This window comes from Senimuribacter intestinalis (assembly GCF_943192965.1).
In the GTDB taxonomy this organism is placed as follows: Bacteria; Bacillota; Clostridia; order Peptostreptococcales; family Anaerovoracaceae; genus Senimuribacter; species Senimuribacter intestinalis.
The window spans coordinates 1-115,343 of sequence record NZ_CALPCF010000006.1; the positions used below are offsets into that span (position 1 = coordinate 1).

The 115,343-nt window shown below is 42.4% G+C and carries 117 protein-coding genes and 1 pseudogene (1 of these 118 running past the window's edge); 17 read left to right on the plus strand and 101 right to left on the minus strand.

Annotated elements, in window-relative coordinates; translation table 11 throughout:
• Positions 1-168: 168 nt before the first annotated feature.
• The 6 genes from NFR88_RS06885 to NFR88_RS06910 all read right to left on the minus strand — a co-directional run bounded on the left by NFR88_RS06885 (position 169) and on the right by NFR88_RS06910 (position 6,965).
• Complete coding sequence (locus NFR88_RS06885; RefSeq protein WP_251614459.1) at positions 169-1,959, minus strand: restriction endonuclease FokI recognition domain-containing protein; 1,791 nt, start codon at positions 1,957-1,959, stop codon at positions 169-171.
• A gap of 4 nt (positions 1,960-1,963) precedes the next feature.
• The gene (locus NFR88_RS06890; RefSeq protein ID WP_251614462.1) at positions 1,964-3,919 is read right to left on the minus strand and encodes a Dam family site-specific DNA-(adenine-N6)-methyltransferase; all 1,956 of its coding nucleotides are present in this window, start codon (positions 3,917-3,919) and stop codon (positions 1,964-1,966) included.
• 85 nt (positions 3,920-4,004) lie between these two features.
• Positions 4,005-5,012, minus strand: a complete 1,008-nt coding sequence (locus NFR88_RS06895; RefSeq protein ID WP_160201393.1) for a deoxyguanosinetriphosphate triphosphohydrolase — start codon at positions 5,010-5,012, stop codon at positions 4,005-4,007.
• Positions 5,013-5,014: 2 nt separating this feature from the next.
• Positions 5,015-5,443, minus strand: coding sequence for a dUTP diphosphatase (gene dut, locus NFR88_RS06900; protein ID WP_160201392.1), 429 nt, complete (start codon positions 5,441-5,443; stop codon positions 5,015-5,017).
• Positions 5,444-5,467: 24 nt separating this feature from the next.
• Positions 5,468-6,718, minus strand: coding sequence for a M16 family metallopeptidase (locus NFR88_RS06905; protein ID WP_160201391.1), 1,251 nt, complete (start codon positions 6,716-6,718; stop codon positions 5,468-5,470).
• A gap of 4 nt (positions 6,719-6,722) precedes the next feature.
• Positions 6,723-6,965 (minus strand): hypothetical protein, encoded by a 243-nt coding sequence (locus NFR88_RS06910; protein ID WP_160201390.1) that lies wholly within the window; start codon positions 6,963-6,965, stop codon positions 6,723-6,725.
• Between the two features lie 134 nt (positions 6,966-7,099).
• Between NFR88_RS06910 and NFR88_RS06915 the strand changes: the two genes are divergently transcribed.
• A complete protein-coding gene (locus NFR88_RS06915) occupies positions 7,100-8,173 on the plus strand; it encodes a hypothetical protein (RefSeq protein ID WP_160201389.1) in 1,074 nt (357 codons plus the stop codon).
• Positions 8,174-8,243: 70 nt separating this feature from the next.
• Here the strand turns inward: NFR88_RS06915 and NFR88_RS06920 are convergent, their stop codons facing one another.
• From NFR88_RS06920 to NFR88_RS07025, 22 genes and pseudogenes are all read right to left on the minus strand, one after another.
• Positions 8,244-8,777: a hypothetical protein gene (locus NFR88_RS06920; RefSeq protein ID WP_251614465.1), complete on the minus strand. Its 534-nt coding sequence runs from the start codon at positions 8,775-8,777 to the stop codon at positions 8,244-8,246.
• A gap of 46 nt (positions 8,778-8,823) precedes the next feature.
• Entirely contained in the window at positions 8,824-9,378 is a 555-nt protein-coding gene (locus NFR88_RS06925; RefSeq protein WP_251614468.1) for a helix-turn-helix domain-containing protein, read from the minus strand.
• Positions 9,379-9,781: 403 nt separating this feature from the next.
• On the minus strand, positions 9,782-9,970 hold the full coding sequence (locus tag NFR88_RS06930) for a hypothetical protein (protein WP_160201386.1): 189 nt from the start codon (positions 9,968-9,970) through the stop codon (positions 9,782-9,784).
• 83 nt (positions 9,971-10,053) lie between these two features.
• On the minus strand, positions 10,054-11,133 hold the full coding sequence (mnmA, locus tag NFR88_RS06935; protein ID WP_160201385.1) for a tRNA 2-thiouridine(34) synthase MnmA: 1,080 nt from the start codon (positions 11,131-11,133) through the stop codon (positions 10,054-10,056).
• Positions 11,111-11,557 carry a Fe-S cluster assembly scaffold protein NifU gene (gene nifU / locus NFR88_RS06940; protein WP_160201384.1) on the minus strand — a complete coding sequence of 149 codons (447 nt, stop codon included), beginning with the start codon at positions 11,555-11,557 and terminating at the stop codon, positions 11,111-11,113. The genes mnmA and nifU overlap by 23 nt, the downstream gene beginning before the upstream one ends.
• Before the next feature lie 4 nt (positions 11,558-11,561).
• Complete coding sequence (nifS, locus tag NFR88_RS06945) at positions 11,562-12,731, minus strand: cysteine desulfurase NifS (protein WP_160201383.1); 1,170 nt, start codon at positions 12,729-12,731, stop codon at positions 11,562-11,564.
• A gap of 74 nt (positions 12,732-12,805) precedes the next feature.
• Positions 12,806-13,249: a hypothetical protein gene (locus NFR88_RS06950; protein ID WP_160201382.1), complete on the minus strand. Its 444-nt coding sequence runs from the start codon at positions 13,247-13,249 to the stop codon at positions 12,806-12,808.
• 147 nt (positions 13,250-13,396) lie between these two features.
• Entirely contained in the window at positions 13,397-13,576 is a 180-nt protein-coding gene (locus tag NFR88_RS06955) for a DUF896 domain-containing protein (protein ID WP_201759535.1), read from the minus strand.
• 59 nt (positions 13,577-13,635) lie between these two features.
• Entirely contained in the window at positions 13,636-14,442 is an 807-nt protein-coding gene (gene spo0A, locus NFR88_RS06960) for a sporulation transcription factor Spo0A (RefSeq protein ID WP_160201381.1), read from the minus strand.
• A gap of 173 nt (positions 14,443-14,615) precedes the next feature.
• Positions 14,616-15,644 carry a SpoIVB peptidase gene (spoIVB, locus tag NFR88_RS06965; RefSeq protein ID WP_160201380.1) on the minus strand — a complete coding sequence of 343 codons (1,029 nt, stop codon included), beginning with the start codon at positions 15,642-15,644 and terminating at the stop codon, positions 14,616-14,618.
• A gap of 4 nt (positions 15,645-15,648) precedes the next feature.
• Positions 15,649-16,149, minus strand: a complete 501-nt coding sequence (locus NFR88_RS06970) for a hypothetical protein (RefSeq protein ID WP_251614471.1) — start codon at positions 16,147-16,149, stop codon at positions 15,649-15,651.
• 43 nt (positions 16,150-16,192) lie between these two features.
• Positions 16,193-16,885, minus strand: coding sequence for a ComEA family DNA-binding protein (locus NFR88_RS06975; protein ID WP_160201378.1), 693 nt, complete (start codon positions 16,883-16,885; stop codon positions 16,193-16,195).
• Between the two features lie 81 nt (positions 16,886-16,966).
• The gene (locus tag NFR88_RS06980) at positions 16,967-17,626 is read right to left on the minus strand and encodes a TIGR03936 family radical SAM-associated protein (RefSeq protein ID WP_251614474.1); all 660 of its coding nucleotides are present in this window, start codon (positions 17,624-17,626) and stop codon (positions 16,967-16,969) included.
• Positions 17,619-19,463, minus strand: coding sequence for a TIGR03960 family B12-binding radical SAM protein (locus tag NFR88_RS06985; protein ID WP_251614477.1), 1,845 nt, complete (start codon positions 19,461-19,463; stop codon positions 17,619-17,621). The genes NFR88_RS06980 and NFR88_RS06985 overlap by 8 nt, the downstream gene beginning before the upstream one ends.
• Before the next feature lie 19 nt (positions 19,464-19,482).
• A complete protein-coding gene (locus NFR88_RS06990) occupies positions 19,483-20,001 on the minus strand; it encodes an HD domain-containing protein (RefSeq protein ID WP_161908470.1) in 519 nt (172 codons plus the stop codon).
• 30 nt (positions 20,002-20,031) lie between these two features.
• Positions 20,032-20,538 carry a M23 family metallopeptidase gene (locus NFR88_RS06995; protein WP_160201374.1) on the minus strand — a complete coding sequence of 169 codons (507 nt, stop codon included), beginning with the start codon at positions 20,536-20,538 and terminating at the stop codon, positions 20,032-20,034.
• Between the two features lie 51 nt (positions 20,539-20,589).
• A complete protein-coding gene (obgE, locus tag NFR88_RS07000; RefSeq protein WP_251614480.1) occupies positions 20,590-21,882 on the minus strand; it encodes a GTPase ObgE in 1,293 nt (430 codons plus the stop codon).
• A 316-nt stretch (positions 21,883-22,198) separates the two neighbouring features.
• Positions 22,199-22,459, minus strand: a complete 261-nt coding sequence (gene rpmA, locus NFR88_RS07005) for a 50S ribosomal protein L27 (protein ID WP_148491958.1) — start codon at positions 22,457-22,459, stop codon at positions 22,199-22,201.
• Positions 22,460-22,691: 232 nt separating this feature from the next.
• A pseudogene (gene rplU, locus NFR88_RS15215) lies at positions 22,692-22,994 on the minus strand (50S ribosomal protein L21); the annotation flags it as partial.
• Between the two features lie 173 nt (positions 22,995-23,167).
• Entirely contained in the window at positions 23,168-23,428 is a 261-nt protein-coding gene (locus NFR88_RS07015; RefSeq protein ID WP_307726236.1) for a type II toxin-antitoxin system antitoxin, read from the minus strand.
• 66 nt (positions 23,429-23,494) lie between these two features.
• Positions 23,495-24,508: an SPFH domain-containing protein gene (locus tag NFR88_RS07020; protein ID WP_251614483.1), complete on the minus strand. Its 1,014-nt coding sequence runs from the start codon at positions 24,506-24,508 to the stop codon at positions 23,495-23,497.
• 171 nt (positions 24,509-24,679) lie between these two features.
• On the minus strand, positions 24,680-25,228 hold the full coding sequence (locus NFR88_RS07025) for a nitroreductase family protein (RefSeq protein WP_251614485.1): 549 nt from the start codon (positions 25,226-25,228) through the stop codon (positions 24,680-24,682).
• 384 nt (positions 25,229-25,612) lie between these two features.
• Here NFR88_RS07025 and NFR88_RS07030 point away from each other — a divergent pair, with 384 nt between their 5' ends.
• On the plus strand, positions 25,613-26,041 hold the full coding sequence (locus NFR88_RS07030) for a hypothetical protein (RefSeq protein WP_251614487.1): 429 nt from the start codon (positions 25,613-25,615) through the stop codon (positions 26,039-26,041).
• Between the two features lie 77 nt (positions 26,042-26,118).
• Here NFR88_RS07030 and recA read toward each other — a convergent pair whose 3' ends face one another.
• The 8 genes from recA to NFR88_RS07075 form a co-directional block, all read right to left on the minus strand.
• Positions 26,119-27,219 carry a recombinase RecA gene (gene recA / locus NFR88_RS07035; protein ID WP_160201369.1) on the minus strand — a complete coding sequence of 367 codons (1,101 nt, stop codon included), beginning with the start codon at positions 27,217-27,219 and terminating at the stop codon, positions 26,119-26,121.
• A gap of 169 nt (positions 27,220-27,388) precedes the next feature.
• On the minus strand, positions 27,389-28,633 hold the full coding sequence (locus NFR88_RS07040; RefSeq protein WP_161908461.1) for a competence/damage-inducible protein A: 1,245 nt from the start codon (positions 28,631-28,633) through the stop codon (positions 27,389-27,391).
• A gap of 54 nt (positions 28,634-28,687) precedes the next feature.
• Entirely contained in the window at positions 28,688-29,230 is a 543-nt protein-coding gene (pgsA, locus tag NFR88_RS07045; protein ID WP_160201367.1) for a CDP-diacylglycerol--glycerol-3-phosphate 3-phosphatidyltransferase, read from the minus strand.
• 2 nt (positions 29,231-29,232) lie between these two features.
• A complete protein-coding gene (rimO, locus tag NFR88_RS07050) occupies positions 29,233-30,540 on the minus strand; it encodes a 30S ribosomal protein S12 methylthiotransferase RimO (protein ID WP_161908460.1) in 1,308 nt (435 codons plus the stop codon).
• A complete protein-coding gene (locus NFR88_RS15050; RefSeq protein WP_285813819.1) occupies positions 30,537-33,179 on the minus strand; it encodes an FtsK/SpoIIIE family DNA translocase in 2,643 nt (880 codons plus the stop codon). The genes rimO and NFR88_RS15050 overlap by 4 nt, the downstream gene beginning before the upstream one ends.
• A gap of 55 nt (positions 33,180-33,234) precedes the next feature.
• Positions 33,235-34,077, minus strand: coding sequence for an undecaprenyl-diphosphate phosphatase (locus NFR88_RS07065; protein WP_251614489.1), 843 nt, complete (start codon positions 34,075-34,077; stop codon positions 33,235-33,237).
• 7 nt (positions 34,078-34,084) lie between these two features.
• Positions 34,085-35,185 (minus strand): aspartate-semialdehyde dehydrogenase, encoded by a 1,101-nt coding sequence (gene asd, locus NFR88_RS07070; RefSeq protein ID WP_251614491.1) that lies wholly within the window; start codon positions 35,183-35,185, stop codon positions 34,085-34,087.
• A 170-nt stretch (positions 35,186-35,355) separates the two neighbouring features.
• The gene (locus NFR88_RS07075) at positions 35,356-35,682 is read right to left on the minus strand and encodes a PALP domain-containing protein (RefSeq protein ID WP_251614493.1); all 327 of its coding nucleotides are present in this window, start codon (positions 35,680-35,682) and stop codon (positions 35,356-35,358) included.
• Between the two features lie 282 nt (positions 35,683-35,964).
• On the opposite strand from NFR88_RS07075, the gene dapA reads away from it, so the two are divergent.
• The gene (dapA, locus tag NFR88_RS07080) at positions 35,965-36,849 is read left to right on the plus strand and encodes a 4-hydroxy-tetrahydrodipicolinate synthase (protein WP_251614495.1); all 885 of its coding nucleotides are present in this window, start codon (positions 35,965-35,967) and stop codon (positions 36,847-36,849) included.
• Between the two features lie 116 nt (positions 36,850-36,965).
• Here the strand turns inward: dapA and rpmF are convergent, their stop codons facing one another.
• The 4 genes from rpmF to NFR88_RS07100 all read right to left on the minus strand — a co-directional run bounded on the left by rpmF (position 36,966) and on the right by NFR88_RS07100 (position 40,581).
• Positions 36,966-37,145 carry a 50S ribosomal protein L32 gene (rpmF, locus tag NFR88_RS07085; protein ID WP_160201360.1) on the minus strand — a complete coding sequence of 60 codons (180 nt, stop codon included), beginning with the start codon at positions 37,143-37,145 and terminating at the stop codon, positions 36,966-36,968.
• 92 nt (positions 37,146-37,237) lie between these two features.
• Positions 37,238-38,443, minus strand: coding sequence for an acetate/propionate family kinase (locus tag NFR88_RS07090; RefSeq protein ID WP_160201359.1), 1,206 nt, complete (start codon positions 38,441-38,443; stop codon positions 37,238-37,240).
• Positions 38,444-38,521: 78 nt separating this feature from the next.
• A complete protein-coding gene (locus NFR88_RS07095; protein WP_161908453.1) occupies positions 38,522-39,637 on the minus strand; it encodes a tRNA(Met) cytidine acetate ligase in 1,116 nt (371 codons plus the stop codon).
• 32 nt (positions 39,638-39,669) lie between these two features.
• The gene (locus tag NFR88_RS07100) at positions 39,670-40,581 is read right to left on the minus strand and encodes a hypothetical protein (RefSeq protein WP_251614498.1); all 912 of its coding nucleotides are present in this window, start codon (positions 40,579-40,581) and stop codon (positions 39,670-39,672) included.
• Between the two features lie 70 nt (positions 40,582-40,651).
• Between NFR88_RS07100 and NFR88_RS07105 the strand changes: the two genes are divergently transcribed.
• Positions 40,652-41,329, plus strand: coding sequence for a LemA family protein (locus NFR88_RS07105; protein WP_160201356.1), 678 nt, complete (start codon positions 40,652-40,654; stop codon positions 41,327-41,329).
• An 11-nt stretch (positions 41,330-41,340) separates the two neighbouring features.
• Positions 41,341-42,294, plus strand: coding sequence for a DUF3137 domain-containing protein (locus tag NFR88_RS07110; RefSeq protein WP_251614501.1), 954 nt, complete (start codon positions 41,341-41,343; stop codon positions 42,292-42,294).
• 131 nt (positions 42,295-42,425) lie between these two features.
• Here the strand turns inward: NFR88_RS07110 and NFR88_RS07115 are convergent, their stop codons facing one another.
• The 8 genes from NFR88_RS07115 to NFR88_RS07150 all read right to left on the minus strand — a co-directional run bounded on the left by NFR88_RS07115 (position 42,426) and on the right by NFR88_RS07150 (position 48,036).
• Positions 42,426-42,986, minus strand: a complete 561-nt coding sequence (locus NFR88_RS07115; protein WP_160201354.1) for a hypothetical protein — start codon at positions 42,984-42,986, stop codon at positions 42,426-42,428.
• A 13-nt stretch (positions 42,987-42,999) separates the two neighbouring features.
• Positions 43,000-43,485: a pantetheine-phosphate adenylyltransferase gene (gene coaD, locus NFR88_RS07120; protein ID WP_160201353.1), complete on the minus strand. Its 486-nt coding sequence runs from the start codon at positions 43,483-43,485 to the stop codon at positions 43,000-43,002.
• Complete coding sequence (rsmD, locus tag NFR88_RS07125; protein WP_160201352.1) at positions 43,485-44,072, minus strand: 16S rRNA (guanine(966)-N(2))-methyltransferase RsmD; 588 nt, start codon at positions 44,070-44,072, stop codon at positions 43,485-43,487. The genes coaD and rsmD overlap by 1 nt, the downstream gene beginning before the upstream one ends.
• A gap of 182 nt (positions 44,073-44,254) precedes the next feature.
• Positions 44,255-44,458: an alpha/beta-type small acid-soluble spore protein gene (locus NFR88_RS07130; RefSeq protein WP_160201351.1), complete on the minus strand. Its 204-nt coding sequence runs from the start codon at positions 44,456-44,458 to the stop codon at positions 44,255-44,257.
• Positions 44,459-44,531: 73 nt separating this feature from the next.
• Positions 44,532-46,574, minus strand: a complete 2,043-nt coding sequence (recG, locus tag NFR88_RS07135; protein WP_160201350.1) for an ATP-dependent DNA helicase RecG — start codon at positions 46,572-46,574, stop codon at positions 44,532-44,534.
• Entirely contained in the window at positions 46,561-46,977 is a 417-nt protein-coding gene (locus NFR88_RS07140; RefSeq protein WP_160201349.1) for an Asp23/Gls24 family envelope stress response protein, read from the minus strand. Before NFR88_RS07140 ends, recG begins: the two co-directional genes overlap by 14 nt.
• Positions 46,978-46,989: 12 nt before the next feature.
• On the minus strand, positions 46,990-47,508 hold the full coding sequence (locus NFR88_RS07145) for a DMP19 family protein (RefSeq protein ID WP_251614504.1): 519 nt from the start codon (positions 47,506-47,508) through the stop codon (positions 46,990-46,992).
• Between the two features lie 165 nt (positions 47,509-47,673).
• Positions 47,674-48,036 carry a VOC family protein gene (locus NFR88_RS07150; protein ID WP_160201347.1) on the minus strand — a complete coding sequence of 121 codons (363 nt, stop codon included), beginning with the start codon at positions 48,034-48,036 and terminating at the stop codon, positions 47,674-47,676.
• Between the two features lie 170 nt (positions 48,037-48,206).
• On the opposite strand from NFR88_RS07150, the gene NFR88_RS07155 reads away from it, so the two are divergent.
• Positions 48,207-48,398, plus strand: a complete 192-nt coding sequence (locus NFR88_RS07155) for a hypothetical protein (protein WP_251614507.1) — start codon at positions 48,207-48,209, stop codon at positions 48,396-48,398.
• A gap of 260 nt (positions 48,399-48,658) precedes the next feature.
• Here NFR88_RS07155 and rpmB read toward each other — a convergent pair whose 3' ends face one another.
• The 4 genes from rpmB to NFR88_RS07175 all read right to left on the minus strand — a co-directional run bounded on the left by rpmB (position 48,659) and on the right by NFR88_RS07175 (position 52,569).
• Positions 48,659-48,850, minus strand: coding sequence for a 50S ribosomal protein L28 (gene rpmB, locus NFR88_RS07160; RefSeq protein ID WP_160201345.1), 192 nt, complete (start codon positions 48,848-48,850; stop codon positions 48,659-48,661).
• 126 nt (positions 48,851-48,976) lie between these two features.
• Positions 48,977-49,501 carry an anaerobic ribonucleoside-triphosphate reductase activating protein gene (gene nrdG / locus NFR88_RS07165; protein WP_251614510.1) on the minus strand — a complete coding sequence of 175 codons (525 nt, stop codon included), beginning with the start codon at positions 49,499-49,501 and terminating at the stop codon, positions 48,977-48,979.
• A 6-nt stretch (positions 49,502-49,507) separates the two neighbouring features.
• Positions 49,508-51,853: an anaerobic ribonucleoside triphosphate reductase gene (locus tag NFR88_RS07170; RefSeq protein ID WP_251614513.1), complete on the minus strand. Its 2,346-nt coding sequence runs from the start codon at positions 51,851-51,853 to the stop codon at positions 49,508-49,510.
• A gap of 179 nt (positions 51,854-52,032) precedes the next feature.
• Entirely contained in the window at positions 52,033-52,569 is a 537-nt protein-coding gene (locus NFR88_RS07175; RefSeq protein WP_160201342.1) for a GNAT family N-acetyltransferase, read from the minus strand.
• A 165-nt stretch (positions 52,570-52,734) separates the two neighbouring features.
• On the opposite strand from NFR88_RS07175, the gene NFR88_RS07180 reads away from it, so the two are divergent.
• Positions 52,735-54,150 (plus strand): zinc-binding metallopeptidase family protein, encoded by a 1,416-nt coding sequence (locus NFR88_RS07180; RefSeq protein WP_251614516.1) that lies wholly within the window; start codon positions 52,735-52,737, stop codon positions 54,148-54,150.
• Positions 54,151-54,233: 83 nt separating this feature from the next.
• Here NFR88_RS07180 and sstT read toward each other — a convergent pair whose 3' ends face one another.
• The 5 genes from sstT to NFR88_RS07205 form a co-directional block, all read right to left on the minus strand.
• Positions 54,234-55,442 carry a serine/threonine transporter SstT gene (gene sstT / locus NFR88_RS07185; protein WP_251614520.1) on the minus strand — a complete coding sequence of 403 codons (1,209 nt, stop codon included), beginning with the start codon at positions 55,440-55,442 and terminating at the stop codon, positions 54,234-54,236.
• 36 nt (positions 55,443-55,478) lie between these two features.
• A complete protein-coding gene (locus NFR88_RS07190) occupies positions 55,479-57,866 on the minus strand; it encodes a homocysteine S-methyltransferase family protein (protein ID WP_251614522.1) in 2,388 nt (795 codons plus the stop codon).
• Between the two features lie 21 nt (positions 57,867-57,887).
• A complete protein-coding gene (gene metF / locus NFR88_RS07195; RefSeq protein WP_160201338.1) occupies positions 57,888-58,754 on the minus strand; it encodes a methylenetetrahydrofolate reductase [NAD(P)H] in 867 nt (288 codons plus the stop codon).
• A gap of 86 nt (positions 58,755-58,840) precedes the next feature.
• Positions 58,841-59,332: a DNA-deoxyinosine glycosylase gene (locus tag NFR88_RS07200; protein WP_161908441.1), complete on the minus strand. Its 492-nt coding sequence runs from the start codon at positions 59,330-59,332 to the stop codon at positions 58,841-58,843.
• 31 nt (positions 59,333-59,363) lie between these two features.
• Positions 59,364-60,209, minus strand: a complete 846-nt coding sequence (locus NFR88_RS07205; RefSeq protein WP_160201336.1) for a glycoside hydrolase family 25 protein — start codon at positions 60,207-60,209, stop codon at positions 59,364-59,366.
• 92 nt (positions 60,210-60,301) lie between these two features.
• Here NFR88_RS07205 and NFR88_RS07210 point away from each other — a divergent pair, with 92 nt between their 5' ends.
• Entirely contained in the window at positions 60,302-61,435 is a 1,134-nt protein-coding gene (locus NFR88_RS07210) for a M20 metallopeptidase family protein (protein WP_251614524.1), read from the plus strand.
• Positions 61,436-61,506: 71 nt separating this feature from the next.
• On the opposite strand, the gene mnmM is transcribed toward NFR88_RS07210, so the two are convergent.
• The 17 genes from mnmM to NFR88_RS07290 all read right to left on the minus strand — a co-directional run bounded on the left by mnmM (position 61,507) and on the right by NFR88_RS07290 (position 74,263).
• Complete coding sequence (gene mnmM, locus NFR88_RS07215; protein WP_251614526.1) at positions 61,507-62,112, minus strand: tRNA 5-(aminomethyl)-2-thiouridylate-methyltransferase MnmM; 606 nt, start codon at positions 62,110-62,112, stop codon at positions 61,507-61,509.
• A 21-nt stretch (positions 62,113-62,133) separates the two neighbouring features.
• Complete coding sequence (locus NFR88_RS07220) at positions 62,134-63,309, minus strand: MBL fold metallo-hydrolase (RefSeq protein ID WP_251614528.1); 1,176 nt, start codon at positions 63,307-63,309, stop codon at positions 62,134-62,136.
• Between the two features lie 122 nt (positions 63,310-63,431).
• Positions 63,432-63,893: a DUF4854 domain-containing protein gene (locus NFR88_RS07225; protein ID WP_251614530.1), complete on the minus strand. Its 462-nt coding sequence runs from the start codon at positions 63,891-63,893 to the stop codon at positions 63,432-63,434.
• A gap of 155 nt (positions 63,894-64,048) precedes the next feature.
• Positions 64,049-64,639 carry a 4Fe-4S binding protein gene (locus NFR88_RS07230; RefSeq protein WP_251614532.1) on the minus strand — a complete coding sequence of 197 codons (591 nt, stop codon included), beginning with the start codon at positions 64,637-64,639 and terminating at the stop codon, positions 64,049-64,051.
• Positions 64,636-64,842, minus strand: a complete 207-nt coding sequence (locus NFR88_RS07235; RefSeq protein WP_251614534.1) for a 4Fe-4S binding protein — start codon at positions 64,840-64,842, stop codon at positions 64,636-64,638. Before NFR88_RS07235 ends, NFR88_RS07230 begins: the two co-directional genes overlap by 4 nt.
• Before the next feature lie 92 nt (positions 64,843-64,934).
• On the minus strand, positions 64,935-65,603 hold the full coding sequence (locus tag NFR88_RS07240; RefSeq protein WP_251614537.1) for a Crp/Fnr family transcriptional regulator: 669 nt from the start codon (positions 65,601-65,603) through the stop codon (positions 64,935-64,937).
• The gene (locus NFR88_RS07245; protein ID WP_251614540.1) at positions 65,600-66,109 is read right to left on the minus strand and encodes a GNAT family N-acetyltransferase; all 510 of its coding nucleotides are present in this window, start codon (positions 66,107-66,109) and stop codon (positions 65,600-65,602) included. Before NFR88_RS07245 ends, NFR88_RS07240 begins: the two co-directional genes overlap by 4 nt.
• 124 nt (positions 66,110-66,233) lie before the next feature.
• Positions 66,234-67,088, minus strand: a complete 855-nt coding sequence (locus NFR88_RS07250) for a virulence RhuM family protein (protein ID WP_465250578.1) — start codon at positions 67,086-67,088, stop codon at positions 66,234-66,236.
• Entirely contained in the window at positions 67,067-67,279 is a 213-nt protein-coding gene (locus NFR88_RS15220) for a hypothetical protein (protein ID WP_465250577.1), read from the minus strand. Before NFR88_RS15220 ends, NFR88_RS07250 begins: the two co-directional genes overlap by 22 nt.
• A gap of 75 nt (positions 67,280-67,354) precedes the next feature.
• The gene (locus NFR88_RS07255) at positions 67,355-67,684 is read right to left on the minus strand and encodes a type II toxin-antitoxin system RelE/ParE family toxin (RefSeq protein ID WP_251614543.1); all 330 of its coding nucleotides are present in this window, start codon (positions 67,682-67,684) and stop codon (positions 67,355-67,357) included.
• Entirely contained in the window at positions 67,681-67,986 is a 306-nt protein-coding gene (locus NFR88_RS07260) for a type II toxin-antitoxin system RelB/DinJ family antitoxin (RefSeq protein ID WP_251614546.1), read from the minus strand. Before NFR88_RS07260 ends, NFR88_RS07255 begins: the two co-directional genes overlap by 4 nt.
• A gap of 319 nt (positions 67,987-68,305) precedes the next feature.
• Positions 68,306-69,247, minus strand: a complete 942-nt coding sequence (locus tag NFR88_RS07265; RefSeq protein WP_251614549.1) for a DDE-type integrase/transposase/recombinase — start codon at positions 69,245-69,247, stop codon at positions 68,306-68,308.
• Between the two features lie 92 nt (positions 69,248-69,339).
• The gene (locus tag NFR88_RS07270) at positions 69,340-69,768 is read right to left on the minus strand and encodes an SIR2 family protein (protein WP_251614551.1); all 429 of its coding nucleotides are present in this window, start codon (positions 69,766-69,768) and stop codon (positions 69,340-69,342) included.
• Between the two features lie 121 nt (positions 69,769-69,889).
• Positions 69,890-71,689 (minus strand): YecA family protein, encoded by a 1,800-nt coding sequence (locus tag NFR88_RS07275; protein ID WP_251614553.1) that lies wholly within the window; start codon positions 71,687-71,689, stop codon positions 69,890-69,892.
• A 107-nt stretch (positions 71,690-71,796) separates the two neighbouring features.
• Positions 71,797-72,657 (minus strand): abortive infection family protein, encoded by an 861-nt coding sequence (locus NFR88_RS07280; protein WP_251614555.1) that lies wholly within the window; start codon positions 72,655-72,657, stop codon positions 71,797-71,799.
• A gap of 19 nt (positions 72,658-72,676) precedes the next feature.
• Positions 72,677-72,901 (minus strand): helix-turn-helix domain-containing protein, encoded by a 225-nt coding sequence (locus tag NFR88_RS07285; RefSeq protein ID WP_160220104.1) that lies wholly within the window; start codon positions 72,899-72,901, stop codon positions 72,677-72,679.
• Positions 72,902-73,048: 147 nt separating this feature from the next.
• Complete coding sequence (locus NFR88_RS07290; protein WP_465250579.1) at positions 73,049-74,263, minus strand: recombinase family protein; 1,215 nt, start codon at positions 74,261-74,263, stop codon at positions 73,049-73,051.
• Between the two features lie 152 nt (positions 74,264-74,415).
• Here NFR88_RS07290 and NFR88_RS07295 point away from each other — a divergent pair, with 152 nt between their 5' ends.
• Positions 74,416-74,874 (plus strand): helix-turn-helix transcriptional regulator, encoded by a 459-nt coding sequence (locus NFR88_RS07295; protein ID WP_251614556.1) that lies wholly within the window; start codon positions 74,416-74,418, stop codon positions 74,872-74,874.
• Positions 74,875-75,089: 215 nt separating this feature from the next.
• Positions 75,090-75,353, plus strand: coding sequence for a WCX domain-containing protein (locus tag NFR88_RS15180; RefSeq protein ID WP_465250580.1), 264 nt, complete (start codon positions 75,090-75,092; stop codon positions 75,351-75,353).
• Positions 75,354-75,760: 407 nt separating this feature from the next.
• On the opposite strand, the gene NFR88_RS07300 is transcribed toward NFR88_RS15180, so the two are convergent.
• The 4 genes from NFR88_RS07300 to tgt form a co-directional block, all read right to left on the minus strand.
• Positions 75,761-77,767 (minus strand): ATP-binding protein, encoded by a 2,007-nt coding sequence (locus NFR88_RS07300; RefSeq protein ID WP_251614558.1) that lies wholly within the window; start codon positions 77,765-77,767, stop codon positions 75,761-75,763.
• A gap of 49 nt (positions 77,768-77,816) precedes the next feature.
• On the minus strand, positions 77,817-78,743 hold the full coding sequence (locus NFR88_RS07305) for a recombinase family protein (protein ID WP_251614560.1): 927 nt from the start codon (positions 78,741-78,743) through the stop codon (positions 77,817-77,819).
• A gap of 261 nt (positions 78,744-79,004) precedes the next feature.
• Positions 79,005-80,174 carry a 23S rRNA (uracil(1939)-C(5))-methyltransferase RlmD gene (rlmD, locus tag NFR88_RS07310; RefSeq protein ID WP_251614562.1) on the minus strand — a complete coding sequence of 390 codons (1,170 nt, stop codon included), beginning with the start codon at positions 80,172-80,174 and terminating at the stop codon, positions 79,005-79,007.
• Positions 80,161-81,282, minus strand: a complete 1,122-nt coding sequence (tgt, locus tag NFR88_RS07315; RefSeq protein ID WP_251614565.1) for a tRNA guanosine(34) transglycosylase Tgt — start codon at positions 81,280-81,282, stop codon at positions 80,161-80,163. Before tgt ends, rlmD begins: the two co-directional genes overlap by 14 nt.
• A 140-nt stretch (positions 81,283-81,422) precedes the next feature.
• On the opposite strand from tgt, the gene NFR88_RS07320 reads away from it, so the two are divergent.
• Positions 81,423-81,935 (plus strand): ferritin, encoded by a 513-nt coding sequence (locus NFR88_RS07320; protein ID WP_160201322.1) that lies wholly within the window; start codon positions 81,423-81,425, stop codon positions 81,933-81,935.
• 67 nt (positions 81,936-82,002) lie between these two features.
• Here the strand turns inward: NFR88_RS07320 and queA are convergent, their stop codons facing one another.
• The 4 genes from queA to ruvC are packed head-to-tail and all read right to left on the minus strand — an operon-like array spanning position 82,003 to position 85,285.
• Positions 82,003-83,046, minus strand: coding sequence for a tRNA preQ1(34) S-adenosylmethionine ribosyltransferase-isomerase QueA (queA, locus tag NFR88_RS07325; protein ID WP_251614568.1), 1,044 nt, complete (start codon positions 83,044-83,046; stop codon positions 82,003-82,005).
• 16 nt (positions 83,047-83,062) lie between these two features.
• Entirely contained in the window at positions 83,063-84,136 is a 1,074-nt protein-coding gene (gene ruvB, locus NFR88_RS07330) for a Holliday junction branch migration DNA helicase RuvB (protein ID WP_330588309.1), read from the minus strand.
• A gap of 39 nt (positions 84,137-84,175) precedes the next feature.
• A complete protein-coding gene (gene ruvA / locus NFR88_RS07335; protein ID WP_251614602.1) occupies positions 84,176-84,772 on the minus strand; it encodes a Holliday junction branch migration protein RuvA in 597 nt (198 codons plus the stop codon).
• Between the two features lie 9 nt (positions 84,773-84,781).
• On the minus strand, positions 84,782-85,285 hold the full coding sequence (gene ruvC / locus NFR88_RS07340; RefSeq protein WP_251614610.1) for a crossover junction endodeoxyribonuclease RuvC: 504 nt from the start codon (positions 85,283-85,285) through the stop codon (positions 84,782-84,784).
• Between the two features lie 168 nt (positions 85,286-85,453).
• Here ruvC and NFR88_RS07345 point away from each other — a divergent pair, with 168 nt between their 5' ends.
• Together NFR88_RS07345 and recN are read left to right on the plus strand one after the other, a co-directional pair.
• Positions 85,454-85,921, plus strand: a complete 468-nt coding sequence (locus tag NFR88_RS07345; RefSeq protein WP_160201318.1) for an arginine repressor — start codon at positions 85,454-85,456, stop codon at positions 85,919-85,921.
• Positions 85,918-87,546 (plus strand): DNA repair protein RecN, encoded by a 1,629-nt coding sequence (gene recN, locus NFR88_RS07350; RefSeq protein WP_251614612.1) that lies wholly within the window; start codon positions 85,918-85,920, stop codon positions 87,544-87,546. The genes NFR88_RS07345 and recN overlap by 4 nt, the downstream gene beginning before the upstream one ends.
• Before the next feature lie 68 nt (positions 87,547-87,614).
• Here the strand turns inward: recN and NFR88_RS07355 are convergent, their stop codons facing one another.
• From NFR88_RS07355 to NFR88_RS07385, 7 genes are all read right to left on the minus strand, one after another.
• Complete coding sequence (locus NFR88_RS07355; RefSeq protein ID WP_251614615.1) at positions 87,615-88,637, minus strand: proline racemase family protein; 1,023 nt, start codon at positions 88,635-88,637, stop codon at positions 87,615-87,617.
• Entirely contained in the window at positions 88,638-89,609 is a 972-nt protein-coding gene (locus NFR88_RS07360; RefSeq protein ID WP_251614618.1) for an ornithine cyclodeaminase family protein, read from the minus strand.
• 69 nt (positions 89,610-89,678) lie between these two features.
• On the minus strand, positions 89,679-91,280 hold the full coding sequence (locus tag NFR88_RS07365) for a PDZ domain-containing protein (RefSeq protein ID WP_160202353.1): 1,602 nt from the start codon (positions 91,278-91,280) through the stop codon (positions 89,679-89,681).
• A gap of 13 nt (positions 91,281-91,293) precedes the next feature.
• Positions 91,294-91,749: a RidA family protein gene (locus NFR88_RS07370; protein ID WP_160202354.1), complete on the minus strand. Its 456-nt coding sequence runs from the start codon at positions 91,747-91,749 to the stop codon at positions 91,294-91,296.
• Positions 91,750-91,773: 24 nt separating this feature from the next.
• Positions 91,774-93,162 (minus strand): MFS transporter, encoded by a 1,389-nt coding sequence (locus tag NFR88_RS07375; RefSeq protein WP_160202355.1) that lies wholly within the window; start codon positions 93,160-93,162, stop codon positions 91,774-91,776.
• Positions 93,163-93,214: 52 nt separating this feature from the next.
• Positions 93,215-94,375: an aminotransferase class V-fold PLP-dependent enzyme gene (locus NFR88_RS07380; protein ID WP_160202356.1), complete on the minus strand. Its 1,161-nt coding sequence runs from the start codon at positions 94,373-94,375 to the stop codon at positions 93,215-93,217.
• Complete coding sequence (locus NFR88_RS07385; RefSeq protein WP_160202357.1) at positions 94,372-95,658, minus strand: M24 family metallopeptidase; 1,287 nt, start codon at positions 95,656-95,658, stop codon at positions 94,372-94,374. Before NFR88_RS07385 ends, NFR88_RS07380 begins: the two co-directional genes overlap by 4 nt.
• A gap of 245 nt (positions 95,659-95,903) precedes the next feature.
• On the opposite strand from NFR88_RS07385, the gene NFR88_RS07390 reads away from it, so the two are divergent.
• The 3 genes from NFR88_RS07390 (at position 95,904) to NFR88_RS07400 (ending at position 100,563) form a co-directional block, all read left to right on the plus strand.
• Positions 95,904-96,476, plus strand: coding sequence for a helix-turn-helix domain-containing protein (locus NFR88_RS07390; protein ID WP_160202358.1), 573 nt, complete (start codon positions 95,904-95,906; stop codon positions 96,474-96,476).
• Between the two features lie 69 nt (positions 96,477-96,545).
• Positions 96,546-98,594 carry a Sapep family Mn(2+)-dependent dipeptidase gene (locus NFR88_RS07395; protein WP_251614621.1) on the plus strand — a complete coding sequence of 683 codons (2,049 nt, stop codon included), beginning with the start codon at positions 96,546-96,548 and terminating at the stop codon, positions 98,592-98,594.
• Positions 98,581-100,563, plus strand: a complete 1,983-nt coding sequence (locus tag NFR88_RS07400; RefSeq protein WP_251614625.1) for a S9 family peptidase — start codon at positions 98,581-98,583, stop codon at positions 100,561-100,563. Before NFR88_RS07395 ends, NFR88_RS07400 begins: the two co-directional genes overlap by 14 nt.
• Before the next feature lie 165 nt (positions 100,564-100,728).
• Here the strand turns inward: NFR88_RS07400 and NFR88_RS07405 are convergent, their stop codons facing one another.
• From NFR88_RS07405 to NFR88_RS07460, 12 genes are all read right to left on the minus strand, one after another.
• Positions 100,729-102,423 carry an AAA family ATPase gene (locus NFR88_RS07405; protein WP_251614628.1) on the minus strand — a complete coding sequence of 565 codons (1,695 nt, stop codon included), beginning with the start codon at positions 102,421-102,423 and terminating at the stop codon, positions 100,729-100,731.
• 102 nt (positions 102,424-102,525) lie between these two features.
• Positions 102,526-103,110 carry a LysE family transporter gene (locus tag NFR88_RS07410; protein ID WP_251614633.1) on the minus strand — a complete coding sequence of 195 codons (585 nt, stop codon included), beginning with the start codon at positions 103,108-103,110 and terminating at the stop codon, positions 102,526-102,528.
• Positions 103,111-103,204: 94 nt separating this feature from the next.
• Complete coding sequence (locus NFR88_RS07415; protein WP_251614636.1) at positions 103,205-104,107, minus strand: LysR family transcriptional regulator; 903 nt, start codon at positions 104,105-104,107, stop codon at positions 103,205-103,207.
• 494 nt (positions 104,108-104,601) lie between these two features.
• Positions 104,602-105,951: an MATE family efflux transporter gene (locus NFR88_RS07420; RefSeq protein ID WP_161909298.1), complete on the minus strand. Its 1,350-nt coding sequence runs from the start codon at positions 105,949-105,951 to the stop codon at positions 104,602-104,604.
• Between the two features lie 68 nt (positions 105,952-106,019).
• Positions 106,020-106,487: a RidA family protein gene (locus tag NFR88_RS07425; RefSeq protein ID WP_160202365.1), complete on the minus strand. Its 468-nt coding sequence runs from the start codon at positions 106,485-106,487 to the stop codon at positions 106,020-106,022.
• 19 nt (positions 106,488-106,506) lie between these two features.
• Positions 106,507-107,694 (minus strand): aminotransferase class V-fold PLP-dependent enzyme, encoded by a 1,188-nt coding sequence (locus tag NFR88_RS07430; protein WP_251614639.1) that lies wholly within the window; start codon positions 107,692-107,694, stop codon positions 106,507-106,509.
• A gap of 130 nt (positions 107,695-107,824) precedes the next feature.
• On the minus strand, positions 107,825-108,397 hold the full coding sequence (locus NFR88_RS07435; RefSeq protein WP_251614643.1) for a GntR family transcriptional regulator: 573 nt from the start codon (positions 108,395-108,397) through the stop codon (positions 107,825-107,827).
• 70 nt (positions 108,398-108,467) lie between these two features.
• Entirely contained in the window at positions 108,468-109,646 is a 1,179-nt protein-coding gene (locus NFR88_RS07440) for an amidohydrolase family protein (protein ID WP_251614647.1), read from the minus strand.
• Positions 109,647-109,663: 17 nt separating this feature from the next.
• On the minus strand, positions 109,664-110,812 hold the full coding sequence (locus NFR88_RS07445; RefSeq protein ID WP_251614651.1) for a M20 metallopeptidase family protein: 1,149 nt from the start codon (positions 110,810-110,812) through the stop codon (positions 109,664-109,666).
• Positions 110,809-112,203 (minus strand): S10 family serine carboxypeptidase-like protein, encoded by a 1,395-nt coding sequence (locus tag NFR88_RS07450; RefSeq protein ID WP_251614654.1) that lies wholly within the window; start codon positions 112,201-112,203, stop codon positions 110,809-110,811. The genes NFR88_RS07445 and NFR88_RS07450 overlap by 4 nt, the downstream gene beginning before the upstream one ends.
• A gap of 14 nt (positions 112,204-112,217) precedes the next feature.
• Positions 112,218-113,636 carry an MFS transporter gene (locus NFR88_RS07455; protein ID WP_160202380.1) on the minus strand — a complete coding sequence of 473 codons (1,419 nt, stop codon included), beginning with the start codon at positions 113,634-113,636 and terminating at the stop codon, positions 112,218-112,220.
• A 19-nt stretch (positions 113,637-113,655) separates the two neighbouring features.
• A complete protein-coding gene (locus NFR88_RS07460) occupies positions 113,656-115,098 on the minus strand; it encodes a S10 family peptidase (protein WP_251614656.1) in 1,443 nt (480 codons plus the stop codon).
• A 206-nt stretch (positions 115,099-115,304) separates the two neighbouring features.
• Between NFR88_RS07460 and NFR88_RS07465 the strand changes: the two genes are divergently transcribed.
• A protein-coding gene (locus tag NFR88_RS07465) for a LysR family transcriptional regulator (RefSeq protein WP_251614659.1) crosses the window boundary here: on the plus strand, positions 115,305-115,343 show its start. The gene runs 852 nt beyond the window's last position; the window shows 39 of its 891 coding nt (coding positions 1-39); its start codon is at positions 115,305-115,307; the stop codon falls past the right edge of the window.

Consider the following 115,343-nt stretch of genomic DNA (forward strand, 5'->3'; position numbering starts at 1 on the left):
CATAGCTTTTTACATCCTCCACTCTTGCGTACCTGACATTTACTTAGGCAAACTGGAATTCACCTTGGCAATTGACCTTTTTTTTAAAAAACTCTTGACAAATTTTTAGCAAAATATCAAAATAATTCTCAGTAAACAGTACTTTATTACTGGTTATTTAATTGCTGTCTAACTATTATCCGCCTCATCATTTGTTGTCTGAAAAAAATCGCTCGCAATATCCTCATGAGATATTATCCCCGCTTTATAATAATTAACGGTTAACAACAATTTCTTTATATCTATTGCAGCACCGCAAACTCCGGTGTTTAATTCCAAGAGATTTATTTTATCCTGATATTGCCCTTTAAAATGACCGGAAATGAACATAAAATAGAATAATCGGATGTCCTGTGAAAAATGCTCCCACCATTTGTTCGGATTTCTTTGAGTATCGCGTATGGCATTATCGCCAATATAGCGCTCCATTTCGTCTGCTTGAGTGATTGGCAAGTTATATCCATCCTTATAAGCTTTCGTATCTATAATAATTCCATAATTTTCATATAGATTATGGGTATAGCATATTCCGTCTGGTCTTCTTGAACCTCCTAGATGATCTCCCTGATAACCACATTCTTCAATCAGCAATTCCATCGTTTTCATTTCAAACAGTCTATGCTGTCTTGAATCATAGGCTAAATCAATTAATGCCAGATACTCATGAGAAAGATGTGTAAGTTTCTCACGAAGTTCTTCTTTCACATCTAACAAATCTGTTCGGGTTAAATCTTGATTCAATGGTAAAATAAAATCATTGATATTATCATTCCAAAGAAATTCATCTTCGTCTATGATAATATTTAATCCAATATTGATTAATCCTCGTACATCATCTTGAATGGTTTCAACTGCAACAGCTATATTATATAACGCTAAATAATCTTTAATTTCATATGCACAAATATAGTCTCCTTTTTCCATAATCGCCTTTAGAACGAGCGTTCTGCGAGTTCGTAATAATTCCCTGTCATTTCCCTTCGTAGCCATCATCTCATAATAAACATTTTTTGATATTCTGTGATGTCTGCTTCGCCCTACTACGCGATTCAATGCAGAACTACCCTTTGCCGAAATCATGTACGCCTGTCCAATAGTTTCACTAAATTCCTGTCCGTTAACATTTACCGAAACCTGTTTGGGAACCTGCATCACCAAACCAAGTTTTTCCAGCCATTTTGAAATCATCCTCGCATATTTATCAGAAGAGCCATCCCAGTCGGTTTTCATTTTATTTTTTTCTTTATTTGATTTTGTCATTGCAAGTGTTCTGATTAAAATAGACTGAGGAAGGCTAGTAAATCCATCTTCTCCAATAAATCCCAATTTGCTTCCAAGTTCAAATTTTGTTAAATGTGTATTTTCATCTTCCGCTAATAGCTTTAAAACACGCACAGCTGGAGGATAAGACAAAACAGCTGTAAGAAGAATTTCATTTTCCTGTTCGTTTAGTTCTTCTCCTGCTGTTCTTGCTTGAGACAGTCTTAAACCACTATCTGAAATAGCGAATGTATCTGTCTGATAATCGTACTGAATAAATCCTAACGCATGCGCCCAGCGCACAAAATTATCTGCTGGCCAATCTCCGATAAAATCTCTTTTTTGTCCTGGTATGGATGCCTGTATTATCCCATTGCAACGAGCAATGCTTCTAGGAGAGAAAGAAGTTCCAACTAAATCTGCATATTTGATGCATAATGGTTCTGAATTAAGCACCTCAATAAAACGAGATTTCCCATCTCGCTCTTCTATTAGAGATGGAATAATCTGTGTCTTCAGCTCAAAATGTTTCTCTGACATATTGTCAAAAATCGCTACTATATCACATAAACTTCTAAAATCACTTGGATCCTGTACCCAGCCAAAAGTTCTGAATTTTATATTTTGTGTAGGTATTATATGAATCATATCTTTGCGCAAGAAGTTAATAATTAATAATTAAAACTTCGTCGCTTTCTCCTCTCTTCGTATTATAGCTGGAATTTATATAGTTGTAATTTAAATGAATTACATGATATTTTTTACTCCATTCTAATAAACTTTTGTTAATTTGACCCTTATGAGATAACACATTAGAAAGAGCAAATTTAATATTTTTTTTATTCAGGTAATCTAATAAATTATACAAATCAGCCTCTTCTTCTTCTCCCCAGTCTTTAAATCCTCGATTTCCATCATTATAACTTCCCGTTGTTATTAAATAAGGTGGATCACAGTAGACAAAATCTTGCGGGCCAAGGGTTGTTAAGTCCAATTCCATAAAATCCTTACTAGAAAATATAATATCAATCTCTCTAATTCGATTCATAACTGAAATCAAATTATTCCTCATTCTTTCAGAAAACTGACTTCTATTTCTCCCAAAAGGATTATTGTATTCATGGCTATTATTGAATCTGAACTGGTAATTAAAAGAGTAACAGGTCAATGTGTACAAATCTATCGGATCCGGTGTTTTATTGTAATCCTTTCTAAATCTCAAAAAACCTTCCTCATTGGTTTTTGAAAGTGAATATTTTTGTATGTTTAAATCAATCTGTTTTAATACTTCTTCTGTGCTTCTGTTTTTAAATGTATTGAATAACTCAATAATTTTTGTATTTATATCATTACACAGAATTTTATCCGCTTCTGCATTAATCCCCACATTACCCCCGCCGGAAAACAAGTCAATGAAAAGATTGATATCTTTAGGAAACAAAGGCATAATCTGTGGCAATAGTTTGTATTTTCCACCGATATAATTCAATGGACTTTTAATAAATTTTTTGTTTTTATTGGAAGGTTTCATTCTGCTTTTGTAATTATAGGAGATTGTGTTCTCCGCAATAAGCATTGGTTTTTCTCGCTGCACTTCTTTCCTTATATAAAAAAGATATTCATACAAAATTTTTTCTTCGTTATTTATTTTACTCTTATACTTTCTGTATTGTATATTGTATTTTTTATATGTTTCTGCAATGCCATACTTTTTCATTATTTCTTCTATCTCTGAAAAGCTCATGATGCCTTCGCTGCTGTAACTCAAAACAATATGCTCAAAGTCAGCCTTTTTCATAATATCTTCAAAAGCATTCGCCACATCTTTTTTTATACAGAAGGCAGATTTTTGCTTGTCGTAATTGCGCATCCCTGTTACGCCCTTTATCTTTGGCGCATCATATCTTGAAATCGTCTCTAACAAGTGATAATTTGGCGCATACTGCCTAGAATTATAAGGTGGATCCAAGTATAAAATATCTCCGCTTATCTCTAATATCAACTCACTTGCATCTCTATTATAGCATTTATTTCTATGACCGTTATTCTCAACATCCAGTCTTATCATTTCAAAATTTTTGTATGCCCGTTTATCCCAGTTCTTCAAATATGCCCCATATGTTCCTGTAATATTCGAAACAAAAGGTACACCTTCAATAAGACTTGCTAATAAATAAAAATACTCATCCTGATTCAATAAATTTTCGTTTTTCCATGCTTCTATAGTCGAGCGAATATAGTCTATTCGTATTGCATTTTGCACTGATACATACATGCGATGAGTTTCGCCATATGGGGAATAATTCCTCGTAATAAAATAGTTTTCTTCAACCTTATTACAAGTTGATTCCTCTAAAAATTTAAAAGGATCTTGAATGCCAATCTTCTTTAATTTTTTAAAATCAGGAATATGGTTGTTCTCTATTGTTGCCTTTTGCAACACATAGGAAAAATACATAAAATCATTAGAAATCACTTCATATTTATTTTTAAAATGCTTTGCTACAGATGCTGTTCCTGAAAACAAGTCACAAAAAATTTTCTCGTTTCCTGATGTATTTTCTTTGATTACATATTCAATGCTGTCTAACAATGCTACTTTGCTTCCAATATATCTCACGTTATTCCTCCATACATCCCGAAACATCCTAGTAAGATTATACTTTATCCCACAAGCAAAAGCAACACTAAAATTTAATCAGTTATTATTTCCACCCTCTCGGCACGAACAAATCAGCGTAAAGATTTAGTGCATACCGGTCGGTCATGCCAGCCACGTAATCTTTTACTACAACGTGGATATCATCACAGTCAAGAAGCTGTGCGTGATCCTCCGGAAGTTTTTCCGGATATTGCAGAAAATAATTGTAAAGAGAACTGATAACAACCTCTACTTTTGCCAGATCTTCTTCTTTCTTAACCCGCTGGCTTCTGTAAACATTTTCAAACATAAAATTACGCAACAGGTTAAGCTGCGCACCATGTTCCTCGTCCATGGAAACCTTGTCTCTACCATCACTAAAGGACACCACGTTGGAAACCATGCAGTCAATCCTTTCTCTGTGACCCTTTCCAAACATGGCGATTGCATCCTTTGGCAAATCCTCCAAAGTGATGACTCCGCTTCGCACGGCATCGTCAATATCGTGATTTATGTAGGCAATCCTGTCACTGATCTTTACAATCTGCCCTTCTAAGGTCGCCGCTGGAAGACTTCCTGTGTGATTTAGTATGCCGTCTTTCACTTCAAAGGTCAAATTCATGCCTTTTCTGCTTGGGGTAGATTCCAGCACTTCCACCACCCGAAGGCTTTGCTCATTGTGTCTAAAACCGCCTGGATGCACATCATTGAGAACCATTTCTCCATTGTGCCCAAAAGGAGTATGCCCAAGATCATGTCCCATAGCAATTGCTTCTGTTAAGTCCTCGTTGAGACCCAGGCTTCTTGCGATAGTACGTGCAACCTGAGACACCTCTAAAGTGTGAGTCAAACGAGTTCTGTAATGGTCTCCCTCCGGCGAAAGAAACACCTGAGTCTTGTGCATTAGCCTGCGGAAAGACTTGGAATGGATAATTCTATCTCTGTCTCTCTGAAATTCCGTCCGGAATTTGCAAGGCTCTTCAAAAACATCCCGTCCTTTAGATTTGCCAGAGCGACTGGCTCCCGGTGCCAGCAATTCTTCTTTTTTCTCTAAATCTTCACGATGTAACATCTTTATACTCCTGTATGTCCAAAGCCGCCGGCACCCCTTTCAGTTTCTGAAAGTGTTTCTGCCGGAACAAGCTCCGCCTGTTCATATTTACAAATCACAACCTGGGCAATTCTAAGCCCGTCTGTTACTGTAAAGGCTTCCTGCCCCCAGTTAATCAGCGGTACCTTTATTTCGCCCCTGTAGTCGCTGTCGATGGTACCAATTCCATTGACAAGACCGATTCCATTCTTGATAGAAAGTCCGCTCCTTGCCCGAACCTGCGCTTCATATCCAAGCGGAATTTCCATATAAATTCCCGTTGGAATCAGGCTCCTTTCTCCTGGCTGCAGAGTAATGGGCTCCTTCAAATGAGCAGCGATGTCAAATCCTGCAGAGCCTGCTGTCTCATACCTCGGAAGCCTTCCGCTTTCTGAAATCATTTTTATTTTCATTTGTAGTATTCCTTTCGCCGCAAATTATCTGCCCATAAATCCTTTCAGATTTACCTCGTCTCTGGTAACTGCTGCTGCAGAATAGGTTTCAAAGTCACAAATTAAGCTTTTCACGCTCTCAATATCATCTATAGTAACCGCATTAAACCCTGCTATGACCTCTTCTCCAGTTAGAATTGGATTCCCCAAAAGCAGATTCTTACCATTTTTAAACATGTGACCTGCCACGTTTTCCTGACCAAAGATATAGGAAGCTTTCAGCTGTTCTCTGGAAGATTCCAGTTCCTCCTCTGTCACTCCATGAGCTGCAATCTCAGCAAGCTCCTCCCTGATTCCACCAATGGCTTCTTTGATTTTGTCATGGCTGACACCGGCATAAATATTAAAATAGCCATCGTTTTTGAAAGAGCCTGCCATAGAGTAAACTGAATAAGCAAGGCCTTTCTGCTCTCTGATATTCTGAAAGAGCCTGGAGCTCATGCTGCCACCCAGAATATTATTCAGGATAGAGAACGCATAGTATCTGCTGTCATTCAATGGCAATCCTTTTACGGCAAGACAAATATGGGACTGCTCGATGTCCTTGGTAATTACTTTGTACGCTGGTGTGTAGACAGAAACAGTGCTTTCTTTTTCTGGTTTAGATTCTTTCAAACCAGTCAACTTGTCATCGAAGTAAGCGCATACATCATCCGGTTCAAAATTTCCAGCTACAGAAATTACAATATGGTCTCGCGTGTATTCACTGTTAAAATAATCTTTAATGACATCTCTTGAAATATTCTCCAACGAAGCCGGGGTTCCGATAATTGAATTTCCCAGGGCGGAACCTTTAAACACCATAGAAGTGATGGTATCATGAGCCAAATCATCGGGCGCATCCTGAGTCATTTTGATTTCCTCGCAGATGACTTGACGTTCTCTATCCATTTCCGCCTTGTCAAAGAGCGAAGAAGACAGCATATCGACAATTACGTCAGCCGCCTGCTTATAATTGCTGTAAATCGCTTTTACATAATAGCAGGTTGCTTCTTTGCCTGTAAACGCATTAATCTGACCGCCGATTTTATCAATATCTGCAGCAATCTGTTTCGCTGTTCTGTTCTCAGTGCCTTTGAACATCATATGTTCGATAAAATGAGAAATACCCGCATATTTTGCTTCTTCGTCTACTGCACCTGCCTTTACCCAAATTCCAATGGCAACAGACTGCACATATGGAATCTGTTCCATCACTACTCTGACTTTAGAATTTAATTCTTTTGTAATTACCATCGTATTAACTCCTTTTCGACTGAATTAGTAATAGTACCAGTATAATAGCAATGCCAATCAAGGCAATATTTTCTACTGTTTTGCCAAAGGCCTGACCTAAAATACCGGTCACTAATATAATTAACGCAAATACCAGAAAGACGCCCAGATAAATCGCCAGATTAACTTTAAATCTGCCTGCCTCTTTTTGTTCTGTCCGCTCTTTGCTATCCCTTGGCTGTGTCTCTTTTTCCAAATTGTTATCCATTTATGTTCCTTTTCTTCCCCTTGCGCATATATTGCTATGTGCGTTTCACCATCATTTTTTTAATTGTAACACAAAACGCGACCAAATCATATACTTATCTAGAAAGATTATATAACCTACAAGGAGGTAATTTTATGAGTTGCTTTGGAACAAGAGTAACACCGGACCTCTATCAGAATTGTTGTAATGCCAATAATTTGTGTGAGTTCGACGGCGATATGAGCAGCGTTGTCACTGCTCCCATCTACGTGCAGCAGGTTTTCGACGCAGTAAAATTCAATCTGCAGGGAATGAAAACTTTTAATGAGCAGACTTTCCAGCCGTGTCTTCCACCCGGACACAGAATTAAACGTGTCATAGATATCAGGTGTAAGCGAGTTTTTATCCCAGATAATGTTGATGACCCAAGAAACCTTTCTCTGGATGTAGATACCGGCATTTCCGGCGCTACTTTCCTAAAAGACAGACAGGGCAATTTCCTGAATGTGGTTGGTGCAGATGGTACATATTCCGAGCGGATTATGTATGCGGAAAGCTCTGACTGTGATGAGCAGTGCATGGGCACTCCGGTATTCGGCACGCAATGCGTTGCTATTTCTGGTAATATTATTATCGAGCTGGATTTACTTCTTTGCGACAGCTGTAACAACGAAACCTGTTTCACTGTCTGCACTGAAGTATGCATTGCTTCACAAAACCAGCCTATGGTACTGACCAACTTCTTTGAAATTTGCATGCCATCTTCTATCGACACCGCTTTCCTGCCTCGCTTTACGGAGTTCTGCAATTCCGCCTGTGAAGCACGTCTTGCAACCAACAACTGCGGCAGAGATCTGAACGTGGACTGCAATGGACAGATTTCCGGAAATCTTATCGTTGCCATTTGTCTAACCTGTGAAAAGAAAATTGTCGTACCGGTACAGCTTTGCGTTCTTACCACCGGTTACGTCGATGCACCTCTGCAGCAAAATGCCATCTGCACAACTTTCCCAAGTCTGTTCCCTGGAACCATTTCAGGAAATAATGCAGGCAGCACGCAGCCACAGGCAGAGTCTTGTGATCCATGCTGTGATCCATGCGATTGCAAGCCGGCCTGCTGTGACCCATGCGAACCGTGTGAACCGTGCTGCGAACCATGCGAGCCGTGTCCGCCGCCATGTGACTGCAACCCTTGCGAACCGCCGAGAAGACCGCAGCCAAGACATTAATAATGACCTAAAGTACAAAACACACGCAGTTTTCAAAGCTGCGTGTGTTTTTGCAATTATGTTTTACACGTTATTCAGAAAATGTAGCTCTTACTTCAATTTGAATTTTATATGGAACTACTGCTCCAATTGATTGTGCATATTTCCCGTAGCTATTTAATCCATTAATAGTAGCCGCTCTGAACCCTTTTACATTTGTCCACTTATCACAGTCAAAGTCATAAGTGTCCTTGAATTTGATTTTTAATGTCCATACACCTTTACTATTTTTCGTACCCGACGCCACATAGCTAACCTTATTAAAAGCTAAAGTTAAATCATGCGAACTATTTAAAGCTGTACTTCCGCTAGTCGTTCGTGCTGACAGTTTTTTACCTTTCATATAAGACTTGAATTCACTAATGATTTCCTTACAAGCGCTAGAGTTTTTAACTTGAGTAGAAATTGGGTCTGTCGATGTGATTGATACATCTACAGGATTATCCTGCAAAGAGTGTTCTAGGCATGCACTCGCAGTAGTATAACCCAATAACGTTCTTGCATCTTCTGCTGCCATCGCTAGGCTAGCTCTTACTACAGCTTTTGTAATTGCTGCTTTTTGCATTTGTGTATCACTAATAATACCTTTTCATAAGACTGCTCGTTTTGAATCATAATGCAACAATTATTAAAATTAATACATAGCATTCTATCGGAAATAAAGCCAGTATTCCCCCTAATATAAAATGCCATTTCCATTTGCAATCTCTTTTTTTGCGTTGTACACCAATACAGATGATTGCGATTCCGAGAAGTGATATAAGTAATGGTAAGCAAATAAAGAAGAATGTTCCCACACCATTTTCTAAATCTAATAAAAAAAGTGTCACCAGTAAAAAAGCTGTAATTGATATACCAATTAGCATGTTTCGCATGTGAATCTCACTTTGGTAAACAGCCAAATCAATAGTATTAGAAACAACTTCGTCTAGTTTATGTGTGGAAGTTATTTTCTCCAGTTTTTCACCATACATCAGCTCGCTCAAACTTATATCCAATGCAGATGCCAAAGGTTCTAACGTTTTAATGTCAGGAAATCCTACTCCTCGTTCCCATTTAGAGACAGCTTTGTCTGTCACACAAATTTTCTTTGCAAGCATTACCTGTGTCCACCCTTTTGCTTTTCTTCTCTCTGCAATAAATTTTCCGAATCTCTTCCCATCCATTTAAACCTCCTTTCTCACATTCATGCTGTTTAATTTAAATATAGTACAATTTCTGCAAAATGCAATCGACGAATCGTAGAGTTATTGAAATCTGTTGAAATTTCATTGTTAAAGAGATTTTATCATTCTTTTCCGCATAAATCAATTACATAAAACTAAAAATGGAAGTAACCGCTACAAGCAAATTAACCTTGACTCGAAAAGTGATCCGAGCCTTCATATTAATTTAAATTAAAATAATTGTCATGATAGATATTTTGATAATAATAAATACTCTGAAATCATGCGAAAAGATAAGGCAAAAAAAGAAAAAGTGACGCAAGAATCTCTCTTTCTCTCACGTCACTTTCTGTTACTTTAGAAATTCCCACCTACTTATCTAGGGACTTCCTTTCTTTCATCGTTAAAATGTGTCTTTAATTGTGCTTGCCATGCGGCTGACGTCTGTTTTTACATCACCCATGTCTTCCACAGTGCGTCGCATGTCCCTGGAAATCTTATCCTTGTCAGACGGAGACATCCACTTGTATGCGCAAAATCCTGCAGCACCGGCAGCAGCAAGCATTGCTGCGTCTTTGACAAATTTGTTCATCTCTTCACACCCCTTTTCCTAGTTTTATAAACTTAGTATGGCATGGATGTAAAGTGAATATGTGTAGCAGATTCTGCTGTTATTTAATACGGCTCAATAAATCCGCCGCCAACGACCCGGTCGCCGTCATAAAAGACGATGGACTGCCCCGGTGTCGCAGCTCTCTGTGGCTGTTCAAAGACGGTCACGACTCTGCCGTCACACGTTTTATGTAAAACAGCGGGAGCAGGTTTTGCCGCATAGCGAATTTTAGCTGTAATGCCTTGTTTTTCCAAAAGCCTTTCAGGGATTTCCCCGCAGCCTGTTTCTGTAAAAAAGTTTTCAGCGGAGACAACTTCTGTATGAAACAAATCCGCATTGTCGCCCAAAACTACTTGATTCTTTTCTTTGTCAATTTTTGTAACAAATACCGGTTTGCCCAGGGCGATGCCAAGACCTTTTCGCTGTCCAACAGTATACCTATTGATTCCCTGATGTTCACCGAGAATCTTCCCTTCTGCATCCACAAAATGCCCTTTTGAGCAAGCAAAACCGCGCGCCTCCATAAAAGATACATAGTCTTCTTTTTCTTCGTCAATAAAGCAAATTTCCTGACTGTCAGCTGCTTGGGCATTAGGCATATCATTTTCTCTTGCCAACCTGCGAACGGTATCTTTATCCTTCATATCAGCGAGAGGCAAAATCAATCTCGACAGCACCTGCTGACCCAGCCTGTAAAGCATATAGGACTGGTCTTTTTTCTCACTGGAGCCTTTTTGAATATAGTAAATTCCTGACGTGTCGTCTTTAGTAACACCGACATAGTGACCAGTCGCAATATAGTAAGCGTTCTCCCTATCTGCAATTTCAAGAAGCTTTTTAAACTTGATTGCCGGATTGCAGACAACACAGGGATTCGGTGTTCTGCCACAGGCGTACTGACTGCAAAAATTATCTATGACTGATTTGGAGAATTCTTCAGATACATCCATAATATGAAGAGGAATTTCCATCTTTTCAGCCAGTTCTTCCGCCGCACGCTTTCCATCTGCATTATCTCCCATCACGTCAAAATAAAATCCAATCACCTCAAAGCCCTGATCCTTTAACAGCAAAGCGGCGGTCGTGCTGTCCACGCCGCCGGAAAGACCCAGTACAATTTTATTCTTCGATAATGTGGTCATGATCGTCCTCATCTGCATTCGGGTCAAAACCTTCTAAGCCCTTGTAGGTTTTACCGTTTTTCTCAGCATAGTCATAGATTGCTGACTTGATAGCATGATCCGCAAGAACAGAGCAATGTACCTTTACGGCAGGAAGACCGCCCAGTTCTTCGATAATCTGCTTATTGCTGATTTCAAGCGCCTCATCAATCGTTTTTCCGATTATCATGGAAGTTGCCATACTGGAAGAAGCGATAGCGCTGCCGCAGCCAAACGTTTTGAATTTTGCGTCTGTGATTACATCGTTTTCTACTTTGATTTGAATCTGCATCATGTCGCCGCAGACAGGACTTCCGTAAGTGCCTGTTCCATCAGGATTTTCCAGTTCCCCTACGTTTCTCGGATTCATGAAATGATCCATGACTGTATCGTTATATAAGCCCATGTGATTACCAACCTTTCTCGCTGTTTACAGGAGACAGCGCTCTCAATTTTTCTACGATTTCGTTCAATGATTCTACTGTATAATCAATGTCTTCTTTTGTTGTAAAGTCTCCTACGGTAAAACGCACCGTACCGTGCACCATTTCTACCGGAACTCCCAGCGCAGTCAGCACGTGAGACGGCTCCAGTGACTTGGAGGAACATGCTGAGCCGGTGGAAACGGAAACTCCCTTATAGTCCAGCAGAAGTAAAATGGACTCCCCTTCAATGTACTTGAAAGTAATATTGGCATTACCCGGGTGTCTATGCTCCATAGTACCGTTGACAAAGGTATCAGGAATCTCCCTGGTAATTCTGTCTATGAGATAATCACGAAGCTGGCTGCAGTGCGCAATATGTTCTTCCATATTGATTTTTGCAAGCTCAGCCGCTTTTCCAAAGCCAACAATCCCTGCCAGATTTTCGGTTCCTGCACGTCTTCCCATTTCCTGAGCTCCGCCATGCATGTAATTGGAAATGCGCAGCCCTTTGCGAATGTAAAGTGCGCCAATTCCCTTCGGCCCATAAATCTTATGCGCAGATACGCTGAGCATATCCACGCCCAAATCCTTTACGTCGATTGGCACATTAGCAAGCGCCTGCACTGCGTCGGTATGGAACAAAATCCCATGCTTCTTTGCGATTGCCGCCAGTTCTTTAATCGGCTCGATGGTTCCCACTTCGTTGTTTACCATCATAATGCTGATTAAAATGGTCTGATCGGTAATAGCAGCCTCTAAGTTCTCTGGCTTTACTGTACCGTCAGGCTCTACCTCAAGGTATGTAACCTTATAGCCGTTCTTTTCTAAAAACTCGCAGGAATGGAGCATTGCGTGGTGCTCAATTCTGGTTGTAATAATGTGATTGCCTTTTTCTTTAAACTTATCCACTGTGCCAAATACTGCCCAGTTGTCAGCTTCACTGCCGCAGCCAGTAAAATATATCTCTTTTGAATCAGCTCCGATTAATGCAGCAACCTGGCTTCTTGCCTTATCCACAGCTTCCTTAGATGTGAGCCCCATAGTATAAAGGCTGGAAGGATTTCCAAACTGCTCTGTAAAATATGGTATCATCTCTTGCAATACTTCTTCTTTTACCGGAGTTGTTGCTGAATAGTCTAAATATACTTGTCTCATAAAAGCTACTCCTTTCACTTTTTCGATTCTACTAATATATTATACCAAAAAATTTACAGATTCAAACGGTAATTTTAAATTATTTGCATTCCGGAAAGGCGAATTTTTTTCTTTTCTTTTTCCCCTGTAAACAGGTATTTGTGAGACTCCTTTCGCTTTCCCTGCTGACCGTACATGGTATAATCAATTTTCACTGTACATTTTACCATATTATACCTTGTTGTGCGAGAAGAAATTACACTCACATCATATTCTGTCACCTGCTCCATATCGGTCAGCTCATAATCTTTCATCAGAGCCGTATCTGTCTTCAGCAGATGCCCTTTCTCCACTTTCTCAAGGGCCGTCTCTGTCCTGTCGTAATCCCAACTGCCGTCATAATACTTGTTCAAAATTTCAATCCTCGACTGAATCTGGCTTTCCATGATTTTGTCATCGCTTTGCGGCTTTATAATGACTCCCGCCGTGAGAAAAATCAAAAGTAGCGCACAGATTTGAAATACGTATACCTTTTTCATAAATACCCCCTGTTGTTTAAGCTAAAGCGAACTGAAGCTTGTACTATCTATAGAGATATCTTACAACAAAAAGAGAGCAAAATTTGTAAAATCCTGCTCTCATTCTTTGTTTTTCTGTATAAAATTACGTGCCTGCTGCCTTTGCCGCTATTTTTCGTCGACAAACTCGATATTATCGAGCTGGGAACGCAGGTTAGCCTTAAAGGCTTCGATGTACTGCTTGCGCAAAAGCTGCTGTTCTTCTTTCTCTGCTTCTGTCAATCCTGCCTCGGTCTTTGATTTCCTCGCAAGCTCGTTAATTCTCTGAATCTGTGCTTCTGTAATCATAAACTGTCTCCTCCGTTCCTTTATCATAACATTTATGAAGAGGGACTGCAAGGAGTTTTCTAGCCAACTTTCCGTTCTAGTCTCAGCTTGTCTGCAATGATTGCGATGAACTCTGAATTGGTTGGCTTGCCTTTGTCATTCTTGACGGTGTAACCAAATAAGGCATCGATGGTCTCAATTCTTCCACGGTTCCACGCTACTTCGATGGCATGTCTGATAGCTCGCTCTACTCTACTAGGCGTAGTATCATTCATTTTTGCAATGGTCGGATAAAGTTCTTTCGTCACAGCACTGAGTATGTCCATATCTTCCACAACGATGGTAATCGCATCTCTGAGATACTGATAGCCCTTGATGTGCGCAGGCACACCGATTTCATGAATCAGATTAGTAATTTCAATTTCTAAGTCGTTTTCTTTTAGTATATCTTTATAAATCGTCGATTTCTTTAGATTCTGTTGTCCTGCAAAGTTGCGTTTGAGCACTGTATCCTTATTCATAACCTGTCTGATGCGCTTTGAAAGAATATCCATGTTAATAGGTTTCACCAAATAGTATTCCGCACCGAGAGAAACAGCCCTTTGAATCATGATATCCTGTCCAATGGCTGATACCATAATGACTCTCGGATATTTTTTCAGTTCCACAGTATTCAGCGTTTCCAAAACACCGATTCCATCCAGATGCGGCATAATCAAATCTAAAATCAGCACATCTACTTCTTCCTTTTGAATCTGTTCAATGGCACCAAGACCGTCATGTGCAATAAAAATTACTTCCATATCCATCTGGCGTGCGAAGTAGTCTTGCATTGCTTCACAAAATTCCTTGTTATCATCTACTAATCCTAACTTAATTTTTCCCATAATGTAATCCTTCCCGGGCATATGCCTCGTTCTTTCTTCTTTTCCACAAAAAGACCTGCGCACTGTCTCTTTGGTGAGGTTGCCCTGCCTATAAAATTTTACAACATATTTTGCGTTTGTGTGCATCAATTTTACCGCAATTTGTAGGGATTTTATCGGATATTCGACAGGTCTCATGATTTTTCGGTCTGTTCCACCATCCATTCTACGAAAATGCCGTAACCCTTCTTAGGGTTATTTACGAAAACATGGGTAACCGCACCGATTATTCGGTTATTTTGTATAATTGGACTTCCGCTCATGCCCTGGACAATTCCTCCACAGGTTTCCAATAATTTTTTATCAGTCACCTCAAATTCAAGACCTTTACTATCTGCTTTATTCTGGTTTTTCACCTTCGTAATTTCAATTTCAAACTGCTCTACCTTCGTTTCATCAATGGTTGTAAGAATGTACGCCTTACCCTCTTCGATTTCTTCCTGATACGCCATCACCATGGGATGATCCAAGTCAAAATCCTGGGGATCATCACCTTTCCCATAGATACCGAACTCAGTGTTTTTCATAATTTCTCCAAGCGGATTTTGAAAATCATAGATTACACCGCCAATTTCCCCCGGCACACCTTTTTCTCCTGCCTTAATCTGACTGACCCTAGTGTGCAAAAGACTTCCCGTTCTGGTTTCCAGCAGCATACCAGTCTCGGCTTCATAAATTCCGTGACCCAGCGCTGCAAAGCTGCCTGTCTTTGGATCATAAAAGCTAAGTGTTCCAATGCCTGCAATTTTTTCTTTAATCCAAAGTCCCAGCTTGTATTCTCTGCTTGCCTTGTCATAATAGGGAGTTACCGAGAAGTCCATAGATTTATTATTTCTAATGACCGTCAGCTGCACAGCTTTTCCGCTTCCTGATACAACTCTGTTAACATCATCAGGTCCATCCACTTTCTGCCCGTTCACTGCAACAATCATGTCACCAACCTCGGGACCTATCTTTTTCTCAACACCTACAATGAGCGCCCCTTTTACATCCATCTGAATCCCCACAGACTGTCCACCAGGAATCAGCACCCGCTCGCTAACCACGCTATGCCCCCCTGTCAGTACAGAAAGCTGCTGAGGAAAAAGGACTCCAGTACAAAGAACAACAGCTGTTATACCGATAAACAACCAGATACACTTTTTCAATTTTTCATTTAACATACCATCAACTCTCATAATCCATCATTAATCGATTCAAATCATCTCTGTTTTCGACCTTAATTCCTTCCTTGAACCGGTTTTGATCCTGAGTCGATAAAGTTTCATATACAATAGTCGTATCCTCCAGTTCAATCAGGTGTCCCGTCTCATCAGAGAAAAAAATCTTTATAACATCTTTATCGTATTTAATCAAATAATATGACTGATAAAACTGACTTGGTGTATCTTTTTCATGATTCTGCGGTTCATCTTTGTCCTCGCCTGCTACATCATCATTGTCATCATTGTTATCCTTCTCATCATCTAACGTCGGCGCTGAATCTCCCGGATCTGCCGCTTTAGCGACATCTTCACCTACTCTGCTTTCAAGGTTCGCTTTCAGCGCTTCTTCTTCACTTTCCTTTCCTGTCAGCGCTGCAATGAGCACCACCACAGCGAAAATCGCAACGATAAGCACAGCGCATGCATAAATCCATGTATGGTTTTTCTTTTTCTGGCTAAACATTTCATCACCTCTTAGCGGATATTATTGCCAGAGAAAGAAAAGCTTATACAGTAATTTTATCTTTCATCTTTTGAAATGTCTTATTTCCAATGCCGCTGACCATTTTTATGTCTTCAATTTGAGAAAATTTACCGTTTTCTTCCCGGTAAGCGATGATTTTCTCCGCCGTAGCAGGGCCAACACCCGGAATTTCCTGCAAAACACTGCTGTCTGCTAAGTTGATGTTGATTCGTCCCTGACTATCCTTTCCGAGGGCTGCTGGCTCTCCTGTGCCGCCTATATTTCCGCTACTCCCAAAAGCTGCAGTGCCGTTGTTATCCTCAAACGATGGAATAACGACCTTCTGTCCGTCAACTACCACCTCTGCCTGATTAATCTGCTCAGTAAAAGCCTCATCCGTCAAACCACCTGCAACTTTAATCACTTCAAAGAGTCGAGTCCCCTCGACTACTGCATAAACACCCGGATTTCTGACTTCACCACCGATATCTACATAAATCTTTGCGCTTTCTGCAGACTCTGCCTGATTTTCGCCTTTATCCATTTCACCGCCTGATGCGCCGTCCTCTTCTACTGTCAGTCCGTTATCTTCAGTGAATTGTTCGGAAAATTCGTCCTTTTCCCCATACTGTCCAAAAACTAAAACAGCAATGATTACAATCGCAATCATTGCCGTTATCTGAAATATTTTTTTGTGTTCCTTAAATATTCGCAAGTAAAGTTTTAGTTGTTCCATCTTGCTTCCCCTTTCCTATTTTCTTCTATCATACCCGAAGAAAAATGGAAAGTCAAGGAAATTATTCTATTTTATTCCAAATCATCCAAAGAAAATCTCTTTCCGTTCTACCTCGATCTCATAGCGAGGCACATCAAGCCTAGCAAATTCCACAAAGGAAGAGATGACCTGTTCCGGACTTAAATTGGATGTGCTACCGCAGTCAAGAATCATAGACAGCGCCAAATTTTCTCCATCTGCCAGCTCAATAGAGCGAATTTTGGGGCGGATATCCACCGTCACCATTTTCTTAGTTTTCTTCTGCCTTTTTTCAGCAAAGATTTTTTCCTGAGCTAAGTATGACACCAAAAGTTCTTCGTGCTTCGCTTTATCACAAGCTACGGGAAACTGAACCAGATATTCTGCTGCTTCTGTTGCTGCAGCCAAAGACTTTGCATTTGAGCGGTCGTAGTCACAGGAAAAAATTTCTACACCCTCCGGCATGACCTTACGCAGCATTTCAGCTATTTCCTGTGGTTCATAGTTCACCGTCGTCTCAAACTCCAAAAGCTCGCAGCGACTGGTATAGCCTAAAGAAAGGGGCTGTGCAAAGCCCATCTTCGGGTGCGGGTTAAACCCCTGAGAGTATGCCATAGCTATGCCGCACTTTTTAAATGTGCGTTTAAAAAGTCGCAGCATGTCCAAATGCGAAGTATACTTTATGTAGCCTTCTTTTGAAAACTGAATCACATATTTACGCATAAATACCTCCCCATTTGCACTCTACTCTGCTGTTAATACCACAGCCTGCGCAGCCGTATCTGCAGTCCTTCGTTGTGGTTTCCTTTTCAGCTTTTTCGGCCTCAGAAATCAGGAATTTCTTGGAAACTGCAGCATCTACGATATCCCATGGCAAGATTTCATCAAACCGGCGGGCTCTCGTGGTATAAAAATCCATATCAGTGCCGCTTTTTTCAACCGCACGGTTCCATTTTTCTAAACTGAAATGTTCAGACCAGCCATCCAGACGGCAGCCTTCGTTATGGGCAGCAAGGAGTAATTTTCCTAGCTTTCTATCGCCTCTGGCAAAACCCGCCTCAAAAGTGCTGACAGCGTCATCGTGATAGTTAAAAGTAACGCCCTTGATTTTCAGCTTTCCGCTCAGATAATTATGTTTGCGGGTAAATTCTTCCGTCGTATTCTGTGGTGCCCACTGGAACGGAGTATGCGCCTTTGGCACAAAGTTAGAAACGCTGACCGTTACTGTAAAACGACCGCCCTTACCTGAGTCGCGGTGAAGCTGTACGACCTTTCTGGCAATCTCTGCGATGCCGTCCAAATCTTCGTCAGTTTCCGTCGGCAGTCCAATCATAAAATACAGCTTGATGTGCTTCCAACCCAGCTCAATAGCCTGCTCCACAGCGCTGTAAATATCTTCTTCGGTAATACCTTTGTTGATGACGTCACGAAGTCTCTGCGTACCGGCTTCCGGCGCAAAGGTCAATCCCGACTTCTTATACCCTTGAATCTCCTCGAGCACCTGAAAAGAAAAGCTATCCAGTCTCAGAGAAGGCAGAGACAGTGAAACGTTCTGTTCCTTACATTTTCTCATCAGTTCGATGGCAAGAGGTTCAAAAGCCGAATAATCACTGGTAGACAAAGATAAAAGAGAAAGCTCCTCATGTCCGCTGTTTGTTAGCTGTTTCATAGCAAGGTCCATAATCTTGTCTTTGGAACGCTCACGCACTGGTCTGTAAATCATGCCTGCCTGACAAAATCTGCAGCCGCGGGTACAGCCCCGAAAGGTTTCTACTACACTTCTGTCATGCACCGTTTCCATCAGCGGCACCATCGGATTCGTTGGAAAATCAACATCTTCAATATCAGGTAAAATACAGCGCTGCACCTTGTCCGGTGCGCCCTCAAAGTTTTTCTCGTAGGAGTTCACCGTGCCGTCTTCGTTGTAGATTGCTTTGTAAAAAGACGGAATATAAACGCCTGTATCTCCTGCAATTTCCTTTAAAAACGATGTTTTGTCCATGCCCGATTCTTTTGCTCTGCCATACTTTTTCAAAAGTAGCGGCAAACTTTTTTCACCGTCACCAATTAAGAAAATATCTACAAAATCAGCCAGCGGTTCCGGGTTATACGCACAAGGGCCGCCTGCAATAATAAGCGGATCTTCCTCGGTGCGCTCCGCTGCTAAAAGCGGAATATTCCCAAGCTCCAGCATGTTAAGAATGGTTGTAAAGGACATCTCATACTGCAGAGTGAAGCCCAGAAAATCCATCTCTCTTACTGGCGTCTTGTTCTCCAGCGTAAAGAGAGGCACGTCCATCTCCCGCATGAGCGCTTCCATGTCCGGTGCTGGCGCAAAAACTCGCTCGCACGCCAGTTCATCGTCTTTATTTATAATATTGTAAAGAATCGATAGTCCCATATAGGACATGCCGATTTCATATAAATCCGGAAATGCAAAGGCAAGGCGCGCCTTTACGCTGTCCGGCTTCTTTCGAATCATATTAATTTCGTTGCCGATATATCTGGCAGGCTTTTCCACCTGTTTCAGCAGATGGTTCAAAGTTTCAGTCAAGTTCATTTTCTGCGGTTCCTTTCACTTACTCAAACAGGCTGTCGATACTCTGTCCAATCAAAGCCTCGATTTGTTTCATCAACTGTCTGGTCTGTTCTTTTTTCTTTAAAATTCTGTCGTGCACTGCCGGTTCGTCCGGCGCTTTATGCAGGATATAATCGATTCGCTCATCAAGACCCACATACTGATCTTCCTTGACAAGGCGGTCGCCAAGGCAGACTAAATCCGTTTCGTCAATTTCTTTAAAGTCGTGAAAATCGTAAGTCATATGGACGCGAACGATATTTGCTTCTGCATGATAGCCAAGACCATCCAAAATATCTGCGCCAATTTCCCAATGCTTATCGCTGGTTCTTGCCACGTCGTGGGCAAGTCCAGCCCCTTCTATTAAATCTAAATCAAGCTGGGCGCCGTGAAGATTCATCTGTTTTCCGATTTCTCGCGCCACCCTGCTGACAGCCTTACAATGTCTGATTACATGGGGAGGCGTTTTATATTTCGCATACAGCGCCTCACATTCTTTCTCTGTAATTCGTTTTGTCATAATTATACCAGCCTTTCAGCTATTAGTATATCACAGATTTTCCGAGAGTTCATAATAAAATTCTTTTTCATTTTGCGTATTATAGCTTCCAATAATTTCCCCTCTCTGAACGCGCTCTGATTCTACCACGCTGATTTCTTCTAAATTGCCGTAAATAGAAGTTCCGTCCTCGTGACGAATTTCTACGTAAAGCCCTTTCTCTTTATCCTTTCCTGAAGCGGTCACAACGCCGCCTGCTACTGCATGAACCTGCTTTATCTGCTCGTCAGATTTTTCGTCAATGGGCACGCCGTATTTAGACGTCTCGTTAATCTTCGCAACGGCTGAAACCACTTTGTCTGGTGCACCGGAAAGTGCTGTAGATACCGATACCGCAGCGCTTTTGACATCTTCCATGGACATCTGATACATCACCATAGCTTTTGCTTTTTCATAATACTTAGCAAACGTCTCGTTCTTTATTTCTCCGCCATAGGAAGCTGCCGTCAAAATCAAAAGACAAGCTGTCACCTGGCAGTAGAGTTTCTTCTTGTTCATAAAATCACCTCTATATAAAGTATTATATAGAGGTGAAGAATATAACTCGTTTTAGTATTCGTCCCAATACTCAAACTCATAGTCGAAGAGCCGAATGGTATCGCCTTCGCTCAGGCCCATTTCCAAAAGCTTTTCAATGGCACCATTCTTTTCAATATATTTATAGAGATATCGAAGAGAACCCATATCATTAAAGTTTGTGGAATCAAAAATTTTCTGAAGCTGTTTTCCGGTAAGCACGTAAACATTACCCTCTTTCGAAGCATAAATTTCTTTGAAGTTCGGGTCTTTATCATCGGTTTCAAAGTCAAAATATTCGTATTCGTCCTCGTCCTGCGAATTAAGTGCCGCTTTTTTCAGTTCTTCCAGGGCTGCCGACATGAGCTCATGAACACCCACGTTAATCGGCGCACAAATTGGGAATACCCTGTATCCCTTTTCCTCCACATACTCTTTAAACTCAATGTATGCAGGATCGTCTTCGCTGGTCATATCCATCTTGTTTGCTGCTACCAGCATTGGCTTGTTCGCTACCTTTTCGCTGTACTTAAGCAGCTCGTTGTTGATTTTATCAAAGTCTTCGATAGGATTTCTTCCTTCGCTGCCAGACGCGTCTACCACATGAATCAAAACCTTGGTTCTTTCAATGTGTTTTAGGAATTTCAGCCCCAAACCCAGTCCCTGATGTGCACCTTCAATAATGCCGGCAATATCCGCCATAACAAAACTGGTATCAAAGATTTCTACTACACCCAGGTTCGGTGCAATGGTGGTAAAATGATAGTTTTCAATCTTCGGCTGTGCACTGGTTGCCGTCGCCAGAAGGCTTGATTTTCCAACATTCGGAAAACCCACAAGCCCCACATCAGCAATCATCTTCATTTCAAGAATAACGCTTCTTTCCTTAGCAAAACCGCCCGCTTCCGCAAAATTCGGCGCCTGACGTACTGAATTCTTGAAGTGGGTGTTTCCTTTTCCGCCTTTTCCGCCTTTTGCCGCTATAAAATTTTCGCCGTCTTCCACCAAATCCTTCATCACAAGACCGGTTTCCCCGTCAATAATCACAGTACCCATCGGCACTTTAATAATCAGGTTTTCCCCGTTTTTTCCGTACCGCTTTTTCTTCATACCGTCCTGACCATTTTCCGCCTCGTATTTTCTCTTGTAGCGAAAATCCATTAGCGTTCTTAAGTTTCTATCCGCCTGAAAGATTACATCGCCGCCCTTGCCGCCGTCTCCACCGTCAGGACCGCCTTCCGGTACAAAGGGCTCTCTACGAAAGGATACGCATCCGTTGCCGCCTTTCCCTGATTTTATGAATATTTTGGCTCTATCTACAAACATGTCAAAGCCTCCTTTACTGTTTTCTCTTTCGTTCAAAATTCGTCTGCTTAGTGTATCATATATTGCTAAATTGGACAAATTTCTGAGAATCTGTCAATTCTGTCACAGTTTTATTAGAAAAACGTTGACAAAATTGACAAAAAATAAATCTTTGTCCACTTTAGCAATATCCCCTGTTTCTTAGTTTTTGATGTAAGAAAGAATATAGGAGTAGTGTAGGAATACTGTATGAATGACATACTTTTTCTCTTCCTAACTACTCCTATCCGTTCTTAAAATCGTTCAAATTCCACGATTCTTAAATCTTACTTAAAAATTAAGCTTCTTTTGGATAAACACTAACCTGTTTTCTAGTCTTGTCTTTTCTTTCGAACTTAACAGTACCTTCAATCTTAGCAAACAATGTATCATCTCCGCCGATGCCTACATTATTACCAGGATGGAATTTAGTACCTCTCTGTCTAACCAAAATGCTGCCAGCGCTAACGAACTGACCGTCACCTCTCTTAACGCCTAAACGTTTCGACTCGGAATCACGACCGTTCTTAGAGCTACCTACTCCTTTTTTACTTGCCATAGTCCAGACACCTCCTTGCTATTTGTGGCTAAAATGGAAATTACTTCGCTGCTTCAATGGTTTCGATGATAACAGCTTTTGTTGCCTTTTCATCGACTTCAATACCATGTTCTTTTGCGTAAGCAATTAATTCATCTTTCTTCATAGAAGCGGAAATTTTCTTTTCCTTAGCTTCTTCTTTTGCTTCTGCCTTTGGTGCTGCAGGAGCTGCCTTCGGAGCGCTCTTGCCTCCTAAGGATTCAATCTTAACCATAGTGTATGGCTGTCTGTGACCCTGTTTCTTTCTGTAGTCTTTCTTGGACTTGTATTTGTAGATGATGACTTTCTTAGCTTTGCCATTTTCTACTACTTCTCCAGAAACAACTGCACCTTCTACATACGGTGCACCTACCTTCAGGTCTCCTTCTTCAGCTAAAACCAGTACTTTGTCAAATGCGATTTTCTCGCCAGCTTCTACATTCAGCTTCTCGATGGTTACTACATCGCCTTCCTGAACTCTGTACTGCTTTCCGCCTGTTTCAATTACTGCGTACATTGTGTTCTTACCTCCTCTATCCAGTCTCGCCTTATCGGGTAGCGCTAGATGCGCTTTGTATGAAAAATAAACCCTTTCCGAGCGGTCTAACTCAATTATCATAGCATATCCCAAAGGGATTGTCAAATGTTATTTGCCGGAAAACTTTTAAACTCCTGCCCGCTTTTATCCTCTTATTTGTGTTTCCTATCCTGCACACTTTTTGACAAAATAAACTCAATCTGCCCGTTGATAGAGCGAAAATCCTCTTCCGCCCACCTTGCGATTTCTTCCCAAAGAGACGGCGCAATTCGCAAAATAACCTGTTTCTTGGCTTTTTCAGCCTGCTTCACAGCCTTTTCTTTTGCCTTAATTTCCTGTTCCATCTGCTGAAGCTTAGACAGACGTGCTTCTAATTCTTTTTCCTTTTTTAAAATGTCTTTTTCGCTCGTCATTGCATCCGACCTTTCATCTCTCTAATCCTCTTGCTGTTTCAAATTCATTTCCCCTGCTATTTGAACTTAGTAGATACTGCCGCTGTTGACAATAGGCTGCGTATCCTTATCAGAGCACAGTACTACCATCAGATTGGATACCATGGCTGCCTTTCTCTCCTCATCTAAAAATACTACTTCTTCCTCACCTAATTTGTCAATAGCCATCTTTACCATGCTGACTGCACCGTCAACAATCTTCGCTCTTGCAGAAATCACAGCCTCAGCCTGCTGTCTTCTCAGCATTGCCGCCGCAATTTCTTCTGCATAGGAAAGATGTGTAATGCGAACTTCCTCGATTTCAAGTCCTGCAAAAGCCACCTTATTGTTCAGCTCCGCTTTCATGTTATCTGCGATTTCCTGAGAACTTCCTCTGAGCGTTTTCTCGTTAGCATGCTCATGATCTTCCGTATTTAAGCTGTCGTAAGGATACATTCTTGCAATATTTCTGATGGTAGAATCGGTCTGAATCGACAAAAATTCGGCATAATCTTCTACATTGAATACTGCATTGGTCGGATTTACAACTTTCCAAATTACCACTGCCCCAATGATAATCGGATTACCCATCACATCATTAACCTTCTGTACCCCGTTATTTAAGGTGCTATCTTTCAAAGAAACGGTTTTCTTTGCACTCACTTTAATAGAACCTAGCGAAAACTTTCCGTTCTTTGCCTGCGTTTCGGCTTCTGCTTTTGCTGCAGCAATCTCTTTCGTATAGGTCGGATTGGTATAAGTAGAAAACGGATTCACAAAATAGAAACCCTGCTTCAAAATCGTACCGTGATAATTACCAAACAAAGTCAACACCAGCGCCTCGTTAGGCCCAACTACTCTAAGACCCGCATATAAAATCGGAAGAATAATTGTTCCCAGTCCTCCTGCGATAATCATTGCAATTCCAACTGCTCCAAGATTGATACAGCCAACTACAATCATTGCAATGGCTGCCAAAATGCCCAAAGTAATGAGTATCAGCATACCCATGCCGTTGATTGGCTTAATCTCTTTCTGTGTAAAATTCGTCTTTTTTTCCATAACGTTACTCCTCTTCTCCCTTTTGGGTTTTATGATATCAATTTGATATCATATTTATATCACATAAAATCATCCATGTCAATAGCACCCAGAAATTTTTTCCGCAAAACAAAACCACCGCACAGGGCTTTCCGTGCAGTGGTTGTCTGTTTCTATATTATAACTTTTCTATTACAGATAGCTGACAAGTTCGTCTGCCTCTTTTCTCTTTGGAGCAGCCGGTGCTTCCGCATCCAGCGGATATCCCATCGGAATTAATGCTGCAACAGTCTGTCCCTCCGGCAGATTAATTGCTTCCGCAACCTTTTCATCATCAAAGATACCTAAAATTACAGTACCGATTCCTTTATCATGGGCGGCCAGACAGAAAGTCTGCACTGCGATACCTGTGTCAAAATTCTGCCATCTGTCTTCCTTTCCGGTGGTATAAGAACCATCTTTCTCAAAGCCGGATCTCCCATTGATATAAGTCGCAACAACAAGCTGCGGCGTATTCTTGATAATCTTTGCATTGTAAGTAAAGCCTAATACGCATTCATCAGCGATTTTTTCCTTTACAGCCTCGTCCTCAACTACAATATATCTTGTAATCTGTGTATTTTTCCAAGACGGCGCAAAAGAAGCAGCTTCTACGATTTCTCTTACAACCTCGCGATCCACAACTTCTGGCTTAAACTTTCTGATACTTCTTCTTTCCTTTATACAAGTAATTGCTTCCATAGTTTCTCCTTACTCAAATTTCCTAAAGTCACTTTAGTATACCTATTTTTTATAGTAAAGTCAATACGAGAAAAGCCTGCTTAGAAAGGTTACGAATATTGGATTTTCGTACCTATGCCGCTTTTCTGCAAAAAAGGTATCAAAAATTAGAGTCACTTTATACTAACCAAAAGGTTTTAAGCAAATACAACGAAATAGAATTGAAAGTCTTCGTTCTTTTTTCTTTTCTATGGTTCCATTTTCGTACAAACCTTTCATTATACAGAAGTAAATTCCTTATTTTTCATATAATGGATATAAATAATTTGCAGGTTTTCGTACCTTTTTCGCAAAAATCGCTTAAAAGTACTAATGGTGGTTTTCAAACTTTACCATGACAGCCATATGGCTGATTATGAATTGAACAGTGACCAGACACAAACTTTTGTATATGCGTGCCTTGCAGGCGTTGCACTTAATAATATTTTAAAGCAGTCCGGCATAAAATTTGGTATGAAATTAACAAATGGACTCATCAAAAAAATACCCGGTAGAGTTTTAACTAGAATAAACCAAAAAGTAGGATTTAGATTTATAACAAAATCAGGAACAAAAGGAATTTTTAATTTAACAAAAATGCTTCCAGGCGTTGGCGCTATTGTCGGCGGAGGTCTTGATTTTACAGAAACTAAAATTATAGGTAACCGCGCATATAAATGGTTCTTTGATAATGACTTTTCAGTTGACACTGATACCAACTATTTTGATAATGAAATAGATATTCAAGATATCGACTTTAATGCTCCAGTACATGATGATGAAAATGAATTATAAAAAACAGTATTCACAAAAAGCTGTGCGTCTTTCTCTTAAGGAAAAATGCCGCACAGCTTTCGCTTGCTGTAAATAAACTATTCGATTACCACACCGTCTTCATCAACCATCATGCCATCCATAGATACAGGTGCTGCTTCCCCTTGCTGTTCTTGCAGTGTTTCTAAAAGCTGATTCTGAACTTTGTCCAGCATGTCTGGATTCTCCTGCAGCCACTTCTTCACATTCTCACGCCCCTGTCCGATTCTATCACCGGCATAGCTGTACCAGGAGCCTGCCTTGTCAATGATTTTCAATTCTACTGCACTGTCCAGAACATCTCCGGCCTTAGAAATGCCTTCTCCATACATGATATCGAATTCTGCCTGTTTAAACGGCGGAGCAACCTTGTTCTTAACAATCTTGACCTTAGTTCTGTTTCCAAGCATCTGGTCGCCGCTTTTTATAGTTTCCACCCTTCTGACGTCAAAACGCATGGAAGAATAGAATTTAAGAGCGCGTCCGCCTGTGGTAACTTCCGGACTTCCATACATGACCCCGATTTTCTCACGGAGCTGGTTGATGAAAACCACACAAGTGTGAGAACGGTTTACATTACCTGCAATCTTTCTAAGTGCCTGAGACATCAGTCTGGCATGAAGACCCACGTGATTATCTCCCATGTCGCCTTCGATTTCGGCTTTAGGAACTAGCGCTGCAACGGAGTCGATTACGATAACATCCAGCGCACCACTGCGTGCTAGCATATCACAAATCTCCAGTGCCTGTTCTCCTGTATCCGGCTGAGATACTAAAAGCTCATCAATCTTAACGCCCAAATTCTTTGCATAGACAGGATCCAGCGCATGTTCTGCGTCAATAAATGCCGCCTTGCCGCCCTTCTTCTGTGCTTCTGCAACGATATGTAGCGTCAATGTTGTCTTACCGGAAGATTCTGGTCCGTAGATTTCTACGATTCTTCCCTTCGGCACACCGCCTACGCCGGTTGCCAAATCCAAACTGATGGATCCTGTCGAAATGGTCTCTATGTTCATCTTGGTATTGTCGCCAAGCTTCATAATAGCGCCCTGACCGAATTGTTTCTGAATCTGATCCATTGCGTCCTGCAATGCCGCTTCTCTCTGTTCTTTCTCACTCTTCGGGTTCTTTGCATTTTTTTGTTCTTTTGCTGTAGCCATACTTTACCTCCAATAAAGAACGTTTGTTCTTAAATTATAATACCCTATTATTTGCTTTCGGTCAAGGCTTTTTTGCATAAAAATTTTTTACAAATTTTATTTGTTCCTTAAGTCTCTGTCCGTTCATACTCACTATAACATATTTTACATTATATGTCAACAATTGAATTTAATTCCATGTCTGGTCAATCGTCTTATTTATCATGTCAAACATGCTGAGCACAGCGTAATGCCGGTTCCATTTGCGGCTCACATTGCGCATTCTGACTTCTTTTACCTCTGTATGACCATCAAAAACGCAGCCGATATAAATCAGCCCCACTGGTTTTTCAGGGGTTCCGCCACCTGGTCCTGCAATGCCGGTTACAGAGATACAGAGTCTGCTGCCAGTTTTTTTTGCAAGACCCTCAGCCATTTCTTTCGCTACCTGACTGCTTTCCGCCGTATACGCTGCTAACGTTTCTTCTTTCACGCCCAGCTCGTCCATCTTTGCGCCGTAGGTATAAGTCACAAGTCCCCGGTCAAAGACCTTTGAAATCCCGGGCGTATCAGTCAGCGCCCCGGAAAAAAGCCCTCCGGTACAGGATTCACAAGCTGAAACGGAAATATTTCGTTCAAGAAGTTTCTTTGCAACCACATCTGCCAATTCCTCATCGTCAACGCTGTAAATATACTCGCCCACCTTTTCAGAAACCTGTGCAATCATATTTTCCACGGCTTTTACGGCTTCCTCGCAGGTCGCACGCTTGGAAGCGATTCTCACGCTGCACTCGCCTTCCTTTGCGTAGGTGGCAAGGGTCGGATCCGTCTGCGCATCAATCAAGTCCAAAAGCTTGGTTTCCAACAGTGATTCGCCAATGCCGAACATGCGCAGGGTTCTGTAGTAAATCACGCCGGTCTGCAGCTTTTCCAGGTATGGACGCACTCTGTTTTCCCACATCCATGTCATCTCCCGCGGCGGTCCCGGCATACAGATAATCATTTTTTCATCCTCGCAAAGGGCTAGTCCTGGCGCACTGCCCACTTCGTTGCTGAACACCTCTGCCCTGCTAGGCATCATCGCCTGCTTATAATTATTAGGAGTCATCGGCTTTCCGTATGCCTTTGCTCTGGCAACCAGCCTCTCCATACTTGGCTCATGAAGCACCAGTTCATCGTGCAAAACCCTGCAGGCTGTCTCTTTTGTCAAATCATCTTCTGTCGGCCCAAGACCTCCCGTGGTGATTACCAGGTCACAATCGCGAAAAGCCATTTCAATCATCTCAGAAAGGCGTCCAGAATTATCACCCACCGTGTAATGATACATAACGTCAAAACCCAGCAGATTTAACTGCTGGGAAAGATATACAGTATTAGTGTTGGTAATCTGACCAAAGAGAATCTCCGTTCCGACACTTAAAATTGCAGTCCTCATCGCATGCTCCTCCACTTCCATGCAAAATCTTGATTATGCGTAACTCTCACTGGTTTACATAGAGAACACGCTTTTATTCTTCCAAATATATTCTATCCCGGAATATACCGTCATAATCAGGGAACCCCACAGGAATATTTCTCCTGCAAGCCCGCAGTACTCCTGAATCTGCGGCATACTCCCAAGAGCAGAAGTCAGAAGCAAAAGCGGCACTGCAATCATCTGCAGAACAGTTTTGATTTTACCACTCATGCCAGCAGCAATGACCGTTCCTTCAGACGCGGCTACCGTTCTCATACCTGCGATAGCAAATTCTCTCGCCAAAATGACAATCAGCATCCATCCCGGCACTGTCCCGTCCTCTACCATCAGGCAAAAGGCAGAATAAACAAGAATCTTATCTGCCAGCGGATCCATGATCTTCCCAAAATTAGTAACCAGTTGATACTTTCTCGCAATTTTACCATCTAACATGTCTGTAAAAGACGCTACAATGAACAGTACAAAGGCAACGAGATTATATCCCATCATGTATGCTGCAATGAAAAACGGCACAGCAACAATTCTGCCCACAGTCAATTTGTTCGGTAAATTCATTCTTAAACCTCCGTTCCAACTAAATCATAGTCGAATGCATCTTGAATCAAAACTTTTACCATATCGCCCGGCAGAAGGTTCTGTGAAGATGTAAAAATCACTGCATTGTCGATTTCCGGCGCATCATAGCGGGTTCTGCCGATGAAACTACCTTCTTCCTCCATTTCTTCTACCAAAACTTCCAGCGTCTTTCCGACTTTTGCCTGATTGCTTTCCAGGGAAATCTCAATCTGCCTGCGCATGATTCCATCGAGGCGCTCTGCCTTGATTTCTTCATCAACCTGATTTTCCATCTCGCCTGCCGGCGTATTTTCCTCCTGCGAATAGGAAAAAACTCCTAGTCTCTCAAATTTTTCTTTTTCAATAAACTCTACTAGAGTCTCATAATCTTCTTCGGTTTCGCCCGGAAATCCTACAATCAGCGTCGTTCTAATGTGAATATCCGGAATTGCTGTGCGGAGTCTTTGTAAGGTGTTTGTGATAGATGCCGATGTCGATCGTCTGTTCATGGCGCGTAAAACACTGTCGCTTCCATGCTGAATAGGAATATCTAAATAATTGCAGATTTTTTCTTCTTCTGCCATTACCCTAATCAACTCGTCTGTAATTCTGTCCTCATAGCAGTACATGAGGCGAATCCACTTAATTCCATCAATTTTGCAAAGCTTTTTCAACAGTTTGGCAAGACGAAGCTCCCCGTAAAGGTCCTTGCCGTAATAGGTCACATCCTGTGCAATGAGAATCAGTTCCTTGCAGCCAGCCGCAGCCAGTTGCTCTGCTTCGTTTAGAATGTCCTCTTCTCTCTTACTTCTATATTTGCCGCGAATTTTCGGGATAATGCAATAAGCACAAATATTATTGCACCCTTCTGCAATTTTTATGGTCGCAGTATAAGGATTCTCCGAAAGCTTTCGCGCCTGAGATTCCAGTACGTCGGAAACGCAGTTGCTGCAAACAACAGCCCGTGTAGAAAGAGACGAGAAAAGTTCTGGCAATTTTTCGTATTCGTTGACACCGACGAACAAATCTACCTCCGGCATTTCCTTGTAAAGATCGTCTGCATAGCGCTGTGACAGACAGCCGGAAACCACCAGTTTTTTGCCGTCAGCCTTGTACTCCGCCATCTCCAAAATCTTTTCGATAGACTCAGTCTTAGCATCATTAATAAATCCACAAGTATTCACCATGATGATATCTGCGTCTTCCGGTTCGTTTACAATAATATGATTCTCGTTTTCCAATATGCCTGCTGCCACCTGCGAATCATTGAAATTCTTAGGGCAGCCCAGGGTTTCTATATAAATTCTCATTCAGTCTCCACTTCGTTTTTCATTTCGTTTAGTTCGTCTTCAGACAGCAGCACCTGCCTCGGTCGGCTTCCGTCCTGCGGTCCTACAATCCCTCTTGCTTCCATCATATCTACAATTCTGGCAGCGCGATTATAGCCGATTCTGAACCGTCTCTGCAACATGGATACAGAAGCTTGTCCTGCCGATACGACACATTCGATTGCTTCCTGTAAAAGCTCGTCGCTCGTCTCGTCCTTTCCACCTGCCTGCGGCAAATTTCCCTTTTCGATGGTGTTCATTACCTCACCAGCATATTCAACGTCTTCAACTTGTCCTTTTACGTGCTGAATGACGTCATGCACCTCGCTGTCAGACACAAAAGTGCCCTGGACTCTAACCGGTTTCCCCATGCCCAGCGGATTAAAGAGCATATCGCCCTTTCCAACCAGCTTTTCGGCGCCAGCCATATCCAGTATGGTTCTTGAGTCAAACTGGGAGGATACTGCAAAAGCAATTCTGGAGGGAATGTTCGCCTTGATAACACCGGTAATAATGTCCACAGACGGTCTTTGGGTAGCTACAATCAGGTGCATGCCCGCAGCTCTTGCCATCTGAGCCAGACGGCAGATGGATTCTTCCACCTGAGACGGTGCAGCCATCATCAAATCGGCAAGCTCGTCGATAATGATGACAATCTGCGGCATTACCTGCTCTTCCTCACCGTTCATCCGCATGGTTTCGTTATAGCTTTCTAAATCGCGAACCTGGCTTTCCGCAAACTTCTTATACCTATCTGTCATCTCAGCAACAGCCCAGTTCAGCGCTGCAGCAGCCTTTGCGGGCTCTGTCACCACCGGAATCAAAAGGTGCGGAATGCCATTGTAGTTGCCTAGTTCTACCACCTTCGGGTCAATTAAGACCAGCTTCACCTCGTCAGGGTCAGCCTTGTATAAAATACTAGTGATAATGCTGTTGATACATACACTCTTACCAGAACCTGTCGAACCTGCAATCAAAAGATGCGGCATACCCTTCAGGTCTGCCACAATGGCTTTTCCTGCAATGTCCTTTCCCACTGCAAAGGTGATTTTAGATTTTGCTTCTTTAAACTCCTTGGAGTCAATAATCTCACGCAAAGTGACCATATTGATTTTGTCGTTTTCCACTTCTATTCCCACTGCGGCTTTTCCCGGAATCGGCGCTTCAATACGAATGCTCTTAGCCTCCAGGTTCAGCGCAATGTCGTCAGCAAGTCTTACGATACTGTTAACCTTTACACCTACGTTTGGCTGAATTTCATATCGGGTTACTGCAGGTCCCTGAGTCACCTGAATAACCCTTGCATCAACATGAAAGTTCTTCAGTGTTTCCTCCAGCTTTGCCGCTTTCATCTTCAAATCAATATTGATATTGCCTTTGTTTTGAATCTTCGGCTTATTCAGCAAATCGGAAGACGGTTTTTTGTACTTGCCCTTAGGCTTTTGTACCGCAGACATCTCCGACGGATCCAGTGTAATGGAACTTGCCTCTTTTTTCGTAAGCTTTGCAGGTTCTTCTACCACCGCAATGCCGCTGACATCCTCGAGAGCGCTTTTCTTTGGCGCATCGTTGATATCGCTAAGACCATAGGATTTCTTTCCGTCTCTAACCTTGACAAAGCTATTTTCGGAAATTCCCGTTTCAGGTTCTTCCTTCGGAAAAACGTTGCCGTCAAGACCGTATCCGCTATAGGATACTTCCCCAGTCAGTCCGTATCCAGAAGGCGTACTGCTGCTTTCCAGACCGTAACTAATCTGAGTTTCCTTCAATACCGCCGGTTCTTCCTTCTTAGGCAATTCTTCTTTTTCGTCCCTGCCAAACAGACTATTGTCTGTCATATATTTCAGTACATTGTTTTTCTTACTCTTTTTCTCTTTCTTTTCCGGATTTTTACCCAGTAATCCAGCGTCGTCAAAAGGCGTAATAATATTGATATCACGTCCATTCTCCGCAAAGAGATCTGTCTGCTCTGCGGCTTGCTCCTTCTCCTTTTCCTTCAAAAGCTTTCGTTCTTCTGCTTTATCAGAAATCTTTTCAATTCCTCTGGACACCGGGGTATTGGCAACAAGGAGAATTCCAATAATAATGACAACGATAGAAAATATGAAAAGTCCAACCTTACCGACAAGTTTTGTCAGAAAGGTTCCCAAAACCATGCCAAAAAAGCCGCCGCCTTTGAGACTGACGCCGTCCTCATAAAACTTCCCTAAATCATAAGCCAAAATCTCACTGTCAATAAATCTACCACTGTTAAGAATGCACAGCATGAGAAGCATGACAAATATCAGGGCAAATGACTTCCCTGATATATGGGTCAGCTTATTGACAATGAGCATAATTCCCAGCGCCACCAGATACCACGGCACGATAAATCCCACAAGACCAAAAATTCCCTTTAATGCGTCTCCTATGGAATTGCCCAGATTTCCTGCCGCATGAAACTGTTCCGCCGCAAAGAGAAAAATACCGATTGCAATAAAGATTACGCCCCAAATCACGTCGATAACACGCTGGTCAGCCTTTCTCTTCTCCTGCATTTGTCTTATTTCAGCCTTGGCTTTGCTCTTTGCCGGACTTTCAGATTTTTTCTTTGTTGTTTTCTTTTTTTTAGCCTGCGCCACGTTTCTTCCCCCATGCGTTTTGTCTAATTTGTCAATGTGAGCCGCAAATTCGAATTTATGCGAAGAAAAGTCCGTAGCCGATTGTGCATAGACCTAAAATCCACACATAATAAGAGAAATAGCTCAACTTTTTGTTAGATACGATACGAATCATCGTTTTAATGGCAAAATAGCCCGAAACTGCTGCTACCAGCATGCCCGCCAGAATCGGTCCCAAAAGGGCTGTGTCCAAATCACCTTCCAATGCCTTCGGTGCTTCTAACACTACAGAGCCCAAAATGGACGGAATAGAGATAAGAAATGCAAACTTTACTGCAAACTCTCTCTTCAGTCCTGTGGTCAAACCGCCTACCAGCGTAGATCCGGAACGGGATATGCCGGGATAAATGGCAATGCCCTGCAGTACACCGATAAACAGTGCATTTCTGCAGTTCATCTTTCTGATGTCACGGTTGGCAGAGCCCATTTTTTCCGCAAGGAACATGAGCACACCGGTAATCAAAAAACCTATGCCTACGGCTACCATGGAGGAGTAAAGCCCTTCGAAAAAGTCGTTGAACAAAAGTCCGATGACCGCCGTAGGAATGGTTGCTACAATAATCATTACGCCGAGTTTGCGAACCGGTCTTTCTTCGAGACGAAGTCCCTTGCCGGTGCACAAGTCCTTAATAGTTACGCAAAGTTCTACGATTAGTTCCCAAATATCTTTCCAATATACGACAAAGACCGCAATCAGAGTACCCAGGTGCAGTAAAACTGCAAAGAGCAACACTTTGTCTGCTTCCACACCGAACAGACTCTGCGCCAAGGCAAGATGTCCGGAACTGCTGATTGGCAGAAACTCTGCAAGCCCCTGCAATAAGCCTAATACGACTGCTTCAAAATATCCCAATCTCATTTACCCCCTATTTGCTTTTGATAAAGCCTTTTTCAGTTAACGCTTCTGCACACAGAACCGCGCCGCCTGCTGCGCCTCTGACAGTATTGTGCGCAAGACCGATAAACTTAAAGTCATAGACTGTATCTTCTCTGAGTCTGCCGATTGATACTCCAAATCCCTTCTCGCAGTCCACATCTAGCTTAACCTGCGGTCTGTTTTCTTCTTCCATATAGTGAATAAACTGCTTCGGCGCATTTGGAAGGTCCGCTTCCTGCGGAAATCCCTTGAAATTCTGCAGCTTTTCGATGAGCTGTTCTTTGGTCGGTTTCTTGCGGAATTTGACAAACACAGCTGCCGTATGACCGTCCAGCACCGGCACTCTGACGCACTGGCAAGTGATAACAGGCTCCTGTGCCTTAGCAATCACACCGGCTGTATCGTCCACATACCCCAAAATACGCAGAGGTTCCTGTTCACTCTTTTCTTCTTCTCCTCCGATATACGGAATGATATTTTCTACCATCTCCGGCCAGTCTGCAAAGGTCTTTCCAGCGCCGGAAATTGCCTGATAAGTGGTAACAACTACCTCATAAGGCTCAAATTCAGCCCATGCAGCAAGTGCAGGCACATAACCCTGAATGGAACAATTCGGCTTTACTGCAATAAAACCGTTCTTAGTGCCCAGTCTTTCCTTCTGATATTTAATTACATCAAAATGATCAATATTGATTTCCGGTACAACCATCGGCACATCCGGTGTCCATCTATGCGCGCTGTTATTAGAAACAACCGGTGTTTCAGTCTTTGCATAGGCTTCTTCAATTGCCTTAATCTCATCTTTAGACATATCAACTGCACTGAACACAAAGTCCACGCCAGAAGCTACAGCCTCCACATCACTGACATCCATTACCTTAATGTTCTTTACTGCATCCGGCATAGGTGTTGTCATCTTCCATCTTGCTCCTACTGCTTCTTCGTATGTTTTGCCTGCACTTCTTGCGCTGGCAGCAATGGTGGTTACCTCAAACCAAGGATGATTCTCAAGAAGAGAAATAAATCTCTGCCCAACCATTCCAGTACCGCCTAAAATGCCGACTTTCAGTTTCTTCTCTAGCTGTCTCATAAGTACTACCTCTTTCTATCTTAAAATTTTCTTCTTTAGCAAATTGTATCATATTATTTTACCATTTATTCCTTGTGTTTTCAACACGAAAAGTCAGAAAAAGTATAATCAAAAACTGCCGATACAATTCAGGTTCTTGATATCGGCAGTTTTTGATTCTATTATACATTTTATGCAGAATGATTCACGCAACAAATACCAGAAGAATCATTTTTCCGCTCCATTAGTTCGAGAAGCAGACGACCATCGATATTTCCTCCGGAAATAATCAATGCTACATTTTTACCGCCGATTCTCTCCCTATAGTTCTGAACTGCAGCAACAGTAGTACAGCTTCCAGCTTCAGCAACAATTTTTTCTTCCATTGCCATAAAAGCAACAGCCCTCGCAATAGATTTCTCTGAAACTGCAATTAAGTCGTCCATACAGTCAATCACAGGCTGTATTTCTATGACCTGCCTGATATCCTCTTTACTAAGCACTTTGATATGATACATGTCTTTCACCTCTTTATTTATTTGGTATTCCGGAACATATTTGCGATAACGCCTTAAGAAAAAGAGCGCTGAACTTCATCCTCCGCAATAAAGCGGCCCTAGCAGAATGAAGTCCAACGCTCATAACCCTATACCCGGGGGTATAGGAAGCATCATCTTATTGAATTCGCTATTACATTAGCATATCTATTTTTTAATTGCAAGTTTTTTTACAATATTTTTTTAATTAACATTTTCCAGATTGAAAGAATATGATAAAGAAAAAAAGAAAGGAGTACTCCTATGTCAATATTTAAAGGTTCCGGTGTAGCCCTGGTTACGCCTTTTAAAGATGGCAGAATTGATTACGATGCCTTAGAACGCCTCATCGAATGGCATATAGAAGAAGGTACTGACGCCATCATCTCCTGCGGCACTACTGGTGAAGCCTCCACCTTAAGTGCTGTTGAAAAACTTTCCGTCATTGAATTTACAGTACAGAAAGTCTGTGGCCGCATTCCTGTTATTGCCGGCGCAGGTACAAATGATACATCCCATTCCATGTACTTAGCTAAAGAAATACAGTACGCTGGTGCAGACGGACTTTTAGTCGTAACACCTTACTATAATAAAGCAACCCAAAAAGGTCTGATTTCCCACTATAATATGATTGCCGACTACACTGATCTTCCAATCATCCTCTACTCTGTAAAAAGCCGCACCGGTCTCAATATCGAACCAGAAACCGTAAAAGAACTGAGCAAGCACCCTAATATTGTCGGTATCAAAGAAGCCAGCGGTGATATATCCCAAATTTGCCGAATTGCAGCTTTGTGTGGAAAAAACTTCGACCTATACTCCGGCAACGACGACCAGACCATTCCAATCATGTCTATAGGTGGTGTCGGCTGTATTTCCACAGTCGCAAACATCATTCCAAAAGACTATCATCAAATGACTGAAGACTTTCTAAAAGGCAGATATAAATCTGCTGCGAAGTTGCAGCTGAAAATGGTGCCTCTGATTCGTGCTCTGTTTGCAGAGGTAAATCCAATTCCTGTTAAGGCAGCGCTGCATATGATGGGCAAAATTGAAAAAGAGTATCGGCTGCCAATGTGCGAGCCTTCCAACCAAACCCTCTATCAACTCTATGACGAGATGGCAAAATATGGGTTAAAGGTAAAATAGTATCCTCTGTACATTAAAAAAGCGCCTACACACTTTGCATAAAATCTCTCAGAGCTTCGAAACTTTTTAATAAAAAAGAGCAGTCAAAAACTGCTCTTTTAAACACGTTATGAATCTTAAGCTTCAGCTACGACTTCTTTGCCATCATAGTAATTGCAATTCGGGCATACTCTGTGCGGAAGTTTCGGCTCGTGACACTGCGGACAAATAGAAAGTCCTGGTAATGCTTTCTTCATGTTCGGGGATCTTCTCTTGTCTCTTCTAGCTTTAGATGTTTTCCTCTTTGGAACTGCCATTGTCTACACCTCCTCGTTCTTCTGGTTCTATGCTAAACAAATAATTTTCGTCAACTCCTAAAGTATATACTTAAACGCTTTAGATGTCAACATTATTTTGCATATTTCTTTGTAAGATTGTAGGTGTCTCTTGCAATCATCAATTCTTCGTTAGTCGGAATCAACAAGAGTTTTACTTTAGAGTCTTCTGTAGAAACGATGGTTTCTTTTCCTCTTACCTTATTCTTGATGATGTCAAGTTTAATTCCCAGATTTCCTAAATCTGTACAGATTAATTCTCTCATATTCACGTCGTTTTCACCAACGCCTGCAGTAAATACAATTGCATCTACACCGTTCATTTCAGCAATGTAAGCACCAATGTAGAATCTCACTTTTCTAGCGAATACTTTCAGTGCTAATGCTGCTCTTTCGTTTCCTTCTGCAACTGCGTCCTCCAAATCTCTGAAATCGCTGGAAACACCGGAAATACCCAGTACACCGGATTTCTTGTTCAGGATTTCGTTGGTAACACCCTGCGGCAGGTTTTCTTTCTGTCTGATATAAGTTACGATAGCTGGGTCAATGTCTCCGCAGCGAGTACCCATTACCAGACCTTCCAGTGGAGTAAATCCCATAGAAGTATCGATACATCTGCCGTGTTTGATTGCAGATACAGATGCGCCGTTGCCCAGGTGGCATGTGATCAGCTTCAGGTCGTTGATATTTACGTTCAACATAGAAGCTGCTCTCTGTGCTACGTATTTGTGAGAGGTTCCGTGGAAACCATATCTTCTGATACCATGCTTTTCATAGTATTCATAAGGAATTGCATATAAATATGCTTCTGGCGGCATAGTCTGATGGAATGCTGTGTCAAATACACCTACCATCGGTGTATTTGGCATTAACTCTTTGCATGCAGCAATGCCGTATAAGTTCGGTGTGTTGTGCAGCGGCGCTAATTCTACACACTCTTCTAGTGCTGCGATAACAGCATCATCGATGATAACAGAATCAGCAAACTTTTCGCCTGCATGTACAACTCTGTGTCCTACTGCACCGATTTCATCCATAGATGCAATAACACCGTATTCTGGGCTCTGAATTGCGTCCAGAACCTGCTTAATTGCGTCTTTGTGATCGTTCATAGGGACTTCGGTCTTAACCTTGTCCATTCCGATTTTCTCATGTGTAATAACAGAACCATCCATGCCAATTCTCTCAACCAGCCCCTTTGCCAGCAGAGACTCGTTTGTCATGTCTAATACCTGGTATTTTAATGAAGAACTACCACAGTTAATTACTAATACTTTCATTCCAATCCTCCGTGTTTCTCTTGTTGTATAATCGCTCCAAAAATTATACACCTAAAACATTCCAAAATCAAGGAAAATTTAGATTTCGATATATGGTTTCATAATATAATCCGAGTAATCATACAAATCGCTTTTTGTGATAATGTTATACATGTCCGTAGCCAGAATGTCCTTATCTAGCGTATCTGCTATCTGCGGACAGTCTTTCAATTCTTTATTGATATTGGTCAGAATCGGCAGAATTGCACATTCCTTTTTTTTGACCTCTTTGAGAAACTTCGCACCTATATCATCCAACGCTAAAATTCTGATGTACTTGGCACTGCCCAGCACCGCCTGTTCGTCAATGTCCAGCAGAATCTGCGTCAATAACCTCGACACGCGGCTGTAGGTATAGACCTTGGACTTAATTCGCTCGATGAGCTGCTCCGTAGAAGATACATACCGAATCTCATTTTTCAGCTTGTTGCCCAGTCCTTCACCTGCTGAAAAAATTTCCTCAAGGCGCTTGCTGTCACTTTGCAGAATCTTGGCGCCAACAAGTTCCCAGTAGGAACGGTCAATTCGCTGAAATTTCTCAGGATTTTCCTCTCTCATTTCTTCTCTGATTAAAGTGGCAGACTGATGATATCCATAACCTCTGCGTTTCAGCGTATATGGCTCCATCGTCTTAATCTGTTTCAGATATTCGATTGCCAGAATATTATTGGGCTCCTTAATCAGATTCTCGTCAAACTCCGGACAAAGCTCCTGCACCGCAAGCTGTCTCGCTTTAGGATAGGAATGTCCCTGTTTTGTCAACATCTGAATCTTCTCGTGAATCTCCTCATGATGCGTATTTAAAAGCTCTGCCGCCTCAAGCAGAGCTGAAAGATCTCCGCTTTCACTGCCGAATGCAATAGTGTCAATACAGCCAAAGCCCTCCAGAATCCCTACGCCACCTTCTGCAAAATATTCTGCGCTGTTACCTGCAAAGACAGTGGGAAGTTCAACAACCAAATTAACACCATTTTTGACAGCATTCTCTGCACGGCTCCACTTGTCAGCAACCGCCGGTGTGCCCCGTTGCACAAAATTTCCGCTCATGACTGCTACACATATATCTGAACCGGTATCCTTCATGGCTTTTTCTATCAGATACTGATGTCCCTGGTGAAATGGGTTGAATTCTGCAATGATTCCTAAACTTTTCATTACGTTTACCTCTTAGTCTTTTCAATATACTTTTAGTATACCACAAAACTTCCCAAAGCAAAAGTCAGGATTGCACAAATCACGCCATGACTTAGTTTCATCACAAACAACTGGCGAAATGTTACATTGCAGCTGCGGAGCATGCTCATAGACTGCCCCATGACGGAAAGTCCTCCAAAAGTCACCACAAAAGCCGCCAGCGTAGTTTTGACAAGCGGTGCACACTGACACATGGCAAGACTGTTACAGCCCACCGTCATTTCAAGAAACCCCTTGACTAAAGCTGCAGCCTCGGCAGTCGGCAGAAAGCTCAGTACCCCGGAAAACTGGAGCAAATCAGTACCAATCATAAAAAGGATAATATAAGCCAGGATAATAGCAATTGCCCGAAAGCTGTCAATGATAGCGTCGGTCAGAATATTATAGTAAGTGTCCTGTCTAATAAATGCTTTCCGCCTTGGCGTACTCGCCTTTCCAGTAAGCCCTCCATAAAACAGACTGTTTATCAGAGCACTGACATAGTGACATACCGCAAGGAGCACGCCCAGCCCGTGAGAATGGAGAAACTCCACTCCCACAGCACCGATAAGAAAGGCTGGACCTGTAATCATGCTGTAGCTTAAAATTCTGTAAAGCTGCCTGTCGTCAATCATACCTTCTCTGTAATAATCCCCTGCTACCCTTGCGCCCATAGGATATCCAGATAAAACGCCCATAACAAAAGGATAAACACTGGGTGAAATTCGATTTACAACGCCGGTATGCTTCAAAAAATTTGCCGCAATAAAAAACGGCAGCAGCATTGGAACCACGGAGTTAAGCCACAGATTAATTGCCTCCTTTGACGCTGCCGCAGTAACCTCCGGATTCATAACCATAATTACACAGCACAGCACTGCGCTTCCTATTACAATTCTATTTTTCTCAAAAAATTTAAAACCCATAGTAGAGAGTATTCTCGCCGGCTTCCTTTTATGATATAATATCTTATCAACTTTTTTCAGGAGGGTAAAAATGGAACTTTATATCATCATAGGCGTCATAGTCCTGCTTTTCATCTGCTATATCCTCTGCTTTAACAAGGTGCGCAAGCTCCGTGTTAAGGTTGAAGAAGGCAGCTCCGGTATCGACGTGGCGCTGGAAAAACGCTTCGATCTTTTGAACGAAGAAATCGAAGCAGTCAAAAAATATTTAAACCACGAGCGCGAACTTTATAAAGATATCACGTCTTTGCGGCAAGGTACCGCCTTAGAAGAAAGAAAACTGGACAGACAAGAACATCTGTCAGAAGAAGCCTTAGACGCTATCAATACAGAAATTGACAGTCATGCAAACCGCATGGCGGCGCTTCGCAAGGACATGAAGCGGCAAAATCTATTAAATAAGAAAATCGGTCTGATGTCTGGTATTCACAGGGATCTTTCCGGTATCGGTTCTTCCGTCAATGCCCTTGCAGAGCAGTATCCAGTACTTTACTCCAGCATTTCCATGGAACATTTTCAGAAATCCATTTTCGATGCGGAAGAGCACCTGCAGGCTGCAAGAAGACTTTATAATGCCAATGCTTCGCTATACAATCAGGCACTGTCCGTCATACCTACCCTATGGATTGGAAAAATCCACGGCATGAAGCCAGCGTCCTTCTACGAAGTAGAGGAATCCAAGAAACAATTTACAGTAAATTTTAACTGAGGAGTGAAACGATGGAAAATCACGAAAATCATATTTCAGAAGAAGCACTTGAGAAACTTCGGCGCAAAGCAAAAGTCAGAACTTATGCGACCTACATACTGGCGCTTCTTGTGCTTCTCGGCTCCCTTCCCTGCTTTTACATGTTTTTAGAAGGCGAAGAGGACAGCACAATCCTTCGCATTTTAGAATCCGTATTCGGCTCTGCTGTCCTTTCCTGCGGCGCACTGGGACTCTTTTGGATAGTTCTTGCAAGAAGCGCCTATAACTGTTTTGACGAGACCTTTAAGACCCGTTATGTGCTGCCTCTCATCAAGACGCAAGCAGGCTTTTCCGACCTTCGATATGTGCAAAAAGCTGGCTTTGATTGGGACGAAATCAGAAATGCGGCTGTAGTTGCCTGCGGCGACAAAAAATACTATGAGAGCGAAGATTTACTCATGGGTAATTACGAAGGCATTCCCTTCAAGTTCAGCGATGTCACCACGAAACGAATCGTACACAGAAATAAAAAGAACCGTATTGAAGAAATCTTCAGCGGTCAGGTGTTGGGCTTCAAACAGTATGGCTTAAAAGAAAGCGACGGTCATCTGCAAATTTTCCAGAAAGAATTTCTTTCCAACATCAAAGGCTGGACTGCGGAACACAAAATCGAAACTGACAATGCCCTTTTCAATAAGAAATTTCAAATTTTTGCTGCCGATGAGCACAACGCTTACTATATTCTGACCCCGCAGCTTATGGAAAAAATTATCACTTTTTCTGACGCCATCGGGGAACAAATCGCGATTGCCTTTCGCGGTGGTTACATGTTCATCGCAATCTGCAGAGTAAGAAGCATGTTTAATCCATACGTGGATAAACCTGTCAGTGAACAAACCAAGCTGATTCTAGAAGATATTTCCATCCTGCAAAGAGCAAAGGAAATTCTTATAAAGCCTTCAGAGACTAATGAAAACGAAAGCTAAACAAGATCCCCTCCCTTCCGCGAAGCAAAACTTCAGGTGGTTGCCCGGAAACCTTGTTCTTTCAGACAATAAAAAACGAACCCCTTCCGTTTAACTTGATTGGGTTCGTCTTTTAGCTCACTTTTAATTGCTTACGCATCCTGCGGCTCGCTTCTCAGGATGACCTCATCTTCTCCTTTCTGGGTACGATAGGCCATCGATTTTATTTCATCACGGTTGCTCTGCAGCACGCCGCCGATTTCCTCAAAGGTCTTCTCAAGATTTGCATACATCTCGCCGAAATATTTCAGATTCAAATCTTCCATTCTGCCCTGCATATCGTAAAGCATTTTGTCTACGTAGTCATAAGTACGCATTTTCAGCACCCTGGCGTATTCCTCAGACTGCATCCTGATTTCTTCTGCCAGCTTCTGAGCGCGAAGCGTAATATCGTCATGCTCTACAAGATAATCTGCCTGTTTCTTGGCTTCCACGATTACCTTTTCGTACTCGGATTTTGCTTCGCTGAGAATTCTTTCCTTTTCGTCTTTTACCCATTTAGCCTGCTGCACATCATCAGGAAGACTGAGTCTGATTTCCCGCACAATTTCCAACAACTCGTTGGCGTCTACCATAATTTTGCCTGTCAGCGGCAAACCAGGGGCAGTATCGACGATATCTTCAATCTCTTCTAATAATTCTAATACTGTCATATAATCCTCCTAATTACTTGCTGTATTTTTCTTTTATCCTTTTCAAAATAATTTCCGGAACCAATCCGTCTACACATCCATTCAGCGAAACTACTTCCTTTATCATGCTGGAACTGATAAAAGAATACCTCGGACTTGTCATCAGAAATATCGATTCAATACCTTTGTCGAAAAGGCAGGCATTCATTTGTGCCATCTGAATCTCATACTCGAAGTCTGATGTTGCTCTAAGACCTCTAACCACTGCATCAAACTGATTTTTATTGACATAATCCGCTAGAAGCCCTTCAAATGAATCCACCCGGACATTATCAAGTTGTGCGGTCACCTCCTTAATCATAGCAACTCGCTCTTCTCTTGTAAAAAGCGGATTCTTATTAGGATTTACAATCACTCCCACTACCAGCTCATCAAACATCTTGGATGCTCTTGTAATGATATCCAGATGTCCGTTTGTCATCGGGTCAAAGGAACCCGTATACAAAGCTTTCTTTGTCATTATGCCTGTTCCTCCCCGTCATTGGCTTGCACAGCTTCTACAAAAGCGGCATGTCTGTAAATACTTACCATAATCTTGCCATATTTCTTTTCTTTTACTTTTATTAGATTGCCTGCCTGCTGCGGCACAGGGTCATGAACACCGTGTTCTGTTATTATTATACCTTCTTCGTCCAATAAATCAAGTTCATCTATCTGATTCAGGCATTTTTCATAAAGACCATCTTTGTAAGGCGGATCGATTAAAAATACCTGCACCTTTTCTTTTATTCTGCCGAGGGCTTTGCTGTAGTCTCCAGCAAGAACCACGGATTTATCTTGGGCAGTGCACTTTGCAATATTTACTTTTATCAAATTTAGGCTTTCTCTGGAATTGTCGCAAAAATAGCAGCGCTTTGCACCTCTAGACAGCGCCTCAAGCCCCAGATTGCCTGTTCCTGCAAAAAGATCCACGACCACAGCGTCCCAAATATCATTCATCAAAAGATTAAAAATCGCTTCTTTTACTTTATCGGTTGTAGGCCTTACATCGTAGCCGATTGGCGACTCAAGTCTGCGTCCCCTGTATTCACCGGTGATAATTCTCATATGTAATCCTTTCTGATTTTACAATCAGTCATAATGGTACTTTTCATGTTAACTATGAAATTATATCACAACTTCGCGCTCAGGGCAAACGTTTCTATCAATTAGAAGAAAAAGCAACGAAAAAGGACCATCTCAAAATAATTGAGATAGCCCCTTCTCCAGTGTGAGTTACAACGTAATCGTTATTTTCCAGCTAACTGCTGTTCAGCCATTTCTACAAGCTTCTTAGTCATATAGCCACCTACATAACCATTCTGTCTTGCAGTCATGTTACCCTTGTCAGCCTGTTCGTAGTTGGACAGACCCAGTTCGTTTGCAACCTCAGTTTTCAGGTTGTTTAATGCCGGTTTTACGTTGGCACTGTTTGTTTTCTGCTGTAAATTCATATCTTTCACCTCCTGTTTACGTTATTAATTTAACCCGTCAGGAGATTTATATGTCTTGTAATTTTTGGATAAATTACAGTTCCAGTTTTATGTCCTCGCCGAACATTTTCTGTATGCGCTGTTTCAGCTTTTGCAGTTCGCCCGCCTCAAGATTCGGATCGCTGTCAATGATTTTCTTCGCAGCGTCTTTCGCTTTTTCCAAAACATCTGCATGACGCACAAGGTCGCTTAAGTGCATTTCCGGAAGTCCGTGTTGTCTGGTTCCAAAGAGCTCGCCCGGACCTCTAAGCCGCAAATCCGCTTCTGCAATTTCAAAACCGTCAGTCGTGCTGCACATAATCTGATTTCTCTCTTTTGCTACTTCGCTGTCAGAGCCGCTTATAAGGAAGCAATAAGACTGATCGTCACCTCTGCCGACTCTGCCCCTTAGCTGGTGCAGCTGAGCAAGTCCAAAACGCTCTGCATTTTCGATGACCATAACCGTAGCATTGGGCACATTGATACCGACTTCGATAACAACTGTAGAAACCAGCACATCAATATATCCCTTTGCAAATTCCTGCATAATGAAATCTTTTTCTTCCTGTTTCATAGCGCCATGCACAAGCGCCACCTGAAAGCCCTTCAATTTGGCAGAAAGTTCCGTGTGAAGTTCCTCGGCAGATTTTGCGTCCACCTTCTCTGATTCTTCAATTAGAGGCGCCACCACATAAGCCTGTTTGCCGGCTGCCAGCTGCTTTTTCACAAAGCCGTAGACTCTGCCTCGTTCATCGCCATGAAACAGAGTGGTCTTGATGGCTTTTCGTCCTTTCGGCATAGTTCTAATCTGAGAAATGTCCAAATCTCCATAAAGAATCACCGCAAGCGTTCTGGGAATCGGCGTCGCTGTCATGACAAGAATATTAGGATTTTCCCCTTTTTTTGACAGTAAACTTCTCTGATTAACACCAAATCTATGCTGCTCATCTGTTATTACCATGCCCAAATTTTTAAATTTTACGTCAGGCTGAATCACCGCATGGGTACCAACCAGTACCTGAATCTCTCCTCTGCAAAGTTTTTCCAGCGTCAACCGCTTTTCTGCCGCTTTCATAGAACTGCATAAAAGACCTGTTTCTATACCGTAAGGCGCAAAATCCTTCGTCAGAGACTGTAAATGCTGCTTAGCAAGGAGTTCCGTCGGCGCCATCATAACGCTTTGGAATCCGCATTTTGCTGCTGCAAACATTGCCATCTCCGCCACCACGGTTTTTCCGCTTCCTACATCGCCCTGTATCAGCCGGTTCATTACTTTCTCGGAAACTAAATCTTTCTTCATATCTTCCCAAACGGATTTCTGCCCCTCCGTAAGCGTAAAAGGCAGGTTTTCGATAAACGGCTCAGCCTTCCCGCCGTCGATAACGATACCGCCGGTGTCCTTTCGAGTTTCATTTTTAATATAGAAAAGACCTGTTTCCAGCGTCAAAAGTTCATCAAAAATCAGTCTGAACTTCCCTTGCAGCATACGTTTTGCATCCTTTGGAAAGTGAATATTTTCCAGAGCAAAGGCTTCGCTTGCCAGTCTGTTTTCCTGAATAATTTCTTCTGGCAGCCATTCTGTCATATTCTCGTAAAGCACCGAAATCTGCTTCTGCAGTTTTCGGATTTCGTTCTGAGAAATGCCGGAAATTATTGGATAGACCGGAATAATCCCTCGAACATCTGAAGGGTCTCCTTTCTTGTGGAATTCCGGGTGTACCATCTGCATTCTGTCATAATTAGCAGTCACCCTGCCGTAAAAGGTATATTCCTGATTGATATTGAAAAGATTCGCAATATATCTGCCATTAAAAAAGACTACTTCAACAGTGCCAGTTTCATCGGCAACCAGCAAGGTCAACGGCGTATTTTTTTTGTATGGATTTCCTGAATAGCGTCTTGAAAGAATTTTGCCGCAGACCAGCGCATCTTTGCCTGTCTGCAAAGATTCCATCGGAATCACTTCTCTTCTATCCTCGTATTTTCTTGGAAAAAAGCATAGCAAATCTTCTAAGTTTTGAATGCCTGCCTTGACAAAGCTCTGCGCTTTTTTGGGACCGATGCCTTTTAAAGTATCTATTTTATCAGTGAGCTGCATATCGTTTAATTACCTCTAAATTTCTTCTTGCAATTTGTCTGGATTTTACGCCAGTAATACGAATGACAATCTGTCTCGGCTTCTGCCCCAGTTTCTTCTCAAGCTGATTTGCAATATCATCACCCAGCGCATCGGTCAGACTGCGAATACTGGTTCCAAATTTAACAATCACCGAAAACGCCAAATCCACACTTTCTCCGTCAAAACTTTTCTCAGTCTCGATATGACCCGCAAATTCGCTAATACTGTATTTCTGGTCATTACCAATCTGTCGTCCTTTTTTGGTTGCAGGAAAAACACGACCCGAACAAATTTCACTTTTAAAACATTCCGATATCACCTGAGCAAACATGATATTAGAAAGGGAAATATCACCTAATTCTGTTTCTTTTAATATAGTCAATGGAGCACCTCTTTAAATTTCTCTACCTATTTCCTGTTTTTTCATATACTCTGCCATTTTGTTACATAATGGCTCTTTTTCATATAATGCATAGTATGCGTCATCAAATTCGTCAAAAGGCTGACGTTGCAACTGCTCTGCATAATCTTCCAATCTCTCAATAGAATAGGAATCTAATTCTGTAAGATCTATTTGATTTTCTTCGCAAAAAGAATGGTACAAGTTATAATATTCGTCTGCACCGATTTCCTTTAAAGCTTCTCCAACATAAGGTGCAACTGCCCGACTGGAATTCACAAAAAACTGGCACAATCCCCCGTTCTGCACCTCCATGTCAAAATAATCCAGAATATAGAAAGTACGTAATGCGCCTCCGACGGATTCTAAACATTCCTTCGGTTCTAAACAAATAGTTTCCGCATAAATGATTGCTTGCACACCTTCATAGAACACATCATCATCTAAAGCATAAAATTCTTCTTCTGTCATCTCTTTGTATTTCTTTGCTTCAGCCTCCGCTTCTTTGATCATCTTTCTTGCAGCTAAAATATTTCTAATAATGCCCATGTTGCTTTCCTTTCCTGCATATTTGCATGTTATGTATAGTTTACCCTCCCAAAGAAACTATCGCAAGTATTTTCTGTTGCCAGCATGGCTTTCGGATTGTACCTTCCTGAAAAACTGGAATTTATCGCATTACATTGGTGTCCCTACCTCAATCAAATTACCGTCCAAATCATAAAAACGAATCACCTTTTGTCCCCAGCTATGCGTCATAAGTCGATTAACATATTGAACCTCTGGGTATAGTTTTTCCAATTTTTCAATAAATGCTTCTATATTTTGTTCCTCAAAATACAACTCACAAGAATTGCTTTTCGAAATAATATCTTTTCCCAAAAATGTTTCCCAAATTTTTTCATCTTGGAGCACAAGACCTTCAGTTAAAATCATATTGCCATCATTATCGAGCACCATGTCAAGACCGAATAGGTCATGATAAAACTGTTTCGATTTTTCAATATCCTTGACAACAATCAATATATTCTTTAACTTCATTATTCACACACCTCAACTTCCGATATATCGACTTCTCCTTGCTAAAGCATAACACAAGGTCCATCGTCATGCAACTTTTACTGACGTTTCCTGCTGTCTTTCTCCACAAATCCATAAAAAGCAGTCACCAGTTTCCCCTCTTTCGCATAAAATAAAGTCAGGTGAATTTTATGGGAAATTATCATAACTGCAATAAAAAAAGAAAGGCTTTCTGCCATTATAAAGAAGCCAGGGATATTGGATTTATTCTGCTTGTATTTGGCGTAATCACGGTCTTCGCCTTTTTTCTTCCGCCAAAAGCCTGGATTCTGCTCCTCGGTGCGGTACTTGTCATCTGCGGCATCAGTCTTCTAAGAAAATGATACAAGTTGCAAATTGGGTTAGGTATCGCCGTAGCTTCTTGCTGCTCAGCCTTCGCCTTCGGCTCGTCTTTACAGAGAAGCCTCGCGTTTGAACACCTATCCCGATTCACACTGTGAATCGTTGGAAGGTGTCATACAGGAATTGCCCGGCTTTAGCCGGAATGCAATTCTTCAGTTGACCTACCAACAATTTGCTTCGCAAATTGGGTTAGGTCATAAACAAAAAACCCACTGAATTCAGTGGGTTTCTCATCGCCTCATTAGATGGCACGGTTAATCTTGTTTGATCTGATGCATCTTGTACATACATTGGCTCTTCTTACTGTACCATTGTCATTGATTCTTACAGTCTGAATGTTTGCATTCCACTTTCTTCTAGTGTGTCTGTTGGAATGGGAAACAGCGTTTCCAGAAACCTGACCTTTTCCGCAAATTTCGCATTTTCTTGACATCTACCGCACCTCCTTATAATATGTTAAGCATGTCTTGCATTTCTTCATTTTAAATCTGTTCACATCGAACAAGCGATATTATATCACAGTTTCTATAGTAATTACAAGTATTTTTTCACAAATACCTTAGAAATTTTCCAAGATTACTGCCCTGCCTGCAAATAATGAAGCTGTAAGATCAATAACCCGCTGATTTCTGCTGCCTCGAAACAGTAGTGTCAAGTCTCGCAGGCTTTCCTCATACTTTCCATCAATAAGGATGTCCACTGCAGCAAGGAGTTCTGAAAGCGGCAAGTGTGCCTTTGCCATTTCAAGGAGCTCCTCAAAAGTATAGCCGGAATACATGATAATGGAAAGGTTTCTCTTTTTAATTTCCCTGGCAAGTATGAAAAATCCTTCCGGCTGACAAACAGGCTCTCCTCCACTGAAAGTCACGCCGTCCAAAAGAGGATTGGCATCGATTTCTGCTAAGATTCGCTCTATGCTGCAGTCGTAGCCGCCCTCAAAGTCATGGGTAACTGCATTGTGACAGCCTGGACAGTGATGTGGACAGCCCTGACTGAAAACGACGAACCGGATACCCGGTCCGTCAACAATTGATTCTTTTACGACCCCTGCAATGCGCAGAGTTTGTTCATTGTTATGTTCCATAGCTTATTAGATTCTTTCAAAACCTTCTCCGATTCCATGTTTTACACGATCCTTTTCCTCGGAGGTTTTTGCATCATTCCAGTGATCCATGGTTCCTACCAGATATCCAGTGATTCTTCTGATTCTTTCAAAATCAGGATTGCCATCCCCTTCTCTGCGTCCGCATGCCGGGCATTCATTATCAATAATGCCCGTATAGCCGCATACAGGATCTCTATCTACTGGATGGTTGATAGAACCATAGCCTACACCACTTTCTTTCATACATCTTACAACCTTTTCAAAGGCATCTACATTTTTCAGCGGATCTCCATCCAGTTCAATGTAAGAAATATGACCGCCGTTGGTCAGGGCATGGAACGGTGCTTCCTTTTTGATTTTATCGAAAGCATTAATATCATAGTAAACCGGTACATGGAAACTATTGGTATAATAATCTCTATCAGTTACACCCGGAATCACACCGTATTTTTCTTTATCAATTCTAACAAATCTGCCGGAAAGTCCCTCCGCAGGAGTTGCAATCAGAGACCAGTTGAGACCAGTCTTTCTTGCTTCTTCATCCATACGCTTTCTCATATATGCCACAATTTCAAGCCCCAGCCTCTCAGCTTCCTCAGATTCTCCGTGATGTACGCCGAGCAATGCTTTTAACGCTTCTGCAAGACCAATAAAGCCTATGGTTAAAGTGCCGTGTTTCAGTACTTCTTCCACTGTATCGTCCGGCTTTAAGCCTTTGGAGTCAATCCAAACGCCCTGTCCCATGAGGAATGGGAAGTTCTTGACTTTCTTCAGGCACTGAATCTTGTATCTTTCATTAAGCTGGCCGATGGCAGTGTCAATCATATGATCAAGACCGTCAAAGAAAATATCTATATCGCCCTTTGCCTTAATAGCAAGTCTCGGCAAGTTGATAGAGGTGAAAGAAAGATTTCCTCTTCCGTATACGATTTCCCTGGACGGGTCATGCACATTTCCGATAACCCGAGTTCTGCAACCCATATATGCACATTCAGTCTCTGGCCGTCCTTCTTTGTAGTACTGTAGGTTAAACGGAGCATCCAAGAAAGAAAAATTTGGAAACAGTCTCTTTGCAGATACCCTGCACGCCAATTTAAACAGGTCGTAGTTCGGATCTTCTGGATTATAGCTAACGCCCTCTTTTACCTTGAAAATCTGAATCGGGAAAATCGGAGTTTCACCGTTGCCAAGACCAGCTTCTGTCGCCTTCATGATGCACTCCATGACAAGACGTCCCTCCGGAGAAGTATCGGTCCCGTAGTTCAAAGAACTGAACGGCACCTGTGCCCCTGCTCTGGAATGCATAGTGTTCAGGTTATGAATCAATGCTTCCATTGCCTGATAGGTTTTTCTTCTGATTTCTTTGTCTGTAAATTTCTTCGCCATCTTCTGCAGCTTTACAATCTCCTCAGAAGAAGCATATTCTTTCAAAGATTCTGCCTCAAGTTCCAGATAATTGTTGTCCCATGCCATGCAAGGGTCAACGCCGTACTTTTCTTTGATAGTTGCAGTAATAGCCTTTGTCTTGGCTGCCCCGTCCTCTATATCGCAAATTCCCTCAAGGAGCTTTCCTAAATTTCTGTAGTAAAGCTTTATGAAAGATTTACGAACGCCCGGTGCCATGCCATAGTCAAAGTTTGGCACAGACTGACCGCCGTGCTGGTCATTCTGATCCGACTGAATCGCGATACATGCCAAAGCCGCATAGCTTTCAATGCTGTTTGGCTCTCTCAGATGACCGTGACCTGTGGAAAAACCGTCCTTTAACAGCTCTACAAGGTCAATCTGACAGCATGTCATAGTGAGCGTATAAAAATCCATATCATGAATATGAATATCACCATTTTCGTGTGCCTTTACGTATTTCGGATCAATGACGTACATCTTGTAGAATTCCTTGGAACCTTCGGAACCGTATTTGAGCATAGTTCCCATCGCGGTATTTCCGTCGATATTAGCATTCTCACGCTTTACGTCATTATCCTTTGCTTCTTTAAAAGTCAAATCTTCATAAACGCGCATCAGTTTGGTGTTCATATCACGAACCCTGGTACGTTCTGCTCTATAAAGAATATATTCCTTTGCTGTTCTGGCATGCCCTGCTTCAATCAAAACCTTTTCGACAGCGTCCTGAATCTGCTCTACAGTAGGCGTTGCATTGTGACAGATTTCCAGAAGATAAAGTTCCACCTGTCTGGCAAGATATGCTGCCATATCTCTGTCCTTACCACCCAGTACCTGAGCCGCTTTAAAAATAGCTTCTGTTATTTTCTCTACATCAAAATTGACTGTTCTGCCGTCTCTCTTGACAATTTTCATGATGCTTTCCATTTCGCAATTTCTCCTTAACATCCACAATATCTAGTACTTTTTTCAATTTTTCCCAAAGTGATTATACTATTGTTACCACGGAAGGTCAACCTCTAAACAGCAATAATTAAAAAAAATACAAAGCAGTTAAAAAGCACATCATTCTCGATGTGCTCATTTCAATCAGTTCAACCTGCTACTTATTTATGAAGTTTCTCGTAGTACTCTGCTCTCAGCATGGACTTTAACTGAAGATTGATATATTTTCCATTTTTCTTACCGGCATTCCTCATGAGACCCTCGTTTTTAAATCCTACTTTCTCGTACAAAGAAGCGGCAATCTTATTTGCTTCAAAGTGGTCAATAGTGACCCTTTCCATATGCAGGTTGATAAAAGCATACTCCAAAATCAGGCGAAGTGCTTCTTCCCCATATCCCTTTCCGCGTTTAGACGGATCTGCAATATAAATTCTGGTGACATCCAGCGAGTCATCATGCGTGTCAATTCTGGAAAGATAAATTTTTCCGATAGGTTTATCCTCTGGTTTTTCTGTAATAGTAAACTGCATCTTCGTGGGATCCAGATTATATTTGACATACTCCGTAACGATCTCTTCATAAGACCTGCCTTCATCTATGGTAAAAAACTCCGTCACTTCCGGAAGCGTCTCCCACTCCGCAAAATACTGGCAGTCATCAAATACCGTTTCCCTAATGATTAAACTCTTTGATTCCATCTTTTATCTCCCGTTAATTCTTAAGATTGTGTGAAGTTTTTCAAAAAAACTACTAATTTGTCCTTATTTATGGTATCATTATATATGATTTTTTATGTAAAATAAATGATTATTTCAAAAAAAAACAAAAATAAATAAATACAATGACACAAAGGAGATTTACTAATGAAGAAGCTGGTACCATTCATACTGCTGCTCTCTTTGATTGGAACATCTCTTTTTTCACTCAGTGGCTGTGCTGAGGAAGAAGAAGATTTATCAGTCAAAATTCAAGAAAAGATTGTCGCTTACCGGACCGATTTAGAAGACTCTGCAGCAACGCTGACTTCAGATGAAGCGATTCGCGACTATCTTTTAAGCTGGGCAAAGCAAAAAGGTATTAATTGCACTACAGACAGTAGTCAGAACGTTATCATGAGTGTGAAATCAAGTAAAGAATATAAAGAAGCAAACCCTACTGTTATCCTCTGCTCCTATGATGCAAAGCAGTTTGAGGACTGCATCATCCCTATGGCATGTGCATTATATCTTGCAAAAAATAACGAAAATACAGGAAAACTTCGTATTATTTTTACTAACGATTCCGGTCACAGCTACGACGGAATCAAGGCCTTAAGCAAAAATTACTTTACCGATAATACTAGCGTATTCTGTCTCAACTACAGTGACAGAAACATGTGGTCCACTAACACCGGTGGCAGATCCACCTACCGCTTTACTACTAAGGTTTCCTATACAGAGCCTTCCAATGACAAAGCCTATCGCATTAAAATCGGCGGTCTTCCGGGCGGTATACCAAGCTCCCGCATTTCCTCCTATCCAAATGCAATCAAGGAACTTGGAAATCTTCTGGCATATTTTAAAACCAACGCCCTGATTTATGAACTTTCCAAGGTCAGCGGAGGCAGCAACGCAAACACTTATCCAAAATCTGTCTCTGCCACTTTAGTCATTGACGAAGACGATACTGACAAGTTTGAAGCTAGAATGGAAACTGCCATTGAAAACTTTAACGATGATTATCTGGAAGATTACCCAGAAGCGACTTACACTTACGAAGAAGTCGACCTTCCAAAGCGCGTCATGACGGAAGAAAGTCTTAACGATACCATCAGTCTTTTGTATACCCTCATTGACGGCGTATACTATAAAGACGAAGATGATAATCTCATCTCTATCTCCAGTATCGGCTCCATGAAAGAAAAAGACGGCGTGTGCACCATTTCAGCAACAGCTAACAGCCTGTCTGAATCCGTTCTATCTGAGATAGATAATCAGTATCAGATTATCTGCGGGCTTGCCAATGCCAACTACAAGAAAGTCTCTTCACAAGACGGCTGGCAGTCAGACGCTGATTCTGATTTTGCCCGAGCAATTATTAAAGCATTCCGGGATTACGCTAACGCACAGATGGAATTTAAGGACTGTGTTCCTTCTACGAACACCTCTTACGTATACGAAAAGAACAAAAATTGCAATATCATTAATATATCTTTCAACGAAGACAAACTGGAACGATATACAGGTACCATTCTCACCTTCCTTCTGAATCAGCCACACACAGAAGAGAGCGAATCGTAACATTAGAAACAACATATATAAAAGGCATGCCGAAAGTGAATACACTGCCGAGCATGCCTTTTATATATATGTGAGGGATTATCTTATTTTTTTCTTTTGCTTGCAATATCCGCGGCTGCAGTAAACAACACATCTGTAGACGAATTCAGAGCTGTTTCGCAAGAATCCTGAATGACACCTACGATGAAACCAACACCTACCACCTGCATAGCCAACTCATTTGGAATACCAAAAAGCGAACATGCCAGTGGAATCAAAAGCAGCGAGCCGCCTGCAACGCCGGAGGCACCACACGCACTGACAGCAGACAAAATGCACAGAATCAAAGCTGTAACAAAATCCACTTCTACACCCAAGGTATGGGTTGCAGCTAAGGTCAGAATAGAGATAGTAATCGCCGCACCACCCATATTAATAGTTGCACCCAGCGGAATAGAAATAGAATAAGTGTCTTTATCCAGCTTAAGCTCCTCGCAAAGCTTCATGTTTACCGGAATATTGGCAGCAGAACTTCTTGTGAAAAAAGCGGTAATACCGCTGTCTTTCAGACACTTCAGTACCAGCGGATACGGATTTTTTCCCGTCATTACGTACACAATGATTGGGTTGACAACCAGAGCCACAAAAAACATGGTTCCAACCAGCAACAGAATCAACTGACCGTAGCTGAGCAGCGTCTTAATTCCACTGGTAGCAATCGCGTTAAATACTAAGCCCATCACGCCTAGAGGCGCAAACTTGATGATCCATCTGACAAGCTGAGAGATAGCATCTGCCACATTAGAAATCATTTCCTTAGTTGAACCGCTCGCCCCGCGCAGCGCAATGCCAAGGAGCAAAGACCAAGTTAAAATACCAATATAGTTGGCATTGAGCAATGCATCCACCGGATTTGCGACAATGTTAAAAACTAAATTCTTCAGCACTTCTGAAATACCGCCTGGAGGCGCTACATCGCTGGTAGTGTCAGTCAGTACCAGTTGTACTTTAAAAATAAAGCTTGCAACAGCAGCCACAGTACCAGCTAAAAAAGTGCCCACAAGATACAGTCCAATAATGGATTTCATATTCGTCTTCTGTCCTGTCTTATGCTGAGAAATTGCTGCCATTACCAGAAAGAATACCAATATCGGCGCTACGGCTTTTAGTGCTCCAACGAACAAATCTCCTAAGACGGCAATCCCGGAAACCTGATTTGGAAGCGAGAGAGACAGGATGATTCCGATTACTAGCCCAATGATAATCTGCTGTACCAGGCTGATTTTATTCCAGCCCTGCAATAATCTTTTCATTTGTTCCTCCTAATCCGACATGTATGTCCTTTATATTTAAAAAACGCCTTTCGCCACATTGGCAGAATCAGTTGCGTCTTTTACATAGTAGTCTGCGCCAATTTCCAAAGCGTAATCTTTTGTTAAAACAGCGCCTCCAACCATAATCTTACAGTCCGGTGTAGTCTCCTTTATCAGGCGAATACTTTCTTTCATGGAAGGAAGTGTCGTGGTCATCAGTGCTGACAGCCCAACTAGCTTAATTCCTTTGTCTGCTACGGTCTTTGCAATCAGCTTGGGATCTACATCCTTACCAAGATCGATAATATCATAACCATAATTTTCCAAAATTACCTTGACAATATTTTTTCCGATATCATGAATATCGCCCTGCACCGTCGCAATAACAATAGCTCCCTTGGACATCTGCTGTGTTCCGCTGCTTACAATTCGCTCTTTGATTACCTCAAAAGCGCTCTGCGCAGTCGAAGCGCACAGCATGAGCTGCGGAATAAAGATTCTGCCTGTTTCAAAATCCTTTCCTGCCCTGTCCAAAATTGGAATCAGAGTATTATTGATAATATCTATAGGTTCTCTTGTCCTCAGTTCTTCCAAAATGAGCTGCTTACAATTCGCTGCAAGACCATTATTAATCGCATATTCGATTCCGCTGACTTCTTCAGCGGCTTTGGACTGTTTTGCTGCAGGTGCAGCAGTTGGTGCCGCCGTTCCAATTTCTTCACTATACTTAGCGATATAGTCCTTTGCGCCTTTGTCCACGTTCATAATCAGCTTATGGACCGCCACAGCCCTCATCATATCCGGAGCACCCGGATTCATAATTGGAAGGTCAAGACCAGCGGTCAGCGCCATCTGCAGGAAGTTATGGTTAATCAGGGCACGATTCGGCAGTCCAAAGGAAATATTAGAAACGCCCAGAACAGTTTTCAATCCCATGGTTTCTTTGATATATCTGATTGCAGTAAGCGTATTTGCAGCGTTCTCCTGCTCTGCAGAAACGGTCAGGGTCAGACAGTCTATATAAATATCTCTTTTCGGAATACCCAGCGCCAAAGCCCTGTCCAAAATTCTCTGCGCAATTTCAATACGCTTTTCACAAGTCTTTGGAATTCCATCCTCGTCTAAAGTCAATCCCACTACAGCAGCGCCATATTTCTTTACAAGAGGAAGAATCTGTGCCATGGACTTTTCTTCGCCGTTGACAGAATTTACAATCGCCTTGCCACTATAGACTCTTAAAGCCGCTTCAATGACTGCAGGATTTCCTGAGTCAATCTGCAGCGGTGCATCAGTGATACCCTGCAGAGCTTTCACAATGTTTACAATAACCTTTTTCTCGTCTATTCCAGGTACGCCAGCATTGACATCAAGAATTTCTGCGCCATCACGAATCTGGTCAGCTGCCTGCGACAGCACATAGTCCATATCCCCTGCTTTCAGTGCTTCTTTCAGCTTCTTTTTGCCGGTCGGATTGATTCTCTCTCCGATGACTCTCGGCTGATTGATGATGACAGTCTTTTCCGGGGTACAGACTGCCGGTGGAATATCCGGATCCTGCAGGCAGTATTTCCTATCCGCCAAAGCAGTGTTCAAAGCTTTGATAAACTCCGGCGTCGTGCCGCAACATCCGCCGACCAGCTTTACGCCGTACGGAATCAGCGCCGCAGTAGATATAGCAAATTCCTCTGCTGACACGTGATAGGCACCAGTTGCAGGATCAGGAAGTCCCGCATTTGCCTTTGAAACAATCGGAAGAGTCGTCCACTTAGAAAGCTCCTCAATCAGCGGCCTAAACTCATCCGGTCCAAGGGAGCAGTTCATACCGATTGCATCCGCGCCAAGCCCCTCCAAAGTCATTGCCATCGCCCGCACTTCCGTTCCCGTAAAAGTTCTCTGATTGGCTTCAAAAGTCATAGTACAGATGACAGGAAGGTCCGTGTTTTCTTTCGCTGCAAGAAGTGCGGCCTTTGCCTCGTAAAGGTCGGTCATTGTTTCTATGATAATTAAATCCGTGCCGACGCCTGCCAGAATCTGCCGCTTGAACATATCGTATGCTTCCTCAAAGGACAGGTTTCCGTTAGGCTCCAGCATTCTGCCGATTGGTCCGATATCCAGCGCAACCTTTGCGCCAGTTCCTGCTGCCGCTGCTTTCGCATTCTTGACAGCCTCCGCCATCAGTTCCTCCACAGAATAGCCACAGCCAGCAATTTTATGCTCGCTGATGCCAAAGGTACAGGTACAGATCACGTCAGATCCCGCCTCAATATAGGAGCGCTGAATCTTTTGAATCAGCTCAGGATGCGTGAAATTCAAAACCTCCGGCACCTTGCCAATTTCAATCCCCTGCTGCTGCAGAAGTGTTCCGGTTCCCCCATCTAAAAATATAAATTCTTTTCCTTCAAATAACTGTAGTAATTTATTCAATGATTTGCCTCTCTTCTCTCGTTAAAACAAAGATTTTACGCTTTCGCTAATTCGCTTTGCAACGTACGGATTGTTCATGGTGTAAAGATGTACGCCGTCCACACCCTGAGACACCAAATCTACAATCTGATTTACAGCATAAGCAATGCCCGCATCTCTCATAGCCTCAGGCTTATTTTCATATCTGGACATCATCTTAGTGAATTTTCTCGGCAAGCTGGCACCGCATAAAGATACCATTCTTTCAATCTGCTTTTTATTGGTGACCGGCATAATTCCCGCTTCAATCGGTACATTAATCCCAGCGATTCTTGCCTTGTCCACAAAATCGTAAAACACCTCATTGTCAAAGAACAGTTGAGAAATCAAATGCTGCGCACCAGCATCAACTTTCTTCTTTAAGTTAAGAATATCCTCTACCTGATTTCTGCTGTCCAAATGTCCCTCCGGATAGCATGCGCCGGAAATGCCAAAATCATAATCCTTGGTTTCCTTAATAAAGGTAATTAATTCGCTGGCATGCTTAAATTCCTTTTTAGGCGGCACATCCGGCACTAAATCACCACGAAGCGCCAAAATGTTTTCTACGCCGTTGTCTGCCAATCTGCGGAGAACTTCAGATACCTCTTCTTTGGTAGAGTTTACGCAGGTCAGATGTGCTGCCGACTCAATACCGTACTTCTGCTTAATTGCTGAGGCAATTTCGCAGGTAGAATTATCCGCAAGGCTTCCGCTTGCACCGTATGTAACACTGATGAAGTCCGGTTTAATTTCCTGCAGTTCATCTAAGGTCTGATAAATGGTTTCTATTGGATTATTTCTCTTTGGAGGGAAAACCTCAAAAGAGAAGATTGTCTTTTCCTGATTAAATAATTCTGCTAATTTCACATCTTTACCTTCCTATTCGTATATTTTTACTCTTTATTGTATACCCACAAACTATATTTTTCAATACTTTTAAAACAGAATCGGTTTTAAAACTGAATCTGCTTCCATTCATTTACTAAATCTGTCAGTGAAAATCTTGCATTGGCTGGACTGGTTGATGGAAGCTGCACAGCTGCAACACCTGTTTTTTCTGCGAGAAACCTGTCATAAAGCTTCTTTGCCAGTCCACCGTTTGCATAAACTTTCGTTATTCCTGTTTCTTGTAATAGACTTGCCACATCAGCAGCTGTCACATTTTTGATAGAACTGTCAGAAGATCCGATGATATCGCAGCTCTCTACCACATCCCAAATCGCCACTCTGTTTCTAAGAAGCAGTCCCTTCTTTTCATCAATTGTCTGAGGAACCGGTTCCTCAAAAATTTCTGCAAGAACTTTCCAAAAACGGTTCTGTGGGTGTCCGTAGTAGAAGCAGGATTCTCTGGATTTTACAGAGGGCAGCGTGCCTAAAATCAGCACCGTGGAGTCTTTATCGTATACTGGTGCAAAAGTCTGCACCACATGTTCATAATCTGCCATAAAGTCAGTTCCTTTCTTCTATTTTCTCTATTTATTTTTTCTTAAACATCAGGTTCAAATCTACTTTTCCTTTAATGCCTTTCACTTTGCCGCTGTCTGTATACTGCCAAAATTTGAATTTGCCGGCATAATCCGTCTCATCGGTGTAGTGAGCCAGCCAAATGTCATAACGGGTCAGATAGCGCAAATCCAGATTTTCCAAAAGCCATGTTGGATTCCCATAAATCATCGGCGTATAGCCGTTTCTCTCAATAATCTGGCAAAATGCGTCGGCAATTTCAGTTTTATCCAGCACGCTTAAATCGTCGATTCTATGGGCGCCGGAAATTGGCTCCATATCAAAGACCACCGGATAGGTCACGCCTCTTCCTCTGATGTGGCGAATCACATACTTGGCTTCCTCTACCGCTTCCTCTACGGTCACCGCCTGCGAAAAGAAATATACGCCCACGTGGATATCCGCCTTTTTCGCACCGGAAAGATTTTCTTTAAAGCGGCTGTCCAGCGTCAAATCTCCGCCTTCATAGCCTCTGTATCCCAATCTAATCATGGCAAAATCAATACCATCCGCCTTAACCTTTTTCCAATCGATTTTTTTCTGATAATAGGAAACATCTATACCCGCCACCGTTTTGAAGTTGTCGTCTTCATAGGAAAGTCTTCCCTTTTCTTTTGAGATACCGCTCAGTTGATAATCATGCTCCGGCATAGATCTTGGCAGTCCAAGTCCGTCGTAACTTCCAAGAACCACATAAAATATGGAAAATGTACACACAAACATAAAAACCGCTGCTGCCGCTATGATAAGTTTTGCGGTCTTTGAAAGGGTCGGCATATTTTTCTTTAATTTTTTTCCAACTTTCTTCTTTTTTTTCATAAATCTATTTTACCATAATTCTCCCATTTAGTAAAAGAACATTTGACTATATCCCACTTCTACATTATTATAAATAGTACGGAGGTATACCAATGACAGATTTCGACCAATTATCCCAAGAGATTATTTCATACAGAAGAGACCTTCACCAGATTCCGGAGCTGGGGTTCTACGTTTATAAAACCTGTGCTTATGTAAAGAATATTTTGTCTGCCCTTTCCTGTCAAGTAGATGAGATTGTAAAGACCGGTCTTGTTGCGTACTTTGATTTTGGGCAAGAGCAAACCATCGCATTTCGTGCAGACATGGACGCGCTTCCGATTCAGGAAGAAACCGGCGCCCCTTATGCTTCTCTTCACGAGGGCTGTATGCATGCGTGCGGTCATGATGGACACATGGCAATCATGCTGGGTTTTGCAAAACTTTTAGACAGCTACATCAAAGAAGGTCGGAAAATGACCTGTAATGCGCTGCTGCTCTTCCAACCTGCTGAAGAAACTATCGACGGCGCACTTCGCATTTGCGGCACTCATCTGTTTGACCATTACAATATAAAAGCTATTTTTGGTCTGCACCTTTGGCCTATGCTTTCCAAAGGCGAAATCGCTTCCCGCCCTGGTCCTATGATGGCAAAGTCCACTTCCGTAGAGGTGGAAATTGAAGGCGTCAGCGCCCACTGCGGCGAACCTGAAAAAGGTCGAGATGCCCTGGAGGCCGCCTGCAAATTTATCAGCGACATCTATATGTTCAAGTCTCTCTTCGTAAAGGAACGCTGCGTTCTGAAGTTTGGAAAAATGGAAAGCGGCACTGTTCGTAATGCAATTTCCCCTTACAGCCGACTAGACGGTACTATGCGAACCTTCACCGAGGAAACGTGGAACACATTGGTTAATGCCATGAAAAATCTCGGCGAAGAGTTGGAGCATCATTATGGTATCAAATTCAAGCTGGATGTCAGCAAAAGCCACCCTGCTGTAATCAACACAGAAGATTTGTACCAGCGGGCTAAACCTCTTTTGCTGAATTTAAACTACGTGGAACTTCGTAGACCTGTCATGATTGCAGAAGACTTTTCTTTCTTTGAACAGCAAATGCCAGGCATTTTCTTCTTCCTTGGAACTGGCAGCGGCATTCCGCTCCACAGCGACAACTATGATTTTGATGACACCGTCCTCATTGAGGGAGTCAAACTGTTTGATACATTAATCAAAGGTGCCGAGCGCTAATACGCTCGGCACCTTTTCAGTTCCACTCAAAGTTTCCTGTTCAGCCATTGTTTCTTGTCTATTTTCTACCATTACTTTTTTGTAATCCACAAAATTTCCGGCGGATTTTTCTTCTGGTTGGGAAAGTCTACATGTGCCGTATGAAAACGAGACGTAGATAACTGCTCTGCAAATTTCAATAATGCGTCTTTTTCTCTCGCCCCTTCTTCATGTCCCGGGTACAGGACCAGCGTCACGATTCCGCCTGGCGCAACGATGGAAAGCGCCTGCTGCACCGCAATCAATGTATCTTCCGTTTTGGTGGTCATTTTCTTATCGCCGCCAGGCAAATAGCCCAAGTTAAAAACTATCGCTTTAGGTGCCAACGTAGCCGCCACATTCTGTTCATTTCTTTCCTTCCATGCACGCCAGTACGTTTCCAAATTCACAAAACTGCCGCAAATAAATTCTGTATTCTCAATCTGGTTTGCGGATAAAAGCCCCCGACTTGCATGAATGGCTTCTTCCTGCAAGTCTATGGCCAGAATTCTCCCGCTCATACCTGTCGCTTGTGCCAGCGTCAGTGTATCGTTCCCATTGCCGCAAGTAGCATCAATAGCAGTATCCCCCTCCCGAAGATAGGAACGAGTGATCGTCATAGCAACAGAAACAGTTTGTGTCAAAAGATTTTCATTCATAACTCCTCCAAAAGCTGTTTTCTACAGTATAGCATATTCCTCCCCGTCTGCAAGAAAAATCACTCTGTTTTGCATACTACCCAGCTTGATTTTTTCCGGCTGCTCTGTATGAATGGGAATTACTTTTTTCGGCGCCACATGCCGGACACAAGTCCAGATTGCTTCTTCTGAAGCATGACCAGATGTATGTAGTTTTACCGCATAACGAAAACCACCGAACATCTTTTCCAAGGTCTGCTTATGTTTTTTCAAGTATCCCTCCGACATTGAATAAATCATCAGCGATTTTTCATTGTGTTTCTCTATATACGGTTTTACCGCATCGGCGAAAGACTTTTCTCCCCGCACCGCCATGCAGAAACCTGCTTCCTGCTGCACCTGCTGTGCCAGCGCCTCCAAATACACTTTACTGTTTTTAAACTGGTATTCCTTTGAGTTCGTTGTATCAAACTCCCGTACCGTCTCAAGGAGTTTCATCTGATATGGATCGCAGAAGAATGCACCCTTGGAAAGAGACGCCTTGTGAAATATCGCCAGTCTGTCAAAGTCCGCAGGACTGCACAATACAAAAACATAGGAATACCGCTCCATCAGCACTCTGGCCGCCTCTCCCAGCTCTCGCTCCGCTGTTGTGACAGGATTATGATAAGACAAATTTGTGCCCTCTGTAATCATCAGATCCACTGTTTCAGAAAGTGCTGCAAGGGCGCGTTCCATACGAGCGCCTTTTAGACCATGCAATCTGTAGTCTCCTGTATGCAGCACCCTTTTTCCATCTGCTTCAATCAGAAGCAGATAAGCGTCAAAAGCGGAATGATCCGCTAAAATCGGCGTAATCTTTATGTCTCCGATTGTAAAGGTTTTTCCCTCCTGATAGGTATGCATCTTGTTAATCCTGTCTGTCAGCGGGCTCTCCGCCTGTTCTTTCTCTAAAAAAAGTATTTCTTTTGCCGCCTGCCCGATGTACAGCGGAATATTCTTCGCAATGTATTCTAAAAGACCTACATGGTCGTTGTGATAATGGGTAAAAACAACTGCGTCATAAGGATCGTCAATGGACAGATTTTCCGCCGGCATATTCCCCTTCGTATCTGGAAGCTGTTTTCCCATATCGATTAAAATTCTCGTCTGCCGTGTTGAAATCCCCACGATACAGCCGCCAATCTGATGAGTTCCACGATAAATTTTTATGTTCAAGATGCACACCCCCTGCTTCATTGTAAGCTGGGCAGTAAAGGGTTATGCCTGTTTCCATAAAAAAAGAGAATGCCTCTTAACGGTTACTTTCCGTTTATGTAGGCATTCTCCATCATTTTCACTTATTCTGCAGCTTCAAAGGTCTGGCTGTAAATCTCGCTGTCGTCGCCATTGAGATATAGAACCTGTACGGTAATACCTTTGATTTCAGTCTGCTCTTCGCAGGTCTTTGCAATATTTTCAAAGACAGATCCAACGCTGCCCATTGCATTTTCGAAATAGCCTTTCAACTGTTCCACAGTATCTTCATCGAAGGTTTCATCATACTTGAAAGAATAGATGATTACATTTTCTTTAATCTGTACATCAACAGCCATGCCATCCTGCTCATAGGAAGCTACTGCATCGTCCATCGCTTTCTGTTCTTCCGGATGATCAGCAATATATTTTTCCAAAGTGTTTGGCTCATCGCTGCCGCAACCAGTCAGTACTGCTGTAACGCCCATAATCATCACCAGGGATAACAGGACTGCAAAAATTTTAGATGTTTTTTTCCTTTTTCTTTCTCCTTTAACTAATACCAAAGTATTCTGCTTTCATTTCTCCATGCTTGACCACACAAAGAAACAAACGAAAGCATTTTTATTATACTACAAACATCGACAGGATTCAAGATTAATTGATTTGCTAAAAGCTGGCAATTCGCTTGTTGTAAATTCTACCAGTACCAGTATTAGAATTACGCTGCTTTTTCTTCTTTGTTTCTGTTTTTCAGCTGACAGATACCCTGCGTCATCGTCCCCATCGGACAGAACGTACACCAAGTTCTCGGCTTATAAAGGACCATGACGATTAGTCCCAGTAAAAGGGATGTCAGCATCAGGCTGTAGAGTCCAAAGCTGTACTGGGCAATCCAGTCAGAAACTGTTCCCTGGGTATAGGTCCAGCCCCATGGTACTCGAAACGTCCAAAACAGTTTAATTGCCTCCTTCAAAGAACCTGCACCAGCAGCCACCAGATAGGTCTGAAATAACATATTACCGAACATAGTCATAAAAAAGGCTAAAAATCCATAGCGGAACCATTTTGCATACATCCATTTCGGCATCGGTCTATTACGAGAACAGTTGCAGCCCGCACCTAGCTTCTGATACAGCTGCCCCCTGCCGCAATACCGATTGCAGAATCCTTTCGTTCCTCCAAAAATGGCAAAGCCCAGCGGCAACAAAAAATCAATCATGCCCAGCCACGCAAACAAGATATTAAAAAATCCAAGTGAAAAATAAACGATGGACCAAATCCACAGCCATGTGTACCACGGTTTTTTCATTGCGCCTCACCTCTTTCGATTACGGCAATACAGCCTGTTGGACAAACCTTTGCACATCTTCCGCAGCCAACGCAGGTTTCGCTGCCGCAGAACGCATAACACCCTTTGACAATGGAAATCGCGCCTTTAGGACACTCCAGCATACAAGTACCGCAGGCAACGCACCTGCTGCTGTCCACCACAGCATATTTCTTAGATTTCATGGAAACTCCCCTCTCTTATTATCTTATCACCAGGATAGCAAAAATTCTGCTTTCGTTCCGTGATCAAAGTCACCGAAAAAATACGGAACCCGTCATCCCGCCAGGTTCCGCAGTTTTTTCATATCAAGAATCCGTATCCCTTTCCTAGATACTTCGACAACACCATCCCCGGCAAACCGTTTCAGCATTCTTGAAACCACTTCTCTTGCCGTGCCCAGATGCCGCGCAATCTGTTCATGGGTCATGGTAATCAGCATTTGATCGTTAATTCCTGCATCTTCCAGCAGAAAGAGCGCCAGACGCTGATCCATACTCATAAAGACAACCTGCTGCATAATCCACATCACGTCTGAAAATCTGCCGACTGCTGTTTCCAGCGCATAAATCTTTGCTGCCGGCACCCTAGCGCCGATTTCACCAAATGCGGATGCTGCAATCATATAGCAGTCACTGGGCTCCTCCGCTTCCACAAACACGTCAAAAGTAATGCTTTCCAGTACGCAGGACGCGGAAAGCATGCAGATTTCACCGGGAAGCAGCCTATACAGCGTAATCTCTTTTCCTTCCTCTGAGAGCATATATAAGCGGAGCCGCCCGCTTTTTACAATAAACAGACCTGTGCATCCGCTGTTGTCATGAACCATCTGGGCTTTCTCAAAATGTACCAAAGATGAATGCTGGCAAAGCAGACTCCGATCGGTATCTGTCAGTTCCTCCCAGAAAGGAAAAAACATTTCATATGCTTTTTCAAAGTCGTTCAAATATATGTACCTCCAGATTCTTTGTAGATGTATTGAACTTCCCGCAAATCCTTTCCCCCGATATTATCATCTAAATATTCGTCAGCAGGAACAAATCCCATAGCTTCATAGAAAGCTCTTGCCCGGTAATTCTCCTCCAATACCCATAGAAAAACCTTTGGATAGCCCATCTTTTTCAGCTCTGACATTGCTGCTTTGAGCAGAGCTTTTCCATAACCCCACCCCATATATTCGGGCAGAAAATAGATGGATATAACCTCGCCCCACTGGTCAAACCGGGCAAATCGTGACCTTCCGAAACTGGTAGTTCCGACGATTTTTCCCTTTTCTAAACAAATCAGTGTCCGCCAGCCGAAACTGTCCAGAGCTGATACCCACTGTCCTTCCGGAATCCCCTCCAGGTAATCCTGCGGTATGATACCTTTATAAGCAAATTTCCAGCTTTCTTCATATACTTTGCTGATTTCCTGTCGGTCATCGGCCGGAGTAATATAACGTATTTCCATCATTGTCCTTCTTTCATCGCTGTAATCTATTGAACTCAAATAGTTTGTCTATTATCTCAACTAACTCCTAATGTACCAATAGTTGAGTTACCGGATTTTACCATCTCAACCTGAAATCAGTAAACTATTCCTTTGCGTTCTGCTCTAATTCAAGCATGTATTTATCAAAATCAGACATAAATAATCTATCCTGCACAATACGATATTTTTCAAATTCAGTCTCGGCCTTTGCTTTAGCAATCTCTGCTGTGATTTTTCCTGCATCCTGAAGAATTTCTCTATCATCTGCCATTAGGAATAAATCAAGCCGCTTTGACCAGTCTTCCATCGTCATCGGAATGTGACGCTCTGCACGATCTTCTGCCAAATCCAAATATGCAGATACGATACGCTCCATTGAACGCATTTCTTGTTCTGAAAGATAATTTTTTGCAATGCTGACATCGCTTTTTACAATTTTGCCATCCGGCGCTGCTTCCCATGTAGTAAGTCCCATATGCAGCTTGTCTGCATTCGCACGCTCGTAAATCAGCCCTGCCGCTGTATGTCCATGCACCGCATAATGCATCTTATTCTGTACTTTCGCAAAGAACTGCTTTGTTGTTTTCGCGGTACGATCATAATCGAGCGCTGTTGCATAGATATCCGTTATCTTCTGATAAAATCTGCGCTGCGATATGCGAATTTCTCGAATCTGTTCAAGCAGACGGTCGAAGTATTCTGTTGTAAGTACCGAACCACCATTTTTCAGACGCTCGTCATCCATAACCCAGCCTTTGATGGTATAGTCTTTTACGATACTGTTAACCCATTTACGAAACTGTACAGCGCGCGCATTGTTTACCTTAAAGCCGACTGCGATAATCATTTGAAGATTATAATGCTTCGTATCACGAGTAACCTGACGAGAGCCTTCAGTTTGAACTATTCGGAAATCCCGAATAGTTGCCGCCTCTTCTAACTTACTATCTGCGTAAATTTTTCAATATGCTCATTTATCGTCGGCAATCCAACATCATATAGAGTAGCCATCATCTTCTGTGTCAGCCATATATTCTCATCTTCATAGCGCATCTCAATACTGTCCTGCTGATCTCCAACAGAGGCAACATAGGTTAGATATTCCGCTGCGCTCGAATGGATGGTTATTTCATCTTTTTTCTTTTTCAAATTGGCCTCCTCCAGCTTCAGTTAATCTATATTTCTAAGCTTCATTCTGAATTATTTATACGAAAAGCACCGGTATTATTCAATTGAACGAATAATTCCTTCGATATCACGCCCACCATAAAATATACGAACCACTGTGACAGATTCCGTCTCATCGTCAACCAAATAATACACAATGAAATTGTCTACTGGCAACTGGTGTATTCTCATAGAACGCCAAGGTTCCCATTCGACTAGTGCATAACGAGTTGGCATGAAATCCAATGAACGAATTCCTTTTCGGATACGACCTACCTGACCAGCAGCGGTTCCCGGAGCGAGAAGTTTACTAGAAATGTAGACATAAAGATCTCTTAAATCGTCAAGTGCGTCTTGTGAATAGTTAATTATATATTTTTTTGTCATATCCCAAATTCCTTTGCAAGCGCCATATCAACTTCATCTGCAGAATATACGTTTCCTGATTTAATGGAATCAACACCTTTTTGAAGTTCTGCATCAAGTTGTTCTCTGGTCATCGCACCAATAGCTAACGGCTTTTCGGAAGGGAGACGTAAATTGAACGGAATCCCTCTCGTTAAAACAATCTGGCTATAAAGCATCTGAATTGCACTTGATGGAGAAATGCCAAGCTGAGACAAGATTCCTTCAGCGTTCTCTTTCAGGGTTGTATCTATTCGCGCATATACAGCGGATGTGTTTGCCATAGTGTTACCTCCTTTTTCTTATATTATATCCAATTTTGCTTGCAATCGCAAGCAAATTAAATGTATTCTCTTTCATATAGGTATAATTTTGAGATAGTCCGTTCAACTCAATTGTGCTGCCAGTGGTGACACTTTTCGTCATTCCTGTAAAGTTCATAAAACTGCTTCATTCTGTAAAGTCCGCAATGATACTATTTAAGCGAGTAGAAAATATCTCTCACTTAGATAAAACAAAAATAGCAAATGCTAATAAACGACTGAAACTGTTCTTTATAGAGTTTTTGACTGATAACTCCCACGTACTTTCCCTGAAGGTTTGTCAAACATATGTTACAGCGTCATGCAAAAAATTAAATAAAGTATCTTTAGGAGAAAGCCACTTTAATGGACGCATAGGAAAGTTGTTGTACTTTCGGTTATGAACCTTTAGCTGAGCAGCAAAATCTGCAAAGGAGTAGAACGAGTGGGTTGCATAGAAGTATTCGTTATCTTTTCTATGTGATCGTTCTACCTTTCCATTATGTCTTGGTGTAAAAGGTTTAATCAGCTTATGCTCAATACCCAGTTCTTTGAGCTTTTTCTCAAACCGGCTAAGGTCATTTGCTCTTTTGCTAACAAATCGCTTAGCGAACTCTGGGCCATTGTCCGTCTGCACACATTCCACAGCAAAAGGAAAAGCTTTCAGCATGTGTTCTAAAAATACCGTTGAAGAATAGCTGGAGATTTCATCAAATGCTTCCACATAGCGAAATCTAGAAAATTCATCGATAGCAGTGTATTGATAGAATTTTTGACCTGAAGCTTCACCAACTAAGCAGACGGCAGGAACATGCTTTACATCCACCTGAACCCTTTGACCCGGATAATCCATTTGTTCATAAGGCTTTGGGATATACTTTGGATTTGGAGGCTTGATTGGAGTAAGTTGAAGCCTTCTGAGAACACGCCAAAGACCGGTAATAGAGCGAGAATATCCACGCTGAGAGAGTTTTACCCAAAGTACGACAAGTCCGGCATGAGGGTTTCTACGGCGCATGTCTTTGATGAGCTTCAGTTCCTCAGGAGTATGCTGTTTAGGATGATGATGAGGTCTTCTAGAATGTTCTCTAAGCGACTGGATAGAGCCGTCAAAACGGCGACGCCAACGATAGATGTACTGACGATTGACCTTGTATTTAATAGCAGCCTTGGTAACACCATATTTTTCAGCATAATTTAAAAGGGATAGACAAAATCTCATATCTTGTGTTATACTTGTCATGCGGGACCTCCTGTGTAATGGTTTGGGGTGGTAACTTAACTTTAACACAAAAATGAGATTCCGCAATTTTTTTTTATTCAGTTGTAACACATCTATTGTAAACCTACATCTTTTGTAACAACAACAGAAACCGGACGATGCATAAACGTCATTGCATCTTCCAGTAAGGAATCAAAATTCGTCGTGCAAATAGTTCCCGTAAATAAGTCGCAAAATGCTTTATATGTGGAGCCTGGTTGTATTTTCCCAAAATGGAGTCCTTTCATTAAGAATTCAACCAACTTTGTTCGAGAATATAAATTCTCATAATATGACAGTGCATCTATTGCGTTATTGTCATACACATAATCTGTAATTTCAGCAGCCGCAAGTTCTCCTAACTCATTCCAATCCGGCATTGTTAATCCTTTTGGAATATCTGCATTTTTTGAAAACCCTGCCCCTACAAATGGGATTACTCTATTATTTACAAAATCATTTAATAATGGTTTCGGAATTGATAATATATATTTATATTCCATAGTCCATCCTCCGCCGTTTCTTCTTTCCATTATTCTATATTTACAACCGCCCTGCATTTCTGCAAAACTCTGTTCTCACAATATATTCTACACCTGTCGTCATCACAGATATCAATTCTCACTAATCATAAATTCCTTTCCCCAGGCAGCACCTTTTAAACTTCTTCCCACTGCCACATGGACATGGTTCATTTCTTCCTATTTTTTTCTTTTTCCGAATATCTGCATTTTTACCCCCCTGATACTCATACGGAATGCCATGCTTTTCAAAATAAATTTTATCAATAAGACTGGGTCCGTTAGGTGAGAAAAAGGCTGCACTACTTTTTATTTTTTCCCTTAACTGAACATCTAAAAAATATTCTTCTATAACATCTAATTCATCCGAAGATAAAATATTCGCATGATTATCGATTCGCCAAACAATATAGTTAATAAAATCCTGTGATCCTTTATGTAAATATTCCAAGATTTCTATAATGTTTTCAAAGTCATGCCAATTACATACCCACGGATAAGGCTCATCTGCATCTTTTTCTAATATTAAAGATGTATTTACCGCCAAGCCTCCGAATTGATTTAAAGTAAGTACAAGCGGTAATATAATCTTCTGCGGAATATTTTCAATGTGAAACTTGTTGTTCTTATTCTCATATAAGACTACGTCTTTCTTCCCTTCAATAAACTTTTTCAGGGTAATTGCTTGTGAATACGCCCCTCCTATTCCGCTATCTGAATGGAAGTGGTCGGATATGCGTTTGTAGGCTTTTTGAGGATTAAAAAATGGCTCTCTAACTTTAGATGCTTTTACCTCTGCTATTAAGATATAATCATGAAACTCTATTAAAATGTCATGTTCCTTAGTTCCTCTTTCTTCACATACACTTGTATGATATATCACTTCATCTCCAAAAATGCTTTTGAAATAGCCAAGGAACTGGCTTTCAACAATCTCTGCTTTAACTTTTTTATATTTATCAGCAAATTTATTCTGCGGATTTTCCAATACTTCAGTTATATAATTATAAATTGCATTTAACAAAAACTGCGGATGAACGATAAATAATGTTTCCCCTTCATCAAGCCAACAAAGAGGATGCTCTGCAAATGGGTTCTTTCCATTGTAATATGAGAAAACTCTCTCTTTTCTATATAAACCAAAGATATCTATTAATCTTTTCCCTTTTTCTTTTCCAAATATATCATATATTTTCGATGCCTTTATTGAATTCAAGCTATCCATTGCATTTTGCAGATTCAAGCCTGCCGAACCTTGTGCAAACGCTAATAGACGTTCATATTCTTTTTCCACATCGACTGCATAAGGGTTTAAGGAATCCAAAAACTTTTTTATACCATCTACTGCATATTTTGACGAACTCATTGCACTTTCAAATTCATCGCACACTAATTGATAAAACGCAATGTAGTCCTCCGTTATCAACCCAGTCAAACTTTCTAATTCCGAATCAAACGAACTGTAAAGTATTTTGATCAGATGTATAGTCTGTTCTGCGTATCTCAATATTCCTGTGTCAAAGTAAGATGTGAAGGCATCCATCGATACCAGATTTCTTTTTATATCGTCAGACTGAGATGATGGATCAATATCAAGAAAAGTTTTCGTATATTCCAAAGTAATCTCTTGAACATCATTTTCTAACTCGTTATATATTCCACTTTCCTCATCGTTTGTAATATGCCCATCGCTTTTATCATCGGTACTCATAAGTAAGCCGGCCAAATAAGTATACTGCTTCTGAGGTGAAATTAAATTTGTCTTATTAAATATATCAGATTGCTCAGCCATATCTGATGCTCCATTTGCAAAGGTAATGAAATGAATTCCAATCATGCCCAGCAAATCTCTCGTACCAATATATTGAAGCTTTTCTTTTAATTTTTTTATTTTTTCGTCCATACACTTGCTCCTTTACTTCACAACATAAACGCTACTATACCCGTATCAAATATTTCTGCATTGTCACATTTTTTGTCGGAGATTATGACGCACTGAAGGCATTTAAGTTATATTGTCTTTACTCCTAATTTCTTTTGGTTCTCATATGTACTCCAAATAAAATCAACAAATGTAATACTGCTTCCAACTGCCAATTTAGCATGACGCTCTTCCAATCCTTGAAAAGATGCACTTTTCCCATGACCGCTACCAAAAGGATTTCTGATCTCTGCCAATTTTGTCGGGATCGCTCTTAAATTTCCTAAAACCGCCTTTATAGCATCCGCACCCTGATCTGTTTCCTGTATATTTGCTGGCAATAAATTCAGCGCACCCATCGCTTTATTTGTAAGTTGAGGAACATCATCGTTTTTACTCCATTCAATGCCCAACTCATCCAAAATCGTTTTACAGCAACTCTCTATAAGCTCTTTTGCAAGTCCAATGGCATTTGTTGGATTCGTTGACTGCATAGAAACCATTAACTCTATTTGCTGAGACATATATTCACTTGAAAACTTGCCTTTCAAGTCATCGGCCGTTTTAGCAATAGCAGATGAGCCGCCTTCCAATCTATCTATAACAGTCTTACACTTTTTGTAAATTCTTGCGTATCTTTCATCGTATCTTGAAATGCTGCTCCCCCAATACAAATCATCCTCATAATTTTCATTGTATTCATATTCCATATTATCCTCATAATAATGAAACAAATCGGAAAGTAGCTTAAATCTATTTTCATCAGTAGCGCTATTCAAATATGCTATAAGAGACTTTCCTTTTGAAAGCCCATACTTTGCGCATAATGCTTCTCCTATACTATTTGTTGTAAATATATCAAAATCATTCGTTGAAAAATTCAGAACATATCCACTTCTGTTAAATAGCATCAGGAATGTTCCTTCTTCTTGTTTTGTTATTTCAGCCATTGCAATACATGCCTCCCGACTATTTTCTCCCTATTTTTATTTCGCTTCCATCCGGCAACACAAACGCCTGCTCATATCCTACACCCAGTGCTTCTGCAATCCTCATCATTTCTTCAAAAGACACAGTGCCACGCTGCAACTTCTTATTAAAGTTCTGCGGTGTCTGCCCAATGCGCCGACAAAGTTCCGCAAGACTGATATTCTGTTTCTCACACAACTCTCTTATCATGTCCGATGTTGTCATGATCCACCTCCACTAATGTACTTCCCATTATAAACCATCTGGTTGATAAACACAAGATACCTCTATGATAGTTTACTGAAAATTCATCAAGAATTAAAAAACACCCTACATTTCTGCAAGGTGCCATTCCTACAATATTTCCCATTCCTATCGCTCCACATCCACTGCCGTCCCCGATTTGAATTCCACCTCAAACCGCTCCTCGTAGACCGTAACCTTATCAATCAGCCGCCGTACAAGCTGCTCATCATATTCTAAGACCTCGGTTGCCTGACTGTTCAGAAATTCCCGCATTTCCGCAATCCGCTTTTTCAAACCTTCCCGCTCGGCACTCTCCGCCAGAGCTTCCTGCTTTTTCTCCCGTAGGCGGTTAATCTCCTCAGCGATGTCGCTATAATCCTTTTTACCATTTGCCAGCCGAAGCAGTTCCTTCTGTAATTCGTTCAACTTCGTTTCAATGCCCTCTACCGAGGATTCATCTTCCTGCCGGATAACCGCCTCGACGTTCTCCTGCAGGGTAGCCATCATACTACCCCTATTTCCAAGCACCATATTGATTGCCTGCACCACCTCTGTCTGTAGTTCCGATTCCTGAATGGTCGGCGCATCACAGGCGGTTGAGCCATGCTCTACACGGGTACAGCACCGCCATACGATAGAATGTTTCCCACGGTTGTTCCATGCAATCCTGCGGTAAATATCTCCGCACTTCGGGCAGTAAACAATACTGGATAAAGCGTACCTGCTGCTGTAAACCCGCTTTTTCCGTTTCGCCCCGCTGTGCAGGTTTGCCCTCCTTGCCATTTCCTCCTGCACCTGCATATAAAGGTCACGGGGAATGATAGGCTCATGGCTGTTTTCCACATAATACTGTGGAACGATGCCGTTATTTTGCACCCGCTTTTTATTAAGGAAGTCCACGGTATAGGTTTTCTGCAGCAGGGCATCGCCGATATATTTCTCGTTCTGCAGTATTTTCCGCAGTGTTTCCGGCCTCCATTTTGATTTGCCTGCCGCTGTAAGGATTCCGTCCGCTTCAAGGCCTCTTGCTATCTGGAACAGGCTTCCGCCCTCCAGGTATTCCCGATAGATACGCTTTACTACTTCCGCTCCCGCAGGATCGATGATCAGATGCCCTTCCTCGTCTTTTGTGTATCCGAGGAAGCGGTTATGGTTGACCTGCACCTCGCCGTTCTGGTATCGGTACTGCAGTCCCAATTTAATGTTCTGGCTGAGCGACTGGCTTTCTTGCTGGGCAAGGGATGCCATAATGGTCAGCAGCACCTCCCCTTTGGAATCCATCGTATTGATATTCTCTTTCTCAAAGAAAACAGGTATGTTCTTTTCTTTCAGTTCACGGATATTTCAAACTAATTTTATCTTCGCCCATATAGGCCCTCCCATCTTGACATTTCCTGATATCTATTATATAAAAAACCAGCCACGCGTCGAACGTGTGGTTTTCTCATATACAATAAAACCATGACAAAACCTGTCATGGTTAGGAGGACGAAATGAGCAAACCGCAAAAACTTTTCGATCTGATTGCATATGTTAATATGAAAAGAAGATTTACAGCAAACGATGTAGCAAAAGAATTCGGTATTTCAGTACGGACAGCACATAGATATCTCTTGGAGTTAGATGCTATGGGGATTCCCTTATATACAGAACCTGGCCGCAATGGTGGATACCGTGTTTTATCAAATCGGATGCTGCCACCGCTTATATTTAGTGAAGATGAAGCACTTGCAATTTTCTTTGCTTTTCAATCCCTGCAATATTATAAATCACTTCCATTTGAAGTGGATATTGCCTCTGTTTCCCGTAAACTCTTTTTAGGACTTCCAGCAGACGCAAAACCACAAATAGAAAATCTAAAATCAACATTAGCTTTTTGGCATCGAAAAAGAGAAATTGAAACACCTCAGTTAAAAAATCTAATACAAAAAGCAGCCAAAAAAAGGTTATAAAAATCCAATATCAATCGCAAGGAAAACTTACTGACAGGATAATTTATCCTATTGGCGTTTATACAAATGACAATATATGATATGTACCTGCCTTTGATTATGGTAAACAAACTATACGTTTATTTCGTGCAGATCGTATCATAGAAGTTGAAGACGCAGAGGGAAATTTTGAACCAATAACAGAAACATTAAATGATATTTTATATTCCTATAAAATTAAAGATCCCGTTCATTTATATGTAAAACTTTCAGAAAATGGAATTGTACGTTGTAAGGATAATCCATATTTTGAAACAAATATCCAGTATAATTCTGATACCACAGGTGGTTTTATTGATACAACAATAGATAAAGCAGATTTAAATTTTGTCAGCAATTTTTTCATGAGCCTGGGAGATGAGGCACTGGTAATAGAACCTTTGGAAATTTGGGAATTCATTCTTGCTTCTGCCAGAAAATTACTTGATCAATACAGCTAACATTATCTCAAGTCAAAAACAATTTATGTTTAAATGTTTTATATAATCATTCTGTCAACTCAACACCCCTTTTAACAATCCTATCTCCACAACATATCCTATATCTAACCTGTCAACTCAACTATCCCACCCAAAAAGCAGTGGATATGTTTCCGCACAGTACAACAAACAAAAAATCCGGGAGCCGGAACAATTTTTCCAAACTGTCCCAACTCCCGGAACCCCCTTGTTTTCTGCTCTTTTCCGCTATTTCATTTTTCCACCCGTGACATCAACACGACACACTCAACATGTAATAGTTAGGCTATTTGCAAACATATCAATAAGTGCTAAAAAACCTTATTTCGTAGGATTTCGACAGCTTTTTTATCTTATTAATTTTCAACTTTTGATTAGGCTATTTTTTATCATATCACTAATTCTTCTGCTGCCTTTGCTGAATTATTCTCTTGTGCTGCAATTATTTCTTCTTTTGTTTTCCCTCTACTATCAATTATCTTCTTTTGCTCAATTTGTAGTTTATCTAATAAGAAATCATGATTAAGTTCAAACTCCGTAAATATTTCGCTCCATGTCTTTACATAGATTTTAAAATTGTCTACCGAATACACAAGAGATTTTTCACCATGATACTTAAGATTTTTTATTTCATTTGCTATCTGATTATTGTATCTATTTCCGACTAAATAAAATTTCCATTCTATATTAGGTGCATTAAAACGATCTTCTTTAAGTATAACATCTTTATATCTTTTAACCTGTTCTAATTCTTTGTAGCCTAATACTATCTTAGGATGTTTTAATTCCACAATAATGCTGCTTTTAATATCCCCATTTTTCATTTGACGCACAGCAAAAATATCCATTTGTCTGCGCCGGTCTAGATCATCAATACTTATTTCTTCTTTTGCAGGTATATCCCCTTCAAGTATATAAATATATCTTCTTAAAGCCTCTTCAAAATCCGGTTCCTCAGCTGTTACTAAATGATATTGTTCTCCAAATAACCAATAGTGTTTCTCTATAAACGGCTGTATCGCATTAATTTCACCTGCCCCAAGCTCCTTATTAAAAACTAATTCCTTTAAATCAGCAACAGCTTGAGCCCTATCTTTTAACATTATAATTATTCTAGAAATATTTGACATTGTTGTATATTCTAATGCTTCTGCCAATTCCGTCCTTTCATCCTGTGACATGTTTACAACGCTATCGATTATCTTAATAAAGCTGTCCCTTTCTCCCGATTCCATAATTAATGCAAACATCCTTATTAAAGTTTTTAATTGTGGCTTATTCAATCCCGACAATATTTTGGGTTCTACGTAATACACCGTTGAAATCAATTCATCTAAGCATTCTTTTTTAAATTTATCTACGGGATTGCATTCATCAAAATCCGGATATGCTTCCTTCTCTTCTACCGTCTTTAAGAATCTTTTTGCATACTTTTTGATAAATGGAATCCTTTTTTCTCTGATTAAATTATCTATTTCTCTCTTGATATATTTAAAAATTTCATCTTCTCTACTGCTGCCTGCAATCTTCAATCGCATCTGTCCCGTCACAACTGCAAAATCAAAATCATCAAACAAGGCACTTGTTATATATACACTATGATAAAAATTATCACCTTTATTGTTTAAAGTTGTATTTTCTTTAAACTTCTCTCTGTTACTTCCATCCAAATAATAATACTTAGAATATTCACCATTTAATTTTTGTGCCCAACGGCAAAAGACAACATCAAATTCTACATCATTATACTTATACTTTCGTACATCGCGATCCTCAAGAATTTCAGAATAATCGATTGGATCATTATTTATTAACAACTGAAATTTATTATTCTTCATCAGCTCTAAAAACCAACAGAACTCAATTTTTAAAAAACGTTTCATGGCATCAACTTGGAAATCTTCATTAATTCTAAAAAAACGCACTATGGTTCCCAATTCAGCTTTTTGATCTACTTCTTCAGGTTCCGTTGCAGTATAATCATTTAACCCATCTCCGTCAATATGAATCGTATATTTATACTTTTTATCCTCTTTCTCATAAATAGTTTCCCATTCCGCTTGTCCTGCAAAAGTAAAAAATGTCAATCGACCGACACCATTTTTTCCATGATAACTAGAACTATTCGATTCACTATTACGAACAATAATTTTATTTGACTCAAAGAAAGGTTTGAATTTTGTATTCAACTGACTAAAAGGAATGCCATAGCCATTATCTGAGATACTTATTTCTTCTATACCTCCAATACTATTCTGTAAAATATTTATATTAACGCAAGTAGCCGTTGCATCATATCCATTCCACACGTATTCCGCTATAGCTTCCTCTGGCTTATATTTACGCAATACACGTCTTATTCCCTTTGAACCAAGTTCGATTTTCTGAACAGACATTCTTTACCTCCCATTAAGTCTCACTACTTTATTTATATAATCTGTGTAACTATTCGTCTTTTGAGCTGTATTTCTTATTTTTACGGTTCTTACCATCCACTCCTTTGACTACATTGCTGCGTTTTCCTTTCTCCATCTGCACCGCCTCGAAAACCCCCTTTGATATTATAGCAGGATTATTCCCCGATGCCAAATAATGAACTTCGCTCTTGCTAGATTTCAAAAGTTCTACATCACCCGTATACTTCTCATTACTCAGCATAACATCAATAGTTCTCTTGCACCACTTCACTTTTCCTGTTGGCGAGAGAATTTTTCGCTTTTCAAGTTCCTTGATAATGTCTACAACACTTTGACCGTTGAGATACAGATTAAAAATCAGCTTAACATTTTTAGCTTTCTCTTCATCAATTACTAAATGACCATCTTTATCATGCTTGAAACCATAGCACTTTCTGTCATAGAGCTTTGAAGTTCCCTGTGCTGCCCGTTGCTTAATTCCCCATCTTATATTTTCGCTTCTTGATTCATTTTCGGCCTGTGCAATGGATTCCATTACAGCCACCATCAAATCACCATCAGTATTTGCAGTATCTAAGCTATTTCCTTCAAATATCACACGAACACCTAACGCCTTTAATTGATTAAAAGCATCTAAAACTTCAACTGTATCTCTTCCGAACCTGCTGACATCTTTCGTTATGACTATCTCCAGCTTATGCGATTTGCAATCCTCCAACATCCGATTAAACTCTTTTCGTGATGAGCCTGTCTTACTTGTTGCAATATCCATATAAACATCTGCCAAAAGCCATTGTGGTACAGTAGCTGTTACTCTTGCCAGATGTGATACCTGGGCAACCAGGCTTTGGAGCTGCTCCGTACTGTTTGTACTTACACGGCAGTAAATTCCGACCCTCTTTTCGCTCTTCGGAGGGTTTGCAGGAATGTAATGAACCTTTGGATTATTTGGCATATTTTCTCACCTATCCGTTCTCGACTAATTATCATTCATTAGTTTTTCCCAGATGGTGATTAGTCTATACATCAATCCTGTCAACCACAATAATCCTGTCTACACAACCCTATAATATATCCATTCTGTCAACTCAACTATGCCATTCGATATGTTCCCTAAGCCTTAATTTCAAGGAATTTGACAGGATTGAAAACGCCGTAAAATCGCACCTTAATGCCACAAATCCCTTGAAACCAAAGCCTTTTCACACACTTGGCTTTAGACCCGTGACATCAACACGACACACTCAACATGTTTCGTCCAAGGGAAATTATCAAACGGCTTCGCGTACTTCACCTCATACCCGTTATAAACAAATTGCTGCAGATTCAGCGCCAAGCTCTTTGGATTACAGCTAATATAGACAATCTGCTGCACACCATAGCTGATGATTTTTTCTACTGCATCCATGCTCATGCCCACCCTTGGCGGATCAACGACGATAACCTCCGGCTTTTCAGAAAGCTGGCTTAGCACCTCAAATACATCGCCTGCAATAAAGTTACAGTTGGATAGCTGGTTCAGCTGGGCGTTGACCTTAGCTGCCTCCACCGCTTCTTCCACGATTTCCACCCCGGTCACTTCCTTTGCTTTCAAAGCAAGAACCTGACTGATCGTACCCGTGCCACAGTAAAGGTCGAAGACCTTTTTTCCAGAGAAATCATCAATCAGTGCAAGCGCCTCGGAATAAAGACGTTCCACCGCCTCCACGTTGGTTTGGAAAAATGAAAAGGCGCTGACTTTGAATTTCAGTCCCAGGATTTCCTCCATATAATAATCTCTACCCCAAAGAATTTTCAGTTCCTCACAGGTCACCTTGTCAGCAATGTTGTCGTTCAATGTACGCAGAATGCCAACGATATGGTTGTCCAACGAAAGAGCCTGCAGCCCTTCCACATAACCAGCCTCATCAAATTCTTCTTCTCTTGTTGTCACGAGATTAACGAGAAGTTCCCCGGTCCGAATACCCTTACGGATAACCAAGTTCCGCAAAAGCCCTTTGTGGGATTTTTTGTTATAATGCTTATAATTGTGAGCTTGGGCAAATTCCAGGTTGAACTTCAGGATTTTGTTAAAGTCTTCATCGACAAGCTGGCATTGATCCACGGTGATGATAGACATGAAATTCTTTTTCTTGTGCATACCTAGGCAGGTCGGTCCATCTTTTACAAAATCTCCAAAGGTGTACTCCATCTTGTTCCTATAACGATATTTATGATCTGCCGGGCAACCTTCAATGGCATCAAACTGCTCTGGCTTAATACCTCGATCTGCAAAAAAGCCTCTGACCTCTTCTTCTTTTTGTGTAAGCTGCTGCTCATAAGGAATCCCCTGATAAATACAACCTCCGCAAAACTCATCGTGTACACATATTTTAAAATCTTCCATATTTATCGTAAAACTCCTTCTTGTATTCTAAGAATCTATCCTCTTCGATAGCGGTTCGAATATTTTCCATCATCTTCAAGAGAAAGTGGATATTGTGATTAGACAGCAGCATAGCAGAAAGCATCTCATCTGCCTTAAACAAATGACGCAGATACGCCTTAGAGTAATTTCTGCAGGTATAGCAGTCACACTCTGCATCCAGCGGTGTGAAATCACGCTCGTACTTGGCATTTTTAATGTTAACTCTCCCGTGGCTGGTCATGCAAAGACCATGACGGGCAATTCTGGTCGGAAGAACACAGTCGAACATGTCAATCCCCCGCTCTACTCCTTCGAAGAGGTAGTCCGGCGTTCCTACACCCATAAGATAGCGAGCTTTCTCCTGCGGCAAATAATCCACACAGTCATCCAGCACATCCAACATCAATTCCTTCGGTTCCCCCACGGAAAGTCCGCCGATGGCATAACCCGGCAAATCCAGCTCAACAATTTCTTCCGCGCTTTGTTTTCGGAGATCCTTATACATGCCGCCCTGCATAATGCCAAACAAAGACTGTCTTTCAATATCCTTATGGGCATCTTTGCAGCGTTTCAGCCATCTGGTGGTTCTTTCCAGAGAGTTTTTTACATAGTTCCTGTCTGCGGGATAAGGCGCGCATTCATCAAATGCCATCATAATGTCTGAACCCAGCGCGTTCTGAATTTCTACTGCCTTTTCCGGTGTCAGCATATGACGGGATCCATCAATATGACTCTGAAATTTCACACCCTCTTCGGTAATTTTCCGAAGCTTGCCCAGAGAAAACACCTGAAAACCGCCGCTGTCAGTAAGAATCGCTCTGTCCCAGTTCATAAACTTGTGCAGACCTCCCGCTTCTTTGACAATATCCTGTCCCGGTCTTAGATAGAGGTGGTAAGTGTTGGACAGTATGATGTTAGCTCCCATATCTGCCACCTGCTCCGGACGCATTGCCTTAACCGTTGCCTGAGTGCCAACCGGCATAAAAACAGGAGTCTGTATATCTCCATGAGGCGTATGTACAATCCCTCTTCGAGCCTTAGTTCTCGAGTCAGACTTTAATAATTCATAAGTAACTGCATGTTTCATATTGATATAATTCCTTTCTTTATGTTGCAGTAATTCTTTACTATTATACACTACTTTCATCTTTTTCCATAGCTTGAATTTTTTATTTTTTAGTGATATGATAATTGCAGAATAAATGCAATTGAAGGGAGCTAATTATCATGATTAAAGAAAACGTAGCACAACTTTTAAACGACCAGATTAACAAGGAACTTTATTCAGCCTATTTGTATCTGGAATTCTCTAACTTTTATAACGATCAGGGCTTAAACGGCTTCGCCAACTGGTACATGATCCAGGCGCAGGAGGAACGCGATCACGCTATGCTGTTTATGCAGTACATGCAGAACAACGACTTGAAAGTTACTTTAGACGCTATCGCAAAGCCAGATGCGGAACTTAAAACCAACATGGATCCGCTGTCAGCAGGTCTTAAGCACGAAAAATACGTGACTGAGCTGATTCACACCATTTACGATGCAGCTTACGAAAATAAAGATTTCCGCACCATGCAGTTCCTTGACTGGTTTGTTAAAGAACAGGGTGAAGAAGAAACCAACGCAAACGACATGATTAAGAAAATGGAACTGTTCGGCAATGATCCTAAGAGTCTGTATCTTTTGGATCAGGAAATGGCAGCACGTACTTACAGCGCACCTTCCCTTACTTTATAAAGATAAAAACCGCTTGCACTTAAAATGCGATATATGCGCACTGCAAGCGGTTTCTTTGTCTTATTATTTATTCTATCAGCATTGCATCGCCGTAGCTAAAAAAACGGTACTTCTCGGTTACAGCAATTTCGTATGCTTTTAAAATCTGATCTCGATTATACAGCGCTGAAATCAGCATAAGCAGCGTGGACTTCGGCAGATGAAAATTAGTGATCAATGCCTCAACAACCTTGAACTGGTAGCCGGGATAGATGAAAATACCCGTACTTCCTGCCCCGGCCTTCACTAGGAACTTCCCGCTGGCTTCATCTGTATAAGCTGCGCTTTCCAAGGTTCTAGTAGAGGTTGTACCTACAGATACAATTCGTCCACCTGTCAGAATGGTATCGTTAATCGTCCGTGCAGTTTCTTCATCTACTTCATATTCCTCAAAGTGCATGTGATGATCTTCTACATTCTCACACTTCACTGGTCTAAAAGTGCCAATTCCTACATGAAGGGTCACATAAGCCAGCCTAACACCCTTTGCTTCGGCTTTTTTAAGCAATTCTTCTGTAAAATGCAGACCAGCAGTTGGCGCAGCTACAGACCCCTCTTCCTTACAGTAAACTGTCTGATACATATCCCTGTCTTCTACTGTACTTTCCCGTTCGATGTATGGAGGCAGCGGCATTTTCCCCAGTTCTTCAAGCCGCTCCATAAAAATGCCCTCATAAAAAAACTCCACAATACGGGTGCCGTCTTCACCATAATCCAGAATTTTGGCACTGAAATTTTCTCCAAAAGAAACGCTGTCACCAGGCTTCAGCCGTTTCCCTGGCTTTACCATAGTCTCCCAGCGGTCACCGTCAAGACGCTTAATCAGCAAAAATTCAATCTTTGCCCCAGTTTTCTCTTTCTCTCCAAAGAGCCTTGCCGGAAGAACTTTGGAGTTATTCATAACCAAGCAATCCCCTGGCTGCAAATAATCCAGGATATCATAAAAATGTTTATGGTCTACCGACCTTTTTTCTCTATTTAATACCATAAGCCTGCAGACGTCTCGCTGCTCAGAAGGTCTCTGCGCAATCAACTCCTGCGGCAGGGTATAATCAAAATCATCTATTCTCATATTCTATCTGCTCCAATTAAAATAAAGTTTCCTGAGATTCTTCGCCTTCATCTTCATCTGCACTTTTAGCAGCATTCTCAGGTGTCTCGCCCGGATACTCCAGTCCCATGTGTTTATATCCCAGCTGAGATACCATTCTACCCTTCTGGGTACGGTACAAAAGTCCCGACTGAATCAGATAAGGCTCGTAAGCATCTTCTATGGTGACTCGTTCCTCACCGATGGATGCCGCAATAGTGTCAATGCCTACAGGACCACCATTAAAACGTTCGATGATAGCCGACAGAATTTCCCTATCCAGACGCTCTAAGCCTAACTTATCAACCCCCAGCGCCTGCAGCGCCATTTGGGTAATCTCTTCTGTAATCATGCCCTGTCCCCGCACCTGTGAGAAGTCCCTGATTCGTTTCAGTAAACGATTAGCTACACGAGGCGTGCCTCGTGAACATCTTGCCATCTCCAGCAACGAAGTCTCGTCTGTATCGACACCGAGAAGTCCCGCAGAACGTTTAATAATCTCTGCCAGCTCGTCGTTGGTGTAAAGTTCAAACTTACTGATGACACCAAATCTGTCGCGCAGCGGCGCCGATAAGCTCCCCGCTCTGGTTGTTGCTCCAATCAGCGTAAACTTTGCAATATCCAGTCTGATAGAACGAGCTGACGGCCCCTTTCCGATAATAATATCAAGCGCATAGTCCTCCATAGCGGAATAAAGCACTTCTTCTACCGATCGGTTCAATCTATGAATTTCGTCAATAAATAAAACATCGTTCTCATTGAGATTCGTTAAAATGGCTGCCAAATCTCCTGCTCGTTCAATAGCAGGTCCTGATGTAATCTTAATATCCACTTCTAGTTCATTGGCAATAATCCCCGCCAGTGTTGTCTTTCCTAAACCTGGCGGACCATAAAACAGCACATGGTCGAGAGGTTCTCCTCTCAGTTTCGCTGCTTCAATAAAAATCTTTAAGTTTTCTTTTGCAGTCCTCTGTCCGATAAAATCATCTAAATGCTGCGGACGCAGGGTTGTCTCCTGCCGCTCTTCCATAAATCCCATGGCACCCGACTGGGTAATTCTCTCTTCCATCATCTAGCCTCAATCTATCCTTATCTATCTTAATTTTATCCTTTAAAACAAATACTTCAGCGCATGTTTGATGTAATCCTCGCAGGTCAGGTCATTTTCTTTCACCTTGCCGATCGCTTCCATCGCCTCATTCTTGCTGTATCCCAGTGCAACCAGCGCAGCAATAGCCTCACTTCTCTCGTCAGTAACAGGCACATACACATCTCCTGCAGCCATGGCTGCGTCATCCTCAAAGGTGCCAACCTTATCCTTCAGTTCCAGAATCAGTCGTTCGGCAGTCTTCTTGCCCACACCATTTGCAGATGAAATCGCCTTGACATCACCAGAGGCAATAGCCCGTCTAAGTTCTGACGGCGGCAGTGCACTCATCAATGCCATCCCTGCCTTTGCTCCCACGCCGTTTACCGTAATCAAAAGTTCAAAAAGCGCCAGGCTCTCCTTGTCGGAAAAGCCGTAAAGACTGACATCATCTTCCTTCACAATCATGGAGGTAAACACCTTCACCTGCTCTCCCTCTGTATGCTTATATAATACGGAGTTTGCTGGAATGCTCACCTCAAAACCAAGACCGCTGGCAGACTCTATGATAACTGAACTGTTCAGTCCCGGATGAAATATACCTTTTATAAATCTAATCATGGATTCTCCTTATCTCCCACTCAATTTAAAATTTCTAACTCTGTTGCCGGCTGCATGCCCATGACAAATTGCCGCAGCCACTGCATCTGCCGTATCGTCGGGCTTCGGTACTTCATTTAGGTTCAAAATCGCCTTAACCATAGCCTGTACTTGTTTCTTGTCTGCCCTTCCATAACCTACCAAAGCCTGCTTAATCTGCAGCGGCGTGTATTCATTAATCTCAAGACCTCCATTAACACAGGCAAGGACTGCAACGCCTCTGGCTTGTCCCACCATAATAGCCGTCTTGGCATTATTATTGAAAAAAAGTTCTTCTATCGATGCTACCTCTGGCTTGTATTCTGCTATGATTGCAGATAGTTGCGTATATAAATGCTGCAGACGCAGAGGCATTTCCATCTTAGCATCTGTGGTTACCGCGCCGTAATCCACAACAGAAAAATGATTGCCTTTCATATCTAAAACACCCCAGCCTAAAATCGCGTAACCAGGGTCAATTCCTAAAATTCTCATAGCCTTATTTCCTCAGTTGAATCAATCTATTTTATTTATTATAACATAAGAACATACGTTTGTCTACAGCGTTCCCTTTAATTTCTTCAAATAATACGGCTTTCTTTTCCGAAAAAAATCTGTTATAATACGATTAGGAATAGGATTCGGAACAAAAAGGAGATTATTATGCGTTATTCAAGACAAAACAAGATTTTGGAGCTCATTGCAAATAACGAGATCGAAACTCAGGATAAACTGGCATCTATGTTGAAGGAAGAAGGTTTTGAAGTAACACAGGCTACGATATCTCGAGATATCAAGGAACTTCAGCTGATTAAAGTGCTTTCCGGCAGCGGCAAATACAAATATGCCGTCAGCGCACGCCAGGATGCGCCTATTTCCGATCGCTTTGTAAAAATTTTCAGAGAAACTATCACATCTTTTGCTTCAGCACAGAACTTAATTGTCATTAAGACGTTATCCGGCTGCGGACCTGCTGCCGGTGAAGCGGTTGACTGCATCGGGCTTCCTCATGTTGTCGGTTCTGTAGCCGGTGACAATACCCTGCTGATGGTCATCGACAAAGAAGAACACGTGGAAGAGATCCTCTCTATTTTCAACGATATGCTAATTATGAGGTCTAAAGGACAATGATCAATCACATCAGTATTCAAAATTTCGCAATTATAGAAAATACAGAAATCGATTTTGAAGAAGGACTGAATATCATTACAGGAGAAACCGGCAGTGGTAAATCAATTGTAATAGAAGCAATTAGCCTTGCTCTCGGGAGCAGGGCTGATTCTGCTTTTGTCCGTCATGGTGCACAGAAAGCCGTTGTACAGCTTGCTGGCGAACTGTACGGAGAAGATATCGTCATCACCAGAGAAGTATCTGCTGCCGGCAAGAATCTATGCAAACTCAACGGACAGCTGGTCACTTTGGGAGAACTTTCCGAAACATGCCGCCGTCTTGCCGATATCCACGGTCAGTACGACAATCAGTCCCTTCTCAACCCGGACAACCACATCAAGCTGGTGGACAGCTTCTATGGTGAGCAAATCACTCCAATAAAAGAAGCCTATCAGGCTGCCTATGCTTCCTATCAGGACACAAAATCACGACTGACCAAGCTGCTTTCTGCAGAACAGGACAACCTGAAAAAGCTGGATTTTTATCGTTTTGAACAGAGCGAAATCGAAAATGCCCATCTAACACCTGGCGAAGACGAAAGCCTATCAGAGAGAATTTCTATCCTGCAAAACAGTGAAAAAATCTTTGATGCCGTTGAAACCGCTTACGGGCTTCTCAGCGATGGGGACCGCGATGTGCTCTCCTCCATGGGTACCGGACTTCATGCGCTGCAGAGTATCAGCGAATATTCCAAGGAAATTCAAACTTTGACAGAAGAATTCGCAGACATCTATTATCGCCTGGAAGACCTTTCTTCCGAACTTCGCAGAATTCGTGATGACGTCACTTTCTCCCCTGAGGAGCTGGACGATTCTATCACAAGAATCTCCCAAATCGACGGTCTCAAGAAAAAATACGGCTCCACCATTGAGGAGATTTTAACATATTACGACACTATTTCTGAAGAACTAAATCAGATTGAGAATTTTGATGACGTAAAAGCACAGCTTCAAGCCGAAGCAGATGCGGCATACAAGGCCCTGTCCGAAAAAGCTGCGCAGCTTACCGAGGTTCGTAAAGCCAGTGCAAAAGAGCTGGAAACTGCTATCGAAAGTGAGCTTCACGATCTGAACTTTGGCAGCGCCAAGCTTTCCATCGACTTCCAGTGTTCTGAAACCTTCGGTCCTGATGGAAACGATGATGTGGAATTCCTGATTTCTACAAACAAAGGTGAACCGCTGAAGCCTCTGGTAAAAATCGCATCCGGTGGTGAAATTTCAAGAATCATGCTGGCAATCAAAAATATTACCGGCACCTATGACAATATTCCAACTATGATTTTCGATGAAATCGACGCCGGTATTAGTGGAATTACCGCAAGTATCGTTGGACGCAAGCTTCACCAGATTGCAAAAAATCATCAAATTATCTGTATCACCCACCTGCCGCAGATTGCTGCAAGTGGAGATACGCACTATCGTATCTATAAAGAAGAAAACGACAGCAACACCTTTACTACTGTCGAAAAGCTCTCCGATACAGAGACCATCGATGAAATTGCAAGACTTTTGGGCGGTGAAAACATTACCGAAACCACCAGAAAAAGCGCAGTGGAGTTGATGGAACTGACTAAACAAAAAATCTAAGAATCTAAATCATATTTTAAAAAACGCGGCAGTCTCAAGATTTTTGAAACTACCGCATTTTTGTATGATTATATTTCTACCTCATTACCTGTTTTCATTGAAAATCCCTGTTGCAGCGGATCATCCTCTTCCAGCAGAATGCTTCCCTTCCCCATTAGGTAGGCCCTGCTGTGAATGGTCGGTATCACCTGCCCTCTTTCTGTCTCTTCGATCGTCACAATAAACGGTATACCGGAAATCCCCCGGTTTTCAAGTTTCTTCCCCTCATGCAGTCTCCCTTTTCCATGAAGTACCGCTGCCAGCGCTGAAGTTCCGGTTCCTGTAGGTGAGCGGTCAAACTGTCTCTTTCCAAATACCGTAAAGGTTCTCGTGCTGATTACTCTTTCGCTCTCCCCATCTTCTGCAAAGAGTATCATGCAGATGCCGTTTTCCTTTGCGTTCAGCGCCGGATTTTCTGGATGTACCATTGCAAGCTGATCGATGGCGCAGTGTCCGCATTCCATGGCAATATCCAGCATCGCCTGAATGTTTTCTGCTTCTAATTGGATTCCAAACTGCCTCATGTCTGCAAAGACCATAAAAGCGCCGCCATAGCCTACATCTACGCTGACTTTTCCATAGGACGGTGTCTGCACCGATTCATCTAGGGCATATGCAAAGGAAAGGTCGTTTTTCAGCGCTATGTCGCTGATTTTCCCTCCTTCTGTCTGTACTGCAAGCTGCACGCTGCCTGAAGGTGCGTCTAATGTCACCGTATTCATCCCTTCTTTTAAGGTCGCGATTCCTAGTTCGCAAGCAGCTCTTGCCATGGCAATGGCGCCGTGACCGCACATGGTGCTCATGCCGGTTCCATGGATAAAGACGATGCCCAGGTCGCTCTCCTCATTGACAGGAGGCGTGAGGAAACCGCCGTACATGTCATCGTGTCCACGTGGCTCAAGGAGCGCTATCTTTCTGAGATTGTCAAGATGTGCTGTGGCATAATGGCGCTTTTCTGCCATGGTGCTGCCGATGATCTCAGGAAAGCCTCTTGTGATAAGTCGAAAGGGCTCTCCTGCTACATGAAAATCCAGATACTCCAGTGTTTTCATTTAGAATTCGACCTCCACTCCGATGTTTTCCTTCTCTGCTGTTTCACAGATGTATTCTGCGGCTGCAAGATCCACCAGCGCCATGCCTACGGTTTTAAAGACTACCGTATCTGATGCAGGTTTTGGCTGGCTTCCATCTAACACGTTATGTAAGCATTTTACATTTTTCTCATCAAGAAGTCCCTTTTCAATTCTTGTCGATAAGTCTCCGCTTTCTTCGCAGGCATACGGCAAATCCACATACACATCCTCGGTAATTTCAAAGAGGCTGTCCGGCAGTTCTTTCATATATGGTTTGTAGGAACCTACTGCAATGTAGCATTTTCCCTTTAAGAGCTCCGGCTCCTCAGGCAATACCGGCTCTGTCGCAAAGGTTGTCGTCACTACGATATCAGAGCCGGAAAGCAATTCTTCTGCGCTTTTGCAGATGATCATTTCGGGATTGCCAATGGCTGCTTTCTGTAAATCCTCGGCATACTGTTTCAGTGCATCTTCCGGCTTGAACGGGTCAAACAAGCAAATCTTTTTGATGTTTCTCACAGCTGAAATGCACACGCCCTGGGAAAAACCCTGCACACCGCAGCCTACAATACCTACGGATGCTGCATTTTCATTGGACAGCTCTCTAGCTGCCAGTGCGCCGGTTGCGCCGGTACGCCAAGATGTGACTCTCTTTGCATCAAGCAGCGCCTTGCTCTGTCCTGTGGTTCTGTCGTTTAACACCACCACACCGTCGATGGACGGCAGTCTGCGCTCCCTGTTTTCCGGTACCAGCGCCAGCATTTTAGTGCCGCAGGCATGCTCTGTAAAGCACGGCATGTACAAAAACGTCATGCCACCTTCTTCAAAGCCATACCTCTCCGGCATGGCAAATTCTCCTTTTCCATAGATACCAAAGGCTTTCGCCACGACTTCTACCATTTCCTTTGGCTCCACGATTTTATCAATATCATTTTGATTGATGATTTTCATTTCTGTTTCCTCCTAAACACTTTAACTATCTATTATTTAAAAGGAGACTGTAACGCAGTCTCCTCCAGTTTAACATTTTACATATTGCCAGCACGGTACATTTTCGCCTCTTGGTAAATATTCAATCGTAAGTTCCGTCTCACCACGACGCACCTGATAGACTAAATGCATGGTTTCATCGTCTACGACATCCCATTCAGAAGACGCTTTTAGAATTACATCTCCATTTTTTAGCCCTGCTTTTTCAGCATTAGATCCCGGTTTTACGCCTGTTACAACTTGATCCTGAGAATACCGTACCGTATCATCAAAGCCATTATCCATGACTGGCACGGCAACTTTCTCTATGGTATATTCCGGTCCGAAAAAGTCCGCTGCCGGAGCAGTAATACCTTCCTCCATAAGTTCCGTAAGCCGCAAAGAAGCCTTTCCAGCAGTGTATAAATCCGCAAGCTCAACAAATCTGTTCCAAGTCATCGGAATACCTTCCTTTGCCCCGTCCAGGAGTTCAACCATCAAATTATACATTCTCACTTTTCCTTCTGTGCAACGATTTAACAAAGCATCTAGCTCAATCAATGCCAGTACACCTCTGCCATATGTCACTCTCTGTGCATAACTATGGGTCCATGATTTTCTGAATGCACTGGCAAAATCCCCTTTGCTATATGGATTTACATAATATGCACGAAGTTTTTCATTAATCATATCGACATATCCATCTGAGTCAATTTTTCCCAGCAAGAAAAGAATATAGCAGCTGTAAAATTCTGCTGTACCCTCTGCGAAAAGAGAAATTTCTTCTTCTCTATCAGCGCTGACAATCAGCCAATTATGTACTAACTCATGCGCAATAATCGGTTCGGCTTCTTCGATTTGATTGATTAACTGATCACCGAATCCAAAGGAGCAGCATCTGGTCAGTCCTGTTCCGGTTGCAACAGTTCTAGGCGTAGGATACAGGAAAATATAATAAGGAATATCCTCATCATGGAACATTTTTTCTGTATGATCGAAAAGTTCCGCCATACTTTTGCAAAAATCATCAATCATCCGAATTTCATCTGCAAGCCATATGATATGCAGCTTACTTCCTTCCCTATGAAACTCTTTCAGGTTGCCTGCCATATAAAAGGTTTCTTTCAGTTCCTTTGCCTCACAGCATTTTGAAAAACTTCCTTTTCCATAGCTGCAGACAGCCTCGGCCTTTGAAGAAAATGATGATAAATCGTGTTCTATAGAAAATTCAAACTTTCCATTCATCGGCAGCACCAAAAATGCAAGCCCTGATGCAGTATATCCACCATATGTCTGAAACAGTGAGAACCCAGGATCAGCTTTCTTTGGATTCTTTTCCAAAGTTTTCGCACGATATGTTATTACGAGTCTGCCTGAAACATCTCTATCAAAGTAATATGAACGCTGCGGACCAAAATCACCCATACCATCTTCACAGGTAAATCCAAAGCTTCCTGTATCATCCTGTAGCTGAAAATCCTCTGTTCCATATCCTGTCATCGCGCACCCGGCATAAAATACCGGATGCACATCGAAAATGTCGCCCTTTTTATAGGAGGCTGATTCCATAACAACAGTTGTTTCCACAGATGTGACAACATTTTCTGACAAGAATGGCTTTATTTTTACATGAACCTTTGATAAATTCTCCATATTCATACTCCTTTTAGATTTCTACAATGGCTTCTACTTCCACAGGAACATCCATCGGAAGCTGATTTACGCCCACTGCAGTTCTTACATGCTTTCCAAGCTCTCCAAAGATGTCATACAAAAGCTGTGAAGCTGCATTTGCGACGATATGCTGCTCAGAAAACCCTGTCTTGCTGCTCACATACACCTGTATTTTTACAATACGCTTCACTTTGTCTAAATCTCCCAGATAAGCTTTCATCGCACCAAGCATATTAACGGTACAGCATCTGGCAGCTTCTTGTGCCTCCTCAAGCGATACCTCATCTCCTACCTTTCCTGTTGCAACTGGTTTACCGTTCGCAAAAGGAATCTGCCCTGATGTAAACAGACAATTTCCAACCTGTCTCACAGGAACAAATATCATATCAGATTTAGAAGTCTCCGGAAGCTTAATGCCTGCCTGTTCTATCTTTCTTTCAATTTCCATTTCTCCAGAATTCCTTTCTAACTCTTACTGAACCTGCTTTTCTTTTCTTGCTGCAATTTCTGCACGCATCATTGGCAGCCTTTTCTCAACTCTCATCAGATACAGGAACAGCAGCAACGCAATTCCATAGATGACCGCTTCTGAGGTAATCGTCATATGGAAGAAAATATTGACAATATTTGCCGGCTGTGTAGCTGCATTAGGGTCGAACCCAATCAGACCGATGACATAGGCTGCAATGGACCCGCCAAATGCTAAACCAATCTTTGTTCCAATCCCATATGCACTCATTACTACAGCTGTATTTTTTCTTCCCGTTTTCCACTCTCCATAATCTAGAGAATCCATCAGACACTGCGTCAGAATATTGGTAGCCAGTGAAGCGCCTGCAACAGCGATAAGTGCACCACAAATGTATATCTTTGGATTTGAAACATGAATAATCACCATGAACAGCATTGCCGCAACATCAATTGCAGCACCCAAAGCACCCGTGCCCGCATTACCAAGCTTCTTATGAAGCGGAACTAAAAGGAGCGTCGCACCGATGGTGAAAAACACGCCGACAGAAGTTGTGACAGACATAATGTTTCCATCTCCTAGGTGATAAGTACAGAAGTATAACAACATGGAACCTTGTAAAGATGAGAACAGCATCTTAACGACCTGAATCAGAAATACAATGCCGGATATCTTGTTCTGTACCAGCGCAGAGAACATCTCCTTTACAGTCGGTGCAGGTGCACTTTCTCCTTTTTCCGTATCATAGTCATTATCTTCATAACCTTTACAGCCAATAATTCCAATCAATCCCATTAACAGATATACACATGCATAGATTGCCGCCAGTTTGGTAAAAGCAGTTGCCGGATTTGAAGTGGACAGCACTGCAACAAGGGGCATTGTAACCGCCGGCACGACTGCATTTAAAATGTTACCGAAAACGCCTGAATATGTACCCAACTTTACTCTTTCCGCTCTGTCTGTTGTCAGCTTCGGCTGCAGCGCACTCATCGGAATAGAATAAGCGGTCTGTGACATGCCAAGGCAAATAAAAGTTGCTGCCGCCCAAACTACTTTCATGGTATAGGATAGATTTGGTGCAGAATAACATAGTACCATAAAAATTGCGATTGGAATCATCGCCCGCTTCATCCACCACAAACAGGTTCCACCCGGCTTGTTCGACTTTTCTATCAGCGTGCCCATCAATGGATCGTTGATAAAATCCCAAACTCTTGCAATCAGGATGATTGTCCCTGCTACACCGCCGGACAAGCCCAGTACACTGACATAGAAGAATACCAGAAAATACATTTGAATTAACATCTGAATTGTCGGCGCTGTCGAAGCTGCCGCATAGCCCAGTTTTACCCGCATAGGCAATTTACGGTTTGTGTCTTGTGTGTTCATTTTTTTTCCTTTCTTAGATAAAATTTATAATTAGAAATAATTGATAACAATACTATTTCAGTACATCTGCCAAAGTCTGTGCTGCTAGAAGCGCTTGTTCCTGGCTGTTGTAATAATGAAAAGAAATACGTAAATACCCTTCTCTGATGTGTGCATAGATTTTTTTATCAGCAAAGGCGTTCTTTAACTGCTTCGTTCTGTTCTTATCAAATTTCAGGCAGATGACACCGGACCAGTGTTTGCAGTCTTTGCTCCCCAAGATTTTCATTTTATCTTCTAACGGAGAAAGTTCTTTGCGAAATAAGTTCTCCAGCTTCAGACAGTGAGTGTAAATCCTATCAATACCGATTTCAAGAAGCAGCTCTATGCTCTTTCCCATAGCTGTAATGCCATAAGAGGAGAGCGATCCTCCCTGTATGCCTTCTAAGCCTTGTCTATAGGGAAGCACCGGTATCTGCATCATGTTCGTCATGGTTTCTTCGTCATACATAATGTTGTAGTCTGAGTATACCTCCGGCTTCAGCATTGGCTGCAACTTCGGGCAGCAATATACAAAACCCGTACCGAGAAGCCCCAGCATACCCTTAAATGCAGCTGTGCTTAGATAGTCGATGTTCATTCTTTCAACATCGACCGGTACTCTGCCCAGTGCCTGAATGGCATCTACGGCAAAAATAATCTCTCTCTCCCTGCAAATTGTTCCAATTCTTTCGATATCCGGCATGAATCCGGTGTGATTATGTACCAGAGAAAGATGCACAACTCTCGTTCGCTCTGTCATCTCGCTTAGGATATCTTCTGCCGAGAACGTTCCGTTTTGCGTTTTGATAAGCTTAAGTCTAATACCTTCTGCCTGTCTCTGACCCCATCCCAGTAGAATAGTTGGATATTCAATAGCTGTTGAAATCACTTCATCTTCCGGCTGCAAATCCAGCGACTTCGCAAGCAGCGATGTTCCCTGTGTCGTATTCACTGTAAACATGATATTATCCGAATCTGTATGAAGCAGCCTTGCAACCTCTGCCTGCACCTTTAGCCTCTGACGTGCATAAACTCCGTCAAGGCTAACTCTTCCAAAGCTTTTTGCAAATTCATCCGCAAAAGACCTGCAATAATCCAGGGTTCTCTTCGGCGGAAGCCCCATGGATGCCACATCTAAATATGTAATGTTATTTAGATAGTCATATTCCTTGTAATACCTCGTTTCAATCATAACTCTTCTATTGTGTTATTTTTCATCATTGCTTCAATTTCATCAATGGTTTTCGGAATATTGCTGCTCAGTACTTCGCAGCCAGTTTCTGTAATCAGCACATCATCCTCAATACGGATGCCTAAATCCTTATCTCCAAAATACACGCCCGGCTCTACGGCAACAATCATACCAGGAACAAGCCTACCCTCCTCATCTTCGCGTTCTTCATGGCAGGAAAGTCCAATTCCATGATTTACCATTCCAGGGGTTACATAGTTGATTCTAAATTCACTGAGCAGAGTTCCAATGCTTTCTCCATCCTTCAGATATCCACCTTTACGCAACTCTTCTGTGAAGTAGGCATTAGCTTCCTGTCCGCACTCCTGTCTGGTTTTTCCAGGTTTCATACTGGCAATGGTCATTTCCTGCGTTTTGAGCACCACATTGTACCAATGAGCCTGTTCATCAGTAAAAGTTCCGTTTACCGGATAGGTTCTGGAAATATCACAGCAATAATCGTTATAGAAGGTAGCAATATCCGCAAGAAATAAATCGCCATCCTTTGCAGTAGCTTCATTGGCATAGAAATTATGCATGATAGTGGTTTCCTTTCCAATTAAGGCCTGTACGATATCTCCGCTGCCGCCCCGCATCTTAATTTCGTGCTCGAGAATACTCTGCATCTGATAACCTCTGATTCCTGGTTTTAACTGTTTTGCTGCCACAGCCAGCGCCTCTTCTGTAATATCGATGGCTTTCTGAATCTGTGCAGCCTCCAGTGAACTTTTGCGCAGGCGCATAAAGTCAAGTTCCTTGCTTAAACTTCCGATTTGAACACCCGGATATGCTCTGGTAATTCTGTCAGCCAAGATATTTTCATATCTGGTATATTTGGTAAATCCATCGAAGCTGGAGCAAAAATAGACCTTCTCTAACTTCGTCCAGGTAGCCAGCGATTCTAATACATCTTCAAAATCCTCCATATACATGACTGCCTGGATTCCCGTCTTTTCTCTGTAGTATGTAGGATCAAGACTTCGTCCCAAATAAAATTCTTCATTTGCAGTTCTTCTTTTTACAAAAAGGTACTCCTGCAGCATACCATGTGCTTTTACCAGCATCAAAAGTCCTTCAGCAATGCTCATTCCTGTCAAATAATAGAAATTCTTATCCGTCTTCTCTCTTTGCGGTATTCCAACGACTCCAAGCTCATCATTGCCACCAAAAGAAAGCAGCAGCTGACCGTCTATTAGCTTTTCAGCAATTTTCTCTCTTCTCTTTCTAGCTTCTTTCTGATACATTTTAAAATCCTTTCTGCGTTAAAAGTATTTTCTTTCTTATAAGATATTCCTCTTTCGTGAAATTGTCAAGTTATATTTTCACAATAAAATAATTTTTACGACATTTTTTGCAAATACGCAAAATTTACCCGCAATATATTTCATATTAAAATAATTCAAGTTGACAAAAATAGAAAATTCATCTATACTGAAGACAGAAATAAAACACAGAAATAAAACACAGCAATGAAAGGACAATCAGCATTATGTCTACAAACATAGGTGAATATGTAAAGAAAATCAGAACTGAGCAAAATTTAACTTTAAAAGAACTCAGTGAAAAAAGCGGACTCTCCGTCAGCTTTCTTTCTCAATTTGAACGTGGGATTAGTACCATCTCAGTAGACGCACTTCTGGAGCTGGCTGAAGCACTGAGCATCGATTCTCGGGAAATTATTATGGAATCTCTAGCAACCAGTCAGCCGAAGGATGATTATGTTCTGAGAAGTTACAGCCGTCATACACCGCAGATTAGTGCCAAGAATCAGATTCAGACCGATCTTTCCGCCTTTGGATATGACAAGAAAATGCTCGCGCGTATGTACACTCTTCTTCCGGGCGAATCTGAGGAAAAGGTGCTTCCTGTTACTCACGAAGGCGAAGAATTTATCTACGTTCTGGAAGGAATCCTTACACTGGAAATTGATAATGTCAGATACGATCTACATCCTGAGGATACTGCCCATTTTCCATCCACAAAGAAGCATATGTGGTATAACGAAACCAGCCGTAATGTAAAGTTCATTCTGGTGAATTACCCATATCATGCAAAAAAATAATTTCATAGTCTGATTTCTGCGTGTGTGCACTCTGCTTACACGCTTTTTTTAAGAAAAGAGGTATTAGTAATGTATGAAAAAGAACTAGCCGCTTATTTTGAAGCGCACAAAGACGAATTTTTAGAAGATCTAGCTACCTTGGTCGCGATTCCCAGCGTTAAGGCAGAACCATCAGACGGCTGCCCCTATGGCAGACATACTGCAGAAGCCCTGTCCCAAAGTCTTTCTATCGCAGAAAAATACAACCTGTACACAGAAAACTGGGAAAACTACGTTGGCATCGTCCAAATTGAGTCGGGCAGACGCATTCTGGACATTCTGGCACATTTAGATGTGGTTGCACCTGGTGAAGGCTGGGAAGTAACGGAACCTTACACCATGAAGGTATCTGATGGAAAAATTTACGGCAGAGGCACTGCCGATGACAAAGGTCCTGCGCTGGCTGCACTTTATGCACTGCGAGCAATTAAGGATCTGCAAATTCCACTGCGAAACGGCGTCCGCCTGGTGCTTGGAACGGATGAAGAGTCCGGAAGCAGCGATCTTCTACACTACTTCAGTAAAACCAGACCTGCCGCTATGAGTTTTTCTCCTGACGCAGTCTACCCTGTTATTAACGTGGAAAAGGGCAGATTAAACGGCAAAATCACAGGACACTTTGTTCATCAACAAATACTGGAAGTCCACGGCGGCCATACGACCAATATTATTCCGGATTCAGCCTGGGCTGTCCTTCAAAATATTGATGAAGCGAAGCTGGTGCAGACCGCCTCCTCCAATCAGATTACCTACAGTCTTACCCCGACAGACAAAGGTTGTAAACTTACTGTCCATGGTGTCTCCGGTCATGCCGCATCTCCTGAGGCTTCTGTGAATCCGATTACTGCTTTGCTGCAGCTTCTTTCAGAATGTACAGACTGTAAGGAAATCAAGAAGCTGTGCGCGCTCTTTCCTCACGGCGCGCATCATGGTCAAGGCTTAAATCTTAATCTAGCGGATGAAGTATCCGGAGAGCTGACTCTGAGCCTGACTGTACTGGATTATAACGGTTATGCTCTTTCTGCAAGCTTTGACAGCAGAGTTCCGGTTTGCGGCAGCCGGGAAAAGCTACAAGCTGCAAGCGACGCCATTTCTGCTGCAGGTTTTTCTTATGAAGAAGACTTCGTTGCTCCCCATGCAGTTCCTGACAATACGCCGTTTATCAACACCCTACTCGACTGCTACGAAAACTGCAGCGGTCGCAGAGGTCAGTGTCTTGCTATTGGCGGCGGTACTTACGCCCACGGAATTGAAAATGCTGTCGCTTTTGGCTGTGCCTTTGGTGGCGTTGACAATCATATGCATGGTGCAGATGAATTTGCGGAAATCTCAACACTCCTTATGAGTTGTAATATTTTCGCACAGGCAATCATCCGACTCTGCGGAAAACCTACCATTATTTTGCCGAAGGACAAAGTTTATGGAACGGTTCTATGGCTTCAGCAAGCAGACTCTAAGGATGCCAGCCCTTTATTCCAGCAGCTTTCTGCGGCAGGAATTGCCATCATTCCTATTATTGTAGACAAGAATGGAGAAACTGCTGAAAATCTGGAAACAGTAGAAAAAGTGCTGACAGATATTCTGGCAGATGATACCCTCTCCGCACTGCCTGTTGCAGTTTCCGGTATCGGCTACGGCGGCTTTATTGCCGGACACCTTCTTGCCAGAAAAAACTGCTTTGCTGCAGGTACCATTATTAGCGGACTTACCAATCCGGCAACAGCCTATGGAACCTGTAAAGGTATTGCCCTTTCCCAAAAAGTACTCTCAGGCAATTTTTCCATGATGGATTATCTAGGCGATCTGACAAAAGATAGTGTGGTCTATCATTGTGACGACATCCATACGCCACTTCTGCTGCTTCACGGATTTCGCGATGAAATCTACGGATTTGAACAGGCAGAGCAGCTTTTTACTTCTATCAAGGAGCGGCAGCCCCAGTCGGAAATACGCATGGTTGTTTTCCCGACAGGCGATGATAAGCTTGCTGAAGATCCTAACTGCAAAGAAAAATACTGTGAAGAACTCATTAGCTGGTTCACAAAATATCTGAAAGGAGAAACTCATGATAAAGCATAAAAGACTTCCCAAATTTGAAGATTGCGAAACTATTGAAAGACTTACTGGCGGAGATTATCTTGCCGCCAAGAACTTAATTGCCTATAGTTCTACAGAAAACGGTATTATTCTGAAAGACTTTTCTAACGGAGAACTGCGCCTTATTTCCGGCGGTGGTACAGGTGAACGCCGCCCTGTATTTTCCCCTGACGGCACCAAACTTTTGTTTCTGTCGTATCAGAGCGGTCAATTCTGTGTTGTAATTTATGACCTGCAGAGTGCTGTGCTAACTACCATCGTGCATTCAAATACACCGATCTCTGATCCTATATGGTCCCCCGATGGGAGCAAAATCCTTTTTGCCTCAAGCATTAGCAAAAGTTCTAGCGATGTGCCTGATCGTAATGCACCTATTGTGATTGAAAATCTCGGATATAAATTTGACGGTCTAGGTTTTCGCACACCGGATAATGCCACTCATCTTTTCATCGTGCCATCTGACGGCAGCACGCAGCCTGTGCAGATTACCACTGGCAGCTATGATTATCTCCATCATAACTGGCTCCCCGACAGCAAGCAAATCATCTGTATTAGCAACCGTTTCAGAAACAGTGAAGAATATCTTGGCTACGACCTTTTGAAAATTGATACCTTAACCGGGGAAGTCCTGCAGCTTACCAGGAATCTTTGGATGGTCTCCTATCCAAATCCACTACGCCCAGTCTGCACCCCTGACGGACAGTTTATCATCGCAGGCGTCATGGATGCGAAGTATGCAAAGACTATCAGCACCGGTACATTTCCGGAGACTTATCTGTACAAAATTGCAGCAGACGGTTCAAGCAGTCAGCAGATCTTTTTCCCAGATGAAAACTGTTACCAGTGCGTCCAATTTCCATATAACGCAGGCTCCGGAATGGGACTTGATAAACTACAAATAAGCAGTGACGGCACCTTTGTTCTCTTTCACAGCGGCTGGCAAGGACAAGGCGGGCTGTTTCGCTTACCTTTAGACGAAAGCACTGGCGGTCATGCACAGCCCATTAACAGAGGAAAACACACTTATCATGGTATCAGCAAAATTCAAGATGGAAAGGTGCTGGTCAGCGTATGTGAGGATACGTTAGCGGAAGCCTATGCCCTTGTGGATATCGATGAAGGATGTATCATTAAAAAGGTCGTTCAGTCAGCAGAGGAGTTTTTACAGGATGTTTCTCTCAGCCAGCCAACGGACTTTTCTGTTCCTACTTTAGATGGCTGCAGTACTGTTCACGGCTGGGTTCTGCCGCCTCACAATATGGAAGAAGGAAAAAAGTATCCGGTAATCCTCTATATCCACGGTGGTCCTCACCCATTTTACACCTATGCTCTGACTTTAGAACACCAGGCCTTTGCTGCAGAAGGTTTTGGCGTCATTTGCTGTAATCCAAGAGGTAGCAGCGGCTACGGCTGGAAGCACCAGAATATGGGAGATGGCAGACGTACAGAGCCTTATTATGACTGCCTGCAATTTGTAGATGAAGCTATTCGCAGATTTCCTTGGATTGACGAAAACCGCCTAGGCGTTACTGGCGGTAGCTATGGTGGCTATATGACCAACTACATCGCTGCTCATTCTAAACGCTTCAAAGCATATATTTCCCAGCGAAGTCTTGCTAACGATCAGATTATGTATGCCAGCTCTGATGAAACCGGAAGCAGCGCAGGCTTCGATTCTTTCCCACAGTTTATGATGGAAAATCTAAAAAAATCTGTGGTATCTTACGCAGAAAACATCGACCGTCCATTTCTGATACTCCACGGTTCCGATGACTGCAGAACACCTGTGGAAGCTGCAAAGCAGCTATATACGGCTATCCGTGACACACATCCTAATCTACCGACTAAGCTGGTTTTATATCCGAATACTGGACATTCTCAGCCAGAGGATCCTGCCATGCTGCAAAGCTACTATAATGAAATGGTATCTTGGTTTCGCAAATACCTTTGAAGTTCAAAACGGTTCTATAATAAATGTTGGGGCGACCGCCTCAACATTTATTCTTTCCACAACTCAATACTAAACAAAAAGAGACAGATTTAGCTCTGTCTCCTCGGTTGTTTTAAAAATTTTTGTTTGTGCTCCACTCCAACATTTGACATTGAGCCGATTTTTTTATTCTGCTTTCTTCACCATGCACTCTTTCTTGTAAAATGCAATGGCATATTTGCTCACACGGGGATAACCTTCCGCCAGAAACGGCTTTGCGTACTGCTGTGCTTCAATCTGCGCAAGGCCTTCCTCACATTTTGCCGCCATCTCCGCAACGCTTCCTGCTGCTTTCAATTCTAAGATAATGACCTGTCCTCTGCGGATAGCCTGGGTTTTCAGTATAATGTCCGGTCTGCCCGTTCCACTCTCACGATTGGACTGCACCATATACCGACCTGCATTCTTCAAAAGCCCTGTCAAAAATCCATGGTAGTAGCTCTCCGCATAATCGAAGTAGCTGATAGTGTCCATCAGCTGCTGGCTGATGAAATTCTCAGCCGCTTCGCAGTCCCCTTCTTCGAAAGCCTTAATGAGACTGCTTCTATCCACATTTGCTATCTTCTGGTCAAACCATTCTTTGATGCTTTGTTCATAAATGGATGCAATCTCCTCGTTGGGAATCGCCATTTCAATATAGATATTCCGTTTCTCTATTCGCTGGCTTTTCATCTTTAGATATCCTGTGAAGAACAAAAAGTTCCACAGATTATCTTTCGATGTGTGAATATCTCCATAGGTTATTTCTTCATGAACCGGTTTTTCTATGGTGCCGCCTTCCATCAAAATCTCCAGCTCCTGGCGAGTCATATCGTCGGCATCCTCCACAAGTTCCTTTACAATTCCGTTGCTGGAAGTGTTGGACCAATAGGGTTTGGTTGAAATTTGATTACCCGACAGCACGCTTTTCGTATAGTTTAAAATGCTCCACGGATTGTAAATCTCTCTATTTCCAAAGAGATAACCGTCATACCAGTCCCTTGCCTCGCAAAACCTGTCAGAAAGGTCATAATAGGCAAGCATCTCCTGCACTTCTTCACCCGTAAAACCAAAACAGCTGCTGTAATTCTCGCTGATAATCGAATGAATCTCTAAATTGTTCAGTCCTGTAAAGATGCTCTCCCTGCTGATTCGTAGGCAACCTGTCACTACACCAAACTTCAGATAGGGATTGGTTTTCAGGGCGGACTCAAAGAGGGAGCGGATGAAGCCAATCATTTCATCGTAAAATCCACCGAAATATGCACACTCTAAAGGTACATCGTATTCGTCAATGAGAATCATTGCTTCCTTCCCATGATATTTGTACAGGCACTCGGACAGAAATCGTATTGCGTCTGCATATAGAGAAGCTTCTTCTCTTTCTTTTAGAATCGCCTCGTATTTTTCCTGTGCGTTTCCGTTCATTTTACCGGCAAGTACGTACTGATGTCTGGAAAACTCTGCAACAATTTCCCGTTTTAACATAATGTACGCCATTGCAAAGTCACTTTGTTTGGCTGATTTTAGCGATAAAGAAATCACAGGGTACTGCTCCATATGGGCAAGATACTTTTCCCCGGCGTCCATGATAGAAAGCCCTTCAAAGAGATGGCGATTGTCTATCTTCTCACCTTCCGGCGTTCTCTCGTCTTCAAAGAAACGGCGAAGCATGGAAAGATTCAGGGTTTTGCCAAAACGGCGGGGTCTTGTGAGCAGCGTCGTCTGTGCCCCTGTATCAAGTAATTCCTTTATCAGCAAGGTTTTGTCTACTAAGTACAGGTCTTCTTCTTTAAATTTCTTAAAATCCTCAAATCCAATGGGAAGTCTCTTCTTATCCATCTTCGACTCACCTCTTTTCCTTCGTACCTATAGTATACGTGAAAAACGGGAAAATCACAAGTAAGATTTTCCCGTTCGCTTTCAACGCAAAACATTTTTCGGTTACTTCAGCATACTATACACACATTCCATCAGAGTCGCTGCCAGCACGATATTAATCACTCTGTAATGCTGCTGATAAACTCTCTGAATTAACAGCCCTACTCCAACCCAAGTTGATGTTGCAATAGTTCCTATCGTTGCAATAATAAGCTCAAAAAGAATCAAAGTTCCAAATTCAGTACTATAATTTGTAACATAGCCTGTCAACGCTGTAATACCAAACAAATAAATTTTCACATTTACAAACTGGAGTAAAAAGCCTTTCATAAAGGATGCCGATTTACCATTACTGCTTTCTGTAGGCTTACTGATTGCCATATGGATTGCAAGCCACAGAATATAAGCTGCACCTATATATTTCATTACCCCAAGCATAGAAGGCAGCACTGTGCTAACACCGAACACGAAAATTGCACACAAAATCTCAACGACAAAATACCCTGTAAAAATCCCGAAGAATAAAGGCTTTCCCCTTTTCCATCCATAGTTTGTCACCGTATTAAGCGCTAGCACATTCCCCGGTCCCGGTGTAAATGCGTTAATCATTGCATAAATAAAAAAATTACCTATTACATAACCTGGCATAATTACGCCTCCTTTCGTGGTATCATCATACCACGAAACAGTTATCAATAGGTAATATCTAATTATTATGCTAATCCATAAACTGTCCCTATGTTTATTCAGACTGATACTGTCTGATTGCTTCAACATAGATTTTTCCCAGTTCAGATAGCTCCCTGTCCTTATTTAAAATATAGCCAATATGAATCGTTTCCTCTGCGTCCAGTGGAATCGAATGAATCTCATCTCCGTGCAAATCCTTTGGAAAAATTCCACTTGAAATGGTATATCCGTTTAAACCTATCATGAAATTGACAATTGCAGCCCGATCACTAATCTTGATACTCTTTTCCACATCCTCGCTACTGAACAGCTCCTCCGCATAATTGGAAGACTCATATACACCCTGTACAAAGCTGAGTCTCGGATATGGTTTCAAATCTTCCAAGCTAAGTTTTTCTCTCTTTGCCAAAGGATGCTTTCTCCATAAAAACACGTGAGGTTTTGCGGTAAATAATTCGTAAAACTTCAGATTGTTTTCCTCCAGGGTTTTATGCATCACCTGTCTGTTGCTGTCACTTAGATAAAGAATCCCAAGGTCACTGAACCGATTTCGAACATCAGCAATTACCTGGTACGTCTGTGTTTCATTTAAAATAAACTCATACCGCTGCTGTCCAAACTGTTTCACCAACTCAACAAAAGCATTCGCTCCGAAGGTGTAATGCTGTGAAGATACACAAAAGCGCTGTTTTCCTGCCTCGCTGCCAAAATATCTTCCCTCTAGAAGCTCCATCTGCTGCACAACCTGCCTTGCGTAACCTAAAAACTCCATACCCTCCGTTGTCAACGTAGCACCTGTGCGGCAGCGAGTAAAAATGGTAAAATTCAATACCTTCTCGATTTCTTTTACCATTTGAGAAAGACTGGGCTGCGAAATATACAAAGCCTTTGCGGCCTCCGTAATAGAACCTTTTTCCGCAATCGTAATCAAGTATTTCAATTTTTGTAAAGTCATATGCGTGCCTTTCCCATTTAAACATGTTCCCTAGGATTTCACCATTATTTTACTCCTTTTTTCAAAGAAGCACAAGGGCGGCGAGAAAACACACGGGGATTCGCCACCTAAATTACAGATTGTATTTCCTCCTACATCCAATGTACAACTTTGCTCTCATTCCTAAAGCATGTGTTGTGCAAATCATCTTACCGATTTGCAAATCTGCACAACTTTAGCAGTAGATGTTTTGCAAGATGCACTTTTTCGTGCCTATTTGCACAACTTTAATCACATTTGTATTTCTCTGGTTGTGCAATTACTCTGCAATTTAACCTACTTTACACAACTACTGCATACGCATCGCCTATCTGGTTATGCATATCACCCTAAAAAGAAAGAATTCGCACAACTTTTAGCGCTCCAATCCGCAGCTGGTTGTGCAAACCGCCCCTGTTTTCTCACTTTTGCACAATCGAAGCCGCAAAAACACAACCGCAGCCGCACAGATACCTTCATCCTTTCTCTAAACGATATTTCCGCATCCTCACAAGCGCCGCCAAAAAGCATAAACTCCAGCTGACGCCCACAGCAAGCCAGATTCCACCTTTGCCGAAAAGCGGTTCAAGAACCCAGATTGCAGACAGATTCGCTAAAATCTGAATCCCGCCGATCACCAGCGGCATCAGTACATCCGCCATACCCCGCAGCACTGCCATATATGCCTGCCACAGACCCAAAATGATGTAAAAACCACAAGTAATTTTAAGATACAGGTATCCTTCCTCCACCACGGCAGCACTGTTTGCATCATCTACAAAAATGCCCAGCAGCGGTTTTCCGGCAAAGAAAACAAATACCGTCATCACTGCCATAAAGCCTACACTGATGAGCACCGTTATATGTCTTCCTTCTTTAATCCGATCAAAGCGTGCCGCACCCCGGTTCTGCGCCGTGAACGTATTCAGCGCGCCGGAAAGTGCATTGACAAACATGATGACAATCTGCTCAATCTTTTGTGCCGCTGCATAGCCTGCTACCACCACCGCACCATATTCGTTGATAACCGCCTGCACAAAAATCGCCACCAGACTGACAATACTTACCTGCAGACTGGTCGGTACAGATAGTTTTAGCACATAAGCCACCCTTGATTTTTTCGTATTGCGAAAATCCTCCCGGCTGACCCAAAGCATTGGCATCTTTTTCTTCATATAGACAAGACACATCAGCACCGCCAGACTCTCCGCAATGACTGTGCCAATCGCGGCACCTGCAACACCCATAGATAGCCCCTTGACAAAGAGCAAGTCGAGGACAATATTACAGATACAGGAAAATGCCAGAAAAAACAGAGGTCTGCTGCCGTCTCCACAGGCTCGCATAATAAAAATGCACATGCTGTACGCATAAGTAAAAAGCCCTCCTACGAAGACAATCTTCAGATAAAGCACCGCACTGGCGAGCACCTCCGGTGGTGTATTCACAGCCCGCAAAATAGGCTCAGCCAGAAAAAGCCCTGTAATCAGCTTCAGAATCCATGTTGCAATTACCACAAAGATAGAAATCACAATAACCTGACGCACCTTATCAAAACGTCCCTCGCCGCAATACTCGCTGACTGCCGTGCTGATGCCCATCATCAGTCCCAGACCAATACTGACTGCAAGCATGATAATCTGCCCTGTCACGCCGATAGCAGCAAGGCCCTCTGTTCCTACAAAACGCCCCACTATAACCGCATCAACGGTAGAATAAAGCTGCTGAAATACCGAACAGCAAAATACCGGAACTGCAAAGCCGATGAGTTTCTTCCAGATAACTCCTTCTGTCATGAGAGACAGCCCCTTCTTCTCATCGTTCAAAATTTCGCCCCCCTTTCCAAAAAACAAGCAGCCAAGATTACTCAGCCGCCTGTCTGTATGATTATAGGTTATTCTTTTACTTTTACAATCATTTCCACTTCCAGTGGAATACGGAACGGCAGCACGTTAGTGCCTACCGCAGTTCTTGCATGTCTGCCCCGCTCACCTAAAACTTCGCCGAACAGGTCGGATACGCCGTTGATGACCAGCGGCTGTTCAAAATAGTCCGTAGTGCTGTTTACAAAACCCTGCACTTTAACAATCTGTTCCAGCTTATCCCAGTCGCCGCCAAGTTCTCTTTTCAATACGGCGAGGAGATTGATACCAGCAAGTCTAGCTGCATCATAGCCTTCCTTCGTTGTCAGATTCTCACCCAGTCTGCCGAATACAACCGGCTTTCCATTTTCAAAGGGACCTGCGCCGGAGAAAAACCAAAGGCTTCCAGCCTTCTGCACGCTGACATAGTTTGCCATCGGCTCCGGACCTGCTGACAAATCAATTCCCAGCTCCGCTAATTTCTTTTCTACATCCATCATATTAATCCTGCCTTTCATATTATTTACCTATCACGTCTATCAGACGATTGATATCTTCTTTGTTGTTATAATAGTGCAGTGCAACGCGCATTTCCTGCGTGCCCTGGGTGCTGCCGGGCTTTACACCGGCGCCGATACCGGCAGCCAAAAGCTTTTCACCTGTCACACCGTTTTCCTCATCAATGCAAAGCACATGAATACCCGATCTGTTTTCTCTTGAGAAATCGTAAGCAAGGCGCACACCCTTTGCAGTATCTATGCGCTCCTTCAAATAATCTCCAAGCCCCAGCACATACTCTGCAATATCGTCTGCGGAAAGTTCCAAATACTTTGCCGAAGAAAGTCCCAGCCCATAAATGCCGGAAACCGTTGGAAACCCTAGTTCAAAGCGCCCTGCATCATCACGAAGCGAAAGTTCCTGCTTGCTGGTATTAAAACGCTCATCATCGCTCATCCAGCCGGCGCCAAACTGTTTCAAGCTTTTAAGAAGCTTCGGACTGATATAACCGTAGCCTGTGCCGCAGTAGTTCATCATCCATTTATAGTCATTTCCGATGAGAAAGTCAATTTTCATGGCCTTCACATCCACCGGCATGACCCCCAGCGCCTGCACGCCGTCTACTGCAAACCAAATGCCCTTTTCTCTGCAGTAGGTGCCAATGGCTGCCGCATCCATGCGAAATCCAGTAAAGCTTTCCACCAAAGAGATACAGATGGCTCTGGTTCTTTCGTCACATAAGTCAAACAAATCCTCCGGCAGAATCGCGCCGTTTTTTGCCTTGGCATATCTCACCTCAAGGCCGTCATCCTGCCTCACCTGCCACGCAAAGCGATTTGCTATCCAGCTGTTTTCCACCAGTACTACGTTGTCTCCCGGTTCAAAATACATGCCGGAGGTAAACAAAGTATAAATATGAGAAGAATTATTGCCAAAGACAATGTTTTCCTTCTTCGCGCCAATCATCTGCGCAATCTGTGTCTTCGCCCAGTCCATCATGCCGATGGTTCCGGTCTCTTCACCGCCTGGCAGCTTCCAAATGGAATCGCCGCCCTTTAGAAAGCGATCCTCCTGATACCTTGCTACTCCATTATGTACAAAGTCCGGAACAAGACCTGTGGAGCTGGTATCCAGATACGCCGTATGGGAAAGTACCGGCACGTGGGTGCGAAATTCTGCAAATTTGTCCATCTTATCAGTCTCGTACATCTCTATTTATCGTCCTCCTTGCACTCACATATCTATTAAAAGGTTCTCTAATATGTTCAATGACCTTTTAGAAGATGCCCTGCAGATTTTCTGCAAAAGCTGCACGGCATAAATTATGATTTTAAAGTTGTTACAGCATCATGATATCCTCTTCCAGATACAGTTCTGCTTTTTCTAAGTCCCGTTCTAAAAGTGCATTTACAATATGCTGATGTTTTTCTAAGTCCGAGCTGCTTTTTATGGCAGCCATAGAAGCCTTATAAAGCATATCCTGCAAAATACCCGGCAAATACTGATTTCCCGTAATCTCTGCAAGCCTCAGATGGAACATAGTGTTATTAGTTTTGCTTGGATCACTGCTGCCCATTTGCTGCTCTGTAAACTCTTTTAAAGAAAGGATTTCTTCATTAGAAGCATTTTCTATGGCAAGCTTCACACACAGCTTCTCTACCTGACGGCGAATCACCTGTATCTGATTGATTTCATCAGAAGAATATAAATTCAGCATATACCCTTTTCTTGGATAGCTGATGAGATACCCTTGGCTGCAAAGAAGATGCAGTGCATCTCTGACCGGCGCTTTACTAACGCCAAACTGCTTCGCTAGCTGCGCCTCGCTTAGAAAGGATCTGCCGTCGATGACACCGCTGTCGATATCTGCCTTGATACTGTTATATATTTTCGACGATAATTTCTCTGCCATAATTACTCCTAATTCTCATTGTCACTGATATGTTCAATGACATTTTATATGCTTTTTTTAGATTTGTCAACTAGAACTTTACCAATTCTCCATTCTGAAACACCTTTTCCGGCTTGTGATACATCACAGACAAATCCTTATCAGGCTTTCCATCTACTAAAATCAAATCAGCCGCAAGACCTTCCTTGATTTCACCTACCAGATGGTCAACTCCTGCGATTTCTGCGTTATACTTAGTCGCCTGCAACAGAATATCCACATTTTCCATATGGCAGTAATCCTTTCTCATCTGGAATTCTACGCCTTTTTCATACTGCGGAGAGCCAGGTGCACTGTCAGTACCAAAGCCCATCTTTTCACCAGCTTTATATGCCTTTTCAATATGCTCTGCGCAAGCCTCCAGCATCGGTGTCAGCCGCGCCAGCCAGAATTCACGAGCGACAGGGTCGGTCTGGCTGACATACATCGCTGCAAAGGTCGGCACTAAATAGCAATCTTCGGTTTTCTTCAAAATCTCTAAAGTTTCATCGCTGAGATAGGTAGCATGCTCGATGGTCTTCACACCGCATTCAATACAGTCTCTGATGGCGCTGTCCGCATGACAGTGCGACGCCACATAAAGCCCATGCATGTGAGCGGTTTCCACTGCCGTGCGAATTTCATCTCTGGTCATAATCGGGTGCTTTGGAACGCCGGAAGGGTCATAGGCCGAACCGGAGGCATAAATTTTAATAAAGTCCGCTCCCATTGCCGCTTCCATGCGTACATGCCTGCGATACTCCTCTGCACCGTCACTGAGTCTGACGCCGGCTTCACTTCCGCCCGGCTTCCACATAATGCTGGAAGTCAGCGTTTCCCCGTTCGCCAAAATACGAGGTCCCGGCGCAATGCCTTTTTGAATCATATCTCTCGCGTAAATCGCAACGCCTGCAAAGCTGCCGCAGTCCCGAATGGTTGTATATCCATAAGGCAGGCATTTCTGCGCCTGCTCTACTGCCGCAATCAAAAGCTTCATCGGATCGTTGACGCAATCAACGCCAGCCCCGCCCAGAAGCGTAATATGTGTATGCAAGTCGATGAGTCCCGGCAGCAACGTTTTGCCGCCGCAGTCAAAGACATCCTCTCCCGCATCAGAAACAGAAGCTGCGCTCACACGAACAATTTTTCCATCTTCTATACAAACACTGCCGCAGTCTGAGGCAACGCCTCCCGACAGCTGCGGAATCAATCTGCAGTTATTTAAAATCATAATCTCATCTCCTTTTTTTAACAGTTCTCCAGATACTTTACTGCTGCAAGCGCCATTGCTGCGCTTCCCAGATACATCTTATCTTCAGCAAAGATTGCCCTCGCGTTGTGATTTGGTGCAGCATTCTGATTTCCTACACCTAAAATCATATACATCGTCGGTACTTTTTCGGAGATAAAAGCAAAATCCTCGGAACCGCTAGCCGGTTCTGTCGTTTCCATTACCTGTAAGCCCTGTATCTCAGAAAGATATGGCGCAATGCTCTCACAAAGTACTGGGTCATTCTTTAGAGAAGGTGTAGACATAGTTTTCAGTGTACAAATCGTCCCAGTTGCCTGAGAAATACCATCCAGAATATGCTGTATCCGTTCCAGAATCCTTTCCCTGTCATCGTCATCAAAGCAGCGCAGCGTTCCTTCCAGCAGAGCGCTCTCAGGAATTACATTGTACATCGTTCCTGCTTCAAAATGTCCGATGGAACAGGTTGCCGAGTGAAACATACTGGTTTCTCTCGCCACAACCCCTTCTATTCCCTGATAAATCAGCATTGCTGCCTTGATTGGATCGACGGTATACTCAAGGGCAGAGCCATGACCACCCTTTCCTTCTATCCGAATCTTGAATATATCTATAGAAGAAAATGCATTTCCCACTTTATACGAAAGAACGCCGTTTTCAAGTGTAGTGAACACATGCAGACTGAACGCAGCTTCCACGCCTGGATTCTCCAGAACACCTGCATCCAGCATAGATTTTGCACCTGCCATTACTTCCTCACCCGGCTGAAACATAAGTCTGACTCTGCCCTTTAGCTTAGGCTCATATTCCTTCAAAAGCTTTGCAGCACCAAGCAGCATAGCAGTATGCAGATCATGACCGCACATGTGAGAAATCTCTGTCTGCGAGCGAAATGACAAATCGTTATCCTCTATGACCTTCAACGCATCCATATCCGCCCGAAGCAGTACCGTATGGTCACCGCTTCCGATATCACAGATGATGCCGCCACCCAAGGAGACAGGCGCACAGCCCATCTCCTTTAGTCTCTTTGTTACATAAGCTGCTGTTTCCGGCAGCTCCATGCCGAATTCCGCATGGCTGTGCAGATACCTTCTGTCATCTATCATTTGCTGATGCAGCTCTTCTGCTCTTTTTTCAAAGATCATTTCACATCCTCCGCCTTAATAAATTCACGAACAAGCTGACTCAGAGCTGCAGCATTGCCATCACCGATATAGGAAGCATGGCCGGATTCCAGCACCTCGTGAGCGATTCTATCCTTCGGAAGGTCATACTGAGACAGATAGTAGGTTACGAAGTCAAAGGTGGAAGAAAGGTCGTATCTTCCGTTGACGAAGAGAATACGCAGGTTTTCATTTTCTTTCATCAAGTCTACTGGAAGCTTAAGTGTATCCTTCTGATAAGAGCGGTAATCCCATCTCATACCGATAGATAAGGTATCACTTTGATAGTCTCTTTCCTCTGGTCTTGCCAGTTCTTCATCATAATATTTCTTTATACAATCGTCAATAGAACTTCCAATGCAGCTGATAAACGGTTCCTGATTGAAATCCACCTCAACGATATCCGCATTTTCCAGATTGGCAAGAGAGCCATTGCGTTCAAGAGGCAGGGTCATTCTGGCGTCATACATACTGACAAATTCTCCTGGACAGAGCTTTGTCATAAAGTCCTGCTCACTGAAACGAAGGTTCTGTTTATCAAGAAGCGCTCGGTCAAGACCAGAATAGTATGCCAGCTTCTCCAGCACTTTTTCTCTTTTATCTGCAGGAAGACGATTTCCCATCAAAAGTGCATGGGCGTAATCTCCATAAGCAAATTCCATGGCGTCTCTGATAAAATCCGCTTCATCCAGCTCCGGGTGGAAGTGATAGCGGCATACAGCAGCATTAACGCCAAGTCTGCGCACATTGGGCTCTACCAGCAAGGTACCCTTTGCCCCTACGTTGAGTGAAGTTCCAACGCTGATGATACCCCGCAAATTTACATCATCGGGCAGTTCATCTGCCAGAACCACATTTCGAATGGTTCCATAGCTTTCGCCAAGCAGATATACCGGCGCATCCTTACGCTGATTTATCTTTAGCCAGTTTACGATAAATTTTGCAAAGGAAACGGCATCACCCTGGGTTTCATAATACTTCTCCGCTGCCTCTTCTTTCAAAAGAGGTGCGAAGCCAGTCCCTACCGGATCAATCAACACCAGATCGCAGCAGTCCAGCAGAAATGATGTATTCTCTGTAAAATCATACTTTGCTGGTCTTTCTACCTTGGGATAGCCGGGAATTTCCATAATCTTCGGTCCCAGAAGCCCCATATGCAGCCATTCACTGGCTGAGCCGGGACCACCGTTATATGCAAAGACCACAGGCTTTTCTTTATTTTCAGGAAGACCTATATAGCTGTAGCTGTACATAGCAGCTTCAGCTTCCCCTCCGTCGTCAGTCAAAACAAAATCAGAAAGCCGCACCAGGTAGGTATCTCCTGTAGATGTTTTCTTTTCCTGTTCCCAGTAAAATGGTACAAAATCACGCATTTCAGTGCCTCCCATTATAAATTTGCTACTTTTCTCGCGTCAATTTCTGCCTGCATCTGCGGTACTTTCTTTTCGTATTTAATCAGAAGCAGTGCAAATACTAGTGCGATGGCAAAACCGATTGCCGGAAACAAAGTAGACTCATAGAACCAAAGGTTCAGCACACTTTGCTCCTGTGCTTGCGCCTGTGCCACATAAGGAACGGTCAGAAGCAGATAGCCTGCAATCGGTCCTCCCAGTGCCTGGCCAGTTTTATAGGATACAGAGAATCCGCTCATCAGAATCGCTTCGTTGTCCACGCCAGTCTTCCACTCGCCGTAGACCTTTGCGTCAAAGATGCAGAGAAGAATCGTACAGCCAACCAGACCAGTTCCCAAGTTTGCAATGATATTTCCTGCCAGCAGAATTGCAGTGGAACTGTCCTGCAGAATAAATCTCAGTGCGAATCCGATGATACTAAGCACACAACCGATAGCAGCAGTTCCTGCATTTCCGAACTTCTTGATAAAGAAGCCCAGGAAGATATATACGACTAGTGAAGCACCCAGGGAAATGGTGGATACCAGAGACATCAAAGGAATGTTTCCGATATTGTACTGGAAATACCATGTCATAACAGTAGAAGAAATTGAGGATGCCAGCATATCAACCAGGTATAAGCCGATGCAGAAAAGCCACGGCGTGTTCTTTGCCAGTGCCTTTAGTACACTGCCCATTGACGGCTGCTCAAGTTTCACTGCTTCTTGTACACCTGTTTCCTCTGCCAGATGCTCCAGCGGCTCATAACCTCTCGTTCCGATATATGCAAGCAGATTAGATAAAATAAATACAACGGCATAGATAATGCCTACCATCAGGAAGCCTCTCTGCATGTCTGCTCCTCCTTTGCCAAAATACAGAACCATCGGCATAGTAGCAGCAGGAACAACTATATTTGGAATCAGATTGATGATACCTTTAATCTGATTCAGTGATGCTCTTTCTACTGGGTCGCTTGTTAATCTTCCCATTAAAGTGTTTAGCGGAATCATCAGTGCTGTAGCAGTCATTCCCTGCAGTGTATATGTAACAGCAACCCATACGATTTTACCCGTTGCAGTCAGTTCCGGCATCATGAACGCCAGAGCAAAGATGATACCACCAGGCACTGACATATACTTAAGCCAAATTCTACATTTACCTTCTTTGGATTTGGTTCTGTCGACCAGCGCACCCATCATCGGGTCGTTGATGATGTCCCAAATCTTCGCCACTAAGATGATAGTCGATGCTACACCGCTGTTGATACCACATACCTCTGTATAGAAGTACATACCAAACGCCATGAGCATGATAACTGTGGTGGTCTTTGAAAATTCGCCCATGCAATAAAGGATTTTCACCTTCCAAGGTAACTTAACAGGTTCAATCTTTGTCAATATCTTCTGTTCCATTTTTATGTCCTTTCTTTTTCTATTTCTCGATAAATTCATGTAAATCCTTTGTCAGCATCTCATAGGATACATCACCCACATACGCCATATGACCGGACGGATAATCCTTGATGATGACCTGTCCTTCCTCCTGCGCCATATGTGCAAAGCTATAGCGAGCGTTGCCCATCGGTGTACATAGATCATAAATGCCGTTGGCAACTAAAACTCGCAGCTTAGGATTTCTTCGGAGGGCTTCCTGCAAAGAAATAAATGGTGAACGTACAGCTTTGTAATCCCATTTCATGTTAGTGTCAAAGTTGATGGCTTTATATGCCCTGTCAAGATCAATGCCAAGAAGTTCTCTGCCTTCACCATTCATAATACCTGCATAATATGCCGTGTATTTTCCCATGGCACCGTCGTCTGCCACCGGATCTGGAATCTGAAGCCCGTGATATAAATCCATGGTGTAACGTCCATCGTAAAGACCGACCACTTTACCCAGCGATGTTTCCCCATATATCTTTGGAAATTCTGAGACTGTCAGTCTGATTCCATTTGCAAGGAACCAGCTTTTTGGTACGCCTGTAAAATAGGATAATTTTTCGATACAGGCTGTCATCTCTGCTTCCGGCAGACGATTTCCAAGATATAAAGCGCGCAGATAAGTGTCTGCCGCAAAAGTATAGCTTTCTTCTATAAATGCTTCCAGCGTGATGCCAGATACAGGCTGGTGATAATACCGTGTCGCTGCCAAAGTCGGCAGATTCAAAACGCTGTTTTCCATACTGCCCTCTGCCATTGGATTCAGGGAAGAATCTACAGTCAAAACGGTTCCCATGAGAATAATTCCATCAATGGCAATGCTAGTGCATGTTCTGTTCGGAAAAGTCGGACCGCCCATCAATGCATTTGCAAGAACTGACGCACGCAGCGTGCCGTAGCTCTCTCCCATGAGATACTTCGGGGCATTCATGCGGTGATGCTTTGTCAGCCATCTTTCTATCACTAAGGCCATTGCTGCTGCGTCCTGATCGATTCCAAAGAATTCCGCTGCTGCCGCCTGATCGATTAGCACGCCGTAGCCGCAGGTTACCGGATCTATGACTACAATATCGCAAACATCTAACAAACATCTGTCGTTGTTGACTAATGTATATGGGCCATTTTGCTGCGGGTCTACCGGATTGTCAAACTCTATCTTTTTCGGTGACAGAAGACCCCAGTGCAGCCATATGGCAGAGGAGCCCGGTCCGCCGTTAAAGGCAAACAATACAGGCCTTACCTTAGCTTCTTCCTCTGTCACGTCTGTTCTGAAATAGGAATAAGTAAACACAGAACCTTTTGGAGCGCCTTCTTCATCAGTCAGCACATTGTCTTCTGAAATTACCTGATATGGAATTTCTGTTCCCTCTATTGTCACCATACCTTTTCTTACAAAAGATACCGGTTCAAAGGGTTTTTGCTGCATCTTTAACATTTTCTTCCTCCATAATTTGTATAATAGCGAATCATTACTGTGCAGCATTTTGCCAGCTATGTCCACACAGTTTTCCATAGCACACTCTTGTGATATGTTCAATAACATGTTATTTTAAGTAAATTTTACGACTTTTCTTGCCATTTGTAAATTTATCATTTATAATGGATTCATTAAATAAATTAATGGCAAAAGGAGTTTCGGCTATGATTGATATCCAGGATATTCTCTGTATACTGGAGGTT

What these genes read in the sequence shown, in the direction of transcription:
- NFR88_RS07100 (WP_251614498.1), bottom strand. Translation starts at nt 40,581, where the DNA reads ATGGGTTTTAAATTTTTTGAGAAAAATAGAATTGTAATAGGAAGCGCA.
- NFR88_RS07245 (WP_251614540.1), bottom strand. Translation starts at nt 66,109, where the DNA reads ATGGAAATACGTTATATTACTCCGGCCGATGACCGACAGGAAATCAGC.
- NFR88_RS07175 (WP_160201342.1), bottom strand. Translation starts at nt 52,569, where the DNA reads ATGGAATCAAAGAGTTTAATCATTAGGGAAACGGTATTTGATGACTGC.
- NFR88_RS06915 (WP_160201389.1), top strand. Translation starts at nt 7,100, where the DNA reads ATGAGTTGCTTTGGAACAAGAGTAACACCGGACCTCTATCAGAATTGT.
- dut (WP_160201392.1), bottom strand. Translation starts at nt 5,443, where the DNA reads ATGAAAATAAAAATGATTTCAGAAAGCGGAAGGCTTCCGAGGTATGAG.
- spoIVB (WP_160201380.1), bottom strand. Translation starts at nt 15,644, where the DNA reads ATGTTAAATGAAAAATTGAAAAAGTGTATCTGGTTGTTTATCGGTATA.
- NFR88_RS07115 (WP_160201354.1), bottom strand. Translation starts at nt 42,986, where the DNA reads ATGACAGTATTAGAATTATTAGAAGAGATTGAAGATATCGTCGATACT.
- tgt (WP_251614565.1), bottom strand. Translation starts at nt 81,282, where the DNA reads ATGAAACATGCAGTTACTTATGAATTATTAAAGTCTGACTCGAGAACT.
- NFR88_RS07460 (WP_251614656.1), bottom strand. Translation starts at nt 115,098, where the DNA reads ATGTTAAAGATGCAGCAAAAACCCTTTGAACCGGTATCTTTTGTAAGA.
- NFR88_RS07265 (WP_251614549.1), bottom strand. Translation starts at nt 69,247, where the DNA reads ATGACAAGTATAACACAAGATATGAGATTTTGTCTATCCCTTTTAAAT.
- mnmA (WP_160201385.1), bottom strand. Translation starts at nt 11,133, where the DNA reads ATGACCACATTATCGAAGAATAAAATTGTACTGGGTCTTTCCGGCGGC.
- NFR88_RS07435 (WP_251614643.1), bottom strand. Translation starts at nt 108,397, where the DNA reads ATGGCAGAGAAATTATCGTCGAAAATATATAACAGTATCAAGGCAGAT.
- NFR88_RS07155 (WP_251614507.1), top strand. Translation starts at nt 48,207, where the DNA reads ATGGGAAATTATCATAACTGCAATAAAAAAAGAAAGGCTTTCTGCCAT.
- recG (WP_160201350.1), bottom strand. Translation starts at nt 46,574, where the DNA reads ATGCAGCTCACTGATAAAATAGATACTTTAAAAGGCATCGGTCCCAAA.
- NFR88_RS07200 (WP_161908441.1), bottom strand. Translation starts at nt 59,332, where the DNA reads ATGGCAGATTATGAACATGTGGTGCAGACTTTTGCACCAGTATACGAT.
- NFR88_RS07410 (WP_251614633.1), bottom strand. Translation starts at nt 103,110, where the DNA reads ATGCCAGGTTATGTAATAGGTAATTTTTTTATTTATGCAATGATTAAC.
- rpmA (WP_148491958.1), bottom strand. Translation starts at nt 22,459, where the DNA reads ATGGCAAGTAAAAAAGGAGTAGGTAGCTCTAAGAACGGTCGTGATTCC.
- rsmD (WP_160201352.1), bottom strand. Translation starts at nt 44,072, where the DNA reads ATGAGAATTATCACCGGTGAATACAGGGGACGCAGACTTGAGTCGCCA.
- NFR88_RS07320 (WP_160201322.1), top strand. Translation starts at nt 81,423, where the DNA reads ATGATTAAAGAAAACGTAGCACAACTTTTAAACGACCAGATTAACAAG.
- NFR88_RS07030 (WP_251614487.1), top strand. Translation starts at nt 25,613, where the DNA reads ATGGCTGATTATGAATTGAACAGTGACCAGACACAAACTTTTGTATAT.
- NFR88_RS07025 (WP_251614485.1), bottom strand. Translation starts at nt 25,228, where the DNA reads ATGGAAGCAATTACTTGTATAAAGGAAAGAAGAAGTATCAGAAAGTTT.
- ruvB (WP_330588309.1), bottom strand. Translation starts at nt 84,136, where the DNA reads ATGATGGAAGAGAGAATTACCCAGTCGGGTGCCATGGGATTTATGGAA.
- NFR88_RS07210 (WP_251614524.1), top strand. Translation starts at nt 60,302, where the DNA reads ATGACAGATTTCGACCAATTATCCCAAGAGATTATTTCATACAGAAGA.
- NFR88_RS07270 (WP_251614551.1), bottom strand. Translation starts at nt 69,768, where the DNA reads ATGGAATATAAATATATATTATCAATTCCGAAACCATTATTAAATGAT.
- NFR88_RS06975 (WP_160201378.1), bottom strand. Translation starts at nt 16,885, where the DNA reads ATGGAACAACTAAAACTTTACTTGCGAATATTTAAGGAACACAAAAAA.
- rimO (WP_161908460.1), bottom strand. Translation starts at nt 30,540, where the DNA reads ATGAGAATTTATATAGAAACCCTGGGCTGCCCTAAGAATTTCAATGAT.
- NFR88_RS06980 (WP_251614474.1), bottom strand. Translation starts at nt 17,626, where the DNA reads ATGCGTAAATATGTGATTCAGTTTTCAAAAGAAGGCTACATAAAGTAT.
- NFR88_RS06985 (WP_251614477.1), bottom strand. Translation starts at nt 19,463, where the DNA reads ATGAACTTGACTGAAACTTTGAACCATCTGCTGAAACAGGTGGAAAAG.
- NFR88_RS07275 (WP_251614553.1), bottom strand. Translation starts at nt 71,689, where the DNA reads ATGGACGAAAAAATAAAAAAATTAAAAGAAAAGCTTCAATATATTGGT.
- NFR88_RS06950 (WP_160201382.1), bottom strand. Translation starts at nt 13,249, where the DNA reads ATGAAAAAGGTATACGTATTTCAAATCTGTGCGCTACTTTTGATTTTT.
- NFR88_RS07385 (WP_160202357.1), bottom strand. Translation starts at nt 95,658, where the DNA reads ATGTATCAGAAAGAAGCTAGAAAGAGAAGAGAGAAAATTGCTGAAAAG.
- rpmF (WP_160201360.1), bottom strand. Translation starts at nt 37,145, where the DNA reads ATGGCAGTTCCAAAGAGGAAAACATCTAAAGCTAGAAGAGACAAGAGA.
- NFR88_RS06905 (WP_160201391.1), bottom strand. Translation starts at nt 6,718, where the DNA reads ATGGTAATTACAAAAGAATTAAATTCTAAAGTCAGAGTAGTGATGGAA.
- NFR88_RS07295 (WP_251614556.1), top strand. Translation starts at nt 74,416, where the DNA reads ATGAGCAAACCGCAAAAACTTTTCGATCTGATTGCATATGTTAATATG.
- NFR88_RS07415 (WP_251614636.1), bottom strand. Translation starts at nt 104,107, where the DNA reads ATGACTTTACAAAAATTGAAATACTTGATTACGATTGCGGAAAAAGGT.
- dapA (WP_251614495.1), top strand. Translation starts at nt 35,965, where the DNA reads ATGTCAATATTTAAAGGTTCCGGTGTAGCCCTGGTTACGCCTTTTAAA.
- NFR88_RS07130 (WP_160201351.1), bottom strand. Translation starts at nt 44,458, where the DNA reads ATGAATTTACAGCAGAAAACAAACAGTGCCAACGTAAAACCGGCATTA.
- obgE (WP_251614480.1), bottom strand. Translation starts at nt 21,882, where the DNA reads ATGTTTGTAGATAGAGCCAAAATATTCATAAAATCAGGGAAAGGCGGC.
- ruvA (WP_251614602.1), bottom strand. Translation starts at nt 84,772, where the DNA reads ATGATTAGATTTATAAAAGGTATATTTCATCCGGGACTGAACAGTTCA.
- queA (WP_251614568.1), bottom strand. Translation starts at nt 83,046, where the DNA reads ATGAGAATAGATGATTTTGATTATACCCTGCCGCAGGAGTTGATTGCG.
- NFR88_RS07180 (WP_251614516.1), top strand. Translation starts at nt 52,735, where the DNA reads ATGAAGAAGCTGGTACCATTCATACTGCTGCTCTCTTTGATTGGAACA.
- ruvC (WP_251614610.1), bottom strand. Translation starts at nt 85,285, where the DNA reads ATGAGAATTTTAGGAATTGACCCTGGTTACGCGATTTTAGGCTGGGGT.
- mnmM (WP_251614526.1), bottom strand. Translation starts at nt 62,112, where the DNA reads ATGAATGAAAATCTTTTGACACAAACTGTTTCTGTTGCTATGACGATC.
- NFR88_RS07445 (WP_251614651.1), bottom strand. Translation starts at nt 110,812, where the DNA reads ATGATCTTTGAAAAAAGAGCAGAAGAGCTGCATCAGCAAATGATAGAT.
- rlmD (WP_251614562.1), bottom strand. Translation starts at nt 80,174, where the DNA reads ATGGAAGATTTTAAAATATGTGTACACGATGAGTTTTGCGGAGGTTGT.
- NFR88_RS07355 (WP_251614615.1), bottom strand. Translation starts at nt 88,637, where the DNA reads ATGAAAACACTGGAGTATCTGGATTTTCATGTAGCAGGAGAGCCCTTT.
- NFR88_RS07400 (WP_251614625.1), top strand. Translation starts at nt 98,581, where the DNA reads ATGATAAAGCATAAAAGACTTCCCAAATTTGAAGATTGCGAAACTATT.
- NFR88_RS07110 (WP_251614501.1), top strand. Translation starts at nt 41,341, where the DNA reads ATGGAAAATCACGAAAATCATATTTCAGAAGAAGCACTTGAGAAACTT.
- pgsA (WP_160201367.1), bottom strand. Translation starts at nt 29,230, where the DNA reads ATGAATTTACCGAACAAATTGACTGTGGGCAGAATTGTTGCTGTGCCG.
- NFR88_RS07145 (WP_251614504.1), bottom strand. Translation starts at nt 47,508, where the DNA reads ATGATCAAAGAAGCGGAGGCTGAAGCAAAGAAATACAAAGAGATGACA.
- NFR88_RS07205 (WP_160201336.1), bottom strand. Translation starts at nt 60,209, where the DNA reads ATGAAAAAAAAGAAGAAAGTTGGAAAAAAATTAAAGAAAAATATGCCG.
- rpmB (WP_160201345.1), bottom strand. Translation starts at nt 48,850, where the DNA reads ATGTCAAGAAAATGCGAAATTTGCGGAAAAGGTCAGGTTTCTGGAAAC.
- NFR88_RS07380 (WP_160202356.1), bottom strand. Translation starts at nt 94,375, where the DNA reads ATGATTGAAACGAGGTATTACAAGGAATATGACTATCTAAATAACATT.
- NFR88_RS07040 (WP_161908461.1), bottom strand. Translation starts at nt 28,633, where the DNA reads ATGAGGACTGCAATTTTAAGTGTCGGAACGGAGATTCTCTTTGGTCAG.
- NFR88_RS07450 (WP_251614654.1), bottom strand. Translation starts at nt 112,203, where the DNA reads ATGCGTGATTTTGTACCATTTTACTGGGAACAGGAAAAGAAAACATCT.
- NFR88_RS07230 (WP_251614532.1), bottom strand. Translation starts at nt 64,639, where the DNA reads ATGAAAAAACCGTGGTACACATGGCTGTGGATTTGGTCCATCGTTTAT.
- NFR88_RS07390 (WP_160202358.1), top strand. Translation starts at nt 95,904, where the DNA reads ATGTCTACAAACATAGGTGAATATGTAAAGAAAATCAGAACTGAGCAA.
- NFR88_RS06920 (WP_251614465.1), bottom strand. Translation starts at nt 8,777, where the DNA reads ATGCAAAAAGCAGCAATTACAAAAGCTGTAGTAAGAGCTAGCCTAGCG.
- nrdG (WP_251614510.1), bottom strand. Translation starts at nt 49,501, where the DNA reads ATGGAACATAACAATGAACAAACTCTGCGCATTGCAGGGGTCGTAAAA.
- nifS (WP_160201383.1), bottom strand. Translation starts at nt 12,731, where the DNA reads ATGAGACAAGTATATTTAGACTATTCAGCAACAACTCCGGTAAAAGAA.
- NFR88_RS07090 (WP_160201359.1), bottom strand. Translation starts at nt 38,443, where the DNA reads ATGAAAGTATTAGTAATTAACTGTGGTAGTTCTTCATTAAAATACCAG.
- spo0A (WP_160201381.1), bottom strand. Translation starts at nt 14,442, where the DNA reads ATGGGAAAAATTAAGTTAGGATTAGTAGATGATAACAAGGAATTTTGT.
- NFR88_RS07365 (WP_160202353.1), bottom strand. Translation starts at nt 91,280, where the DNA reads ATGGAGAATTTATCAAAGGTTCATGTAAAAATAAAGCCATTCTTGTCA.
- NFR88_RS07075 (WP_251614493.1), bottom strand. Translation starts at nt 35,682, where the DNA reads ATGTATCATATCAAAGTGCTTAGTAAAGAGGATATCAGGCAGGTCATA.
- NFR88_RS06930 (WP_160201386.1), bottom strand. Translation starts at nt 9,970, where the DNA reads ATGAACAAATTTGTCAAAGACGCAGCAATGCTTGCTGCTGCCGGTGCT.
- NFR88_RS07360 (WP_251614618.1), bottom strand. Translation starts at nt 89,609, where the DNA reads ATGAAAATCATCAATCAAAATGATATTGATAAAATCGTGGAGCCAAAG.
- NFR88_RS06955 (WP_201759535.1), bottom strand. Translation starts at nt 13,576, where the DNA reads ATGATTACAGAAGCACAGATTCAGAGAATTAACGAGCTTGCGAGGAAA.
- NFR88_RS07395 (WP_251614621.1), top strand. Translation starts at nt 96,546, where the DNA reads ATGTATGAAAAAGAACTAGCCGCTTATTTTGAAGCGCACAAAGACGAA.
- NFR88_RS06910 (WP_160201390.1), bottom strand. Translation starts at nt 6,965, where the DNA reads ATGGATAACAATTTGGAAAAAGAGACACAGCCAAGGGATAGCAAAGAG.
- NFR88_RS06925 (WP_251614468.1), bottom strand. Translation starts at nt 9,378, where the DNA reads ATGGATGGGAAGAGATTCGGAAAATTTATTGCAGAGAGAAGAAAAGCA.
- NFR88_RS07370 (WP_160202354.1), bottom strand. Translation starts at nt 91,749, where the DNA reads ATGGAAATTGAAAGAAAGATAGAACAGGCAGGCATTAAGCTTCCGGAG.
- NFR88_RS07170 (WP_251614513.1), bottom strand. Translation starts at nt 51,853, where the DNA reads ATGGAAAGCATCATGAAAATTGTCAAGAGAGACGGCAGAACAGTCAAT.
- NFR88_RS07430 (WP_251614639.1), bottom strand. Translation starts at nt 107,694, where the DNA reads ATGTACGAGACTGATAAGATGGACAAATTTGCAGAATTTCGCACCCAC.
- NFR88_RS07235 (WP_251614534.1), bottom strand. Translation starts at nt 64,842, where the DNA reads ATGAAATCTAAGAAATATGCTGTGGTGGACAGCAGCAGGTGCGTTGCC.
- sstT (WP_251614520.1), bottom strand. Translation starts at nt 55,442, where the DNA reads ATGAAAAGATTATTGCAGGGCTGGAATAAAATCAGCCTGGTACAGCAG.
- NFR88_RS07280 (WP_251614555.1), bottom strand. Translation starts at nt 72,657, where the DNA reads ATGGCTGAAATAACAAAACAAGAAGAAGGAACATTCCTGATGCTATTT.
- NFR88_RS07300 (WP_251614558.1), bottom strand. Translation starts at nt 77,767, where the DNA reads ATGTCTGTTCAGAAAATCGAACTTGGTTCAAAGGGAATAAGACGTGTA.
- NFR88_RS07020 (WP_251614483.1), bottom strand. Translation starts at nt 24,508, where the DNA reads ATGGAAAAAAAGACGAATTTTACACAGAAAGAGATTAAGCCAATCAAC.
- NFR88_RS06895 (WP_160201393.1), bottom strand. Translation starts at nt 5,012, where the DNA reads ATGTTACATCGTGAAGATTTAGAGAAAAAAGAAGAATTGCTGGCACCG.
- nifU (WP_160201384.1), bottom strand. Translation starts at nt 11,557, where the DNA reads ATGGGCTTATATAACGATACAGTCATGGATCATTTCATGAATCCGAGA.
- NFR88_RS06990 (WP_161908470.1), bottom strand. Translation starts at nt 20,001, where the DNA reads ATGACAAAACGAATTACAGAGAAAGAATGTGAGGCGCTGTATGCGAAA.
- NFR88_RS06995 (WP_160201374.1), bottom strand. Translation starts at nt 20,538, where the DNA reads ATGAACAAGAAGAAACTCTACTGCCAGGTGACAGCTTGTCTTTTGATT.
- NFR88_RS07255 (WP_251614543.1), bottom strand. Translation starts at nt 67,684, where the DNA reads ATGACAAAAAAATATATAATTAACTATTCACAAGACGCACTTGACGAT.
- NFR88_RS07440 (WP_251614647.1), bottom strand. Translation starts at nt 109,646, where the DNA reads ATGATTTTAAATAACTGCAGATTGATTCCGCAGCTGTCGGGAGGCGTT.
- NFR88_RS07405 (WP_251614628.1), bottom strand. Translation starts at nt 102,423, where the DNA reads ATGGATAAGAAGAGACTTCCCATTGGATTTGAGGATTTTAAGAAATTT.
- NFR88_RS07095 (WP_161908453.1), bottom strand. Translation starts at nt 39,637, where the DNA reads ATGAAAAGTTTAGGAATCATTGCAGAATTCAACCCATTTCACCAGGGA.
- recA (WP_160201369.1), bottom strand. Translation starts at nt 27,219, where the DNA reads ATGGCTACAGCAAAAGAACAAAAAAATGCAAAGAACCCGAAGAGTGAG.
- NFR88_RS07260 (WP_251614546.1), bottom strand. Translation starts at nt 67,986, where the DNA reads ATGGCAAACACATCCGCTGTATATGCGCGAATAGATACAACCCTGAAA.
- NFR88_RS07065 (WP_251614489.1), bottom strand. Translation starts at nt 34,077, where the DNA reads ATGAGATTGGGATATTTTGAAGCAGTCGTATTAGGCTTATTGCAGGGG.
- asd (WP_251614491.1), bottom strand. Translation starts at nt 35,185, where the DNA reads ATGAGACAGCTAGAGAAGAAACTGAAAGTCGGCATTTTAGGCGGTACT.
- NFR88_RS07150 (WP_160201347.1), bottom strand. Translation starts at nt 48,036, where the DNA reads ATGAAGTTAAAGAATATATTGATTGTTGTCAAGGATATTGAAAAATCG.
- NFR88_RS07105 (WP_160201356.1), top strand. Translation starts at nt 40,652, where the DNA reads ATGGAACTTTATATCATCATAGGCGTCATAGTCCTGCTTTTCATCTGC.
- NFR88_RS06970 (WP_251614471.1), bottom strand. Translation starts at nt 16,149, where the DNA reads ATGTTTAGCCAGAAAAAGAAAAACCATACATGGATTTATGCATGCGCT.
- NFR88_RS07015 (WP_307726236.1), bottom strand. Translation starts at nt 23,428, where the DNA reads ATGACGAGCGAAAAAGACATTTTAAAAAAGGAAAAAGAATTAGAAGCA.
- NFR88_RS07285 (WP_160220104.1), bottom strand. Translation starts at nt 72,901, where the DNA reads ATGACAACATCGGACATGATAAGAGAGTTGTGTGAGAAACAGAATATC.
- NFR88_RS07425 (WP_160202365.1), bottom strand. Translation starts at nt 106,487, where the DNA reads ATGATGGATGTAGAAAAGAAATTAGCGGAGCTGGGAATTGATTTGTCA.
- NFR88_RS07375 (WP_160202355.1), bottom strand. Translation starts at nt 93,162, where the DNA reads ATGAACACACAAGACACAAACCGTAAATTGCCTATGCGGGTAAAACTG.
- recN (WP_251614612.1), top strand. Translation starts at nt 85,918, where the DNA reads ATGATCAATCACATCAGTATTCAAAATTTCGCAATTATAGAAAATACA.
- coaD (WP_160201353.1), bottom strand. Translation starts at nt 43,485, where the DNA reads ATGACAAAGAAAGCTTTGTATACGGGTTCCTTTGACCCGATGACAAAC.
- NFR88_RS07455 (WP_160202380.1), bottom strand. Translation starts at nt 113,636, where the DNA reads ATGGAACAGAAGATATTGACAAAGATTGAACCTGTTAAGTTACCTTGG.
- NFR88_RS07345 (WP_160201318.1), top strand. Translation starts at nt 85,454, where the DNA reads ATGCGTTATTCAAGACAAAACAAGATTTTGGAGCTCATTGCAAATAAC.
- NFR88_RS07305 (WP_251614560.1), bottom strand. Translation starts at nt 78,743, where the DNA reads ATGCCAAATAATCCAAAGGTTCATTACATTCCTGCAAACCCTCCGAAG.